At 61.6% G+C, this 115,343-nt stretch carries 98 protein-coding genes, 4 tRNA genes and 2 pseudogenes (2 of these 104 running past the window's edge); 55 read left to right on the plus strand and 49 right to left on the minus strand.

What is annotated here, in order from left to right:
* The 3 genes in view from pepN to HB675_RS04885 are tightly spaced (at most 23 nt apart) and all read right to left on the minus strand, a layout consistent with a single transcriptional unit that may run on beyond the window.
* On the minus strand, positions 1–1,989 hold the 5' portion of the coding sequence (gene pepN, locus HB675_RS04875) for an aminopeptidase N (RefSeq protein WP_213876215.1). Its footprint begins 669 nt before the window's first position; 1,989 of the gene's 2,658 nt are visible here — the first part of the coding sequence; it begins with the start codon at positions 1,987–1,989; its stop codon lies beyond the left edge, outside the window.
* A gap of 13 nt (positions 1,990–2,002) precedes the next feature.
* Entirely contained in the window at positions 2,003–2,833 is an 831-nt protein-coding gene (locus tag HB675_RS04880; protein ID WP_213876572.1) for a DUF2797 domain-containing protein, read from the minus strand.
* A 23-nt stretch (positions 2,834–2,856) separates the two neighbouring features.
* Positions 2,857–3,117: a DUF1315 family protein gene (locus tag HB675_RS04885; protein WP_213876217.1), complete on the minus strand. Its 261-nt coding sequence runs from the start codon at positions 3,115–3,117 to the stop codon at positions 2,857–2,859.
* A 198-nt stretch (positions 3,118–3,315) separates the two neighbouring features.
* Between HB675_RS04885 and HB675_RS04890 the strand changes: the two genes are divergently transcribed.
* Positions 3,316–3,543: a YheU family protein gene (locus HB675_RS04890; RefSeq protein ID WP_213876219.1), complete on the plus strand. Its 228-nt coding sequence runs from the start codon at positions 3,316–3,318 to the stop codon at positions 3,541–3,543.
* On the opposite strand, the gene csrA is transcribed toward HB675_RS04890, so the two are convergent.
* From csrA to HB675_RS04905, 3 genes are all read right to left on the minus strand, one after another.
* Positions 3,509–3,715 (minus strand): carbon storage regulator CsrA, encoded by a 207-nt coding sequence (gene csrA, locus HB675_RS04895; protein ID WP_213876221.1) that lies wholly within the window; start codon positions 3,713–3,715, stop codon positions 3,509–3,511. The genes HB675_RS04890 and csrA overlap by 35 nt on opposite strands.
* A 185-nt stretch (positions 3,716–3,900) precedes the next feature.
* Positions 3,901–4,233, minus strand: coding sequence for a YnfA family protein (locus HB675_RS04900; RefSeq protein ID WP_213876223.1), 333 nt, complete (start codon positions 4,231–4,233; stop codon positions 3,901–3,903).
* Between the two features lie 38 nt (positions 4,234–4,271).
* The gene (locus HB675_RS04905) at positions 4,272–5,087 is read right to left on the minus strand and encodes an SDR family oxidoreductase (RefSeq protein ID WP_213876225.1); all 816 of its coding nucleotides are present in this window, start codon (positions 5,085–5,087) and stop codon (positions 4,272–4,274) included.
* Between the two features lie 220 nt (positions 5,088–5,307).
* Between HB675_RS04905 and HB675_RS04910 the strand changes: the two genes are divergently transcribed.
* The gene (locus HB675_RS04910; protein ID WP_213876227.1) at positions 5,308–5,460 is read left to right on the plus strand and encodes a DUF3309 family protein; all 153 of its coding nucleotides are present in this window, start codon (positions 5,308–5,310) and stop codon (positions 5,458–5,460) included.
* Between the two features lie 65 nt (positions 5,461–5,525).
* On the opposite strand, the gene HB675_RS04915 is transcribed toward HB675_RS04910, so the two are convergent.
* From HB675_RS04915 to HB675_RS04925, 3 genes are all read right to left on the minus strand, one after another.
* Positions 5,526–7,184, minus strand: coding sequence for a cation acetate symporter (locus HB675_RS04915; protein ID WP_213876229.1), 1,659 nt, complete (start codon positions 7,182–7,184; stop codon positions 5,526–5,528).
* Positions 7,181–7,492, minus strand: a complete 312-nt coding sequence (locus tag HB675_RS04920) for a DUF485 domain-containing protein (RefSeq protein ID WP_213876230.1) — start codon at positions 7,490–7,492, stop codon at positions 7,181–7,183. The genes HB675_RS04915 and HB675_RS04920 overlap by 4 nt, the downstream gene beginning before the upstream one ends.
* 200 nt (positions 7,493–7,692) lie before the next feature.
* Positions 7,693–8,544, minus strand: a complete 852-nt coding sequence (locus HB675_RS04925) for a glycine betaine ABC transporter substrate-binding protein (protein ID WP_213876232.1) — start codon at positions 8,542–8,544, stop codon at positions 7,693–7,695.
* A gap of 271 nt (positions 8,545–8,815) precedes the next feature.
* Between HB675_RS04925 and HB675_RS04930 the strand changes: the two genes are divergently transcribed.
* A complete protein-coding gene (locus HB675_RS04930) occupies positions 8,816–10,366 on the plus strand; it encodes a glycosyl hydrolase family 17 protein (RefSeq protein ID WP_213876249.1) in 1,551 nt (516 codons plus the stop codon).
* 1 nt (position 10,367) lies between these two features.
* Here the strand turns inward: HB675_RS04930 and HB675_RS04935 are convergent, their stop codons facing one another.
* Positions 10,368–10,730, minus strand: coding sequence for a hypothetical protein (locus tag HB675_RS04935; RefSeq protein WP_213876250.1), 363 nt, complete (start codon positions 10,728–10,730; stop codon positions 10,368–10,370).
* Positions 10,731–10,981: 251 nt separating this feature from the next.
* On the opposite strand from HB675_RS04935, the gene HB675_RS04940 reads away from it, so the two are divergent.
* Both HB675_RS04940 and HB675_RS04945 read left to right on the plus strand, forming a co-directional pair.
* Entirely contained in the window at positions 10,982–12,280 is a 1,299-nt protein-coding gene (locus HB675_RS04940; RefSeq protein WP_213876252.1) for a serine/threonine protein kinase, read from the plus strand.
* Entirely contained in the window at positions 12,273–13,049 is a 777-nt protein-coding gene (locus HB675_RS04945; protein WP_213876254.1) for an MlaA family lipoprotein, read from the plus strand. Before HB675_RS04940 ends, HB675_RS04945 begins: the two co-directional genes overlap by 8 nt.
* 12 nt (positions 13,050–13,061) lie before the next feature.
* On the opposite strand, the gene HB675_RS04950 is transcribed toward HB675_RS04945, so the two are convergent.
* Positions 13,062–14,000, minus strand: a complete 939-nt coding sequence (locus tag HB675_RS04950; RefSeq protein WP_213876256.1) for a lipid A biosynthesis lauroyl acyltransferase — start codon at positions 13,998–14,000, stop codon at positions 13,062–13,064.
* Positions 14,001–14,123: 123 nt separating this feature from the next.
* On the opposite strand from HB675_RS04950, the gene minC reads away from it, so the two are divergent.
* The 6 genes from minC to HB675_RS04980 all read left to right on the plus strand — a co-directional run bounded on the left by minC (position 14,124) and on the right by HB675_RS04980 (position 20,355).
* Positions 14,124–14,849 carry a septum site-determining protein MinC gene (minC, locus tag HB675_RS04955; RefSeq protein WP_213876258.1) on the plus strand — a complete coding sequence of 242 codons (726 nt, stop codon included), beginning with the start codon at positions 14,124–14,126 and terminating at the stop codon, positions 14,847–14,849.
* Positions 14,850–15,002: 153 nt separating this feature from the next.
* On the plus strand, positions 15,003–15,818 hold the full coding sequence (minD, locus tag HB675_RS04960) for a septum site-determining protein MinD (RefSeq protein WP_213876260.1): 816 nt from the start codon (positions 15,003–15,005) through the stop codon (positions 15,816–15,818).
* A complete protein-coding gene (gene minE, locus HB675_RS04965) occupies positions 15,815–16,069 on the plus strand; it encodes a cell division topological specificity factor MinE (protein WP_213876263.1) in 255 nt (84 codons plus the stop codon). The genes minD and minE overlap by 4 nt, the downstream gene beginning before the upstream one ends.
* Before the next feature lie 100 nt (positions 16,070–16,169).
* The gene (locus tag HB675_RS04970) at positions 16,170–16,805 is read left to right on the plus strand and encodes an RluA family pseudouridine synthase (protein ID WP_213876265.1); all 636 of its coding nucleotides are present in this window, start codon (positions 16,170–16,172) and stop codon (positions 16,803–16,805) included.
* A gap of 118 nt (positions 16,806–16,923) precedes the next feature.
* A complete protein-coding gene (locus tag HB675_RS04975; protein ID WP_213876267.1) occupies positions 16,924–18,213 on the plus strand; it encodes a M18 family aminopeptidase in 1,290 nt (429 codons plus the stop codon).
* The gene (locus HB675_RS04980) at positions 18,214–20,355 is read left to right on the plus strand and encodes a mechanosensitive ion channel domain-containing protein (protein WP_213876269.1); all 2,142 of its coding nucleotides are present in this window, start codon (positions 18,214–18,216) and stop codon (positions 20,353–20,355) included.
* A 59-nt stretch (positions 20,356–20,414) separates the two neighbouring features.
* Here HB675_RS04980 and HB675_RS04985 read toward each other — a convergent pair whose 3' ends face one another.
* Complete coding sequence (locus HB675_RS04985) at positions 20,415–21,137, minus strand: UTRA domain-containing protein (protein ID WP_213876271.1); 723 nt, start codon at positions 21,135–21,137, stop codon at positions 20,415–20,417.
* A 351-nt stretch (positions 21,138–21,488) separates the two neighbouring features.
* Here HB675_RS04985 and HB675_RS04990 point away from each other — a divergent pair, with 351 nt between their 5' ends.
* The 6 genes from HB675_RS04990 (at position 21,489) to HB675_RS05015 (ending at position 26,809) form a co-directional block, all read left to right on the plus strand.
* On the plus strand, positions 21,489–22,559 hold the full coding sequence (locus HB675_RS04990; RefSeq protein ID WP_213876273.1) for an ABC transporter substrate-binding protein: 1,071 nt from the start codon (positions 21,489–21,491) through the stop codon (positions 22,557–22,559).
* Positions 22,560–22,708: 149 nt separating this feature from the next.
* On the plus strand, positions 22,709–23,515 hold the full coding sequence (locus HB675_RS04995) for an alkaline phosphatase family protein (RefSeq protein ID WP_213876275.1): 807 nt from the start codon (positions 22,709–22,711) through the stop codon (positions 23,513–23,515).
* Between the two features lie 23 nt (positions 23,516–23,538).
* Positions 23,539–24,354: an ABC transporter permease subunit gene (locus tag HB675_RS05000; protein ID WP_213876574.1), complete on the plus strand. Its 816-nt coding sequence runs from the start codon at positions 23,539–23,541 to the stop codon at positions 24,352–24,354.
* Positions 24,341–25,138 (plus strand): ABC transporter permease, encoded by a 798-nt coding sequence (locus tag HB675_RS05005; protein WP_213876277.1) that lies wholly within the window; start codon positions 24,341–24,343, stop codon positions 25,136–25,138. Before HB675_RS05000 ends, HB675_RS05005 begins: the two co-directional genes overlap by 14 nt.
* A 2-nt stretch (positions 25,139–25,140) precedes the next feature.
* Positions 25,141–26,130 carry an ABC transporter ATP-binding protein gene (locus tag HB675_RS05010; protein WP_213876279.1) on the plus strand — a complete coding sequence of 330 codons (990 nt, stop codon included), beginning with the start codon at positions 25,141–25,143 and terminating at the stop codon, positions 26,128–26,130.
* Between the two features lie 25 nt (positions 26,131–26,155).
* A complete protein-coding gene (locus HB675_RS05015) occupies positions 26,156–26,809 on the plus strand; it encodes an HAD family hydrolase (RefSeq protein WP_213876281.1) in 654 nt (217 codons plus the stop codon).
* Here the strand turns inward: HB675_RS05015 and HB675_RS05020 are convergent.
* Positions 26,794–27,387: a DTW domain-containing protein gene (locus HB675_RS05020; protein ID WP_213876283.1), complete on the minus strand. Its 594-nt coding sequence runs from the start codon at positions 27,385–27,387 to the stop codon at positions 26,794–26,796. The genes HB675_RS05015 and HB675_RS05020 overlap by 16 nt on opposite strands.
* Before the next feature lie 38 nt (positions 27,388–27,425).
* Entirely contained in the window at positions 27,426–28,319 is an 894-nt protein-coding gene (locus HB675_RS05025; RefSeq protein WP_213876285.1) for a LysR family transcriptional regulator, read from the minus strand.
* A gap of 151 nt (positions 28,320–28,470) precedes the next feature.
* Between HB675_RS05025 and speB the strand changes: the two genes are divergently transcribed.
* From speB to HB675_RS05040, 3 genes are read left to right on the plus strand one after another with little or no spacing between them, the layout of a single operon-like run.
* Positions 28,471–29,421 (plus strand): agmatinase, encoded by a 951-nt coding sequence (speB, locus tag HB675_RS05030; protein WP_213876286.1) that lies wholly within the window; start codon positions 28,471–28,473, stop codon positions 29,419–29,421.
* Positions 29,418–29,828: a nuclear transport factor 2 family protein gene (locus tag HB675_RS05035; RefSeq protein WP_213876288.1), complete on the plus strand. Its 411-nt coding sequence runs from the start codon at positions 29,418–29,420 to the stop codon at positions 29,826–29,828. Before speB ends, HB675_RS05035 begins: the two co-directional genes overlap by 4 nt.
* A gap of 46 nt (positions 29,829–29,874) precedes the next feature.
* Positions 29,875–31,395, plus strand: coding sequence for a cytosine permease (locus HB675_RS05040; RefSeq protein ID WP_213876290.1), 1,521 nt, complete (start codon positions 29,875–29,877; stop codon positions 31,393–31,395).
* A gap of 65 nt (positions 31,396–31,460) precedes the next feature.
* Here the strand turns inward: HB675_RS05040 and HB675_RS26105 are convergent, their stop codons facing one another.
* From HB675_RS26105 to HB675_RS05055, 4 genes are all read right to left on the minus strand, one after another.
* Positions 31,461–31,586, minus strand: a complete 126-nt coding sequence (locus HB675_RS26105) for a PA1414 family protein (protein ID WP_345945746.1) — start codon at positions 31,584–31,586, stop codon at positions 31,461–31,463.
* A gap of 362 nt (positions 31,587–31,948) precedes the next feature.
* Entirely contained in the window at positions 31,949–33,400 is a 1,452-nt protein-coding gene (locus tag HB675_RS05045) for an NCS1 family nucleobase:cation symporter-1 (protein WP_213876292.1), read from the minus strand.
* Positions 33,401–33,658: 258 nt separating this feature from the next.
* Positions 33,659–34,072: a transcriptional regulator gene (locus HB675_RS05050; RefSeq protein WP_213876294.1), complete on the minus strand. Its 414-nt coding sequence runs from the start codon at positions 34,070–34,072 to the stop codon at positions 33,659–33,661.
* Positions 34,073–34,169: 97 nt separating this feature from the next.
* Positions 34,170–35,513 carry a DEAD/DEAH box helicase gene (locus HB675_RS05055; protein WP_213876296.1) on the minus strand — a complete coding sequence of 448 codons (1,344 nt, stop codon included), beginning with the start codon at positions 35,511–35,513 and terminating at the stop codon, positions 34,170–34,172.
* 162 nt (positions 35,514–35,675) lie between these two features.
* Between HB675_RS05055 and HB675_RS05060 the strand changes: the two genes are divergently transcribed.
* On the plus strand, positions 35,676–36,917 hold the full coding sequence (locus tag HB675_RS05060; protein WP_213876298.1) for a mechanosensitive ion channel family protein: 1,242 nt from the start codon (positions 35,676–35,678) through the stop codon (positions 36,915–36,917).
* Here the strand turns inward: HB675_RS05060 and HB675_RS05065 are convergent.
* Positions 36,906–37,772 carry a carboxylate/amino acid/amine transporter gene (locus HB675_RS05065; RefSeq protein WP_213876299.1) on the minus strand — a complete coding sequence of 289 codons (867 nt, stop codon included), beginning with the start codon at positions 37,770–37,772 and terminating at the stop codon, positions 36,906–36,908. The genes HB675_RS05060 and HB675_RS05065 overlap by 12 nt on opposite strands.
* 135 nt (positions 37,773–37,907) lie before the next feature.
* On the opposite strand from HB675_RS05065, the gene HB675_RS05070 reads away from it, so the two are divergent.
* The 4 genes from HB675_RS05070 to HB675_RS05085 are packed head-to-tail and all read left to right on the plus strand — an operon-like array spanning position 37,908 to position 42,151.
* Entirely contained in the window at positions 37,908–38,840 is a 933-nt protein-coding gene (locus HB675_RS05070) for a LysR family transcriptional regulator (protein WP_213876301.1), read from the plus strand.
* A gap of 14 nt (positions 38,841–38,854) precedes the next feature.
* Positions 38,855–39,637, plus strand: a complete 783-nt coding sequence (locus tag HB675_RS05075; protein WP_213876303.1) for an alpha/beta hydrolase — start codon at positions 38,855–38,857, stop codon at positions 39,635–39,637.
* A gap of 58 nt (positions 39,638–39,695) precedes the next feature.
* Positions 39,696–40,259, plus strand: coding sequence for a peptidylprolyl isomerase (locus HB675_RS05080; RefSeq protein WP_213876304.1), 564 nt, complete (start codon positions 39,696–39,698; stop codon positions 40,257–40,259).
* 56 nt (positions 40,260–40,315) lie between these two features.
* Entirely contained in the window at positions 40,316–42,151 is a 1,836-nt protein-coding gene (locus HB675_RS05085; protein ID WP_213876306.1) for an ABC transporter ATP-binding protein, read from the plus strand.
* A gap of 144 nt (positions 42,152–42,295) precedes the next feature.
* Here the strand turns inward: HB675_RS05085 and HB675_RS05090 are convergent, their stop codons facing one another.
* Positions 42,296–43,423 (minus strand): GNAT family N-acetyltransferase, encoded by a 1,128-nt coding sequence (locus HB675_RS05090; protein ID WP_213876308.1) that lies wholly within the window; start codon positions 43,421–43,423, stop codon positions 42,296–42,298.
* Positions 43,424–43,685: 262 nt separating this feature from the next.
* On the opposite strand from HB675_RS05090, the gene HB675_RS05095 reads away from it, so the two are divergent.
* Both HB675_RS05095 and HB675_RS05100 read left to right on the plus strand, forming a co-directional pair.
* Entirely contained in the window at positions 43,686–45,011 is a 1,326-nt protein-coding gene (locus tag HB675_RS05095; RefSeq protein WP_213876310.1) for a putative porin, read from the plus strand.
* Positions 45,012–45,220: 209 nt separating this feature from the next.
* Positions 45,221–46,528 carry a hypothetical protein gene (locus tag HB675_RS05100; protein WP_213876312.1) on the plus strand — a complete coding sequence of 436 codons (1,308 nt, stop codon included), beginning with the start codon at positions 45,221–45,223 and terminating at the stop codon, positions 46,526–46,528.
* A 51-nt stretch (positions 46,529–46,579) separates the two neighbouring features.
* Here the strand turns inward: HB675_RS05100 and HB675_RS05105 are convergent, their stop codons facing one another.
* Positions 46,580–47,701: a beta-ketoacyl-ACP synthase III gene (locus HB675_RS05105; protein ID WP_213876314.1), complete on the minus strand. Its 1,122-nt coding sequence runs from the start codon at positions 47,699–47,701 to the stop codon at positions 46,580–46,582.
* Between the two features lie 99 nt (positions 47,702–47,800).
* Positions 47,801–51,712, minus strand: a complete 3,912-nt coding sequence (gene hrpA, locus HB675_RS05110) for an ATP-dependent RNA helicase HrpA (protein ID WP_213876316.1) — start codon at positions 51,710–51,712, stop codon at positions 47,801–47,803.
* Positions 51,713–51,909: 197 nt separating this feature from the next.
* Here hrpA and HB675_RS05115 point away from each other — a divergent pair, with 197 nt between their 5' ends.
* From HB675_RS05115 to HB675_RS25745, 3 genes and pseudogenes are all read left to right on the plus strand, one after another.
* Positions 51,910–52,047 carry a hypothetical protein gene (locus HB675_RS05115; protein WP_213876595.1) on the plus strand — a complete coding sequence of 46 codons (138 nt, stop codon included), beginning with the start codon at positions 51,910–51,912 and terminating at the stop codon, positions 52,045–52,047.
* Between the two features lie 95 nt (positions 52,048–52,142).
* A pseudogene (locus tag HB675_RS05120) lies at positions 52,143–52,352 on the plus strand (glutamine synthetase); the annotation flags it as partial.
* A 50-nt stretch (positions 52,353–52,402) separates the two neighbouring features.
* Entirely contained in the window at positions 52,403–52,498 is a 96-nt protein-coding gene (locus tag HB675_RS25745; protein ID WP_218626451.1) for a glutamine synthetase, read from the plus strand.
* 78 nt (positions 52,499–52,576) lie between these two features.
* Here HB675_RS25745 and fadD1 read toward each other — a convergent pair whose 3' ends face one another.
* Both fadD1 and HB675_RS05130 read right to left on the minus strand, forming a co-directional pair.
* Positions 52,577–54,274, minus strand: coding sequence for a long-chain fatty acid--CoA ligase (fadD1, locus tag HB675_RS05125; RefSeq protein ID WP_213876318.1), 1,698 nt, complete (start codon positions 54,272–54,274; stop codon positions 52,577–52,579).
* A gap of 203 nt (positions 54,275–54,477) precedes the next feature.
* A pseudogene (locus HB675_RS05130) lies at positions 54,478–55,435 on the minus strand (glycosyltransferase family 39 protein).
* A gap of 322 nt (positions 55,436–55,757) precedes the next feature.
* On the opposite strand from HB675_RS05130, the gene HB675_RS05135 reads away from it, so the two are divergent.
* On the plus strand, positions 55,758–57,398 hold the full coding sequence (locus HB675_RS05135; RefSeq protein ID WP_213876320.1) for a glycosyltransferase: 1,641 nt from the start codon (positions 55,758–55,760) through the stop codon (positions 57,396–57,398).
* Between the two features lie 80 nt (positions 57,399–57,478).
* On the opposite strand, the gene HB675_RS05140 is transcribed toward HB675_RS05135, so the two are convergent.
* The 10 genes from HB675_RS05140 to fhuF all read right to left on the minus strand — a co-directional run bounded on the left by HB675_RS05140 (position 57,479) and on the right by fhuF (position 67,925).
* Positions 57,479–58,849 carry a UDP-glucose/GDP-mannose dehydrogenase family protein gene (locus HB675_RS05140; RefSeq protein WP_213876322.1) on the minus strand — a complete coding sequence of 457 codons (1,371 nt, stop codon included), beginning with the start codon at positions 58,847–58,849 and terminating at the stop codon, positions 57,479–57,481.
* Between the two features lie 9 nt (positions 58,850–58,858).
* Complete coding sequence (arnF, locus tag HB675_RS05145; protein ID WP_213876324.1) at positions 58,859–59,260, minus strand: 4-amino-4-deoxy-L-arabinose-phosphoundecaprenol flippase subunit ArnF; 402 nt, start codon at positions 59,258–59,260, stop codon at positions 58,859–58,861.
* Positions 59,257–59,601 (minus strand): 4-amino-4-deoxy-L-arabinose-phosphoundecaprenol flippase subunit ArnE, encoded by a 345-nt coding sequence (gene arnE, locus HB675_RS05150; RefSeq protein ID WP_213876326.1) that lies wholly within the window; start codon positions 59,599–59,601, stop codon positions 59,257–59,259. Before arnE ends, arnF begins: the two co-directional genes overlap by 4 nt.
* On the minus strand, positions 59,598–61,265 hold the full coding sequence (arnT, locus tag HB675_RS05155; RefSeq protein WP_213876328.1) for a lipid IV(A) 4-amino-4-deoxy-L-arabinosyltransferase: 1,668 nt from the start codon (positions 61,263–61,265) through the stop codon (positions 59,598–59,600). Before arnT ends, arnE begins: the two co-directional genes overlap by 4 nt.
* Positions 61,262–62,146, minus strand: a complete 885-nt coding sequence (gene arnD, locus HB675_RS05160) for a 4-deoxy-4-formamido-L-arabinose-phosphoundecaprenol deformylase (RefSeq protein WP_213876330.1) — start codon at positions 62,144–62,146, stop codon at positions 61,262–61,264. Before arnD ends, arnT begins: the two co-directional genes overlap by 4 nt.
* Positions 62,146–64,137 carry a bifunctional UDP-4-amino-4-deoxy-L-arabinose formyltransferase/UDP-glucuronic acid oxidase ArnA gene (gene arnA, locus HB675_RS05165; protein ID WP_213876332.1) on the minus strand — a complete coding sequence of 664 codons (1,992 nt, stop codon included), beginning with the start codon at positions 64,135–64,137 and terminating at the stop codon, positions 62,146–62,148. The genes arnD and arnA overlap by 1 nt, the downstream gene beginning before the upstream one ends.
* The gene (gene arnC / locus HB675_RS05170) at positions 64,134–65,144 is read right to left on the minus strand and encodes an undecaprenyl-phosphate 4-deoxy-4-formamido-L-arabinose transferase (RefSeq protein WP_213876334.1); all 1,011 of its coding nucleotides are present in this window, start codon (positions 65,142–65,144) and stop codon (positions 64,134–64,136) included. The genes arnA and arnC overlap by 4 nt, the downstream gene beginning before the upstream one ends.
* A complete protein-coding gene (gene arnB / locus HB675_RS05175; protein ID WP_213876336.1) occupies positions 65,141–66,289 on the minus strand; it encodes a UDP-4-amino-4-deoxy-L-arabinose aminotransferase in 1,149 nt (382 codons plus the stop codon). Before arnB ends, arnC begins: the two co-directional genes overlap by 4 nt.
* Positions 66,290–66,499: 210 nt before the next feature.
* Entirely contained in the window at positions 66,500–67,060 is a 561-nt protein-coding gene (locus HB675_RS05180; RefSeq protein ID WP_345945747.1) for a histidine phosphatase family protein, read from the minus strand.
* A 304-nt stretch (positions 67,061–67,364) separates the two neighbouring features.
* Positions 67,365–67,925 carry a siderophore-iron reductase FhuF gene (gene fhuF / locus HB675_RS05185; protein ID WP_213876341.1) on the minus strand — a complete coding sequence of 187 codons (561 nt, stop codon included), beginning with the start codon at positions 67,923–67,925 and terminating at the stop codon, positions 67,365–67,367.
* A 698-nt stretch (positions 67,926–68,623) separates the two neighbouring features.
* On the opposite strand from fhuF, the gene HB675_RS05190 reads away from it, so the two are divergent.
* Positions 68,624–71,506 (plus strand): ribonucleoside-diphosphate reductase subunit alpha, encoded by a 2,883-nt coding sequence (locus HB675_RS05190; RefSeq protein ID WP_213876343.1) that lies wholly within the window; start codon positions 68,624–68,626, stop codon positions 71,504–71,506.
* Positions 71,507–71,625: 119 nt separating this feature from the next.
* Positions 71,626–71,805, plus strand: a complete 180-nt coding sequence (locus HB675_RS05195) for a YhfG family protein (protein ID WP_213876345.1) — start codon at positions 71,626–71,628, stop codon at positions 71,803–71,805.
* Positions 71,806–72,291: 486 nt separating this feature from the next.
* On the opposite strand, the gene HB675_RS05205 is transcribed toward HB675_RS05195, so the two are convergent.
* On the minus strand, positions 72,292–73,431 hold the full coding sequence (locus HB675_RS05205) for a hypothetical protein (RefSeq protein ID WP_213876348.1): 1,140 nt from the start codon (positions 73,429–73,431) through the stop codon (positions 72,292–72,294).
* A gap of 1,374 nt (positions 73,432–74,805) precedes the next feature.
* On the opposite strand from HB675_RS05205, the gene HB675_RS05210 reads away from it, so the two are divergent.
* Positions 74,806–76,053: a ribonucleotide-diphosphate reductase subunit beta gene (locus HB675_RS05210; RefSeq protein ID WP_213876350.1), complete on the plus strand. Its 1,248-nt coding sequence runs from the start codon at positions 74,806–74,808 to the stop codon at positions 76,051–76,053.
* Between the two features lie 274 nt (positions 76,054–76,327).
* Here the strand turns inward: HB675_RS05210 and HB675_RS05215 are convergent, their stop codons facing one another.
* From HB675_RS05215 to HB675_RS05230, 3 genes are all read right to left on the minus strand, one after another.
* Positions 76,328–77,605 carry an McrC family protein gene (locus HB675_RS05215; protein ID WP_213876352.1) on the minus strand — a complete coding sequence of 426 codons (1,278 nt, stop codon included), beginning with the start codon at positions 77,603–77,605 and terminating at the stop codon, positions 76,328–76,330.
* A 2-nt stretch (positions 77,606–77,607) separates the two neighbouring features.
* Positions 77,608–78,918, minus strand: coding sequence for an AAA family ATPase (locus tag HB675_RS05220; RefSeq protein ID WP_213876354.1), 1,311 nt, complete (start codon positions 78,916–78,918; stop codon positions 77,608–77,610).
* Between the two features lie 629 nt (positions 78,919–79,547).
* Complete coding sequence (locus HB675_RS05230) at positions 79,548–80,225, minus strand: hypothetical protein (protein ID WP_213876358.1); 678 nt, start codon at positions 80,223–80,225, stop codon at positions 79,548–79,550.
* Between the two features lie 324 nt (positions 80,226–80,549).
* Between HB675_RS05230 and HB675_RS05235 the strand changes: the two genes are divergently transcribed.
* From HB675_RS05235 to HB675_RS05275, 9 genes are all read left to right on the plus strand, one after another.
* Positions 80,550–81,926, plus strand: coding sequence for an MFS transporter (locus HB675_RS05235; protein ID WP_213876360.1), 1,377 nt, complete (start codon positions 80,550–80,552; stop codon positions 81,924–81,926).
* A 1,281-nt stretch (positions 81,927–83,207) separates the two neighbouring features.
* Complete coding sequence (locus tag HB675_RS05240; RefSeq protein ID WP_213876362.1) at positions 83,208–84,041, plus strand: energy transducer TonB; 834 nt, start codon at positions 83,208–83,210, stop codon at positions 84,039–84,041.
* Between the two features lie 51 nt (positions 84,042–84,092).
* Positions 84,093–84,800 carry a MotA/TolQ/ExbB proton channel family protein gene (locus tag HB675_RS05245; RefSeq protein WP_213876364.1) on the plus strand — a complete coding sequence of 236 codons (708 nt, stop codon included), beginning with the start codon at positions 84,093–84,095 and terminating at the stop codon, positions 84,798–84,800.
* Position 84,801: 1 nt separating this feature from the next.
* Entirely contained in the window at positions 84,802–85,203 is a 402-nt protein-coding gene (locus HB675_RS05250; RefSeq protein WP_213876366.1) for a biopolymer transporter ExbD, read from the plus strand.
* Positions 85,204–85,415: 212 nt separating this feature from the next.
* On the plus strand, positions 85,416–88,118 hold the full coding sequence (locus tag HB675_RS05255) for a TonB-dependent receptor (protein WP_213876368.1): 2,703 nt from the start codon (positions 85,416–85,418) through the stop codon (positions 88,116–88,118).
* 176 nt (positions 88,119–88,294) lie between these two features.
* Complete coding sequence (locus HB675_RS05260) at positions 88,295–90,112, plus strand: extracellular solute-binding protein (RefSeq protein WP_256737477.1); 1,818 nt, start codon at positions 88,295–88,297, stop codon at positions 90,110–90,112.
* A 1-nt stretch (position 90,113) separates the two neighbouring features.
* Positions 90,114–91,178 (plus strand): microcin C ABC transporter permease YejB, encoded by a 1,065-nt coding sequence (yejB, locus tag HB675_RS05265; protein WP_213876372.1) that lies wholly within the window; start codon positions 90,114–90,116, stop codon positions 91,176–91,178.
* Positions 91,178–92,200 (plus strand): ABC transporter permease, encoded by a 1,023-nt coding sequence (locus HB675_RS05270; RefSeq protein WP_213876373.1) that lies wholly within the window; start codon positions 91,178–91,180, stop codon positions 92,198–92,200. The genes yejB and HB675_RS05270 overlap by 1 nt, the downstream gene beginning before the upstream one ends.
* 14 nt (positions 92,201–92,214) lie before the next feature.
* On the plus strand, positions 92,215–93,819 hold the full coding sequence (locus HB675_RS05275) for an ABC transporter ATP-binding protein (protein ID WP_213876375.1): 1,605 nt from the start codon (positions 92,215–92,217) through the stop codon (positions 93,817–93,819).
* 7 nt (positions 93,820–93,826) lie between these two features.
* On the opposite strand, the gene deoC is transcribed toward HB675_RS05275, so the two are convergent.
* The gene (deoC, locus tag HB675_RS05280) at positions 93,827–94,507 is read right to left on the minus strand and encodes a deoxyribose-phosphate aldolase (protein WP_213876377.1); all 681 of its coding nucleotides are present in this window, start codon (positions 94,505–94,507) and stop codon (positions 93,827–93,829) included.
* A 306-nt stretch (positions 94,508–94,813) separates the two neighbouring features.
* Here deoC and HB675_RS05285 point away from each other — a divergent pair, with 306 nt between their 5' ends.
* From HB675_RS05285 to HB675_RS05320, 8 genes are all read left to right on the plus strand, one after another.
* A complete protein-coding gene (locus HB675_RS05285; protein WP_218626424.1) occupies positions 94,814–95,785 on the plus strand; it encodes a substrate-binding domain-containing protein in 972 nt (323 codons plus the stop codon).
* Between the two features lie 63 nt (positions 95,786–95,848).
* A complete protein-coding gene (locus HB675_RS05290) occupies positions 95,849–96,865 on the plus strand; it encodes a galactitol-1-phosphate 5-dehydrogenase (protein ID WP_345945748.1) in 1,017 nt (338 codons plus the stop codon).
* A 142-nt stretch (positions 96,866–97,007) separates the two neighbouring features.
* Positions 97,008–98,528, plus strand: a complete 1,521-nt coding sequence (locus tag HB675_RS05295; RefSeq protein WP_213876379.1) for an FGGY-family carbohydrate kinase — start codon at positions 97,008–97,010, stop codon at positions 98,526–98,528.
* Positions 98,525–99,517: a sugar-binding domain-containing protein gene (locus HB675_RS05300; protein WP_213876381.1), complete on the plus strand. Its 993-nt coding sequence runs from the start codon at positions 98,525–98,527 to the stop codon at positions 99,515–99,517. The genes HB675_RS05295 and HB675_RS05300 overlap by 4 nt, the downstream gene beginning before the upstream one ends.
* Positions 99,510–100,997, plus strand: coding sequence for a sugar ABC transporter ATP-binding protein (locus tag HB675_RS05305; RefSeq protein WP_213876403.1), 1,488 nt, complete (start codon positions 99,510–99,512; stop codon positions 100,995–100,997). The genes HB675_RS05300 and HB675_RS05305 overlap by 8 nt, the downstream gene beginning before the upstream one ends.
* Positions 100,998–100,999: 2 nt before the next feature.
* Complete coding sequence (locus HB675_RS05310; RefSeq protein WP_213876405.1) at positions 101,000–102,028, plus strand: ABC transporter permease; 1,029 nt, start codon at positions 101,000–101,002, stop codon at positions 102,026–102,028.
* A gap of 72 nt (positions 102,029–102,100) precedes the next feature.
* Complete coding sequence (locus HB675_RS05315; protein ID WP_213876407.1) at positions 102,101–102,529, plus strand: thiol-disulfide oxidoreductase DCC family protein; 429 nt, start codon at positions 102,101–102,103, stop codon at positions 102,527–102,529.
* Positions 102,530–102,702: 173 nt separating this feature from the next.
* Positions 102,703–103,065, plus strand: coding sequence for a hypothetical protein (locus HB675_RS05320; RefSeq protein WP_213876409.1), 363 nt, complete (start codon positions 102,703–102,705; stop codon positions 103,063–103,065).
* A gap of 89 nt (positions 103,066–103,154) precedes the next feature.
* Here HB675_RS05320 and HB675_RS05325 read toward each other — a convergent pair whose 3' ends face one another.
* The 6 genes from HB675_RS05325 to HB675_RS05350 form a co-directional block, all read right to left on the minus strand.
* Positions 103,155–105,299 carry an amylo-alpha-1,6-glucosidase gene (locus tag HB675_RS05325; protein WP_213876411.1) on the minus strand — a complete coding sequence of 715 codons (2,145 nt, stop codon included), beginning with the start codon at positions 105,297–105,299 and terminating at the stop codon, positions 103,155–103,157.
* Positions 105,296–106,357 carry a glycosyltransferase family 4 protein gene (locus tag HB675_RS05330; protein ID WP_213876413.1) on the minus strand — a complete coding sequence of 354 codons (1,062 nt, stop codon included), beginning with the start codon at positions 106,355–106,357 and terminating at the stop codon, positions 105,296–105,298. Before HB675_RS05330 ends, HB675_RS05325 begins: the two co-directional genes overlap by 4 nt.
* A 332-nt stretch (positions 106,358–106,689) precedes the next feature.
* Positions 106,690–106,765, minus strand: a tRNA-Gly gene (locus tag HB675_RS05335).
* Between the two features lie 3 nt (positions 106,766–106,768).
* A tRNA-Glu gene (locus HB675_RS05340) sits at positions 106,769–106,844 on the minus strand.
* A 105-nt stretch (positions 106,845–106,949) separates the two neighbouring features.
* Positions 106,950–107,025: transfer RNA gene (locus HB675_RS05345), tRNA-Gly, on the minus strand.
* Positions 107,026–107,027: 2 nt separating this feature from the next.
* A tRNA-Glu gene (locus tag HB675_RS05350) sits at positions 107,028–107,103 on the minus strand.
* Positions 107,104–107,358: 255 nt separating this feature from the next.
* Between HB675_RS05350 and HB675_RS05355 the strand changes: the two genes are divergently transcribed.
* Positions 107,359–108,126, plus strand: a complete 768-nt coding sequence (locus tag HB675_RS05355) for a hypothetical protein (RefSeq protein ID WP_213876415.1) — start codon at positions 107,359–107,361, stop codon at positions 108,124–108,126.
* Positions 108,127–108,173: 47 nt separating this feature from the next.
* Here HB675_RS05355 and HB675_RS05360 read toward each other — a convergent pair whose 3' ends face one another.
* Positions 108,174–108,665: a GAF domain-containing protein gene (locus HB675_RS05360; RefSeq protein WP_213876416.1), complete on the minus strand. Its 492-nt coding sequence runs from the start codon at positions 108,663–108,665 to the stop codon at positions 108,174–108,176.
* Positions 108,662–109,552 carry an ATP-binding protein gene (locus HB675_RS05365; protein WP_213876417.1) on the minus strand — a complete coding sequence of 297 codons (891 nt, stop codon included), beginning with the start codon at positions 109,550–109,552 and terminating at the stop codon, positions 108,662–108,664. The genes HB675_RS05360 and HB675_RS05365 overlap by 4 nt, the downstream gene beginning before the upstream one ends.
* Positions 109,553–109,644: 92 nt before the next feature.
* Here HB675_RS05365 and HB675_RS05370 point away from each other — a divergent pair, with 92 nt between their 5' ends.
* Positions 109,645–111,960: a response regulator gene (locus HB675_RS05370; protein WP_275957923.1), complete on the plus strand. Its 2,316-nt coding sequence runs from the start codon at positions 109,645–109,647 to the stop codon at positions 111,958–111,960.
* On the opposite strand, the gene HB675_RS05375 is transcribed toward HB675_RS05370, so the two are convergent.
* Together HB675_RS05375 and msrB are read right to left on the minus strand one after the other, a co-directional pair.
* On the minus strand, positions 111,939–112,445 hold the full coding sequence (locus tag HB675_RS05375) for a glutathione peroxidase (protein WP_213876421.1): 507 nt from the start codon (positions 112,443–112,445) through the stop codon (positions 111,939–111,941). The two genes, HB675_RS05370 and HB675_RS05375, sit on opposite strands and share 22 nt — an antisense overlap.
* A 24-nt stretch (positions 112,446–112,469) precedes the next feature.
* Positions 112,470–112,874 carry a peptide-methionine (R)-S-oxide reductase MsrB gene (gene msrB / locus HB675_RS05380; protein ID WP_213876423.1) on the minus strand — a complete coding sequence of 135 codons (405 nt, stop codon included), beginning with the start codon at positions 112,872–112,874 and terminating at the stop codon, positions 112,470–112,472.
* 168 nt (positions 112,875–113,042) lie between these two features.
* On the opposite strand from msrB, the gene HB675_RS05385 reads away from it, so the two are divergent.
* Together HB675_RS05385 and htpX are read left to right on the plus strand one after the other, a co-directional pair.
* Positions 113,043–114,254, plus strand: coding sequence for a pyridoxal phosphate-dependent aminotransferase (locus HB675_RS05385; RefSeq protein ID WP_213876425.1), 1,212 nt, complete (start codon positions 113,043–113,045; stop codon positions 114,252–114,254).
* Positions 114,255–114,499: 245 nt separating this feature from the next.
* Positions 114,500–115,343 carry the 5' portion of a protease HtpX gene (gene htpX, locus HB675_RS05390; RefSeq protein WP_213876427.1) on the plus strand. 44 nt of this gene lie beyond the right edge of the window, so the window shows 844 of its 888 coding nt (coding positions 1–844); it begins with the start codon at positions 114,500–114,502; its stop codon lies beyond the right edge, outside the window.

Here is a 115,343-nt window from a genome sequence, read left to right on the forward strand (position 1 = left end):
GAACAGGCTGGTGGCCAGCTGTTTGCGGGCAAACTCGCGGGCGGCGTGTATGGCATCCACATCAGCCACTTCGCTGATTTCGGTGAGGTAGGCCTCGCTGGGCAGCGACAGCATCTCGGTGACCATGGCCGGGTCCAGTTCGGGGTTGCCCAGCACGGTGCCCAAGGCCTTGACCAGACGCTGATCCATCACCAGTTCGGTTCCGGCCTGGTGCTGGGTGATCAGGTCCTGCAACACCTGCACCGCCAGTTGCTGGGTGGCATCCCAGCGGTTGAACCCATCGCTGTCGTGCTGCATCAGGTACATCAACTGGTCGCGGTCGTAGGGAAAGCTCAGCTTGACTGGCGCACTGAAGCCACGCAGCAGCGAAGGCAGCGGTTTTTCCGGGACGTCGACAAAGGTAAAGGTCTGCTCGGCCTCGGTCACCGAAATGACTCGGCTGGTGCTCGCTTCGCCGCTCTCGCCTTGCAGACGCAGCGCCAGACCGTGGCCCTGGCTGTCCAGCAACCCCAGGGACACCGGGATCACGAACGGCAGTTTTTCGACCTTGTCCGGGGTCGCCGGGCAGCTCTGGCGGAAGGTCAGGCTGTAGGTGTGCGCGGCGGCGTCATAGGCCTCGCTGACCGCCAGACGCGGAGTGCCGGCCTGGCTGTACCAGCGTTTGAACTGGGTCAGGTCGACGCCGTTGGCGTCCTCCATGGCCTTGACGAAGTCGTCGCAGGTCACGGCCTGACCGTCGTGGCGCTCGAAGTACAGGTCGCTGCCTTTACGAAAGCCCTCGGCGCCCAACAGGGTGTGGATCATGCCCACCACTTCCGAGCCCTTCTCGTACACGGTCAGGGTGTAGAAGTTGGAAATCTCGATGAAGCTTTCCGGGCGCACGGCGTGGGCCATGGGGCCGGCGTCTTCGGCGAACTGGTGGGTGCGCAGGAAGGCCACGTCCTGGATGCGCTTGACCGTGGCCGAGTTCATGTCAGCGGAGAAGCCCGAGTCGCGGAACACCGTGAAGCCTTCCTTGAGCGACAGCTGAAACCAGTCGCGGCAGGTGACGCGGTTGCCCGACCAGTTGTGGAAGTATTCATGGGCAACAATGGCCTCGACCCGCTGGTGAGCGGCGTCGGTGGCTGTTTCGGCGCGGGCCAGCACGGCGCTGGAGTTGAAGATATTGAGGCCCTTGTTCTCCATGGCACCCATGTTGAAGTCGTTGACGGCGACGATCATGAAGATGTCCAGGTCGTACTCGCGGCCATACACCTCTTCGTCCCAGCGCATGGACTTCTGCAGGCTGATCATGGCGTGCTGGCACTTGTCGATGTTTTCCGGCTCGACGTAGATGCGCAGCGTGACCTCGCGGCCGGACATCGTGGTGAACGTGTCTTCCACGCACCACAGGTCACCCGCCACCAGCGCGAACAGGTAGGCCGGTTTCATGAACGGGTCTTCCCAGGTCGCCCAATGGCGATCATCGCCATCCGGACCGCTGGCCACGGGGTTGCCGTTGGACAGCAGGATCGGGTAGCCGAGCTTGTCGGCGCTGAGGGTGGTGGTGAACCGGCTCATCACGTCAGGACGGTCGAGGTAGTAGGTGATCTTGCGAAAGCCCTCGGCCTCGCACTGGGTGCAGAACATGCCGCTGGACTTGTACAGGCCCTCCAGCGCCGTGTTGGTTTCCGGGTGGATGCGCACGCTGGTGTCGAGGGTGAAGCTGGCACTGACCGGCTGCACCGTCAGGTGGTTGTCATCGAGCTGGTAGTCGCCAGGGCCCAGGTCCTGGTCGCCCAGGGCCACCGAGAGCAGTTCCAGCTGCTGGCCGTCCAGCACCAGCGGCGGCAGCGCGGCCCCCAGCTCCGGGTTGCGGCGCATGACCAACTGCGCGTGAACCAAGGTATGGTCATCGTGCAGTTCGAAGGTCAGGTGCGTTTCGTCGATGAGGTACTCGGGCGCCTTGTAGTGCTTGAGGTAGATCATCTTCGGCTGTTCGGTGCGCATGAGTCCAATCCCTCTACTGATGCACGGCGAGTTGATACGCCGTGTACTTACGAATGTTGATCACGCCGGTGTCGAATATCAGGTATTGACCCTTGATGCCCAGCAGGGTGCCTTCGGCAATCGGGTTCTTGTCCAGGTTGAAGCTGACGATCTTGGCCGGGTAGGCCTGTACCGGGTAGCGGATTTCGATGGGGGCCACGTCGTGCAACGGCTGGATCGCCTGCAGCCCGAAGCGCTCCTGCAGCATATGGATGCCGGCGGCGCAGCTGTCGAACAGCTGCTCGCGCACGGCCACCAAGTCCACAGGCTCGGCGTCCCCCTTGAGTAAAGCACGCCAATTGGTGCGGTCGGCGACCTGCGAGCGAAACAGGTCTTCCATCAGGCCTGACTGCTGGCGGGTGGCCACGCGCATGATCGGGAGCGCCTGACTCGCACCCTGGTCCAGCCAGCGGGTCGGCAACTGGGTGGCACGGGTGATGCCGACCTTGATGCCCGAAGAGTTGGCCAGGTACACCACGTGATCGGTCATGCAGAACTGCTCGCCCCAGGCCGGGTCTCGGCAGGTGCCGGCGTCGTAATGACATTTTTCCGGGCTCATGATGCACACGTCGCACTGGGGCAATTTGATCATGCAGGGGTAGCAGTAGCCCTGGCTGTAGCTGGACTTGGTCTTGCGGCCGCAGTTCACACAGTGGATCGCGCCGAGGTATTCCAGGCGCAGGGTCTTGCCGATCAGCGGGTTGACCGGGATACGCAACTCCCCCAGGCGAAACTGATACTGCACAGTGTCATCCGCCAGGGTAGCGGACATCTTGTCGACGGCGCCGCGGCCGAGCTCGAGCAGGGCCGAGGCCTGGAGAAGATCGGTCAATGGATGGCATCCGACTTGAACAGGATGTTGGCCACCGGTGCCGACTTCGACGAGCACTCTTGCGGGCCCATGTAGCCGGTGCGTTCCTCTTCGGGCAGGTTCTGTATCTCCCAGGCGATCACCGCCTGCAACGACAGCTCTTTCTGCTCGATGGTCAGTTTGCGGCCGTCCGACCATTTACCGATTTCCACGGCCTGCTTGAGGCTCTCGTAGATCTCGGGCGTGATGTTTTCGATCATGTGGGAAAAGGATGACATGGCGGGCCTCCGGAATAATGGAGGTCAGTTTAACGGCGGGAAGCGATTCCGGACAGGGTGGGGTATATGAAGGATCGGTGGCGCCGGCATCCCGGGCAACCCCTGGCCCACAGGGTTCGGCGGCAACCACGGATGCGTCGGGCGCAAAACAGCCCGCCCGACAGTGCTATTATTGCGCCCTCACGACCGAGGCCCCGCATGCTCATCCCTCACGACCAGCTCCACCCCGAGACTCTCACCGGCCTGATCGAAGACTTCGTCACCCGCGACGGCACCGACAACGGCGATGACACCCCCCTCGAAACCCGCGTCTTGCGGGTGCGCCAGGCGCTGACCAAGGCACAGGCCTTCATCGTCTTCGACCCCGAGAGCCAGCAGTGCACGCTGATGCTCAAGCACGACATCCCTTCCGAGCTTTTTGATTGAGCAATTCGCGCTGCGCCTGAATGCGCTGGAATACCTCGCTGCGGTGCACCTCGACGTCGGCCGGCGCCCGTATGCCCAGGCGCACGCTGCCGCCGCGAACCTCCAGCACCTTGATCCAGATATCGTCCCCGATGGCGATCATCTCGCCGATGTCGCGTGTCAGTACCAGCATGTCCATGCCTCCAGTGGTTGAGACCCCAGACTGCGCGGACACCCGGGACAGGACAATAGACCGAGGCGAAAAGAGCCATTGCCTACAGCTTTCAGTAACTATTCCTACAGATGATCCTGCCAAAAGCTAATTGGCTTGTACCGTTTTGCACCGAGTTGAACGGACTTGAACGCCATTAAACCCTTTCAGGCGCTATGAAGTCTTGGCCCCCACAGAATGATGCTGGCCCCCACTACGCAGAACAGCACCCCCAACCCGTCCGACCCCGTCGGACGCACCCGCTCCACCAGTGCCAGCCACGCTACCGAGGTCAGGATGTAGATGCCGCCATAGGCGGCGTAGGCACGCCCGGCATAGGCCGCCTCGACCCGCGTCAACAGCACCCCGAACAGGCTCAGACTGAGCAGCGCCGGCACCACCCACAAGGCAGTCCTGCCCAGGCGCAGCCATAGATAGAACGCGTAGCATCCGGCGATCTCGAAGATCGCCGCCAGGAAGAACCACAGGTAGTTGAGCACAGCGATCGCCTCGGCCGAAAAGTCCTGAGGATACCGGATCAACGGGGGCTTTGAGCGGCCTTGGCGCGCATCTTCGCCGACATCCGGCCGAGGTCCTGATACAGCGCTTCGGGATCGCGTCGCTTGAGCTGCCAGGCCTCGCGCCCTTGCTCGTGGGGCAGGATCAGAAAGGTGCCGGCCGCCACTTGCCCATGAATGTAATCGGCAATCTCGGCGGCGCTGATGGGCGAGCTTTGCAGCCACTTGCCTACGTGGGCTTTCATGGCCGGCGTCGGGCCGCGAAACGAATCCAGCAGGTTGGTCTGGAAGAACGAAGGGCACACCACGTGCACCGTCACCCCCTGGTCAGCCAGCTCCACCCGCAGGCTTTCGGACAAGGCCACCACGCCTGCCTTGGCGACGTTGTAGTTGCTCATGGCCGGGCCCTGCATCAGCGCCGCCATGGACGCAATATTAATGAGCCGCCCCCGGTTCTGGCGCAACAGCGGCAAAAAAGCCTTGCAGCCCTTGACCACGCCCATGAGGTTGATCGACAACTGCCACTCCCAGTCTTCCAGCGACAGCTCCTCGAAGAAACCGCCAGAGGCCACCCCGGCATTGTTGACCACCACGTCAATGCCCCCCAGGCGCTCCTCGCAGGCCTGGGCCAATGCCATCAGCTGGCTGTAGTCGCGTACGTCGCAGCGCTGCACGAAACCCTGGCCACCGGCCCGATGCACCTGGTTCAACGTCTCGGCCAGCCCGGCGTCGTCAATGTCCGACAGCGCCAACTGCCAGCCTTCCCGAGCCCAGCGCAGCGCCATTTCCCGGCCCAGCCCGGAGCCAGCACCTGTAATCATGATGCGATTTTGCATAGAGAAAGGCCTTGTGAAGTTCAGCGGCCAGTCTATCCAGCGCACGGGGCGCAAGAACCTTTCATCAGGCCGCTGAATGCCCAGTCCTTCATCGAATGGGCGCCTCAACAAACTTTGCTGACGACGGGAATTTTTCCACAAGCGCCAGAGTCGGATTTATCAAGCAGTCAGAACTTTGCTGGCTGGGCAACAATACCCAAGTGAAAACAAGGAAAACGCCATGGGCACCATACTGATCGTCGTTCTTATTCTGCTGCTGGTCGGCGGCCTGCCAGTGTTTCCGCACTCTCGAAGCTGGGGCTACGGGCCCTCGGGCATCATCGGCACCGTACTGATCATTCTCCTGATTCTGGTCTTGCTCGGAAAAATATGACGCGAGCGGCACCCCTAAAAAAAACGCCGACAATTGTCGGCGTTTTTTTTAGGGGTGACGGGATATCAATGAGCGACCGCGCCACTGGCCCCCAGCCCGGTTTGCGAACGCACGAATTGCGGGAAGAACAACGCCCGCTCGTTATCCGCCGCCGTCGACTTATCGGTAATCGAGAAGAACCAGATGCCGGCAAACGCGATGATCATCGAAAACAGCGCCGGGTATTCATAGGGGAAGATGGCTTTCTCGTGGTGCAGAATGCTCACCCAGATGGTTGGCCCCAACACCATCAAGCCCACCGCACTGACCAGCCCCATCCAGCCACCGATCATCGCCCCGCGGGTGGTCAGCTTCTTCCAGTACATCGAGAGCAGTAGCACCGGGAAGTTGCAACTGGCGGCAATGGAGAAGGCGAGGCCCACCATGAAGGCGATGTTCTGGTTCTCGAACAGGATACCCAGGCCGATGGCCAGCACGCCAAGGGCGATGGTGGTGATCTTCGACACGCGAATCTCGTCACGTTCGTTGGCCTTGCCCTTCTTGATCACGCTGGCGTACAGGTCGTGGGACACCGCCGAAGCACCGGCCAGGGTCAGGCCTGCGACCACAGCGAGGATGGTGGCGAAGGCCACCGCCGAGATGAAGCCCAGGAAGATGCTGCCGCCCACCGCATTGGCCAGGTGCACCGCGGCCATGTTATTGCCGCCCAGCAGGGCGCCAGCGGCGTCCTTGAAGGCCGGGTTGGTGCTGACCAGCAGAATCGCACCGAAGCCGATGATAAAGGTGAGGATGTAGAAATAGCCGATGAAGCCGGTGGCATAGAGCACCGACTTGCGGGCTTCCTTGGCATCGCCCACGGTGAAGAAGCGCATCAGGATATGCGGCAGGCCGGCGGTACCGAACATCAGCGCCAGGCCCAGGGAGAAGGCAGACACCGGATCTTTCACCAGTCCGCCGGGGCTCATGATGGCCTCGCCTTTGGGGTGAACCTTGATGGCTTCGGAAAACAGCATGTTGAAGTCAAAGTTGACGTGTTTCATGACCATGATCGCCATGAAAGTTGCGCCGGACAACAGCATCACCGCCTTGATGATCTGCACCCACGTGGTGGCCAGCATGCCGCCGAACAACACGTACAGGCACATCAGAATGCCCACCAGAATCACCGCCACGTAGTAGTCCAGGCCAAACAGCAACTGGATCAACTTGCCGGCGCCGACCATCTGCGCGATCAGATAGAACGCCACCACCACCAACGAACCACAGGCCGAAAGGGTGCGAATTTCTTTCTGTTTCAGGCGATAGGAGGCCACGTCGGCAAAGGTGTATTTGCCCAGGTTGCGCAAGCGCTCGGCAATCAGGAACAGAATGATCGGCCAGCCCACCAGAAAGCCGATGGAGTAGATCAAGCCGTCATAGCCGGACGTGAATACCAGGGCCGAGATGCCCAGAAAGGAGGCCGCCGACATGTAGTCACCGGCAATCGCCAGACCGTTCTGAAAACCGGTGATCCGTCCGCCTGCGGCGTAATAGTCGGCCGCCGACTTGTTGCGTTTGGAGGCCCAGTAGGTGATGCACAGGGTAAAGCCCACGAACACCACGAACATGGCGATGGCAGACACGTTGAGCGGCTGTTTCTGCACCGCGCCGGTGAGGGCATCGGCAGCCAGGGCGGCAGGCGCCAGGGCGGTCAGCAGCAAGGAACTCAGAAGAGGCCGGATCATTGCTGGGCCTCCTTGAGAATCAGCGCGTTGAGGTCGTCGAACTCGCCGTTGGCACGGCGCACATAGATAGCGGTCAGCACGAAGGCCGAAACAATCAGGCCGACACCAATGGGAATACCCCAGGTGATCGAAGATTCAGGGCTGAGTTTGGTGCCCAGTACATGGGGACCATAAGCGATCAGAAAGATAAAGGCGGCATAGAGCCCGAGCATGATCGCCGACAAGATCCAGGCGAAACGCTCTCTTTTGGCAACCAGCTCCTTGAAACGGGGGCTGTTTTGAATCGAGAGGTAAATGCTGTCGTTCATTGTTTTTGTCCTCGCAGCACAGATGGGGTGGAACGATTCCACTTTAAGCTGCTGCGGGACAGGCTCCAGACGACCTTAGTCTTAGATCCGGGCCGTTGCAGGAGCGTGCGAAGCCCGCGAGGGAGGCACCCGGTCAATCAGGGTAATCTTCATCGCGGGCGGCGCGCGTTCCTGCCTGGAGGGCAAATGTAGAGAGCGGCTTACTTGCCGGTCCACTCTTTGACGCGGTCCGGGTGTTTGGTGACCCAGTCCTTGGCCGCCACTTCAGGCTTGGCGCCGTCCTGGATGGCCAGCATCACTTCGCCGATCTCGTCTTTGGAGGCCCACTGGAACTTCTTCAGGAACGCCACGACTTCCGGGGCTTTCTTGTCCAGTTCCAGGCTGCCGACGCTGTCGACGGTTTCAGCGGCGCCGTACACGCCTTTAGGATCGTCGAGGAACTTCAGTTTCCATTTGGCAAACATCCAGTGCGGCACCCAACCGGTGACGGCAATGGACTTGTGCTCTTTTTCCGCACGGGTCAGTTCAGCAATCATCGCGGCGCCCGAACTGGCCTGAAGTTTGTAGTCCAGACCGTAATCCTTGATGGCCTGGTCGGTTTTCAGCATCACGCCTGAACCGGCATCGATACCGACGATCTTCTTGCCGAACGTGTCGTCGGTCTTCAGGTCTTCAATGGAGTTGGCCTTGACGTACTCAGGCACGATCAAGCCGATCTTGGCGTCCTTGAAGTTGGCGCCGTAGTCGACCACCTTGTCCTTGTTCTTGGCCCAGTATTCGCCGTGGGTCACGGGCAGCCAGGCCGACAACATGGCGTCGAGCTTGCCGGTCGCCACGCCTTGCCACATGATCCCAGTGGCCACCGCCTGCAACTTTACGTCGTAACCGAGTTTTTCCTTGATAATTTCCGAAGCGACAAACGTCGTCGCGACACTGTCAGACCAGCCATCGACATAACCGATGCTGATGGACTTGGTTTCGGCACTGGCCATCGTCGAGCTGATTGCCAACACCAGAGCGGCGCCCGCCCCCAGAATTCTGCGTTTGGTCATCGTTGAACTTCCCCGGGTGTAAATAAACAACGTGGTCGACGGTTGGCGAGCACGGCTAGCGTTCTTGTTGACAGCGCCCCGATCATCAACCCCGCCGACGATCCAACCTGCTCTGCGAGCGACATCGAACCATCGAGAAACGACATCACCACGCCATCAGTTGTCCGGATTTCGAGGCGTGCACCAAGCTCGCTCGAACTTTGCCGGTCATGCTCAAGGTCGGGGCAAATACGGGTAAGATGCGCCACTTTTGTTTCACTGTGGCGTCTTCATGTCTTCGAACTTGCGCGTTGTCCTGTGGCCCTATCTGCTGGCCTGTGTTGTCTCCATTCTGGCGCTGTGCGCTGGCTGGTACTGGCTAGGCAAACCCGTGCCGCTGGCGGACGCGGCCAGCGCTTCGCACAAGCTGCAATGCGCCTCCTACACACCGTTTGCGAAGGACCAATCCCCGTTCGACCCAGGCTTTCGCATCCGCCCGGAGCAGGTCGACGCTGACCTCAAACTGTTGTCGGCTCGATTTTCCTGCATCCGTACTTATTCCATGACCGGCCTTGAGAACATTCCTGCGGTTGCGCGCAAGTACGGCCTCAAGGTCATGCTGGGGGCCTGGGTCAACGCCAACCCGTTGGACACGGGCAAAGAGATCGACGCCCTGGTCAAGTCGGCCAACGCCAACCCGGATGTCGTCAGCGCGGTGATCGTCGGCAATGAAACCCTGCTGCGCAAAGAGATGACCGGTACGCAGTTGGCGGCGTTGATCCGCAAGGTCAAGGGTCAGGTCAAGCAGCCGGTCACCTACGCCGATGTCTGGGAATTCTGGGACCAGTACCCGCAGGTGGCGCCCGCAGTGGACTTCCTGACCATTCACTTGCTGCCCTACTGGGAAGATCAGCCCTTGGGCATCGACGACGCCCTGGCGCACGTGGCGGCCGTGCGCGAGGCCTTCGGCAAGAAATACGCGCCCAAGGACATCCTCATCGGCGAAACCGGCTGGCCCAGCGAGGGCCGCCAGCGCGAAACCGCCCTGCCCAGCCGGGTCAACGAAGCGCGTTTTATCCGCACCTTTGCCACCATGGCCGAACAGCATGGCTGGCATTACAACCTGATCGAGGCCTTCGACCAGCCGTGGAAACGCACCAACGAAGGAGCGGTCGGCGGCTACTGGGGTTTGTTCGATGCCGATCGCCAGGACAAGGGAGTTTTGGAGGGGCCGGTGTCGAACCTGCCGCTCTGGCCGCGGTGGCTGGGTCTCAGCGTCTTGTTGATGGCGGCCGCCCTGCTATTGGCAGGACCGGTGCGCAGCGCACGTTCGGCCCTGCTGGCGCCACCCTTGGCCGCACTGGGCGCCGCGTGCATCGGGGTCTGGGGCGAGACCTCGTGGGTCGACGCACGATTCTTCGGCGAATGGGTATGGATGGGCGCGCTGGTGCTGCTCAACTTGCTGGTGCTGGTCTGGGCGCTGTTGGGGCTGGCTTCACGTCAGGGCTGGCGCGAACGGCTGTACGGCTGGCTGCACCTGCGCCGCGCATGGTGGCTGAGCATGGCCGGCTTCGCGGCAGCGGTAATGATGCTGGCAATGGTCTTCGACCCGCGCTATCGCAGCTTTGCCAGCTCGTCGTTGCTGCTGCCGGCGCTGGTGTTCGCTTGGCGCCCCGTGCGGGGGCCGGTCAACGAGTTGAAGTTGTTGATGGCGATCGTGGTCGTGGGGATTGTGATCCAGTTGCTGCGCGAGGGGTTCGAAAACCAGCAGGCATGGTGCTGGGCGCTGGTATGCGCCGTCATGGGGGTGGGGTTGTGGCGGTCGGTGACGAGGGCGAGCTGACTCACCCAGTCTTCCTGACCAACCGCAAACCGGCAATGACCACCGCAAACACCGCCAGGCTGGCGGTATAGAGTACCAGGGCGGCAACCCCGGGGATCAACGCCAGCCCGGCCAGCACCTGACCGATACGGCCCCTGATCAGGAACCCCGCCACAGCAAGCCCCAGCCCCGACCAGCCAATCACCCCAAAGTGGATCATCAAACCCAGCCCCGAGCGCACCTGGCACTGCCAGAGACCGGCATCGTCGGCACAAGCGCCGACCCAGCGGGTGTTCTCCATCAGCCCGTAACGCACGCCATAACTGGCCGCCAGCCAAGCGGCCAGCAGCAGTAACAGAACACTCGCGCAGCCGCGGCCAGACATATACACACTCCAACGGGTCAACAGCCGCCCAGCATAATCGCGCCGGCGCCCCATGCAAGGTAAATAGCGGATAAATAGCAGGCAAAAACCTCGACCACGTCTGCTGTGGCTCCGCCAATTAGGTGTATCTTCTGCGCCGTCCGCCTGCGAAGAAAAATTTTGCCCGGCGCGTACGAGTGAGGCAACTTGCTACTACGGTAAGTGTCTGACTGCCGAACATCAAAAAGCGTTTTCCTCCTAGGGACAAACTCATGCTTCGATCACTGCGCTTCGCTGCCCTGTTGGGTGGCCTCATCCTGAGTGCGTCCACCATGGCCAGGGACATCGATCCCGCCACTTATGGCTACCCGCTCACCAACCCGTTCGAGGCGACCATTGCCTCGACCCCTGTCGAGTTGCGCCCGCAACTGCCCAAGGATGAGGACATCGACCAGGCCGATTACAGCCTGAACCTGCTGCCGGAGCGTCAATTCACCCTGCCCGACAACTTCTGGGCGGTAAAAAAGCTGCACTATCGGCTGGCTCGCCAGAAGCAGCCCGCGCCGCTGATCTTCCTGATTGCCGGCACCGGTGCGCCTTACACCAGCAGCCTCAACGAGTTTCTCAAGAAGCTGTACTACAAGGCCGGCTATAACGTGGTGCAGTTGTCGTCGCCCACCAGCTATGACTTCATGAGCGCGGCATCGCGCTTCGCCACGCCAGGTATCAGCAGCGAGGACGCCGAAGACCTGTACCGGGTCATGCAGGCCGTTCGCGCCCAGCATCCAGAACTGAAAGTCACCGAGTTCTACCTCACCGGCTACAGCCTGGGAGCACTGGATGCCGCGTTTGTCAGCAAGCTGGATGAAACCCGCCGCGCCTTCAACTTCAAGAAAGTGCTGCTGCTCAACCCGCCAGTGAACCTGCTGACGTCCATCGGCAACCTGGACAAATTGGTGCAGACTCAGGTCAAGGGCATCAACAACAGCACCACGTTCTATGAGCTGATGCTGGCCAAGCTGACCCGCTACTTCCAGCAGAAAGGCTACATCGACCTCAATGACGCGTTGATCTATGACTTGCAACAGTCCAAACAGCACCTGTCCAACGAACAGTTGGCAATGCTGATCGGCACCTCGTTTCGCTTTTCGGCCGCCGACATCGCCTTCACCAGCGACCTGATCAACCGCCGCGGCCTGATTACCCCGCCGAAAACACCGATCACCGTCGGCAGCAGCCTTACGCCGTACCTGCGTCGGGCCCTGCAATGCGACTTCGATTGCTACATGACCGAGCAGGTTATCCCGATGTGGCGCGCCCGCACCGACGGCGGCAGCGTACTGCAGCTGGGCGATCAGGTCAGCCTTTACGCCCTCAAGGACTACCTGCACGACAGCAAGAAGATTGCCGTGATGCACAACGCCGATGACGTGATCCTGGGTCCTGGCGATATCGGCTTTCTGCGCACCACCTTTGGCGATCGCCTGACCCTGTACCCCTACGGCGGCCATTGCGGCAATATCAACTACCGCGTCAACAGCGACGCGATGCTGGAGTTCTTCCGTGGCTAGAACAATCCTGTTTGTCGCGGCCCTGCTGACCGCAGGCCTGGCCCATGCTGCCGACGGCACCACCAAGGTGGACACCGACGGTTTCAAGGAGCCGCTGAAGACCCTGAGCTTCAACCCAGGCCTTGACCAGAAGGAGTTCGAGCGCTCGACCCTCGACGCCTTGAATGTCTATGACCCGCTGGAGAACTGGAACCGCCGGGTCTACCATTTCAACTACCGGTTCGACGAATGGGTGTTCCTGCCGATCGTCAATGGCTACCGCTACGTGACGCCGAGCTTCCTGCGCACTGGCGTGAGCAACTTTTTCGGCAACCTGGGCGATGTCCCCAACCTGCTCAACAGCCTGCTGCAGCTCAAGGGCAAACGCTCGCTGGACATCACCGGACGGCTGTTGATCAACACCACCGTGGGCATCGCCGGCCTGTGGGATGCGGCGACCTGGATGGGCCTGCAGAAGCAGAGCGAAGACTTCGGCCAGACCCTGGGCTTCTACGGCGTGCCGGCCGGGCCGTACCTGGTGTTGCCGGTGCTCGGCCCGTCCAACTTGCGTGACACCGGCGGGCTGGTGTTCGACTTCACGGCCGAATCCCAGATCAACTTCCTGAACGTTTCCCAGGAAAGCGATCGTCATCCGGAAATCTGGGCCCTGCGCGTCGTGGACAGGCGTTACACCAACAACTTCCGTTACGGCTCGGCGAACTCGCCGTTCGAATACGAGAAGGTCCGTTACGTGTACACCGAAGCGCGCAAGCTGCAGATTGCCGAGTGATCAGCTGAGCGCCTAGGCGCTGCGGCGTCTTGGGTAGAGCCTGGGCATGCCCGGCGGTCGCGACTTGAACCGCCGGTGTGCCCACAGGTATTGCTCCGGGCACTCGCGCAGCGCCACCTCGATCCACTGGTTGATGCGCAACGCATCGGCCTCTTCGCTCTCCCCCGGGAAATCTTCCAGCGGGGGATGCAGCACCAACTGATAACCACTGCCATCGTCGAGCCGCTTCTGGGTGAAGGGGATCACCCGTGCCTTGCCTAACCGGGCAAAAGTGGTGGTCGCGGGTACCGTCGCCGCCGGAATGCCGAAGAACGGCACGAAGATGCTCTGTTTCTTGCCGTAGTCCTGATCGGGTGCGTACCAGATGGCGCGGCCCTTGCGCAGCTGCTTGATCATCGCCCGCACGTCTTCGCGCTCCACGGCCAGGGAGTCGAGGTTGTGCCGCTCGCGGCCCTGGCGCTGGATAAAGTCGAACAGCGGGTTGTCGTGCCGACGGTACATGCCGTCGATGGTATGGCGCTGCCCCAGCAGCGCGGCGCCGATCTCGAGGGTGGTGAAGTGCAGGGCCATCAGGATCGCGCCCTGCCCTTCGGCGGCCGCCGCCTGCAAGTGCTCCAGGCCCTGGATATGGGCCAGGCGTTCGAGCCGGGCGCGGGGCCACCACCAGCTCATGGCCATTTCGAAAAAAGCGATGCCGGTGGAGGCAAAGTTTTCCTTCAACAGCCGGCGCCGCTCACGGGGCGATTTTTCCGGGAAGCACAGTTCCAGGTTGCGCGAGGCAATGATGCGGCGCTCTGTGGAAATCACGAACATGCAGGCCCCCAGCCCCCGGCCCAGAGCCAGCAGCCAGCGATACGGCAACTGCACGGTGAGCCACAGCAGGCCCAGTCCGAGCCAGAGCGGCCAATAGAGCGGGTGAAGAAATGAACGAGTGAAACGCGGGCGATCCATTACAGATTCCGAACAAACAACAAGGTCGGGCATTCTACATGGGTTCTGTGCGGCTTGCGGCTGGAGGTGGTTCTCGCTATAAGTCTGCGCACTCTTTTCGTAACAAAGCGCGTTTTGCCGAACATGACCCAGACCGAACTGCAAGATCATGAACCCGTGTTTCAGCTCAAGGGCAGCATGCTCGCCATCACCGTGCTGGAACTGGCTCGCAACAATCTCGAGAGCCTGGATCGGCAACTGGCGGCCAAGGTGGCCCAGGCACCCAACTTCTTCAGCAATACCCCGCTGGTGCTGGCACTGGACAAGCTGCCCGCCGGCGAGGGCAACGTCGACCTGCCAGGGCTGATGCGCATCTGCCGCCACCACGGCCTGCGCACCCTGGCGATTCGCGCCAGCCGTATCGAAGACATTGCCGCCGCCATCGCCATCGACCTGCCGGTGCTGCCACCGTCCGGTGCCCGGGAGCGGCCGCTGGAGCTGGAAGAAAAGAAGCCGGAGAAACCGCCGGAACCCACGATCCAGCCAACCAGGGTGATCACCACCCCGGTGCGCGGCGGCCAGCAGGTGTACGCCCAGGGCGGCGACCTGTTGGTGATTTCCTCGGTCAGCTCCGGTGCGGAACTTCTCGCCGATGGCAATATCCATGTCTACGGCCCCATGCGTGGCCGGGCCCTGGCCGGCATCAAGGGCGACCGCAAGGCACGCATTTTCTGTCAGCAACTGGGCGCCGAATTATTGTCGATCGCCGGTCAGTACAAAGTCTCCGAAGACCTGCGCCGCGATCCGCTCTGGGGTTCGCCAGTGCAAGTGAGTTTGTCGGGAGATGTGTTGAACATCACCCGCCTTTAACGGATACTGCCGCCTTTTTCCAAGCAACTTTCAATAGCGCGGCATTGGGTTCGCGAAGTCGGTTTTTTCACGATGAACCCGCCATCACTGTTGTTTTTTTCAAGTCATTTTTTTCGGGATTAACAATCCCTTTTTCACTAGGGGTGATACACCTTGGCCAAGATTCTCGTGGTTACATCCGGCAAGGGTGGCGTGGGCAAAACCACCACCAGCGCCGCCATCGGTACCGGCCTCGCTTTGCGCGGGCACAAGACCGTCATCGTCGACTTCGACGTGGGTCTGCGTAATCTCGACCTCATCATGGGCTGCGAACGCCGCGTGGTGTACGACTTCGTCAACGTCGTCAACGGCGAAGCCACGCTTTCCCAGGCCCTGATCAAAGACAAGCGCCTGGAAAATCTCTACGTGCTGGCCGCCAGCCAGACCCGCGACAAGGACGCCCTGACCCAGGAAGGCGTCGAAAAAGTCCTCAACGAACTCAAGGAAAGCTTCGAGTACGTCATTTGCGACTCCCCGGCCGGTATCGAGAAAGGCGCGAGCCTGGCGATGTACTTTGCCGACGAAGCCATTGTCGTGACCAACCCGGAAGTCTCATCGGTACGCGACTCGGACCGCATGCTGGGGCTGCTGGCCAGCAAATCGCGCCGCGCCGAGAAGGGTGAAGACCCGATCAAGGAACACCTGCTGCTGACCCGCTACAACCCCGAGCGCGTGAGCAAGGGCGAGATGCTGGGCGTCGAAGACGTGGAAGAAATCCTCGCCATCCGCCTGCTGGGCGTGATCCCCGAGTCCCAGGCCGTGCTCAAGGCGTCCAACCAGGGCGTGCCGGTCATCCTCGACGACCAGAGCGACGCCGGCCAGGCCTACAGCGATGCCGTCGACCGCCTGCTGGGCAAGACCGTCGCCCACCGTTTCCTCGACGTACAGAAGAAGGGGTTCTTGCAGCGCCTGTTTGGAGGCCGTGAATGAATATCTTTGACTTCTTTCGTGACCGCAAAAAAGGCAGTACCGCGTCAGTAGCGAAAGAGCGTCTGCAGATCATCGTCGCCCATGAACGCGGCCAGCGCAGCGCTCCGGACTACTTGCCCGCCTTGCAGCAAGAGCTGGTGGAAGTCATTCGCAAGTACGTCAACATCGAAAGCGACCAGGTTCAGGTGGCGCTGGAAAGCCAGGGCAGCTGCTCGATCCTGGAACTGAACATCACCCTGCCCGACCGTTAAGCGATAACGACGTGCGGGAGCGCGCGAAGCCCGCGATGGGGAATAACCCCATCGCGGGCTTCGCGCGCTCCTACGGTCCGTAAAAAAGTGTAGCCCCGCCATGCCCCTATCCAACATCCGCATTCTCCACGAAGACGCCGCCATTCTGGTGATCGACAAGCCCACCCTGCTGCTCTCGGTGCCCGGCCGGGCCGACGACAACAAGGACTGCCTGATCACCCGCTTGCAGGACAACGGCTACCCCGAAGCCCGCATCGTCCATCGTCTGGATTGGGAAACCTCCGGCATCATTCTGCTGGCCCGCGATGCCGACACCCACCGCGAGCTGTCCCGTCAGTTCCACGACCGGGAAACCGAAAAGGCCTACACCGCCCTGGCCTGGGGCTTGCCGGACCTGGACAGTGGCAGCGTCGACCTGCCGCTGCGCTATGACCCGCCGACCAAACCTCGGCATGTGGTGGACCACGAACAGGGCAAGCATGCCTTGACGTTCTGGAAGGTGCTGGAACGCCATGAACAGTGGTGCCGTCTGGAGTTGACCCCGATCACCGGCCGCTCTCATCAGCTGCGGGTGCACATGCTGTCCATCGGGCACCCGTTGCTGGGGGATGGCTTGTATGCCCACCCGGAGGCGTTGGCAGCGTATCCGCGCTTGTGCCTGCATGCCAGCCTGCTGAGTTTCACCCACCCGGTGAGTGGCGAGCGGGTGCGGTTCGAGTGTCCGGCACCGTTCTAGAGGCTCCCGAGCACGCTCGGTCCTTCACGCTCGTGCAGGAGCGAGCTTGCTCGGGAACAGCTGCCACCAATGACTGCGGATACGCTAAACTCGCGCCCATTGCCGTCTGGAGCCTCTTATGCGCGAAGCATTGAACCAGGGCCTGATTGATTTTCTCAAGGCCTCCCCCACCCCTTTCCACGCCACTGCCAGCCTCGCCCATCGCCTGGAAGCCGCCGGTTTTCAACGTTTGGACGAGCGCGACAGCTGGGCCATCGTCCCCGGTGGACGTTATTACCTCACGCGCAACGACTCCTCGATCATCGCCTGGCGCATGGGCCGCAACTCTCCGTTGATCAGCGGCATCCGCCTGGTCGGCGCTCACACCGACAGTCCCTGCCTGCGGGTCAAGCCGCAGCCCGAGCTGCAGCGTCAGGGTTTCTGGCAACTGGGCGTGGAAGTCTACGGCGGTGCCCTGCTCGCGCCCTGGTTCGACCGCGATCTGTCCCTGGCAGGCCGCGTGACCTTCCGCCGCGACGGCAAGGTCGAGAGCCAATTGATCGACTTCAAGGCACCTATCGCGATCATCCCCAACCTGGCCATTCACCTCAACCGTGAAGCCAACCAGGGCTGGGCGATCAATGCGCAGAACGAGCTGCCGCCGATTCTGGCTCAGGTGGCCGGTGACGAGCGCCCGGACTTCCGCGCCTTGCTCACCGACCAGTTGGCCCGCGAACACGGCCTCAATGCCGACGTGGTGCTGGATTACGAGCTGAGTTTCTACGACACCCAGGCGGCTGCCGTGGTTGGCCTGCACGGCGACTTCATTGCCGGTGCCCGGCTGGACAATCTGCTGTCGTGCTACGCCGGCCTGCAAGCGCTGATCAAGGCCGAGGGCGAAGAAACCTGCCTGCTGGTCTGCACCGACCACGAAGAAGTGGGCTCCAGTTCTGCCTGCGGCGCCGACGGCCCGATGCTGGAACAGACCCTGCAGCGCCTGCTGCCTGACGGCGACGACTACGTGCGCAGCCTGCAGCGTTCGCTGCTGATCTCGGCCGACAACGCCCACGGCATTCACCCCAACTATGCCGACAAACACGACGCCAACCACGGCCCCAAGCTCAATGCCGGTCCGGTGATCAAGGTCAACAGCAACCAGCGCTACGCCACCAACAGCGAAAGCGCCGGGTTCTTCCGCCACCTGTGCATGGCCGAAGAAGTGCCGGTGCAGAGCTTCGTGGTGCGCAGTGACATGGCCTGTGGCTCGACCATTGGCCCGATCACCGCCAGCCACCTGGGGGTGCGTACGGTGGACATCGGTGTGCCGACCTTTGCCATGCACTCGATCCGCGAGCTGGCGGGCAGTCATGATCTGGGGCATCTGGTCAAGGTACTGGGGGCGTTCTTCGCCTCCCGGGACCTGCCGTAAATGCGCTGGCTGCGGGTCGCCCTTGCACTGACGCTGTGCTGTTTCTTCACCCAAGGCTTTGCCGCCGGCCTGCCCAGTCTGCTGACCGGCAGTTCCAAACCTCATCCGGAAGCAACCGTGCCCCTGGGCCAGTCGCTGGATGAAGTGATCCAGACCCTGGAAAGCGACCAGCAGCGTGGCAAGCTGCTGGACGACCTGAAAAAACTGCGTGACTCCACACAACGGGCCCAGCCGCCTCAGGAAGAAGGCGTGCTCGGCCTGATCGGCAATGCACTCAACAGCCTGGAAAGCCAGTTCGCCGGCGAGGACAGTCCGTTCGAGCGCTGGGGCAATGAGCTGGAACTGGCCAACGTCGAGCTCCAGGCGCTGGTGCTGCCCGTCAACCAGTGGCCACCGATCATCGCCGCTTTTGCCGTGATCATCGCAGTGTGGAGCGCCCTGGCCTACGCCCTGATCTGGCTCAGTCACCACCTGCGGGTGCGTTTCGGCCTGACCGAAGAGCTGCCGCAGAACCCGCGCACCTGGGACCTGGCGCGCTTTGCCTTGCGCAAGCTCGGCCCGTGGCTGGTGGCGCTGATCATCACCGTGTATGTCGGCTACGCCCTGCCCAGTTCCCTGGGCAAGAGCCTGGCGATGGTGCTGGCTTATGCACTGGTGGTAGGCACCTGCTTCTCGGCCATCTGTGTCATTGCCTTTTCCCTGCTCGACGGGCCGCACCGGCATGCGGCGTTGTACATCCTGCGCCACCAGGCGTTCCGCCCGCTGTGGCTGATCGGCAGCTTCGCCGCGCTGGGCGAGGCGTTCAACGACCCAAGACTGATCAGCGCGCTGGGCTGGCACCTGGCCTATGTGGCCGCAACCCTGGCCAACGTGCTGGCGGCGATCTGTTCCGGGATGTTCATCCTGCGCTTCCGCCGCCCGGTGGCGCACCTGATCCGCAACCAGCCACTGTCCCGGCGCCTGACCCGCCGTGCCCTGAGCGACACCATCGAGATCCTCGGCACCTTCTGGTACCTGCCGGCGATGGTGCTGGTGGCGATCTCGCTGTTCGCCACCTTCTTCTCGGCCGGCGACACCAGCGACGCCCTGCGCCAATCGCTGATCTGCACGGTGCTGGTGGTGCTGTGCATGGTCATCAACGGCCTGATTCGCCGTCACGCCCAGCGCCCGGCCAAGCACACCCGGCGCCATGCGCTGTACACCGACCGGCTGAAGAACTTCATCTATGCCCTGGTGCACATGGTGATCTGGCTGGTGTTCGTCGAACTGGGGCTGCGGGTCTGGGGGCTGTCGTTGATCCGTTTCACCCAGGGCGACGGGCATGACATCAGCGTCAAGCTGATGAGCCTCGTGGGCACCCTGGTGTTCGCCTGGCTGGTGTGGATTCTGGCTGACACGGCGGTGCAGCACGCGCTGATGCGTTCGCGCAAAGGCCTGGCCAATGCCCGTGCGCAAACCATGATGCCGCTGATCCGCAACGTGCTGTTCATTGGCATCGCGATCATTGCCGCCATTGTCGCCCTCGCCAACATGGGCATGAACGTCACGCCGTTGCTGGCCGGTGCCGGTGTCATCGGCCTGGCCATCGGTTTTGGCGCACAGTCACTGGTGGCGGATTTGATCACCGGGCTGTTCATCATCATCGAGGACTCGCTGGCCATCGATGACTACGTCGAGGTCGGTGGGCACCTGGGTACTGTGGAAGGCCTGACCATCCGCACCGTGCGCCTGCGGGACATCGACGGTATCGTGCATACCATCCCGTTCAGCGAAATCAAGAGCATCAAGAACTACTCCCGGGAATTCGGCTATGCCATTTTCCGCGTGGCGATTCCGCACAACCTGAGTATCGATGACGCCATCAAGCTGATTCGCGAAGTCGGCCAGAAGATGCGCAGCGACCCACTGATCAAACGCAACATCTGGTCACCACTGGAGTTGCAGGGTGTGGAGAGCTTCGACCAAGGCACCGCCATCCTGCGCGCCCGGGTCAAGACCGCGCCGATCAAGCAGTGGGAAGTCTCGCGGGCGTTCAACCTGGCGCTCAAGCGTCAGCTCGATGAAGCCGGCATGGACATCGCGACACCCAGGTTGAGTGTGCAGGTGGTGACGGGTATGGCGGAGAAGCCAGAGGCGGTTTGATGCCATGCAAACCTGTGGGTGCAAGGGGGTTTGCAGGCAACCATGGAATCTCCCACAGGTCAGGTACCAGGCATCACATCCGCACTCAAGCGAATCGCATCATGGCGCCAATACTCCAGGTCACAATCGATCAGCCGCCCACGCTGATCGTGGTTGACCCGGGTGATGCGCAACCCCGGGCTGCCCACCGACACCTTCAAGGCCCCTGCCGCGTCCGCGTGCAGGGCAGTGGGCATCATCTCGAAACGCACTCGGCCGTATTGAATGTCATATTCCCGTGCATAGAGTTCGGTCAACGGCTGGCTCAGGTCCTGCAACAGAATCTCCGGAAAGTACTGCGGGTTCAGGTAGTGCTCCACATAGAGCACCAGCCGGTCGTCGATGCGCCGGGTGCGACAGAGCTGTATCACGCTGGACAGCGGCGGCAACTGCAAGGCTTCACACACCGCCGCCGGCGCCGGTTGCAGGCGGGCGCTGAGTAATTGAGTGGAAGGCACGCGGCCCTGATCGCGAACCATGGCGTGAAAGTGGCTGCGGCGGATCAGGTCATAGGTCAACCGGGGCGGCGAGATGAACCAGCCACGGCGCTCTTCGCGGTAGATCAGGCCTTGAGCCTCCAATTGCACCAAGGCTTCACGCAGGGTGATGCGCGTGGTGGCAAACACCTCGCTCAACTTGCGCTCGGCCGGCAGCTTGCAACCGGACGACAACAGCCCATGCTCGATCTGCTCCTGCAACGCGTTGCAGATGGCGGTCACCGCTCGCGGCGCACTCTCTTGCATCACTCCCACCTTATCTGGACTAGACCAGCTCTATTTTTGGGCACTGCATGCACCGCTCCAACCCTGTGAGCGGGTGTGGCAAGCCTAGGCAATTTAAATGACTGACAGGTGACAGCCCCGCCCAATGGTTACCTGCGTTACCGGGGAAGCCTTGCAGATCAAGGATTTGAAACTGGTCTACGCTTATCTTCCAAGGTCCGCCACACGCCTGCTGCAAACCCTGCGCCAGCCCTTGCGAAATAATATTGTCATGGCAAGCGCCTAAATTGGCTCAGGTATTGCTGACCTAGACCAGTAATCGCCGGTCGTCCATAAAAAAATGCGTCTGAATGTCGTCCATAGGAGCTTCGAATGAAAAAGCTTTTCCTGGCATCACTGTTAGGCTCGAGTATCGCGCTGTGCACCGCGGCCATGGCTGCTGACACCGACCTGAAAACCCTGGAGGCCGCGGCCAAGACCGAAGGCATGGTCAACAGCGTCGGCATGCCCGATGACTGGGCCAACTGGAAAGGCACGTGGACCGACCTGACCGCCAAGTACGGCCTGACGCACATGGACACTGACATGAGCTCGGCCCAGGAAGTGGCCAAGTTCGACGCCGAGAAAGACAACGCCAGCGCCGACATTGGCGACGTTGGCGCAGCCTTCGGCCCTATCGCTGTGGCCAAGGGTGTGACCCAACCGTACAAGCCGACCCATTGGGACCAAGTGCCAGACTGGGCCAAGGACAAGGACGGGCACTGGATGCTGGCCTATACCGGCACCATCGCCTTCATCATCAACAAGCAACTGGTCAAGGAAGGCGATGAGCCCCACAGCTGGGCAGATCTGTTGAAGCCCGACGCCAAGTACAAAGTCACCATCGGCGACGTCAGCACTGCTGCCCAGGCCGCCAACGGTGTGCTGGCCGCTGCCATTGCCATGAAAGGCGACGAGACCAATCTGGCCCCGGGTATCGAGCTGTTCACCAAGCTGGCGCAACAGAAGCGCCTGTCCCTGGGCAACCCGACCATCCAGTCGCTGGAAAAGGGTGAAGTGGAAGTCGGCGTGGTCTGGGACTTCAACGGCCTGAGCTACCGCGAAAAGATCGATCCCAAGCGCTTCGACGTGCTGATTCCGTCTGATGGTTCAGTGATTTCCGGTTACACCACCCTCATCAACAAATACGCCAAGCACCCGAACGCGGCCAAGCTGGCCCGTGAGTACATCTTCAGCGATGCCGGGCAGATCAACCTTGCCAAAGGCCACGCCCGACCGATCCGCGCCGAGCACATCACTCTGCCCGACGACGTCAAGGCCATGTTGCTGCCCAACGAGCAGTACAAGAGCGTAAAGCCGATCACCAAGCCCGATGCCTGGGAAAAGAGTTCCAAGGCCCTGCCGCAGCAGTGGCAGGAGCAGGTGATCATCGAGATGAATTGATGGGGTGATCGTGTTTTCCATCAAGAACGCATCGCCTTCATCGCGGGCAAGTCCTGCTCCCTCAGGTTACACCCTGAAAATCTGTGGGAGCAGGGCTTGCCCGCGATCGCCGCGACGCGATTTCATAGTTTCCAGAGGACCACAACACCATGCCCCACAAAGTCATCCTGGTCCTGCTGGACGGCCTCAGCTACAGCGTTGCCGAACACGCCATGGGCCACCTGCATGCTTACGTCGGCGCCGAACGCGCCGTACTCTACAAGCTTGAATGCGCCCTGCCGGCACTGTCCCGCCCCTTGTACGAATGCATCCTCACGGGCGTACCGCCGATTGAAAGCGGCATCGTCCACAACAACGTCTCGCGCCTGTCCAACCAGCGCAGCATCTTCCACTATGCCACTGCCGCCGGTCTGAGCACCGCGGCGGCGGCCTACCATTGGGTCAGCGAGCTGTACAACCGAACGCCGTTCGACGCCCACCGCGATCGCCACACCGCACGCCCGGAACTGCCCATCCAACACGGCCACTTCTACTGGGTCGACCACTACCCCGACTCGCACCTGTTTGCCGACGCCGAAAGCCTGCGCCTGCAACACAGCCCCGACTTTCTGCTGGTGCACCCGATGAACATCGACGACGCCGGCCACAAGCACGGTCTGGACAGCGCCCAATACCGCAACAGCGCCCGGGGTGCCGATGTGATCCTCGCCGACTACCTGCAAGGCTGGCTCGATGACGGCTACCAGGTGATCGTGACCGCCGACCACGGCATGAACAACGACCGCTCCCACAACGGCCTGCTGGCCGAAGAACGGGAAGTGCCGCTGTTCCTGCTGGGCGACGCCTTCAGCCTCAACCCCAACCTGCGCCCGTTGCAGACCGAACTGTGCGGCACGGTCTGCGAGTTGCTCGGCGTGGCCCACGACAAGCCGGCGAACCTGGAGCTGTTGAAGTGAGCAATCCGACCCGCGGCCGTGGCATGGCCTTGTTGTTTCTGCTGCCCTTTGCCGCCTTCTTCCTGGTCTTCCAGATCGCCCCGCTGGGCTGGGTGGCGGTGCACAGCGTGCAACTGGACGACGGCTGGGGCCTGGACAACTTCGTCAAAGCGTTCAGCTCGAAGTTCTATCGCCAGGCCATTCAACTGAGCCTGGAAATCAGTTTCTGGTCCAGCCTGTTCGGCATCATCATCGCGATCCTCGGGAGCTATTCGCTGCGCCGGGTGGACTCGAAACTGCGCGACTTCGTCAGCGCGTTCGCCAACATGACCAGCAACTTTGCCGGCGTGCCCCTGGCTTTTGCCTTCATCATTCTGCTGGGTTTCAACGGCAGCCTGACCATGATCCTCAAGCAGGCCGGGCTGATTGAAGACTTCAACCTGTACTCCAAGACCGGCCTGATCATTCTCTACACCTACTTCCAGATCCCTCTGGGCGTCTTGCTGCTCTACCCGGCCTTCGACTCCCTGCGCGAAGATTGGCGTGAATCTTCGGCCTTGCTGGGCGCCAGCAGCTGGCAATACTGGCGCTACATCGGCCTGCCGGTGCTGACCCCGGCCCTGCTGGGCACCTTCGTCATTCTCCTGGCCAATGCGCTGGGTGCCTACGCCACGGTGTATGCACTGACGACCGGCAACTTCAACGTGCTGCCGATCCGCATTGCCGCCATGGTTGCCGGCGACATCAGCCTGGACCCGAACCTGGCCAGCGCCCTGGCCATCATCCTTGTCGGCCTGATGACCCTGGTCACCGTGGTCCATCAATGGCTGTTGAAGAGGAGCCACCATGTCGCGCACTGAAGCCAGCCCCGTTGCCCTCTACCACCGCGTGGTGGTGTGGCTGCTGTTCCTGATCCTGCTGGCGCCGCTGGCCGGCACCCTGCTCTACTCCATCGCCACGGAATGGTCGGCGACCATTCTGCCCACCGGCCTGACCTTCAAATGGTACGCTGCGCTGTGGAGCGACCCGCGCTTTCTGCATGCCTTCGGCCAGTCGCTGGTGGTGTGCATCGGCGCGCTGATCCTTTCGGTGGTGCTGATCCTGCCGTTGCTGTTCGTGGTGCATTACCACTTCCCCAAGCTCGACGGGCTGATGAACATCCTGATCCTGTTGCCTTTCGCGGTGCCGCCAGTCGTGTCTTCGGTGGGGTTGCTCAACCTGTACGGTTCAGGCCCTTTGGCCATGGTCGGTACGCCGTGGATTCTGATCGGCTGCTACTTCACCGTGGCCCTGCCCTTCATGTACCGGGCCATTACCAACAACCTGCAGGCCATCAACCTGCGCGACCTGATGGACGCGGCCCAGTTGCTCGGGGCCAGCACTTTCCAGGCCGCGCTGCTGGTGGTGCTGCCGAATCTGCGCAAGGGCCTGATGGTGGCGCTGCTGCTGTCGTTCTCGTTCCTGTTCGGCGAGTTCGTGTTCGCCAACCTGCTGGTGGGCACGCGCTACGAAACCTTGCAGGTGTACCTCAACAACATGCGCAACAGCAGCGGGCACTTCAACAGCGCGCTGGTGATTTCCTACTTCCTCTTCGTGCTGGTGCTGACCTGGGCCGCCAACCGACTGAACAAGGACAAGGACTGAATATGAGTTTCGTCAGCGTCGAACAGCTGGAAAAACACTACGGCGCCACGCCGGTGTTCAGCGACATCAACTTCACCATCGCCCGGGGCGAGTTCATCACCCTGCTGGGGCCGTCCGGCTGCGGCAAGTCCACGCTGCTGCGCTGCATCGCCGGGCTGACCTCGGTCAACAGCGGCAAGATCATGCTCGACGGCCACGACCTGGTGCCCTTGAGCCCGCAGAAACGCGACATCGGCATGGTGTTCCAGAGCTACGCGCTGTTCCCCAACATGAACGTGGAACAGAACGTCGCCTTTGGCCTGCGCATGCAGAAAGTCGGCGCCGAAGAAAGCCGCAAACGAGTGGCCGAGGTACTGGCCCTGGTGGAACTGACGCCGCTGGCCAACCGCTACCCGCATCAGATGTCCGGCGGCCAGTGCCAACGGGTAGCACTGGCGCGCTCGCTGGTTACCCGTCCGCGTCTGTTGTTGCTGGATGAACCTTTGTCGGCACTGGACGCACGCATCCGCAAGCACCTGCGCGAACAGATCCGGGCGATTCAACAGGAGCTGAACCTGACCACCATTTTCGTCACCCACGATCAGGAAGAGGCCCTGACCATGAGCGACCGGATCTTCCTGATGAACCAGGGCAAGATCGTCCAGAGCGGCGATGCGCAAAGCCTCTACACCGCCCCGGTGGACGCCTTCGCCGCCGGTTTCATCGGCAGCTACAACCTGCTGGATGCCGAGCGCGCGAGTAAACTGTTGCAACGACCCATCGCCTCGCGCCTGGCCATCCGCCCGGAATCCATCAGCCTGAGCCTCACCGGCGAGCTGGAAGGCGAGATCCGCAGCCACAGCCTGCTGGGCAACGTGATTCGCTACCGGATCATGGCCCGCGAGGTGGAACTGGTGGTCGATGTGCTTAACCGCTCGGCCTCCGACCTGCTGCCCAATGGTCAGCGCGTGTCGCTGTCGATCGATCCCGAGGCGCTGTGTGAGGTAGCCTGACAGCTTTTCAAGGAGACATCCGGTAATGGCTTTAGCAATTTTCGACCTGGACGAGACCCTCATCCACGGCGACTGCGCTTCCCTGTGGAGCGAGCAAATGGTGCGCCTGGACTGGGTCGACGGCGAATCCTTCCTGCGCAAGGACAAAGAACTGATGCAGGCCTACGGCGAAGGCAAGCTCGCCATGGAGGACTACATGGCCTTCAGCCTGGAGCCGGTGGCCGGACGCACGCCCGAGGAAGTGGATTTTCTGGTGGAGCCCTGGGTCGAGGATGTCATCGAGCCGATCATCTACAGCGAGGCGACGCGCACCATCGCCCGTCACCGCGCCAGCGGCGACCGCATCTTGATCATCTCTGCCTCGGCAGTGTTCCTGGTGCAGGCGATTGCCGACCGACTGGGTGTGGACGACGTGCTGGCGATCAACCTGGAAGTGGGCCATGGCGTCTACAGCGGCCGCACCGAGGGTGTGCTGACCTACCGCGAGGGCAAGGTCACGCGGCTCGCCGAGTGGCTGCATGATCAGGGTGAAACGCTGGACGGCGCCAGTTTCTACTCGGATTCACGCAATGACCTGCCCTTGCTGCTCAAGGTGGCCAACCCCCAGGTGGTCAACCCGGACCCGGTGCTGCGCGAACACGCTGAACAGGCCGGCTGGCCGATTCACGAATGGCGTTGATGGTTGCGTTGGTAGGTGTCGCTGCCCATGGCTGAAATCTGCCCTTCGATGAGGGCGTCGAAGGGTTTGAGCAACGCCTCGAAGGTCGCCGGCGCCTCCAGCACGTCCAGGGCCTGGGCCACCGCCTCGATGGTGGACAAGGCGCCTTCGGCCGGCGCCTTGCGCAGCCGATAGCGCGACGGCGCCGCTGCACTTAGGCTGACCCGAGGCAGCGCGGCCAGCCATGGGTTGAGGTGCAACAGCTTGCGCGCCTTGCGCCAGGTGCCGTCGGGGACGATCAGCAGCAGGGGCTGCGCGTCAGCCGCGCAACGTTGCAATGGCGTCGAGTCTTCGCCAGGAAACAGCAGGCAGGCGCGATAGCCCTCCTCACTCCGGGTCTGCTCCTCGAACACTTCCGCTACTCGCAACTCGGCATTCTGCAAACCCAGAGCGGCCAGGCGCGCCGTATTCAACGCATGGCCCGCTTCGCTGGGGTGCTGGAGGATGAGCACGCGGGTGCGGCTGGGCAGCGACGGAATCAGGGCGCACAGGCAAAGGCTTTGCGGGCGCTGGCAGCGAGGGCATTGGGGTCTGGGCATGGGCGTAGTTTGACACAGACCGCCGCGCAGGACCGAAGCTATCGGGGATTCACCTGACTCTTGAGCAAATCACGAAACGTCTGAATCAGCGGCTCCCGGCTACGCCCTCGCCGTACGATCATGGAGAACGGCGCCTGATAGCCGAAAGTCGCCGGCGACAGCACCCGCAGATCGCCCTTGTCTGCCCAGCCTTGGGCATAGTGCTCCGGCAGGTAGCCGATGTAAGCCCCCGACAACACCAGAATCAGCTGCGCCTCCATGCTTTCCACAGTGGCTGCGCTGTGTTTGAAGCCGTGCCGGGCCAGTTCCGCCTGGCTCCAGTAGCCTCGGCCGACCATGCGTTGCTGGGTGATGACTTCTTCGGGAATGCGCCGCTCGTGGTACAGCGGGTGGCGGCTGCTGCAATACAGCCAGTGTTGTTCGCGGTACAGCGGCTGGTAGACCAGCCCGCTCATGCGCGTGGAAAACGAGCCGACGGCCAGGTCCAGACGATTTTCCTGGACGCCCATCTGTAGCTCATAGGGGCTGGAGACCGACAGGTGCAAATGCACCGCCGGGTACTCCTGGCAGTAGGCACCAATGGCCTCGGCAAACGGAAACCCGCCGTCGCTGACCGTGGAGTCGATCACCCCCAGGTTGAGGGTGCCGCGCAACTCGCCCTTGAGGGCGGCCGTGTACTGCTCGAACACCTCCATCTCACCCAACACCCGCAGGGTTTCCTGATGAAACAGCTCGCCCTTGCTGGTCAGGCTGAACCCGCCACGCCCACGGTGGCACAGGACGATACCCACGCTGGCTTCCAACTGGCTCATGTAGGTGCTGATGGCCGAGGTGGACAGGTTGAGCTCCTGCTGGGCGTTGGCAAAGCCCTGGTGGCGTACCACGCTGACGAAGATGCGCAGAAGTTTAAGGTCGGGGGCGGAGCTGGCCATGATCGGTTCACATCTTCAGGCGAGGCGGTGTCAGCGAATTGTGCATTAGTTCAGAATTTTCTGAACTAAGTATTTGCCGGTGCGGATTCTTTCCACCCCGGACCTTTAGCAGACTCGCCCCACTGGATAACCCTACTGATGAGGCAAACCCGTGGACAAGATTCTCCACCAACCACTGGGCGGTAACGAGATGCCGCGTTTCGGCGGTATCGCCAGCATGCTGCGCCTGCCCCAGATGCCCAGCGCTGCCGGCCTGGACGCGGCCTTCATCGGCGTGCCGCTGGACATCGGCACCTCGTTGCGTTCGGGCACCCGTTTCGGGCCGCGCTCGATCCGCGCCGAGTCGGTGATGATCCGCCCGTACAACATGGCCACGGGTGCCGCGCCCTTCGATTCGCTGTCAGTGGCTGACATCGGCGATGTGGCGATCAACACGTTCAACCTGCTGGACTCGGTACGTATCATCGAAGAGCATTACGATGAGGTTCTCGAACATGGCACCATTCCCCTGACGCTGGGCGGTGACCACACCATCACCCTGCCCATCCTGCGCGCCATCCACAAAAAACACGGCAAGGTCGGGCTGGTGCACATCGATGCCCATGCCGACGTCAATGACCACATGTTCGGCGAGAAAATCGCCCACGGCACCACCTTCCGCCGCGCCGTCGAAGAAGGCCTGCTGGACTGCGACCGCGTGGTGCAGATCGGCCTGCGGGCCCAGGGCTACACCGCCGACGACTTCAACTGGTGCCGCAAGCAAGGCTTTCGCGTGGTCCAGGCCGAAGAGTGCTGGCACAAATCCCTGACCCCGCTGATGGAAGAAGTGCGGGCCAAGGTCGGCGGCGGTCCGGTGTATTTGAGCTTCGACATCGACGGCATCGACCCGGCCTGGGCGCCTGGTACCGGCACCCCGGAAATCGGCGGGCTGACCACCATTCAAGCCATCGAGATCATCCGTGGCTGCCAGGGCCTGGATCTGGTCGGCTGCGACCTGGTGGAGGTTTCGCCGCCGTACGACACCACTGGCAACACCTCGCTGCTGGGGGCCAACCTCTTGTACGAGATGCTCTGCGTGCTGCCGGGTGTGGTGCACCGATGAGTGTGCGCGAGGTGCTGCAAGCGGCGGCCGAGCTGGTCGCAGCGTTCGCCAGCAATGACCGCGACGCGTATTTCGGGGCTTTCAGCGAAGACGCCAGCTTTGTCTTTCACAACGTCGAGCAGCCGCTGCTGTCCCGCGATGCCTACCAACAGGTGTGGGACGGCTGGCGCCGGGACGACGGTTTCGAGGTGCTTTCCTGCACCTCGAGCCAGGGCGTTGTCAGCCTGCAGGGCGAGGTCGCGATTTTCATGCACAACGTGGCCACAGAGCTGCGCTTGCAAGGGGAGCTGTATGCCAGTCAGGAGCGGGAGACCATTGTGTTTCGTCGCGCGCCATCACAACAAGATCAACCTACAGGCCGCTGGCTGGCCTGTCACGAACACCTTTCCGTACTGCCCTCCCCTTAGCCAGCAGCGCTCATGGACGTGAGCGCGGCAATGACCGGAGCAGACCATGACTCATAACAACTCGAAAAATGACAGCATGAACCAGAGCATCAGCCAGATAGAAACCTTCGGGGTCGAACAGATACCCGACCATGAACGCAACGCCACCCCGCTGGACCTGTTCCGCCTGATCTTCGGCGGCGCCAACACCTTCTCCACCGCCGTACTCGGCAGTTTCCCCGTGCTGTTCGGCCTCTCCTTCCAGGCCGGGGTCTGGGCGGTGGTACTGGGGATCGTCGTCGGGGCACTGATTCTGGCGCCCATGGGCCTGTTCGGGCCCATCAATGGCACCAACAATGCCGTGTCCTCCGGTGCGCATTTCGGTGTGCACGGGCGCATCGTCGGCTCGTTTCTGTCGCTGCTGACCGCCATCGCGTTTTTCTCGATCTCGGTCTGGAGTTCGGGTGACGCCCTGGTCGGCGGGGCCAAGCGCCTGATCGGCCTGCCGGAAACCGACCTGACCCTGGGTCTGGCCTACGGCCTGTTCGCCCTGCTGGTGCTGATCGTGTGCATCTACGGCTTCCGCTTCATGCTGTGGGTGAACAAGATTGCCGTGTCGGTGGCCAGCGTATTGTTTCTGCTGGGGGTGGTGGCATTTGCACCGACCTTCGACAGTGCCTATGCGGGCACCGTCAACCTGGGCCAGCCGGGCTTCTGGGCCGCTTTTATCGGCGCTGCGCTGGTGTCGATGAGCAACCCGATCTCGTTCGGCGCGTTCCTTGGCGACTGGTCACGCTACATTCCCCGTGAAACGGCCCGCTCGCGGATCCTCGGGGCCGTGATTCTCGCCCAGCTCGCCACCTTGTTGCCGACCCTGTTCGGCCTGGCCACCGCGACCATCGTGGCGGTCAAGGCCCCGGACTACATCGCCAGCAACAACTATGTCGGCGGCCTGCTGGCGGTTTCACCCACCTGGTTCTTCGTCCCCGTGTGCCTGCTGGCAGTGATCGGCGGTATGTCCACCGGGACCACCTCGCTGTATGGCACGGGCCTGGACATGTCCAGCGTGTTCCCGCGGGTGCTGTCCCGGGTCAAGGCCACGCTGCTGATCGGGCTGATGTCGATTGCCTTCATCTTCATCGGTCGCTTTGCCGCCAACCTGGTGCAGAGCGTGTCGACCTTCGCAGTGCTGATCATTACCTGCACCACACCCTGGATGGTCATCATGCTGCTGGGACTGCTGACGCGCCGCGGCTGGTATTGCCCGGATGACCTGCAGGTGTTCACCCGCGGCGAAACCGGCGGGCGCTACTGGTTCAACCATGGCTGGAACTGGCGGGGGATGGGGGCGTGGGTACCGAGTGCGCTGGTGGGGCTGTGTTTCGTCAACCTGCCAGGGCAGTTCGTCGGCCCGCTGGGCAACCTGGCGGGCGGCATCGACATCAGCTTGCCGGTAACCTTGGGCCTGGCCGCGCTGGTGTACCTGGCGCTGCTGAGCCTGTTCCCTGAGTCACCCGAGGTCTACGGCCCTGCGGACCCTCGCAGCCAAGCGGTGCTGAAGGCAGCGGGCGCCACTCGCGCGGCTTGACGCTGAAGCGATCGAACAAAAGGGCGGGCACCTTTGCGGGTGTCCGCCCTTTTGTCTGTGAAGGTTCAGCGGCGCGGCTGTCGCCGACGACGATCATCTTCCGTGGGGATAGGCACAGGTTGCAGCGGTGGCGGAATCAAGCCAAGCGCGACACCCAGGTCGTGGAGCCAGTTAAACAGGTCGGATTTCATATGCCCCCCTCAAGGGTAAACCTGGGCGACGGGAATTCTGTCGTCGCTTCGTCTTGATCATAGCCGTGATTGATCAGAGTCGTGATTAATCAGAGTGCAGATCGATCATATCCCTTCGGACAACATTTGATACCACAAATTAGTGTGACGAAATGCTGCATTCAGACCAATGACCAGATTCTGGCGCCAAGGTTTCAGGCTTCAAGTGCCGGACAACCTGCTTGGGCGGCCAATTACAGATGTAGACCGAGCCTGTCCGTCTTTTGTTCCGACGCCTGAGTTTCCGCCGAACGGTCCACCCGTTCTGACACAAAAAACCCCGGACTCAGCCGGGGCATTGCTTTTCCACTCCAAAAGCACAATCAGCTGTGCGCCACGGCACCAAGACCGACCTGATAGCGGCTGCGCTCGCGCCAGGCCAGCCCCAGGTAGAACAGCGCCCCCAGACCGCAACCTGTGAACCAGGCGAAGTTGGCCAGCACGCCGAGCCAGGGGATGAAGGTAATCGCCACTCCCATCAGCGTCGCCGGAATCAACGCAAAGATCGCCGTGCGGTTGAAACCCTTGGTGTAATAGTAACGGCCGGACGGGCTGTCATCGAACAGCGCCGGTACGTCGATCTGGCGCTTCCTGATGATGTAATAGTCCACCAGCAGGATGCCAAACAGCGGGCCGATAAAGGCCGCCAACACATCCAGGGTGTAGTGGATCACCGCCGGGTTGTTGAACAGGTTCCACGGCGTGATGAACACCGAGGCCACGGCGGCAATCATGCCGCCGGCGCGCCAGCTGATCTTGCTCGGGGAAACGTTGGCAAAGTCGAAGGCCGGGGAAACGAAGTTGGCGACGATATTGATGCCGATGGTGGCCGTGACGAAGGCAAAGGCACCCAGCAACACCGCGACACTGTTATCGATGCGGGCCACCGTGGCAATCGGGTCGTGGAGCATCTCGCCGAACACCGGCAAGGTCCCGGACACGATCACCACGGTCACCAGCGAGAACGCCAGGAAATTCACCGGCAGGCCCCAGAAATTGCCGCGACGCACGTCAGCCATGGTGCGGGCATAACGGCTGAAGTCACCGAAGTTCAATGTCGGTCCCGAGAAGTACGACACCACCAGTGCCGTGGCGATGATGATCTGGCTGATGGCGTCCCATCCCGTCAGCTGCTTTTCCGACAGGGTGAAGCTGATATTGCTCCAACCGGCTTTCCAGACGATCCAGGCCGCCAGCAGAAACATCACCGCGTAGACCACAGGACCGGCCCAGTCGATGAAGCGCTTGATGGAGTCCATACCGGCCCAGAACACCGCCGCCTGCAGCACCCAGAGGGAGAGAAAGCCGAACCAGCCCAGGTAGGACAGGCCGGCAAACATGGTGTGGGTGTAGACCTCCATGCCCGGAAAGAAGCGCAACACCACGATGATCAGCGCACTGGAGGCCAGGTAGGTCTGCACGCCGTACCAGGCGACCGCGATCAGGCCGCGGATCACCGCAGGGATATTGGCGCCGAACACGCCGAACGCCAGCCGGCAGATCACCGGGAACGGCACCGCGGCCTGCTGGCTGGGCCGGGCCACCAGGTTGGCGATCAACTGCACGATACAGATGCCGGCCAGCAGTGCGATCAGCACCTGCCAACTGGCCAGACCGAGGGCGAACAGGCTGGCAGCGAAGACATAGCCGCCGACGCTGTGCACGTCGCTCATCCAGAACGCAAAAATGTTGTACCAGCTCCACGTCTGAGGCACAGGCCCCAGGTCGGCGTTGTAAAGGCGAGGGCTGTAACCCGGGGGAAGTTGCTCGGTCATCGTTTGCCTCCATGGGACAAAGGCCACGGCTCATGGCGAGTCGCTAGCACTGTTGTATACGATTGTTGAGCCAAGATCAGAGCAGGATGTATGCCATTTTAGAAATGAGGGGATTTGGGGGATATAGACGCGCTTCAGTGCGCAAAAGCGGTGCAGGGTTGTTGGCCAGGCCTCTTTGGGGAGCGACATGGGGGGCAGGCCTGGCCTCTTCACGAACAAGCTCGAGCGCGAACTTGCTCGCGACGAGGCCTTTGAAACCTACACCGCCCCACCCGCAATCTGCGCCTGGCTGGCCACCTCATCAAAGATAGCCGGATCCAGCGCATCGGCCTGGTCATCAAGCACCTGGCGCGGGTGATCGTTGCCGGGGATGCTGCTGTCCAGCAGGCTCAACAGGCTCGATCCGCGCAGGGTCAACACGAAGTTTTCGCCATTGCCACCGTCGCCCTCCGGCCGCGGATCGATGAAGCCACGCTCAAGCAGCAGCTTTTCATACAAGCCGGCGTCTGCCTTCAACCGGTCCAGATCGCCCACGGCGCTGCCCTGCGCAGCTTGGGCGGCGGCATGCTGTTCGGCATAAGGACGGGGGGTGAAACTGCGGTCGGCACCGTTCTGCACTTCATGAAGCAGACGTTCGATCAGGTCCCAATTGTATTTTTTCGGGGTATCCATGCTGATGAAACCTCCAACACTCGAGTGAAAGGGTCATGCATCAGTTGTGACCCGACAGCCCGCCCGCCGTTCCGAACGGCGGGCAGGCGCGGCCGGCTTACTCGGCGGCGGGTGCAGCCGGTTTGCGCTTGCGCAGCGGCGCCAGACCATCCTGGCTGACCAGCGAGGGCGCGTCGGCCTTCGGCCGGTTGACCGTCTTGCGCTTGGTCGGGGTCTTGGCCACGGCCTTCTTGTCGGTTTTCTTGTCGGTCTTTTTCTTCTTCACACCGACCGCCTTGCCCGACGCCTTGACCTTCTTCGGCCCGGTGTAGCTGCCTTTGACTTCCTTGATCACCCGGCGCTCGAATTTCTGCTTGAGGTAGCGCTCGACACTGGACATCAGGTTCCAGTCGCCGTGGGAAATCAGCGAGATGGCCAGGCCCTGGTTGCCGGCACGGCCGGTACGGCCAATGCGGTGCACGTACTCGTCACCGCTGCGGGGCATTTCGAAGTTGATGACCATGTCCAGGCCTTCGACATCCAGGCCACGGGCCGCCACATCGGTGGCCACCAGAATCTTCACCCCGCCCTGCTTGAGGCGGTCGATGGCAGCCTTGCGGTCCTTCTGGTCCTTGTCGCCGTGCAGCACGAACACCTTGTAGTCCTGAGCAACCAGGCGCCCGTACAGGCGGTCGGCCATGGCCTTGGTGTTGGTGAAAATGATTGCCTTCTGGTAGGTCTCATTGGCCATCAGCCAGTTGAGGATCTGCTCTTTGTGCACATTGTGATCGGCCGCGATGACCTGCTGGCGGGTGCCTTCGCTGAGCTGGCTGACGCTGTTGATCATCAGGTGCTCGGGGTCCTTGAGGACCTTGTCGATCATGTCGCGCAGGCCGGCACCGCCCGTGGTGGCGGAGAACAACAAGGTCTGCTGACGGCTCGGGCACTCTTCCACCAGACGCTGCACGTCCTCGGAAAAGCCCATGTCGAGCATGCGGTCGGCTTCGTCGAGGACGATCACTTCCACATGCTTGAGATCGAGGTTGCCCGCGTTCAACTGCTCGATCAGCCGCCCTGGGGTGCCGATGAGGATGTCCGGGACCTTGCGCAGCATCGCCGCCTGCACCTTGAAGTCCTCGCCGCCGGTGATCAGGCCGGCCTTGATGAAGGTGAACTGGGAAAAGCGCTCCACTTCCTTCAGCGTCTGCTGGGCCAGCTCGCGGGTCGGCAGCAGGATCAAGGCACGGATGTCGACACGCACCTTGGCCGGGCCGATCAGGCGGTTGAGGATCGGCAACACGAACGCCGCCGTCTTGCCGCTGCCGGTCTGAGCGGTCACCCGCAGATCACGCCCTTGCAAGGCCAGGGGAATGGCCGCTGTCTGCACAGGCGTAGGCTCGACAAATTTAAGCTCGGCCACGGCTTTGAGCAGGCGTTCGTGCAGGGCGAATTGGGAAAACACGGGTGTTACCTCGACGAAATACGGGAATTCAACGGCATAGCGTAACGGTTTCCGGCGCTGACCTCGAATTTCTTTACGTCTTGTAACGGTCTCGCGGGTTCCCCGGCCCGCCGAATGGGGTTTAATCGCCAACCCATTCCACCGGTAACTGTCCCCACTCATATGGACACTCGATCCCCATGGCTTGCGCTCGGCAGTCTCTGGAGCGCGCTGGACCAACACCCCCTGCTGCATGCCAGCCTGGGCCTGGCGATCCTGCTGGCGTGCGCGCTGGCCGTCGGACGATTGGTGCGCATCCTGCTGCTGCACGGCGTCGAGGTGCTGGCCCGCCAGCCCTCCGCGCAGTGGCTAAGCGACCTGGCGGCGCACAAAGTGTTCCGGCGCCTGGCCCAGACGGGGCCCTCGCTGATCCTGCAATTCGGCCTTCAGGGCGTACCCGGGCTCAGCCCCCTGGCCGAGAACCTGCTGGGCAATGTCGCCTTCGCCGTGACCCTGCTGTTCCTGTTGCTGGCCGCCAGCGCCACGCTGGACGCCCTGCTGGCCATCCACGCCCGCTCCGAACATGCCCGCACCCGCTCGATCAAGGGCTACGTGCAACTGGCGCGGATGATCCTGTTCATCTTCGGCGCCATCGCCATCGTCGCCACGCTGATCGACCGCTCGCCGCTGCTGTTGTTGTCGGGCCTGGGCGCCATGTCAGCGGTGATCCTGCTGGTCTACAAGGACACCCTGTTGTCATTCGTCGCCAGCGTGCAACTGACCAGCAATGACATGCTGCGGGTGGGCGACTGGATCGATATGCCCCAGGTCGGCGCCGATGGCGACGTGGTAGACATCACCCTGCACACGGTCAAGGTGCAGAATTTTGACAAGACCCTGGTTTCGATCCCCACCTGGCGCCTGATGTCCGAATCCTTCAAGAACTGGCGCGGCATGCAGCAGGCCGGGGGCCGGCGGATCAAACGCAGCCTGTTCGTCGACGCCAGCGGCGTGCGCTTCATGCACACCGACGAACTCGCTCACATCCAACTGCTGAGGGGCTACGTCGCCCACAAAAATGCCGAACTCCAGCATTGGAATGATTCACAGGGTGACGTTGCCGAACACCCGGCCAACCGCCGCCAACTGACCAACCTGGGCAGCCTGCGGGCCTACGCCCTCGCCTACCTCAAGCACCACCCCGACATTCAACCTCAGATGACCTGCATGGTCCGCCAACTGCAACCCACCGCCGAGGGCATACCGCTGGAGATTTACTGCTTCACGCGGACCACGGACTGGGCAGAGTACGAACGCGTGCAGGGGGATGTGTTCGATTACCTGCTGGCGGTGATGCCCGTGTTTGGGTTGGCGGTTTATCAGCAGCCAAGTGGGGCCGATATGCGGTCGATCCTACTCAAATGAGTCGCGGTGACGGCTGACGCGCCGAGCCACCCAGACCGACAGCAGAATAACCCCCGCCCCCAACGCCAGCCGCCCTGACGGCTCCTGCTGGTTCCACACCAGCAGGTTGAGTAACAACCCTACCGGCACATGCAAGTTGTTCATCACTGCCAGGGTCGCACCGCTGACCTGGCTTGCGCCCTTGTTCCAGGCGTACATGCCGAACGCCGTGGCCACCAGCCCGAGAAACACCAGCACGCCCCACTGCGTCGTTCCCTGGGGAAGGTGCTGCGGGTTGCCGAACGCCAGAAACGCCGGCAGCGCCACCAGCAAGGCGCCGACGAAAAAGTAGCCGAAACGCCGGTACTGCGGCTCGTCCGTGGGAAAGCGCGCCATCAGGTGCTTGTACAACACTTGGCCGGCCGCGTAGGTGAAGTTGGCCAGTTGCAGCAACAGAAATCCGAGAAAGAAGTCGGCGTTGATGCGGTCGTAGCGGATCACGGCAGCCCCGGCCACCGCAATCAGGGCGGCCAGCAGCCCCCAAGGATTGAAGCGCCGGTTGAGGGCGTCTTCGATCAACGTCACGTGCAGCGGCGTGAGGATGGTGAACAGCAGGACCTCCGGCACCGTCAGCACCCGAAAGCTCAGGTACAGGCAGACGTAGGTCACGCCGAACTGCAACGCACCGATCACCAGCATGCGTCGCAGGAAGACCGGCTCGACGTTGCGCCAGCGGGTCAGCGGGATGAACACCAGCCCGGCGAGGAGCACCCGCGCCAGTACCGCAAAGTAACTGTCCACGTGGCCGGCCAGATAGACGCCGATGAGGTTGAAGGAAAACGCCTGAATCAGGGTGACGAGAAGCAGGTAGGGCATGGCGAGGCTCGTGCAAAAGATGAAAAATCGATTGAATGATCGATAATACCGGCAAAACCCATCAATCAAGTTGTTTTATCGAGCCGATGCTCTAATCTGCCAAGACTGCCTTGTGGTCATTCGATTGGAGCCCCGATGAAAGCCCCGCGTGTCACCCTGGATCAATGGCGAACCCTGCAAGCCGTGGTCGATCACGGCGGATTCGCCCAGGCCGCCGAAGCCTTGCACCGGTCGCAATCGTCCGTCAGTTACACCGTGGCACGGATGCAGGACCAATTGGGCGTGCCGCTGTTGCGCATCGACGGGCGCAAGGCGGTGCTGACGGAGGCCGGTGGCGTGCTGCTGCGGCGTTCCCGGCAGCTGGTCAAGCAGGCCGCCCAGCTCGAAGACCTGGCCCACCACATGGAACAAGGCTGGGAGGCCGAAGTGCGGTTGGTGGTCGATGCGGCCTACCCCAACGCCCGCCTGGTAAGGGCCCTGACCGAGTTCATGCCGCAGAGCCGTGGCTGCCGCGTGCGCCTGCGCGAGGAAGTGCTGTCCGGTGTCGAAGAAGTGTTGCAGGAAGGCGTCGCCGACGTCGCCATCAGCGGCTTCAGCATCCCGGGCTACCTGGGTACCGAGATGAACGCCGTCGAATTCGTCGCCGTCGCCCACCCCGAGCATGCCCTGCACCGCTTCAACCGGCTGCTGAATTTTCAGGATCTGGAAAGTCAGCTGCAGGTGGTCATCCGCGACTCCGGCCGCTCCCAGCCCCGCGACGTCGGCTGGCTGGGGGCCGAGCAGCGCTGGACGGTGGGTAGCCTGGCCACCGCCGCCACCTTCGTCGGCAATGGCCTGGGTTTCGCCTGGCTGCCACGCCACCTGATCGTGCGCGAGCTGGAAGAAGGCGTCCTCAAGGCCTTGCCCATGGAGCAAGGCGGCAGTCGTCATCCCGTGTTCTACCTCTACGCCAACAAGGACAAGCCCATGGGCCCGGCCACACAGATCCTGATCGACCTGTTGCGCAGCTACGACAGCACACCGCTGGAAGACCTGCCCATGCCCTTGGCCAATGCCGAGTTGGCCTGAGGACGCGGCCGGGCATGGCGATCTTCACTTATCAGGGCTGCGAGCTGTTCTACACCGAGCAGGGCCAGGGCGCACCGGTGCTGCTGGCCCATGGTTTGGGATCGAGCAGTGAGGATTGGGAGCTGCAAGTGCCGGTGCTCGCCGAACATTACCGGGTCATCTGCCTCGACCTGCGCGGCCACGGTCGCTCGAGCAAGCCTCGCGGCCCCTACAGCATTGCCGGCATGAGCGCCGACGTGCTCGCCTTGCTCGAGCATCTGCAACTGGCACAGGTGCACTACGTCGGGTTGTCCATGGGCGGCATGATCGGCTACCAACTGGCAGTGGACCACCCCGAGCGGCTGAGCAGTCTGTGCATCATCAACAGCAGCCCGGAGGTCAAACTGCACAAGGCCGCCGACTACGTGCAGTGGTTCAAGCGCTGGGCGCTGCTGCGAGTCATGGGTATGGCCACCTTGGGCGTGGCCCTGGGCAAGAACCTCTTCCCCCGGCCCGAACAGGCCGATCTGCGCCGCAAGGTCGCCGAGCGCTGGGCCCGCAATGACCCGCGGGCCTACCGCGCCAGCTTCGACGCCATCGTCGGCTGGGGCGTCCAGGAACGACTCTCGCGCATCATCTGTCCTACCCTTATCATCAGCGCCGACCACGATTACACCCCGGTCGCCCTGAAGGAACATCATGTAACACTCATAGCCGGCGCGCGTCTGGTTGTCATCAAGGATTCCCGCCACGCTACACCGCTCGACCAACCGCAACGCCTGAACCAGACCCTCCTGGATTTCCTCGCCACGACCTGAAGCGCTGGCGCTATCCAGAAAGTGTTTCGACCACCACCACCAAGGATCACTGCCCCCCATGTTCAAACAACTGCTCGTCGCCGCCGGTTCCGTTCTCTTCGCCACCCAGCTGATGGCGGCAGATGCCCAGCATCCCCATGTGCAACTGGACACCAGCATGGGCAAGATCGAAATCGAGCTGGACGCCGTCAAGGCACCGATCAGCACCGCCAACTTCCTTGCCTATGTGGACAAGGGCTTCTACAACAACACCATCTTTCACCGGGTGATCCCGGGCTTCATGGTCCAGGGCGGCGGTTTCACCTCGTCCATGACTGAAAAGCCCACCGGCGCGCCGATCAAGAACGAAGCCGACAATGGCCTGCTCAACACCCGTGGCACCTTGGCGATGGCCCGCACCTCTGATGTGAACTCGGCCACCAGCCAGTTCTTCATCAACCAGAAAGACAACAGCTTCCTCGACCACGGGGGGCGCGATTTCGGTTATGCGGTGTTCGGCAAGGTAGTCAACGGCATGGACGTGGTGGACAACATTGCCAATACCCCGACCACCACGATGAACGGTCAGCAGGATGTGCCGTCAGATCCTGTATTCATCAAGTCGGCCAAACGCCTGCCTTGAACCCATGCATTGAATGAAGCCGGTCAGGACCGGCGCACTTAAGGAGCCCTTCACCGATGATTTATCGTCGTTTCGAACAATGGATCGATATCTTCCGCGAAGCGCCCACTGAGGAGCCACCCAAAAAGGTCCTGCCTTTTTACATCTACTACCTCAAGCAGGTGTGGCCGAGCTTCGCCGCCCTGCTGGTGGTGGGCCTGATCGGCGCGCTGATCGAGGTGGCACTGTTCAGCTACCTGAGCCGCATCATCGATCTGGCCCAAGGCAAACCCGACCCGAATTTCTTCAGCGATCACGCCCTGGAATTGTCGTGGATGCTGGTCGTTACCCTGATCCTGCGGCCGATTTTCGTCGGCCTGCATGACCTGCTGGTGCACCAGACCATCGCCCCTGGCATGACCAGCCTGATCCGCTGGCAGAACCACAGCCAGATGCTCAAGCAGAGCCTGAACTTCTTCCAGAGCGACTTCGCCGGGCGCATTGCGCAGCGCATCATGCAGACCGGTAACTCTTTGCGCGACTCGGCTGTCGCTGCCGTGGACGCCATCTGGCACGTGGTGATCTATGCCGTGGGTTCGCTGGTCCTGTTCGCCGAGGCCGACTGGCACCTGATGATTCCGTTGATCCTGTGGATCCTGGGCTACATCGCTGCTCTCTATTACTACGTGCCACGGGTCAAGGAGCGCTCGGTGGTGTCCTCCGAGGCACGCTCCAAGCTCATGGGGCGCATTGTCGACGGCTACAGCAATATTGCTACCCTCAAGCTGTTCGCCCACACCAACCTGGAACAACAGTACGCCCGCGAGGCCATTACCGAGCAGACCCTCAAGACCCAGCTGGCCAGCCGCGTGGTCACCAGCATGGACACCGCCATCACCACCCTCAACGGCATGCTCATCGTCGGCACCACCGGGCTGGCGCTGTGGCTGTGGAGCCAGAGCCTGATCAGCGTCGGGGCCATTGCCCTGGCCACGGGCCTGGTCATCCGTATCGTCAACATGTCCGGCTGGATCATGTGGGTGGTCAACGGCATCTTCGAGAACATCGGCATGGTCCAGGACGGCCTGGAGTCGATCTCCCAGCCGGTCAGCGTGGTCGACGCCAAGGCCGCGCCCACGCTCAAGATCGATCGCGGCAGCGTGCGCTTCGAGGACGTCGACTTCCATTACGGCAAGGGCAGCCGCGCCATCATCGACGGGCTGACGCTGGACATTCGTCCGGGCGAGAAGATCGGCCTGATCGGTCCATCGGGTGCCGGCAAGTCCACCCTGGTCAATCTGCTGCTACGCCTCTACGACCTGCCCGACGGGCGCATCCTGGTGGACGGGCAGGACATCTCCAAGGTGACTCAGGAGAGCCTGCGGGCACAGATCGGCATGATTACCCAGGACACCGCGCTGCTGCACCGCTCGATTCGCGAGAACCTGCTGTACGGCCGCCCGGGCGCCTCGGACGAACAGCTCTGGGAGGCGGTGCGCAAGGCCCGCGCCGACGAGTTCATTCCACAGCTCTCGGACTCCGAAGGGCGCACGGGCTTCGAGGCCCACGTGGGCGAACGCGGTGTGAAACTGTCGGGCGGTCAGCGGCAGCGGATCGCCATTGCCCGAGTACTGCTCAAGAACGCGCCCATCCTGATCATGGACGAGGCCACGTCTGCCCTGGACTCCGAGGTGGAAGCGGCGATTCAGGAAAGCCTGGAGACCTTGATGAAGGGCAAGACGGTGATCGCCATTGCCCACCGGCTGTCCACCATTGCCAAGATGGATCGCCTGGTGGTGCTGGAGCAGGGGCGTATTGTCGAAATCGGCAGCCACAGTGAGCTGCTGGCACAGCATGGGCTGTATGCGCGGTTGTGGCATCACCAGACGGGTGGGTTTGTCGGGGTGGATTAAGCGTTATCCACGTCACAGCCACCTCTTGAGGGACCGAGCTTGCTCGGGAACCGAACCGCGCGGTGCAGCAGGCCCGACGTGGGGCCCGCTTCCCGAGCTTGCTGGGTCCTGCAGGTGAAACGCTTCAGATGATCGCCCGGCCGATCACTCCACCTGCCGATACGGCAACGCCCCCCGCGCCTCATCGGCATAGGCCAGCACCCCCACCCGCTCCGCGTCGAGAAACTCGTTCACTGCCGCGCGCAGCCCCGGATGGCGCAAGTAGTGCCAAGAATGGGTGATCACCGGTTCGAACCCGCGAATCAACTTGTGCTCCCCCTGGGCACCCGCATCGAATCGCTTCAGACCATGGGCGATGGCGTAGTCCATGCCCTGATAGAAACAGGTCTCGAAATGCAGCCGGTCATATTCGGCCAGGCAGCCCCAATAGCGGCCATACAGGGTGTCTCCCGCCACCAGGCTGAAGGCCATGGCCACCCGCTGGCTGCCCTGCACGGCAAACACCACACGGATCGCCTCGGGCATGCGTTCGGCCAGCAGGCTGAAAAACGCCCGGCTCAGGTAAGGCGCCTGGCCCCGAACGGCGTAGGTGTTGGCGTAGCAGGCATAGACAAAATCCCAGTCGGCTTCCACCAACTCATGGCCCGCGTGCCACTCGAACCCGATGGCCTGCCCGGCCACCTGTTCGCGCTCCTTGCGCATCTGCTTGCGCTTGCGCGAGGCCAGCGTGTCGAGGAAATCCTGGAAATCGCGGTAGCCGCGGTTCTGCCAGTGATATTGGCAGCCCAGCCGTGACAACCAGTCGGGCTCGACGGCCAGCAAGGCATCCAGCGCCGGGTCGGTGAAGTTGATGTGGGCGCCGGACAGGTCCTCGATTTCCAGATAACCCGGCAAGGCCTGCAACAACGCCAGGCCATCTTGCGGTCTTGCTGCCAGTAACCGTGGCCCGCTGACCGGACTGAACGGCACCGCTGCCAACAGCTTGGGGTAGTAATCGATGCCGGCCCGGCGGCAGGCATCGGCCCACCCATGATCGAATACGTATTCGCCGTAGGAATGCCATTTGCGGTAAGCCGGGAGCGCGGCCAGCAACTGGCCATTTTCCACGTGCAACAGATGTTCAGGCCGCCAGCCAGAGCCTTTGCCCAGGCTGGCGCTGTCTTCCACGGCACTGAGGAACGCGTGGCGCATGAAAGGTTGATCGGCGGGCAACAAAGCATCCCATTGCGCCGCAGGCAGGTCGGACAGGCGGGTCAGCACGGTTAAGGACATCGGTTATCCAGTCATGACAAGGCGATCTCTTCGAGTATCGCCCGATCTGCCAGCAATGTGTATCACCCCTTCCCGGACGGCTGGCACCGAGCCATTTGTATCGGGTTTATGTCACCAACCGGCCATTGGAATGCCATAAACCTGTCATAACCAATAGCAATACTTGCGCCACCTTTTAGAACCAAGAGCCTTCTGTTCAGGGCCGGTTCAGGTAAATACCTATAACGCAGGCAACTGCGACTAAAACGTAACGGAGCAAAGTATGCGTTTGATTTCCAGTTTGACCGGGGCAGGGTTGTGCACGTCCCTACTGATGTCCCTGAGCGCGCCGGCCAGCGCCGACGTCGATGCCAAGTTGTTGGCCATGCTCAAGGCCAACGGTTCGATCACCGACGCCCAGTATGCCGAGTTGCAGTCGGACCTGGCCAACGATCAGAAAGTCACCCAACAGACCGCCGCTGCAGCCGCCGCCAAGCAGACCGCCTGGGACCAGAAGCTGGCCTGGGCCTCGAAGACCAAGATCATGGGCGACGTGCGGATTCGCGAAGAAAACATCAAGACTGGGGGAACGGCGCTTGATGACAACCGCACGGCCGATCGTCAGCGCGTGCGCGCCCGTTTCGGCGTGTACAGCGAGATCAACCCGCAAGTGGACGCCGGCATTCGCGTGGCCACCGGTGGCAGTTCGGACTCGCGTTCGACCAACCAGGACCTGAACAACGCCTTCACCAAGAAGAGCCTGTGGCTGGACCTGGGTTACCTGGACTGGCACCCGACCGCCGTCAAGAACCTGCACCTGATCGGCGGCAAGATGCTGCAACCGTGGGTAAGCATGGGTGACATCATCTGGGACAGCGACGTTAACCCGGAAGGTGTGGCTGCCACCTACAAGCTGCCATTGAACAAGGACGCCGAGCTGTTCGGCAGCATGGGTTACTACACCCTCAAAGACAACGTCGACGGCGAAGGCTACCAGTTCAACCACGACATGAGCCTGTACGCCGGGCAGCTGGGCGGCAAGTTCAACATTGCCAACGCGGTCGGCCTGACCGTGGGCGCGAGCGTGTACTCGTACAACAACACCAACGACGACGGCACCACCACCGGCTCCATCACCAACTCGGCGGGGACCACCAGCACCGCCACTGCCGCCAGCCGCGTCACCACCCTGGCCGCCAACGGCAACACCACCAAAGAGTTCCGCCTGTACGAGGGCTTCGGTCAGATCGACATCAAGAACCTGCCGGTGCCTTTGGCGGTATACGGCCAGTTCGTGAAGAACAACCGTTCCACCGATGGCCAGGATCAAGCTTGGCTGGCCGGTATCAAGAGCCGTTTGGGCGACTTCTCGCTGGACTACAACTACCGCGACGTACAACGTAACGGTGTGGTCGGCGCGTTCACCGACTCGGACTTTGCCAACGGCACCACCGGCGCGCGTGGCCACAAGATCAAGCTGGGGTACGACATCGACAAGAACTTCGGCCTTGGCGTGACTTACTTCCTGGCGCAGTCGGACACGGCCGTGACCGGCCGCAACGATACCGACGTCAACACCTTGCAGTTGGATCTGGAAGCCAAGTTCTGATTGGCAGCAACACCTGAAAAAAAGCGCGTCGTGCTGATCCCCTCCAGCACGACGCGCTTTTTAATGGATGCCATTATGCGGCGTCCAGGCCGTCCAGGTGATTGTATTAGGGGGTATTGCTGTCCTATAGACGCTATCGAGCGTTGCCGCTTGAATGCCGCCAGTGCGCTCGACCCGAGTCACAAGGCGACCGTTCAAAGGAGACAGCAATGGTCAATTCCCCTTCCCAGACAGAAACAACCGCCGGTACGGCAGATCCGGCGTTCAACCCGTCACCTGCGCTCAAAGCGGTCAACGCTTTCGAACTCCACGGTCTGGCCCACTGCGACACCTCTGCGACCCTTTATCTGGCATTGAGCCAAGGCAATCGCTATGCCCTGGGCGCGCTCGACGCCGACGGATCGGCAAAACCCGGCTTTGGTGACAGCGGCTTCATCATCGATGCCTTCGACGACACAACCGGGGATGGCGTAAAACCCGGCAGGCGTGTGGTGCAGTTGGGCGACAGGTTGATTCTAGGCGGCATGGTTGAACACCTGCCAGGGCAATGCTCCCCCGCGCTGGCTTGCTACACCCTTACGGGGGAGCGGGAACGGAGCTTCAACGGCAACGGCCAGCTCATTCTTGCCGACGCCGTGACGGGCAACAGCTGCGCCATGGGGCCGATCACCTTCGAGACTAACCTGGCACTGTGCAGTGATGGCAAAGCCATGGGCCCCTTGGCAAGTACAGGGAGAAATCAGGATTTCACCCAGGTCAACTTTGACGTGGCGGTACGGGATGACAAAATCTACGTGATTGCCACCGGGCGGATCGGTCAACAGCCACGCTTGTCGGGTTTTGTCTTCTGCGTGAATGGCAACGGCGTGCTGGACAACAGCTTCGGTGACCGCGGGGTTGTCGCGTTGAGTGCAGCCAACTACAGCATTCTGTTGCGCTCGATCGTGCTGACCGACGCCTGTATCTATGTCGCGGGTGGCGCTTCGGGGGGCCATAATCCGGCGCTGGTGGCGAAGGTCAGCTACCAGGGCCGGCACGACCAGCAATGGGGCGACATCGGGCGTGACGGCTACGGGTTCAGCTCGCAAAGCTTCCGTATCAATGATGTGGTCGTCGACAAGGCCGGTCAGTTGTATGGCGTCGGGGTGGGCAGCCAGGTGCGAGCGATAGCCGTCAGCTTTGCAGAGGATGGCCGCCAGCGCTCCAGCTTCGGATGCAAAGGCGCTTACCTCCCCGGGCTCCCCTACTCCGCGCTGACCTATGCGCAAGTCGACCTGCAAGGCCGATTGGTTTTTATCGGCGAGTACGTCGATGAGCGTACGGGCTACCTGCAGGCCACCTGCGGTCGACTGAATGAGCAGGGCCAACCCGATGGCAAGTTTGGCGAAAACGGCCTGGCCCCCCTTGACGCCTTCGACTCCATCGGGACCAACGTGATCGTCCAGGCGGACGGCCGGATCACTGCGGTGGGTTACACCCGGCGTAAAGCTCCGTTCGCATGCCGGCTGGCTGGCTGAATGGGCCGCCCTTGCTGCGCGCAAGGGCGCTTCAATCCGGGGGCATGATGACTAGCGTTTGCGCAGGATCACACTGCCGATCGAATACCCCGCCCCAAACGAACTCAACACCCCCAACGACCCCGCCGCCAGATCATCCTGATAGGTGTGCAAGGCAATCACCGAGCCGGCCGAACTGGTGTTGGCATAGGTGTCCAGAATCACCGGCGCCTCTTCCACGGTCGCCTCCCGACCCAGCAACTTCTTGACGATCAGGTGGTTCATGCTGAGGTTGGCCTGGTGCAGCCAGAACCGTTGCACATCGGTGACGTCGAGGTGGTTCTCTTGCAGATGCTGGCCAATCAGCTCGGCCACCATGGGGCAGACTTCGCGAAACACCTTGCGTCCCTCCTGCACGAACAACTTGTCCGTCGCCCCCTCGCCTTCATCGGCGGTGCGGTTGAGGAAACCGAAGTTGTTGCGAATGTTGTTGGAGAACTGGGTCAGCAGCTTGGTGCTGACAATCTCGAACTGGTGCGCAGAGGTGGCCAAATCGGCACGCTCTATGACCACGGCGGTGGCGCCGTCACCGAAGATGAAATGGCTGTCGCGATCGCGGAAGTTGAGGTGCGCCGTGCAGATTTCCGGGTTGACCATCAGCACCGCGCGAGCCTGGCCCAGGGCAATGCTGTTGAAGGCATTCTGGATGCCGAAGGTGGCGGACGAACACGCGACGTTCATGTCGAAACCGAAGCCTGCGATGCCCAGCGCCTGCTGCACTTCGATGGCCACGGCCGGGTAGGCGCGTTGCAGGTTGGAGCAGGCGACGATCACCGCATCGATGTCGGCGGCAGTCTTGCCGGCCCGGGCGAGCGCTTGCTCGGCGGCGGCCACGGCCATCTGGCAGAGGATCGACTGCTCGTCATTGCTCCGTTCGGGCAGGTACGGCTTCATGCGTCGGGGGTCGAGGATACCGGCCTTGTCCATGACGAAACGGCTCTTGATGCCGGAAGCCTTCTCGATGAACGCTGCATTGGATTCAGTCAGCGCCTCGACGTCGCCGCGCTCGATCGCAGACGCGTTGTCAGCGTTGAACTGCTGCACGTAGGTGTTGAAGGATTCCACCAACTCATCGTTGGAAATGCTCTGGGCCGGAGTGAAAAGGCCAGTGCCGCTGATCACGACGTTGTACACGGTCGTTCCTCTGTTGTTAGTGGCCCGGGCAAGCGCAACCCGGGCGGGGATTCAGGGGCGAATTGTGGCATAACTTCCGGAAAAACGCTGTTCTGACGATCAGGCCTCCACAGCCGACCACTGCTTGCTCAACCGTTTGTCCGACACCGGCACCTTGGTGCCCAGTTGCTGCCCGAACAGCGACACCCGGTACTCCTCCATCCACCAGCGATACAGCATCAACTGCTCGTCGCGCTTGCCCTCCTGGGCATGCTTGGCCAGACGCGTCTGGTACTGCGCCCAATAATTGCCCAGCTCGGTGCTCCACACCCGGTCTTTCTGCACCTGAGAGCCGAGCTTCTCCAGACGCAGCTCGATGGCCTTGAGAAAGCGGGGCATCTCCTTGAGCCAGGCGCCCGGTGTTTCCCGTACAAAACCGCTGTAGACCAGGTTGCCCAACTGCTGCTTGATGTCGTTCAGGGCCACCGCCTGGGCCAGGTCGATCTTGCCCTTGAAGCGCTTCTGCAAGCCGTGCCACAGCTTGAGTACTTCCAGGGTCAGGCGCGCCAGCCGTTCGGCGTGCTCGGTCCAGCCACCGCGCTTGCGCTCGGCCAGGGCTGCGAGGCCCGCGCCGTCCCGCGGCAGGCTGGCTTCGCCTTCGAGAATGCAACTGTCCAGGCTGGCCAACAGAATGTCTTCGACCAGCGCATCGACACGGCCCAGCTCGCGGTATAACAGGCCCAACTCGGTCAAGCCCGGCAGCTTGCTCCGCAGGAACCTGGCCGGCTCGGCCAGTTGCTGCAAGAGCAGACGCTGCAACGCACGGCGGTGCTGGTACTCGGCTTCGGCAGCAGTGGAAAACCGACCTTCCTTGACCGTCCCGCTCTCTTCGACCAATGCCGGGTACACGGTCATCGACAGCCCGGCAATGTTTTGCTGGGTGGTCGCCGCCACGGGGGCGAACACCTTGGCTTCCACTGGTTTTTGCATTTTGTGGCTGGCGGGCGCTGCCAGGGCCGCCTGGCTGGCGGCGGCAAAGCGTGCAGTGAGCTCGGCCAGGTCGCGCCCTTCGCCGAGGAACTTGCCCTCACCGTCGAGCACTTCCAGGTTCATGCGCAGGTGGCTGTCGACCTGCTGCGCCGATTCCGCCCAGGCCTCGTCAGTGACCCGCGCGCCGGTCATGCGCAGCAGCTCGCGGCCCAGGGCCTGGGGCAAGGAACCCTCGGCAAAGGGGATGCGCGCCAGTGCCGCGCGGACAAAGTCCGGCACTGGCACGAAATTCTTGCGCAAGGCCTTGGGCAAATTGCGCACCAGGGCGATGCTCTTGGCCTCCAGCAGGCCCGGGACCAGCCACTCCAGGCGCTCGCCCGGCAGTGCCGGCAACAGCGGCGCCGGCACCCGCAAGGTCACGCCGTCGCGGGGATGATTGGGCTCGAAGTGATAGTTCAACGCCAGGGTCAAATCCCCCAGGCGCAGCACGTCGGGGTACTGCGCGGCCGTCACCTCGCTGGCCTCGCGGGCGAGCACGTCGGCTTCGCGCATGATCAGCAGTTGCGGGTCTTTCTGGCTGTTGACCTTGTACCAGCTGTCGAACGTTGCGGTCTGGTGGATTTCAGCCGGGACGCGCTCGTCGTAAAAGCCGTACAGGGTTTCTTCGTCGGCCAGAATGTCGCGGCGGCGAGCCTTGGCTTCCAGCTCGTCGAGCTGTTCGAGCAGCGCTCGGTTGGCGGTCAGGCATTTGGCCCGGGACTGGATTTCGCCACGCACCAGACCTTCGCGGATGAACAGCTCCCGTGAGGCCACCGGATCGATCGGGCCGAAATGCACCGGCCGTCGGCCCACGACAATCAAGCCGTACAAGGTGATCTGCTCGAACGCCACCACCTGCCCGCGCTTTTTCTCCCAGTGCGGTTCGAAGTGGTTTTTCTTGACCAGGTGCCCGGCCAGCGGCTCGATCCAGTCCGGCTCGATCTTGGCCACCATGCGTGCATAAAGCTTGGTGGTTTCCACCAGCTCGGCGGCCATGATCCACTGTGGGCGCTTGCGCCCCAGCCCGGATGACGGGTGCACCCAGAAACGCCGCTGCCGCGCCCCGAGGTAATCGCCTTCTTCGGTCTTCTGGCCGATCTGGCTAAGCAGGCCGGCGAGGATTGCCTTGTGGAATTTCGGGTAATCCGCCGGGTCCTTGTTGACCGTCAGTTGCAGGTCGCGGCAGATCAGGCTGAGCTGACGATGGGCATCGCGCCACTCGCGCAGACGCAGATAATTCAGGAAGTTCTTGCGGCACCAGTTGCGCAGGGGGCTGGAACCGAGGGCCTGGCGCTGCTCCTCGAAACCCCGCCACAGGCTGACCAGCGCGGCGAAGTCGGAATCGGCGTCCTTCCACTGCGCATGGGCCTGATCGGCAGCCTGCTGGCGCTCCGGTGGACGCTCGCGGGGGTCCTGCACCGACAGCGCGCTGGCGATGATCAGCACTTCCTGCAGGCTGCCCTGCTGGTGGCCTTCGAGCAACATGCGGCCCAGACGCGGGTCGATGGGCAGGCGCGCCAGCTGCCGGCCCAAAGGGGTCAACTGGTTCTCGCGGTTGACCGCCGAGAGTTCCTGCAACAGGTTGAATCCGTCGGTGATGGCCTTGCCGTCCGGCGGCTCGATGAACGGGAATTGGTCGATCTCGCCCAGGCGCAGGTGCAGCATCTGCAGGATCACCGCCGCCAGGTTGGTGCGCAGAATCTCGGGGTCAGTGAAAGCCGGCCGGGCGTTGAAATCCTCTTCGCTGTACAGCCGGATGCAGATACCCGGCTCGACCCGCCCACAGCGGCCCTTGCGCTGGTTGGCACTGGCCTGGGACACCGCCTCGATGGGCAGGCGCTGGACTTTGGCGCGGTAGCTGTAACGGCTGATGCGCGCGGTACCACAGTCGATCACGTAGCGAATGCCCGGGACGGTCAGCGAGGTTTCCGCGACGTTGGTCGCCAGCACCACGCGTCGGCCAGGGTGGCTCTGGAAGATCCGCTGCTGTTCGGCCGGCGACAGCCGCGCGTACAGCGGCAGAATCTCGGTATGACGCAGCTGCGCCTTGCGCAGCATTTCGGCCGCGTCGCGGATTTCCCGCTCGCCGGGCAGGAACACCAGCACATCGCCCGGCGTGCGCCGCTCGCTGCGTTCGAAACTGGCGATTTCATCGAGGGTGGCGAGAATCGCCTGATCCACCGTCAAGTCGTCTTCGACAGCGTTGCCTTCTTCGTCCTGCTGGGAGGTCAGTGGCCGATACCACGTGTCCACCGGGAAGGTCCGCCCGGAGACCTCGATGATCGGCGCCTTGTCGAAATGCTCGGAGAAACGCTGCAGGTCGATGGTAGCCGAGGTGATGATGACCTTGAGGTCGGGGCGCCGTGGCAGCAGGGTCTTGAGATAGCCCAGCAGGAAGTCGATGTTGAGGCTGCGTTCGTGAGCTTCGTCGACGATGATGGTGTCGTAGCGCTCGAGAAAACGGTCGTGCTGGGTTTCGGCCAGAAGGATACCGTCGGTCATCAGCTTGATCAGGGTGTTGCTGTCGCTCTGGTCCTCGAAGCGCACCTGGTAACCTACCAGCGCGCCCAGCGGCGTGGCCAGCTCCTCTGCCACCCGCGTGGCGACGCTGCGCGCCGCGATCCGCCGAGGCTGGGTGTGGGCGATCAGGCCATGCTGGCCGCGGCCCAGCTCCAGGCAGATCTTCGGCAGTTGGGTGGTCTTGCCCGAGCCGGTCTCGCCGCCAATGATCAACACCTGATGCTCGGCCAGGACCTTCTTGATTTCATCGCGCTTGGCCGCGATCGGCAGGCTGTCGTCGTAGCGCACGCTCGGCACGCTGTCCCGCCGGGCAGTGACCCTGGCGAACGAGGCCTGGACCTTGTCGACCCATTGCGCAAGCCGGGTCTCGTCCGGTTGCTTGCGCAGGTCATGCAACTGGCGCCGCAGGCGGTGGCGGTCGCTGATCATGGCCTGGTCGAGGTTTTTCAGCAGTTGATCGATGTGAGCGGTCTGGTCGGTCATCAGGTACGTGAGGGTCGCGCGAAAAATATGCCGGGGATTGTCGCAGATTTATCAAGTACCCGTCTCTGGCACCGCGAAGAGACCCGTCGTCCCCTTCCTGTCAATGAATGTTTAGCCCACCCCCACCTGAACATCCATCAAACCCGATTCAACCCTTGAGCCCAGGCGTGCCAACCTCCTGCTCCATGAGTCCCCCAGTGCCCGCCTCTCGCCCCGCTCGCTCGAAAACGCCTGCCCATCCTGGCGAGAACCCGCTGTTCAATAACACCCTGGCCTTCTGGGCGCTGTTCCACTGCCGCCACGCCCGCCCGCCGGACACCGCTTTCGCTGCCTGATTCTTGCACTGTATTCCCGGCTGGCAGAGCCTTCGGGCTGCCCGAACCGGAATCGGACTGTATCTGTGCGCCTCAATGGCGCAAGCGAGAGCCCCATGACGATATTTGCACCCGTTCAGCACGCGCTGGATTTTCTGGCAGAACACCCACACATCGAGATGTTCGAGCTGTTTATCCTTGACCTCAACGGCGTACCCCGAGGCAAGCTGCTGCATCGCGAAGAACTGCTGGCCGTCTACCAGAGCGGCCGTCCGTTACCCAGCACCCTGTTGGGCCTGACCCTCAACGGCGACGATGTGGAGAACAGGCCCTGGAGCGTTCGGCCTGGGCCAGCGAGGCATTCGGCGCCGGCTTCATGGGTGTGTACCTGGCGGTCAAGCGCGAGGAGTACCGGCAATTCATGGCCGAAGTGGGCGAGCAGGACTGGCGGTGGTACCTGACCCAGGCTTGATCCCTCTTGAACCTTTGCCTCTGGATAGCCGTATGCCTCGCATTCACTCGTATTACACCGCCACCCGTCTCGGAAAGATCAGGCAATCTTCTTCAAACCCAACTTCTTCAACTCGTCGTCGCGCAGTTCCCGGCGCAGGATCTTGCCCACGTTGGTGGTGGGCAAGGTATCGCGAAACTCCACGGTGCGCGGCACCTTGTAGGCCGTCACGTTGCCGCGCATGTGGTCCATGACCTGTTCTTTGGTCAAGGTGACACCGGGGCGCGGCACCACGAAAATCTTGATCGACTCCCCCGACTTCTCGTCGGGAATGCCGATGGCCGCGCACTGCAACACCCCTGGCAGGGTCGCCAGCACGTCTTCCAGTTCGTTGGGGTAGACGTTGAAGCCGGACACCAGGATCATGTCCTTCTTGCGGTCGACGATGCGCATGTAGCCGTCGGGCTGGATCAGGGCGATATCACCGGTCTTCAGCCAGCCGTCCGGGTCGAGGATCTCGGCCGTGGCGTCCACCCGCTGCCAGTACCCCTTCATGACCTGCGGGCCCTTGACGCATAACTCGCCCACTTCGCCCAGGGCCAGTTCCACACCATCGTCGGTGATCACCTTGCACTGGGTCGAGGGCACCGGAATGCCGATGGTGCCGATCTGGATGTTCTGGATCGGGTTGACCGTGGCCACCGGGCTGGTCTCGGTCATGCCATAGCCTTCGCAGATCGCACAGCCGGTCACGGCCTTCCAGCGCTCGGCGGCGGCCAGTTGCAGGGCCATCCCGCCGGAGAGGGTGATCTTCAGCGAGGAGAAGTCCAGCTTGCGGAAACCTTCGTTATTGCACAGCGCCACAAACAGCGTGTTGAGACCGACGAAACCGCTGAACTTCCACTTCGACAGCTCCTTGACCATCGCCGGCAGGTCCCGCGGGTTGCTGATCAGGATGTTGTGATTGCCGATCAACATCATCGCCATGCAATGAAAGGTGAAGGCATAGATATGGTAGAGCGGCAGCGGGGTGATAAGGATTTCGCAACCTTCATCGAGGTTGGAACCCATCAGCGCCTTGCATTGCAGCATGTTGGCCACCAGGTTGCGATGGGTCAGCATGGCGCCCTTGGCCACCCCGGTGGTGCCGCCAGTGTATTGCAGCACGGCCACATCGTCGGCTGCCGGGCAGGCGTCGTTGACCGGCTTGCCGCGCCCCTTGGCGAGCACGTCGTTGAACTTGACGGCCTTGGGCAGGTAATAGGCTGGCACCATTTTCTTCACGTACTTGATCACGCTGTTGACCAGCAGACGCTTGAGGGGCGGCAACAGGTCGGCCACCTCGGTGACGATCACGTGCTTGACCTGGGTCTTGGGCACCACGGTCTGGGCCAGGTGGGCCATGTTGGCCAGGCACACCAGCGCCTTGGCGCCGGAGTCGGTGAACTGGTGTTCCATTTCCCGCGCGGTGTACAGCGGGTTGGTGTTGACCACGATCAGGCCGGCGCGGATTGCACCGAACACGGCCACAGGGTATTGCAGGACGTTGGGCAACTGCACGGCGATGCGATCGCCCGGTTGCAGATCGGTGTGCTGCTGCAGGTAAGCGGCAAACGCCCCCGACAGTTCGTGGAGTTCGCCGTAGGTCAGGGTCTTGCCGAGGTTGCTGAAGGCCGGCTTGTCGGCGAACCGCGTGCACGACTGCTTGAGCACTGCCTGGATATTCGGGTATTCGTCAGGATCGATCTCGGCGGCAATGCCCGCTGGATACTTATCCTTCCAGAAATTTTCGATCATGGAAGCCCACTCCTCCAGCCACGGCGAATTCGACGCATTCAATGCGATTATTATTGATCTGTCATTGCGGCCAGGCGATTACCAGATGGCCGAAAGCGCGCCGAGAGTAGCAGCTTTGATGGAGGGCGCCTAGGGGCGCAGAGGCCCCTGACGATACAAATATGACCAATATAAAATCATCAGTCACATTTAGAGTATTGATACTATTGTGCCGGCAATGGCTCTGGCTCGCTGGGTGCAGCCGAGGCCTGCGGGACTGGCAAGTAGGCGACGCTGCCGCCGTGGTCATGATGGAAAGGCGTCGTACCGCCTTTCTGGTTGCTGAGCACTACTTGATGGCCGTCTGCCAGATAATTCATCGGTGGATGGTTCGGATCCTTGTACTGAGCAACCACGATGGCATGCGCCGGAGGGGTTGCTGCAGGTACATCGGCAACTTGTTGTCGACATCCACCATGACCATTTGCCAGCGCGACCAGGGCGCCAAGGCGCTGGCTTGAGTGCGCAGGCGTGCGGCGAAATCCGGGACATTGCTGTTGCTGTGCGGGTAAAGCACGCCGATGACTGCCAACAGGGTAAGGGCGGCTATGCCGATGCCTCGCTGCCAGAGCGCGTCCACAGGCTGACCCGCAGCACGGCGCGCGGTCAGGCATTCGTTCAGCTACCAGCCACCGAGCAATTGGGCAAAGGGCACCAGCGGCAGTACCACCATACCGCGGCCAGCACGCCGAACACGCTGAGGATATCGGCCGTGGCCACCCGTGACCAGAAAATGAAATAAAAGGTGGTGGCCAACAACCAGCCCGCCAGCAGCCCCGTACCCTTGCGATACAGTTGCTCGCCCAAGGCGTAAACCAGCCACACGCTCAACCAGGCACCGATGACCGAAGGCAGGCGCAGTGACCAGTGATTCAGGCCACCCAGGAGCCAGGCCGTGGCGGTGATCAACCAATAGGAAGGCAGCGGCTTGTCGTAATAGGCCGAGCCCTTGAGATAGGGGTCGAAATAGTCACCGCTTTGCAGCATCTGCAACGCAATGTTGGCCCAGCGGGTTTCGGCACCCCACAGTTCGCGCTGACCCAGGCCCAGGGTCAGCAGCACTGCCGTACAGGCCAGCAAGCATAAAAGGGGGGCATGGCGGGGGGTTCGGCACAGCTCGATCAGGGGCTTCATGGCAGGGCGTCTTCGGTGAATGGCGCCTGAACGTCAGGGAGAAATCCGTGAGTGAGATGTCGGATAAATGGTAAAAAAATGTGTTAAATCAAGCAGGTGAAATGTCTCGTGGCGTAACCTGTCGCTTGCCTGTACGGGGCATGATCTGGCGCTGGTGTTGATGGGCAATTCACCCTATTTTCACAGCACAGAACTCAAGCTTGCGCCTTTCGACCCGCGGGATGCGGTCCGCAATCCGGGGTCATGTGAGAATGGACGACACCGTGAAACCACTGAACTGCCTTTTATCTCTCTCGATCAGGGTACGGCCATGATCAATAATCCCTCGCTCGCCGACACCCGTCCTGCCCTCCTGCCCTTCGAGCCGGGCATGCAGCGTCAATCGCTGCTGGTAGGCGCCGTCACCCTGCTGTTGCTGGTATTCGGCAATTTCCATCAGGCACCGATCGGTTTCGACTCGCGCTTTGTGATGTTCGCCCAGGAAATGCTTCGCCATGGGCCCAGCTTCTTTCCGACCACCTATGGCGAGCCCTATCCGGACTATTCGGCCACTTCGACCTTTCTGATCTACCTGCTGTCGTTGCCATTCGGCGAGGTCACCAGTTTCACCGCCTGGCTGCCGACTGCCGTGGCTGGCGCGGTTCTGGCCACCTTGATGTATCGCTTGCTCGCCCGGTATTCCCGGCAGTGGGCGCTGCTCAGCGTGGCCTGGATGCTACTGAGCGCGACCTTCGTCACTGAAGCCCGCGCCGTCTCCCTGGACCTCATGCTGGCAGCCGTGGCCTTCGCCGTGTTCTATCTGGGCTACGCGGCCGACCACTTCGGTGCGGCCCGACGCACCCCTGCCCTGCTGGCCCTGCTGCTGCTGGGTTTTGCCATTCGCGGGCCGATCGGCCTGGTGGTGCCCACCGGCATGCTGTGCATCTATTACCTGCAGGGCCGCCAGTTCAAGCGCCTGTTCAGCTTCGGTTTCATGGCCTTGGCCTTGTTGCTGGCGTGCATCGGCCTGCTGCTATGGCTGGCGCACCTGAGCGGTGGCCCGGCGTTTGTGCAGGACGTGATTCGCATGCAAGTTACCGGTCGCGTCGATGGCAGCGAAGGCGCCAGCAGCGGCCTTTATTACTTCACCAGTTCCCTGGGCAACTACGCGCCGGCCTATCCCTTGGCGCTGCTGGTGCTGGCCGCCGTTGCCGTCACCTGGCGCAACCAGCGCGGCCCGTTGCTTTATCTGCTGCTGGCCTGCACAGCCGCCGGGTTACTGGTGATGGTCGGCCTCTCGGTGCCGATGGCGAAAAAGGCGCGCTATGTGCTACCCATGTTGCCCATGGCAGCCATCGTCGCAGCCTATCCCTTCACCCAGCCTAAAGGATTCGTGTTTGCTGCGTTGCGCTGGCTTTCCATGGGGATCTGGCTGGTGTTGCCGGGGCTGGTCCTGGCCGGACTGCTGGTGGCCCGTCATCACCTGCCGGATGAGCTGCCGCCTATCGCTGCGCTGGTAGCCCTGATGACGATATTGCAGGTGCTGGCTATCGGTCTGTTGTTCATGCCCAGTCGCCGTACCCTGGGGCTGGCGGGCTGCGCAATCCTTACCCTGTGGACCGCCTATATCCTGGTCTTCGAACCGGTCGAGCGCGAGTTGTACGACACACGCACGTTTTCACAGGCCGTGATGCAACGCGTGCAAGCCGGCTCAGCCTCGTTAGTGCTGCACGGCATGGGCAAGGACGCCAAGGCGATCAAATTCATGGTCAATGTCGAGGGTGAGGTGAAACCCCTGTTTACCTCTACCGCCGACGAGCTGCAAGCGGTCAAGCGACCGGCCTATGCGTTCATGAGCAAGGCCGATTACGGCAAGCTGCAAGGGACGCCGCTGGGCATGCTGGAGCCGGTGATGACCGGCAAGTTCGACAAGGATGACTACGTGCTGCTGCACCTGGGCAGGCAGTCGTAACCCGAAACAAAACGGCCCCTGCGGCTTACACCGCAGGGGCCGTCGGGCCGGCACTGCGCAAGCCCGCGACAGCGGTTTGATCAGACCGCCGCGGCCCACTTCTGATCAGGAATCGGCAAGTTGCAGGACTCGCCGCGGCCAATCGGGAAGTACTCGAAACCCAACTTCGCCAAACGCTCGACATCGTACAGATTGCGTCCGTCGAAAATGACCGGGTGCTTCAGGCGCTTCTGAATCAGGTCAAAATCCGGCGCCTTGAACTGCTGCCATTCGGTGCAGACGATCAGTGCATCCGCGCCCAGCAACGCCGACTCCGGCGTGCCCATCAACACCAGGCCAGGATGGTCGGCATACAGGCTCTGGGTCTGTTGCATGGCCTCGGGGTCGAATGCCCGCACCTGCGCGCCAGCCGCCCACAGCGCTTCCATCAGGACCCGGCTGGGTGCATCGCGCATATCGTCGGTGTTGGGCTTGAAGGCCAAACCCCATACCGCGAAGGTTCGACCCTTGAGGTCACCCTGGAAGTAGGCGTTCACGCGGTCGAACAGCTTGTGCTTCTGGCGTTCGTTGATGGCTTCCACCGCCTTGAGCAGGTCGTTGGAGCAGTTGGCGCCTTCGGCACTCTGGATCAGCGCGCGCATGTCCTTGGGGAAGCACGAGCCGCCATACCCACAACCGGCATAGATGAAGTCATAGCCAATGCGCGAGTCGGCACCGATACCCAGACGCACTGATTCGATGTCGGCGCCCAGGTGTTCGGCCAGCTCGGCGATCTGGTTGATGAAGCTGATCTTGGTCGCCAGCATGCAGTTGGCCGCGTACTTGGTCAGCTCGGCGCTGCGCAGATCCATGAACATGATGCGGTCGTGATTACGGTTGAACGGTGCGTACAAGTCACGCATCACCTGGCGCACTTCGTCGCTCTGGCAACCGATGACGATACGGTCCGGGCGACGGCAGTCATTGACGGCCGAACCTTCCTTGAGAAACTCGGGGTTGGACACCACCTCGAACTCCAGGGTCCGGCCGGCCTTTTCCAACTGCCCGTTGATGTGCTGGGTCAAGGCGTCGCCAGTACCCACTGGCACCGTGGATTTCTCCACCACGATCAGCTTGTTCCGACGATGGCGGGCGATGGCATCGCCTACCGCAAAGACCGCACCAAGGTCAGCCGAACCGTCCCCCGTGGACGGTGTGCCGACGGCAATGAACAGCACCTGGGCGTGCTCCACGGCGCGCTTCTCGTCGCTGGTGAAGTGCAGCCGACCGCTGGCCAGGCTTTCACGAACCAGATTCGCCAGGCCGGGCTCGAAAATGGTCACGTGGCCTTGCTCGAGCTGTTTGACCTTGTGTTCGTCAATGTCCATGCAGATGACGTCGTGCCCGACTTCAGAGAGCACCACAGCCTGTACCAGGCCGACATAGCCACTTCCGATTACGCTGATTTTCATACGCAGGTCCTACGACTCGACACCCTGAGGGCGTCGCGAATTAATGATCAGCACACCCAGAATGACCAGCGTCACCCCCAGCGTCCTGAGCAGGGAAAAATGTTCATTGAACGTGGGCAGGCACGCGGCCGCCACGTAGACCAGCGCATAACTCATGCTCAACATGGCATAGGCTCGCCCCAATGGCAGCTCGCGCAATGCGCCCAGCCAGCACAGCATGGACAAGGCATAGGCGATGATCGCCGCAGCGACCACGCCCAGCGCCAGCATCGACAAGCTGCCCTGGCTCAGCGCGGCCAGCCACTCGCTTGGCCCCGGCAGACGGCTCATGCTCCAGCGCATGCCCAACTGGGCACTGCTGACCAGCACGACACTGCCCATGGCCAGCGATATGGCGGTGGTACGGCTCATGCCTGCCACCCCAGCATGACCACGCCGGCCATCACCAGCAGCACGCCGAACCAGTGGCGCAGGTCCACCGATTCCTTGAAACCGAATTTGGCCACCAAGGTGATCAGGACAAAGTTCAAGCCGAGCATGGGGTAGGCAATGCCCACCTCCAGGTGCTGCAGCACCAGCAGCCACAGCAACAAGCCCAGCCCCAGGCAGGTCAGGGCCGCCCAGAGCCAGGGCGTCGCCAGCTTGGCCAGGGCTGTCGAGGTCTGCCCGCGCCAGCTTTCCACGGCCAGCTTCTGGGCGATCTGGCCAAGGCAGGTCAAGGCGCAGGCCGCTACCAGCAACAACAAAATCATGGTGACGTCTGATCGTAGATCAGGATAACGATGCTGCCAGCTTCATAACGCCGGCTGGCGGCTGGCAGTTCGTCCAACTCGGCCTGCTCGTCCTCGCCCTTCACCCGCATCACCACGCCGACGCTGCTCTTGCGGCGAGCAGCCGCCAGCCACGGGCCCACTTCCTCCTTCGTCACGGCGCGCCCTTGGGCGTCCGGATAAGCCAGGCCGTAGCGCGTTTCGCCGCCGGTGTTGTACAGGATGATCTGCGAATTGCCGGTATGCCAGGACAGCGCAGAGGCGGCACCCAGCTCGTTGCTCATCAGTACCGGGGTGTTTTTCAGCTCGGCGGTGTGCTGGGCGATGAAGGTGTCCGGGGTCTTGTTGTCGACCACCTTGCGCGGCAAGGCCGCCGGGATCAGCGCCAGGGCGATGCCCATGCCCACGGCGGGCGCCATCCACCACCGGGCCGGCTTGCGGACGGCCAGCAGGTTAGCCATGGTCCAGCCCAGCAGCGCCAGCACCAGCAACGCCAGGCTTTTGGGTTCGTGATGATAGATGGGCTTCTTCATTTGCAGATACGCCACCGCCAGCAGGGCCACTACGCCCATGGCCACGTTCAGCCAGCTGTTCAGACGCAATGGCGCAAGACGGCCCTGCTCCAGACGCCGGACCAACGCCTGACCCATCAACAACGCGAGGGGCAGCAGGCACGGCATGATGTACGACGGCAGTTTGCCCTTGGCAATGCTGAAGAACACCAGCGGCAACAGCAGCCACAGCCACAGAAAGGCAATATGGGGCTGTACCCGGTCCTTCCAGCCCTGCACCAGCGTGTCGGGCAAGAGGCCGACCCATGGAAGGCTCGCCATCAGCATGATCGGCAAGTAGTAGTACCAGCTTTCGGCATGCTGGGCATCGTCACCGGCGAAGCGACGGATATGCTCGTCCCAGAAGAAGTAGTTCCAGAAATCCGGCTCCTGATGGTTGACGGTCAGCGCCCACGGCAGCGACAGCAAGACCGCTACCACCACCGCTACGAGGCCGTAACGCACCAGTTCAAGGAAGCGTCGTTGCCAGAACATGTAAGGCAACGCCACCAGCACCGGCAGCAGCAAGGCCAGGAAACCCTTTGTCATGAAGCCCAGGGCGCAGGCAAAGCCGACCCCCGCCCAGGCACCCAGTCGCGCCTGGGTCGTGGCGGCATCCACTGCGTACCAGAGGGCGAAGATGCTCAGATTGACCCAAAGGGTGAACTGCGGATCAAGGTTGGCGTAACCGGACCCCGCGCAGATCAGCGACAGGCTCATGTAGACCACGGCGCTGGTCAGTTGCAGCTGAGGGTTGCGCCAGAAACGCCCGGCGATCAGCCAGGCCAGCACCACGCTCAGCGCCAGCGCGACGGCCGAGGCCACCCGCACGCCGAACAGGTTCTGCCCGAACACCGCCTGACCGATGGCAATCATCCAGTAGCCGGCGGCGGGTTTTTCGAAGTAGCGCAGACCCATGAAATGCGGGGTAGCCCAGTGGCCGGTCAGGAGCATTTCCTGGCTGGCCTGGGCATAGCGAGTTTCATCGGGAATCCACAGGCCGTGGAACGGCAATGGCGCCAGATAGAACAACAGGAACGCCAATGCCAGAAGACCAAATGCCCATGTACGATTGAAGGTAGAGCCCTGGGTCATGGACGCTGCACTCCCAACCAGCCTTCGCGGCCTGGCAGGGTGCCCCGCGATACCTGCCCCGGTGGCAGGCTGTGCAGCTCGGCGGGCAACAACTCGCCCAACGGTTTGAAATCAATGGCCCGATCGCGAGCCTCTTTCAACAGTCGACGGAACTCGTCGGCCATGAGAATCCCTTCCACTTCAGCATGAATGGTGTAGACGTTCAGACCATCGGGCTTGAAACGATCAAGCACGAAATGGTTGAACTCGGCGGAGCTGACCTGGGTACCGACCACCTCATCGAAGGTCGGCAGGTCGGCAGGGATCTGCGGCGTCCCCAGGCTGCCATCGGCCAAGGTCGGCAGAAAGCTGTGGCTGCCCCGACAATCGCTGTTATAGCGAAAACCGAACGCCTGCTTGGCCTGCACCACACGCTCGTCGGCGCGCCAGCCAGCGGTGGCCGAACAGGTCACCGGTTGGCCGAGGATATCGCTGAGGGTATCGACCCCCAGGCGAATCTGTTCGTGCAGCTGCGCATCACTCCAGCGCCCGGCGTTGGCCTGCCAGCCATGGTGATCCCAGGCGTGCAGCCCGACCTCATGGCCAGCCGCCTGGGCCTGGCGCATCAGGTGCCCCAGGTCACGCCCGATTTTCTTGCCCGGCCAGGCAGTGCCGGCCAGCAGAATGTCCCAGCCATACAGGCCTGCCGCATTGGAGCGCAACATCTTCCACAGGAATTGCGGACGAATCAGGCGCCATAAATGACGCCCCATGTTGTCCGGTCCGACACTGAAAAAAAATGTGGCTTTGATCTGGGCTTCGTCGAGTATTTCGAGCAGCCTCGGCACCCCGTCACGGGTGCCCCGGTAGGTGTCCACATCGATGCGCAGTCCCGCTTGCATCAACGCTTTTCCGCGAGTTCGATCATCGCTTCGCGCAGGAAGAAGTCCAGGGTCTTGCCGATGGTTTCTTCAAGCTCGATGGTGGGCTTCCAGTCGATCAGCTTGCGCGCGTTCTCGATGCTCGGCTTGCGGTGGCTCACGTCCTGATAGCCCGCGCCGTAGAAGCTTTTGCTTTCCACTTCACGGAAACCGGCAAACGGCGGGAAGTTGGAGCGCAATGGGTGAGCTTCGAATTGACGCAGCAACTCCTCGCCCAACTGGCGGATGCTCGCTTCGTTGTCCGGGTTGCCGATGTTGATGATCTGGTTGTTGCAGCGGTCATCGCGGTTTTCGATGATGCGTGCCAGTGCCTCGATGCCGTCGGCGACGTCGGTGAAGCAACGCTTCTGTGCACCGCCGTCGACCAGACGAATCGGCGTACCTTCCACCAGGTGCAGAATCAGCTGGGTGATGGCCCGGGAGCTGCCGATGCGTGCCGAGTCCAGACGGTCCAGACGCGGGCCCATCCAGTTGAACGGACGGAACAGGGTGAAGCGCAGGCCTTTCTGGCCGTAAGCGTAGATTACACGGTCCAGCAACTGCTTGGACACCGAATAGATCCAGCGCTGCTTGTTGATCGGACCCACGATCAGGTTCGAGGTGTCTTCATCGAAATTGGCGTCCTGGCACATGCCGTAGACTTCCGACGTCGAAGGGAAGATCACGCGCTTGTTGTACTTCACGCAATGGCGAACGATCTTCAGGTTTTCTTCGAAGTCCAGCTCGAACACGCGCAGCGGGTTGCGGGTGTATTCGATCGGGGTGGCGATGGCCACCAGCGGCAGAATCACGTCGCATTTCTTGATGTGGTATTCGATCCACTCGGAGTGGATGCTGATGTCGCCTTCCACGAAGTGGAAACGCGGGTGGCTGCGCAGACGCTCGATGGCGTCGGAACCGATGTCCAGGCCAAAGACTTCGAACTGCTCGTCCTGCAGCAGGCGCTCGGACAGGTGGTTGCCGATGAAACCGTTGACGCCGAGGATCAGCACTCGGGTGCGACGCTTGGCGCTGCGGGCCTGGGCACCGGCCAGCTTCGAACCTTCTACCAGACCCAGCTCGCGGGACAGTTGCGGGCCGCTCAGGTACAGGCCGGCTTCGCCGCGCTGACCGGCGGTGATCACCAGCGAGTCTTGGCCGCAGGCGATACGCAACGGGTCGCAGCTGATGACCTTGCCAGGGTCCTGGCCGTCGTTGCCCGGCACCACTTCAGCGGCCCAGACAATCAGCTTGTGCTCGCCCACCGGGCAGAAGGCGCCCGGATATGGCTGGGTCACGGCCCGCACGAGGTTGAACAGGCGTTCGGCCGGCTGATCCCACTGGATCAAGCCGTCGGCCGGGGTGCGGCGGCCGAACGTGGTGGCCTTGGACTCATCCTGGGCCGTCTCGGTGATCTGGCCGGCCAGCAGGCGTGGCAGGGTGTCCTTGAGCAATGCGGCAGCGGCGTCACACAGTTTGCCGTGCAGGCTGAAACCGGTGTCGGAGCGTTCGATGGCCACGCGCTGCTGGGCAACGATGGCACCGGCGTCGGCACGTTTGACCATGCGATGCAGGGTTACGCCCGTTTCGGTTTCACCGTTGACCAGCACCCAGTTGGCCGGGGCGCGACCACGGTAATGCGGCAGCAACGAACCGTGCAGGTTGAAGGCACCGCCCTTGACGCTGGCCAGCAGGGCTTCACCCAGCAGGTTGCGGTAGTAGAACGAGAAGATGAAATCGGCGTCGAGCTTGCTGATGCGCTCGATCCAGATCGGGTGGTTGGCGTCTTCCGGCGCGTGCACGGCGATGCCTTTGCGGGCGCACAATTGCGCGACCGAACCGTAGAAGGTGTTTTCCTTGGGGTCATCGGCATGGGTAAAGACCGCGGCAATCTCGATGCCTGCGTCGAGCAGGGCCTGGATACCGGCGCAACCGATGTCGTGATAAGCGAAAACAACAGCTTTTTGAGTCATGAGACAACCTTAGTGCTGGAAGAGGTTTCGTTGGCCGGAGTCACGGCCTTGGGTGCTGGCGGGTTGCGCAGCACTTTCTCGATGAAGAAGCGCGGACGTGCGCGCACGTCGCTGTACATGCGGCCCAGGTATTCACCCAGAAGGCCCATGCCGATGAACTGGCCACCGGTGAACACGAACAGCACGGCAAATAGCACGAAGCTGCCATTGCCTGCCCAGGGCGCGCCGAAAATCAGGCGCAGTCCCAGCAAGGCAATGGCGAAAGCGATACCAAGAAACGCCATGCCGAAGCCGACGATGCTCAGCAACCGCAAGGGGGTGGTGGTCATGCAGGTGACCAGGTCGAACATCAGGTTGACCAGGCGCATCGGGCTGTACTTGGAGTCGCCGTGCTCGCGCTCGGCGTGCTCAACCAGGATCTCCGTAGTGTGGCGCGCGAAACTGTTGGCCAGGATCGGGATAAAGGTGCTGCGTTCGCGGCAGGCCAGCATCGCGTCGACGACGGTGCGGCGGTACGCCCGCAGCATGCAGCCATAGTCGTTCATGGCCACACCCGTCGAGCGCTGCACAGCCTTGTTGATCACCCGGGACGGCCAGCGGCGCAAGGCCGAATCCTGGCGGTTGTTGCGTACGGTGGCGACTACGTCGTAACCCAGCTTGGCCTGGGCTACCAAGCGCGGGATTTCTTCGGGCGGATTCTGCAGGTCGGCATCCAGCGTGATCACCAGATCGCCGGTGCTCTGTTCGAAACCGGCCATGATGGCCGCGTGCTGACCGTAGTTGCGGTTGAGGATCACCGCCACGACGTGGCTACCGTGACGGGCGGCGGCCGCTTCAAGCATGTCGGCCGACTCGTCGCGACTGCCGTCGTCCACCAGGACGATTTCGCAGGGCACAGTCAGTTGCGCACAAGCCGCTTCAGTCCGGCGCAGCAACTCGGGCAGGCTCTGCTCCTCGTTATAGACCGGAATGACGACGGACACGCTGTTGATCGGATAAGGTCTCACGGGCGGTGTTCCAGGGTGTGTTCAATGGCTGACGCAACGCGCTCGACCTCGTCGAGGGTCATGTCGGGAAACAGAGGAATCGAGCACAGCCGCGCCGAGTTCCATTCGGTGGCTGGCAACTGCACCTCGGGGTAACGCTTGCGGTAGTAGGTGTGCAGGTGCGTGGCGATGAAGTGAATGCCGGTACCGATGCCCTGCTCCTGCAAGCCTTTCATGAAGGCCTCGCGGTCCATGCCGCAACGCTCGGCATCGATGCGCACGATGAACAGGTGCCAGGCGTGCTGCTGGTCGTATTGCGGCACCTTGAGCGGCTGCACCGGCAGGTGCTGCAGACGCTGCAGGTAGGCCTGGGCCAGCGTTTCTCGCTGCTGGTTGATGGCATCCAGACGATCAAGCTGCACCAGGGCAATGGCAGCGTTGATGTCAGCCAGGTTGTACTTGAAACCCGGCTCGATCACCATCGCCTGCGGCTTGCGGCCATGGGTCATGCGGTCGTAGGCGTCGACACCCAGGCCGTGAAACTTGAGCATGCGCACACGGTCGGCCAAGGCCTGGTCATCACTGACGAACATCGCGCCTTCGGCACAGGTCATGTTCTTGATGGCGTGAAACGAAAAGATCACCGTGCCTTTGGCGCCGATCTCGCGCCCCTTGTAGCGGGTGCCGGCGGCGTGGGCGGCGTCTTCGATCACCTGAATGCCGTGGCGCCGGGCCAGCTCGTACAGCGGGTCGAGATCGAAGGCAGCGCCAGCGTAATGCACTGGAATGATGGCTTTGGTGCGAGGGGTAATAGCCGCCTCGATGGACGCCAGATCACTCATCAGCGTGTCGGCATCAACGTCGACGAACACGGGCGTAGCGCCCAGCAGGCAGATCATGTTGGCGGTGGACACCCAAGTCTGCGAAGGGGTGATCACTTCATCGCCGGGGCCGATGCCCAGCGCCAGCAGGGTCACGTGCATGGCACCGGTGGCCGAGCTCAGGGCCACGGCGTGGCGTGCGCCCGTGCGTTCAGCGAAGCGCTGCTCGAGCTCCTGGTTCTTCGGCCCAGTGGTGATCCAGCCGGAACGCAAGACCTGTTCGACGGCGGCAACTTCTTCATCGCCCATACTGGGGCGAGAAAAGGGAAGAAAATTTTGACTCATGACAATCCTTGAGCACGAAACGCTGGTTTTATTAAGGCAACGAAGGCCGTACTGCTCAAGGCTAGTAGGCCTTGCGGGTATCGCCAGCCGTTGGCCGCCATGAGCAACATCCACTGACTCTTTATCAACGGGACGCTGACGGCCCAAAGCTTTTACTTCATCAATCGATCATTGAATAGATCCTATCGACACATGCCTGAACACAACCTGTTACAAGGCGGTGTTTTTGTGGATGACGGTCGGCCAGTCCTCTTGGTTGAGTACACCCAACACTTTCAACTTGCCGTCCGCAGCCACCGTGGCGAACAGCGAGCTGGTGTAGTCGGTGTCCTGGGCATGGGGGAAACCCAAATCATGCTCCAGTCGGCTGATGCAACCGCTGTGTGTCACCAGCACGAGGTTCTGCCCCGCTACTTTGTGCGCGCGAATATCTTTGGCCATGTCGACGTCGCAGTTGACCAACCAGTCCTGCTCTTGAGCGGCCAGGTTGAACATGGCCCTGGCCGTCTGTGCCGTACGCGTCAACGGACTGGTCAGGACACTGGCATTGCCCATGCCCAGCGAGGCGAAAGCCTCTCCAACATCCTGCGCCGCTTCCTGCCCTGCCGTGGTGATGCCGTCGGCCGGGCCCAGGCAGGCACCGCTGGAGCGATCGCAGCGCTCGGCATGACGCACCAGCACCACCACATCGCCAGCCTTCCAATGCTCGGACAGCCTGGCCTCGGCGAACCGATCGGGCTTGCCCAGATTGGTCGGCGACAAAGGCCACACTGCAAAGCCGGCAACTAATGCACTGACGACAACCAGAAGCCCCAGCAAAAGGAGAAGTTTAAGGGAGCGCCCCTTTGCTGGCTTGGAAGGATGAGTGGCGATCATGCTGAAATTCGTTCCCATGTTGCTTGCCCCGGTCTTTTCGAATTAGGTAATCAGATGAATACCTTGAAGAAATGACAAAGCGTCATCGGCCCGGGCCGGGGAACGCGGGGCTGGGCGAGAATATAAAAATCCGGGAGGCGGGTATTGGTGAAAACTGTGTCAAAAATTCGGAAGCACCGGAAGAGAGGGTGTTCGGCCGCTAGTTTTGCAGAGGGCAATGCTGACAATGACCAATGCCGGGTACGCGATAGGCCAGGCAGCACGCGCGCACTTTTCGCGTCCCGTCGGCGAGATAGTGAACCGTGCCGTAAAGCGGGTTGGGCGATCCGCCCGCCAACTGCCTGCGAGTCAATACAGCTGGCAATGGGCTCATGTCCAAAAGCCCCCGAAAGACCTGTTCCAGAGCATCGCCAGCGTTACTCCACAGCACTGCGGCCGGCACGTCGGCAAGCCTGGCAAAGCGTTTGATCAGGGGTCGCAGATGCTGCTCTACCACGTCATCGAACGCCAGATCCGAGCCGCCCTTTTGCCACTCGACCGACTCTGGCAACCCTCGATTTCCTACAACAATACGTATCGAATCCCACATGGTGCCGTCGCCAAATCCGACGCTCAGCGTTCTACCCCACAGACACATGAAGTAATATTTTGACCACTGCGACGCCAGCACCGGCCGATAATCGGACACCCATCGCGCGCCATAGGCCTGCAACAGCAACTCATCCAGGGCCTCGGGTTGCAGCAATGCCTCGAGGGTCAATATCCTTCCTGCGTCCACGGGTACCCTCGGCGCTGTTTGAAGATAATTTGTGCAACATTCTAAAAGAATTATCGCGCCAACATCTTGCCGACCGATGGCCCTGCGTCAATTTCGACAAGGGCAAAAAACCGTTGGCGGTGGTCCTGCCCAGTGCCAGTGCGGGCTGTAGCCGTGCCGCTCAATCGACTCACAATCTACCCACATGTTATCCACAGATCCGTCGGTTGCAATACGCCCCCAACCGCACTATCTTGTGTCCCCAGCGCGCATAACCACTACATGTTGTGGCCGGGGTGTCAAAACCCAGCACAACTCCAGCGCGTATTTCAACCTTTTTTGTATGCTTTTTTGCAAGCCTTCTGCCGCTACACCGGGCCTGCCGTCTTGCCGTTTGCCGACGGATGCGCGAGCCCTGTAAACAGCGCCATCGGCCTGTGTATGTGAGTGGTACCGGGGAGCCTTGCTTACCCCGATGAATTCAGCCAGGGAATGGCGCAAGCCTGACTTTCCCTGAACTGCCTTGAGTCAACCGTCCGCCCGCCAGCGGCGCTGCGCAACACACGGCCCCATTCCATGGCGCGCCGCGTTGTCAGGCCGATGGCGACAGGTCGTCGGGTGCGTCATTCAAGGCATAACGGCAGGGCACCCTCCTTTTCAAAGGGTGTCTGAATAAACATTAGAGAACGTGGAGTCACTCAATGCAAACCGACACAACTCGCGAGAACCCGCAAGCCCAGGCGCCGCAAGCCACAGGTTCCTATCAGGACCTGGCGGCCACCGCACCCGGGCAATTGCGCGTGATCAAGCGTAACGGCACTGTCGTTCCTTATACCGATGACAAGATCACCGTCGCCATCACCAAGGCCTTCCTCGCAGTTGAAGGCGGCACCGCTGCCGCCTCGTCGCGCATCCACGACACCGTTGCGCGCCTGACCGAACAGGTCACCGCGACCTTCAAGCGTCGCATGCCGTCGGGCGGCACCATCCACATCGAAGAAATACAGGACCAGGTCGAACTGGCCCTTATGCGTGCCGGCGAGCAGAAAGTGGCCCGCGACTACGTCATCTACCGCGACGCCCGCTCCAAGGAGCGCGCCACTCGCAGCATCGACGCCCCGGCCCAGCCGCACCCGAGCATCCGCATCACCCGTGAAGACGGCAGCCTCGCGCCGCTGGACATGGGCCGCCTGAACACCATCATCACCGAGGCCTGCGAAGGCCTGGCGGAAGTGGACGGCCGCCTGATCCAGAAAGAAACCCTGAAAAACCTGTACGACGGTGTCAACCTCAAGGACGTCAACACCGCCCTGGTGATGACCGCCCGTACCCTGGTGGAGCGCGAGCCGAACTACTCGTTCGTCACCGCTCGCCTGCTGATGGACACTCTGCGCGCCGAAGGCCTGAGCTTCCTGCAAGTGGCCGACAGCGCCACCCACCACGAAATGGTCGACTTGTACGCCAAGGCACTGCCGGCCTACGTCGCCAAGGGCATCGAGTTCGAGCTGCTGAACCCCGTGCTGGCTACCTTCGACCTGGAAAAACTGGGCAAGGCAATCAACCACGAGCGCGACCAGCAATTCACCTACCTGGGCCTGCAGACCCTGTACGACCGTTACTTCATCCACAAGGACGGTATCCGCTTCGAACTGCCGCAGATCTTCTTCATGCGCGTGGCCATGGGCCTGGCCATCGAAGAGAAGAACAAGGAAGACCGTGCGATCGAGTTCTACAACCTGTTGTCGTCCTTCGACTACATGGCCTCGACCCCGACCCTGTTCAACGCCGGCACCCTGCGCCCGCAACTGTCCAGCTGCTACCTGACCACCGTGCCGGACGACCTGTCGGGCATCTACGGCGCCATCCACGACAACGCCATGCTGTCCAAATTCGCCGGTGGCCTGGGCAACGACTGGACGCCGGTCCGTGCACTGGGCTCCTATATCAAAGGCACCAACGGCAAATCCCAAGGCGTCGTGCCCTTCCTGAAAGTGGTCAACGACACCGCTGTGGCCGTGAACCAGGGTGGCAAGCGCAAAGGCGCCGTGTGTGCCTACCTGGAAACCTGGCACCTGGACATCGAAGAGTTCATCGAGCTGCGCAAGAACACCGGTGACGACCGCCGCCGCACCCACGACATGAACACCGCGAACTGGATTCCGGACCTGTTCATGAAACGCGTGTTCGACGACGGCAAATGGACCCTGTTCTCGCCCAACGAAGTGCCGGACCTGCACGACCTGACCGGCAAGGCCTTCGAAGAGCGCTACGAGTACTACGAAGCCCTGACCGAGTACAACAAGATCAAGGTATTCAAGACCGTCCAGGCCAAAGACCTGTGGCGCAAGATGCTGTCGATGCTGTTCGAAACCGGCCACCCATGGCTGACCTTCAAGGACCCGTGCAACCTGCGCAGCCCGCAGCAGCACGTGGGCGTGGTCCACAGCTCGAACCTGTGCACCGAGATCACCTTGAACACCAACAAGGACGAGATTGCCGTCTGCAACCTGGGCTCGATCAACCTGCCGAACCACATCACCGACGGCAAGCTGGACACCGCCAAGTTGGAGCGCAGCATCAACACCGCCGTGCGCATGCTCGATAACGTGATCGACATCAACTACTACTCGGTGCCACAGGCGAAGAACTCCAACTTCAAGCACCGCCCGGTCGGTCTGGGCATCATGGGCTTCCAGGACGCGCTGTACCTGCAGCACATTCCGTACGGTTCGGACGCTGCAGTCGAGTTCGCCGACAAGTCCATGGAAGCTGTCAGCTACTACGCCATCCAGGCGTCCTGCGACCTGGCCGACGAGCGCGGCGCCTACGAGACGTTCCAGGGTTCGCTGTGGTCCAAAGGCATCCTGCCGCTGGACTCGCAACAGATCCTGATCGAAGCACGTGGCCAGAAGTACATCGATGTCGACCTGAACGAATCCCTGGACTGGGCACCGGTCCGTGCCCGCGTGCAGAAAGGTATTCGCAACTCCAACATCATGGCCATCGCACCGACCGCCACCATCGCCAACATCACCGGTGTGTCGCAGTCGATCGAACCGACCTACCAGAACCTGTACGTGAAATCGAACCTCTCGGGCGAGTTCACCGTGATCAACCCCTACCTGGTCCGCGACCTCAAAGCACGCGGCCTGTGGGACTCGGTCATGATCAACGACCTGAAGTACTACGACGGCTCGGTGCAACAGATCGAACGCATCCCGCAGGAGCTTAAAGAGCTGTACGCGACCGCCTTCGAAGTGGACACCAAGTGGATCGTCGACGCCGCCAGCCGCCGCCAGAAATGGATCGATCAGGCCCAGTCGCTGAACCTTTACATCGCCGGCGCGTCGGGCAAGAAACTGGACGTGACCTACCGCATGGCCTGGTACCGTGGTCTGAAAACCACCTACTACCTCCGCGCCCTGGCCGCCACCAGCACCGAGAAGTCGACCGTGAGCACCGGCAAGCTCAACGCCGTCTCCAACGGCAGCGACACCAGCCCGATCCAGACCGCCCCCGCCGGCCCGGCCCCAGTGCCCAAGGCTTGCGCGATCGATGAGCCGGATTGCGAGGCTTGCCAGTAGCAAGCTGCAATAATAGAAAAGGCCGGCGCAAGCCGGCCTTTTTTCATTGTGAGGTATTGCACCATCCTCTCCCACTGGGCATCCGCTATCTTCGGACTTCAGCCAATGAGGCAACCTTGATGCCCCCTACTGACTTGCAGGTCAAAAAAGACTGCTACCGTAAGGTTCGGCAATCCAATTACGCCGCCAGTCTGCCTCTTGAAGGTTTCAACACCACACCTCAAGATGGCGAGCGCATTCTGAGTACCCGCGAAGCCGTGCTGAAAATGTACCGCGCCAAAACCCCTGATGCTCGATAAGTAAGAGTGGGTCAAGACCATTATCAGTATCCAGACAGCATCAAACTTTTTGGTCCTCACCCTAAAAACCGGGCATTTCAGCCCGGCTATTTAGAAGGATGCTTTATGCGAGTGCAGTCAATAGCACCCAGGTTACCATTTGAGAATGTTTCCAGTGGGCGCCTTCCTACGAACATCGACTCTAATCAACTCACCATTTATGAAAAGCATGTATTGATAAGCACCACCATTCGGACCGTAGACAAGTACGTCCGTCTTTTGCGAATTTTTTCGTGGCACATCATTGTTGCGCATTATCGGCCCATCACTGGCTCGGGCAACGGGATTGCCGCATAAGTGCAAGACCTCCTCAAGTTTATCACCAGGGTTAACCAAGCCCATACCGCAACGACTCGCTGCTTGGGCACTGGTGATGAGCATGCCTGCGAACAATACCCTCAATGAAAAATTGACAAGCATCGTATTTCCCGTGAAAAAGTTAGCCAATTACCCGGCCGTACGCACAATTTCGAGATAATTGGCTACGGAGTAGTTACCATCACCTACGGAAACTACAGCGACAGTCGTGGTAGCAGGCGCAACTTCTATCGCCCTCACTACAACATTGCCATGAGCCTCGGTGTCAGTTAACTGTCCACCATTGTACAAGACAACCAGATTGGTATTTCCAGCAGACTGGATGATTGGCAATAGATAACTCAACGGCGGGTACTGGGCCGTATTCACAGCGATGGTGATGTCCGTAGTTGACGCAGCAACTACCCGCTGCAGCTTATCGCCATTCACGGGGTCAACCCCTAGTTGCCGGCCATTGAATTCGAGCAAAAGCTTCTTACCTGTAGTCAGCCGCAGGATCTCATCGAGTTCAGTGGTACTCAATGTATGCGCAGATAATATCGAGATTGATATGTCCGGGCCTGCCGAACCGAGCACGGACATAATACGGGTAGGATTCAGTTCTAAAACATCGACAGAGAAGGCTCCTTTCTTGCTTCCGATGACATCGAGTACTTGCGACAGATTTGCTGTCGATAGCGATCCACCATTCGTTAAAGAAACCTCCACGTTAGATCCCTTCAGTTTCCGAACACAATCGATGATAGCGCCGGGGGTGGAAAGCGCACCATCCAGCATCACAGTGTATGTTTTGCTTCCTATTGCTGCGACGATCTCATCCACACCAGCCGCAGGTAGCGCGTTCAGTGCAGATATTGTACGACTGGTGTTGCTGTCTGTGAAAATATTAATCGCGGCGACTGCTCCGATAGAGCTAGCCGTGGCGCCGTCAATGGTCATAGACCATTCTTTTCCAACAAAAAAATTTGCAATCTGCTGAAGGACTGCCGGCGGTTGACTGTCTACCGAGGATAAGCCCACCTTGGTCCCCGAGCCAGTGGCTGCTCCAAGCAACGCAGTAATCTGTCTAACGCTTGCGATCGCCCCAGGTATCTGCAATGTTAGTTTTTTTGGCCCAGCGGATCTAAGCAATGCCTGCAGTTCTGCTTGAGGAAGCGCCTGAGGCATAGTAAGAGTTATGTCAGTAGTGACACCTGCCGCCAAAAAAATAGATGAAAAATTCTCGAAGGAAATTTTATCCCCTAGACACATCATGTTTAAATTTTTCATAAGACCTCCTTTATAGTCCGCAGCCAGCCTACCTCTTGTAGGGGAGCCTTACAACCCCTTGGAGGAATAGCCTGAAACTCATATGCCAACACCTTAGTGATTCCCGAAGATGATGGCAATTTAGGAAATCTAACGGAAAAATTAACACTCGCACACCCAAACGGCAATGAACCATTCAACTCGATACCTCAGCCAGCCTAGTAGATGGGTAAGTAGTTCATCCAGATTTATACTCCAGCCAAATGTAACTAAAATTTTTTCGCATTCAAAATCGTGCTTCTCCTCCCGCCAAGTTTAAGGCATACGGCCCGATACAATTCCGAAAGCACACATTCAACCCCTCTGTGGTCAACATTCAATGGCAATCACCCCAAACCTTCGTAAGATCTGCGCAACCCACCACAGAATCGGGTCAACCCGGTGCTTGTTTGCATAGACCTAAAATCCGACGTTGGACTTCCAGAACACCCCGCAACGCTTTGCTTCTGCCACAGCTATGGATGTCTATCTCATCGACAAGTCCGGTACTGGATCACGTCTCGCGGGTCCTGTGCAGCCGCACTGTTCGATACGAAACCCCAAGCGCGGCTACGCGACTTCACAGCGGGCAGAACCGGCATATCGTGTACATTTTCCGCACGACGTAGGCGTAGCGGATGTCTTCTTGTCCGGGCATCGATCCCTGAGACCGATCATTGTGGGAGCCGGTGAGGGCGATCGCATCACCACGCGAGTCAATCGGACCAAGGGCCCGGCACCGTCGCGCATTGCTCGCACACCGCCCCTGCACTTTCCCAATCGAACTCCCGACGGATGGTGGCTACCTCTTAAATCGCCTCCGAGTCGGGCCCGCCGGCCTGTCTCGACATGCGCTCCCACTCGCAGCACATTGTCGCACCTTAGCTCGCTTCACATTTAGCATCAGAACCTATATCGTGTGTCTCTAACCAGCTAAAAGCACTACATAGGCGATTTTTCGACATAATCAAGCCCTCGGGGAATCCAGGTTACGGAATGAAACACCCATCAAAAAACCGGCCACAGAATTTCCCTCAGGGCGAACACGCGCGAAGCAAAAGTCTTTATAATTCCCAACCGTCACACAGGACAGAAACCATGACCACCTGCGTACCTCAGGCCGTTGCCCTTTTCACGGCCGAAGACCGCATGGCCCATCCGAGTTTCGCCTTGTCCATGTGTCCGGGCCCGGGCAACGCCTGACGCGCCCACTATCCGAATCAGAAGAAACGCAGGGGGCCGCCCTACCGCCCCTTACGCAAAGCCATTGCCTGATGCGTACACCGCACCATCAGCACTCAACTCTCAAAATCCAATGGTCGCCGCCGCGCGGCCTCTCGAGCAGGAGCCTCACCCATGCTGAGCTGGGACGAATTCGACAAAGAAGACGCCGCTGAACCCGCCAAAGGCGCCAACGCAGGCCACGCCTCGGAAGCGGCCATGGACAAACTCGACAGCGCCGGCGGTGCCGCCGCCCTCGAGGCCCGCGCCGTGACCTCCAGCGACTCCGCCGCGATCATCCGCGCCAAGGCCGCCCTGGACAAACTCGACGTCGCCGAAGGCCTCGCCGAACTCGAAGGCTCCGCCGCCCGCGTCGCGGTCGACGAAAAGCGCATGATCAACTGCCGCGCCGACCTCAACCAGCTCGTGCCCTTCAAGTATGACTGGGCCTGGCAGAAGTACCTCGACGGCTGCGCAAACCACTGGATGCCGCAAGAAGTCAACATGAATGCCGATATCGCCCTCTGGAAAAACCCGGAAGGCCTGACCGACGACGAGCGCCGCATCGTCATGCGCAACCTGGGCTTCTTCAGCACCGCCGACTCCCTGGTCGCCAACAACCTGGCCCTGGCCGTGTACCGCCTGATCACCAACCCCGAATGCCGCCAGTACATCCTGCGCCAGGCCTTCGAAGAAGCGATCCACACCCACGCCTACCAGTACTGCATCGAATCGCTGGGCATGGACGAAGGCGAGATCTTCAACATGTACCACGAGATCCCATCGGTCGCGAAAAAAGCCGCTTGGGGCCTGAAATACACCCGCGCCATCTCCGATCCAAAGTTCGAAACCGGCACCGATGAAACCGACAAAGAACTGCTGCGCAACCTGATCGGCTATTACTGCGTCCTGGAAGGCATCTTCTTCTACTGCGGCTTCACCCAGATCCTCTCCATGGGCCGCCGCAACAAAATGACCGGCGTCGCCGAGCAGTTCCAGTACATCCTGCGCGACGAGTCGATGCACCTGAACTTCGGCATCGACGTGATCAATCAGATCAAGATCGAAAACCCGCACCTGTGGGATGCCGAGCTGAAGGAAGAAGCTTCGCAGATGATTCTGCAGGGCACTCAGCTGGAAATCGAATATGCGCGCGATACCATGCCGCGCGGGGTGTTGGGCATGAACGCGGCGATGATGGAGGATTATCTCAAGTTTATTGCCAACCGTCGTCTGTCGCAGATTGGTTTGAAGGAAGAATACCCAGGGACGACTAACCCGTTTCCTTGGATGAGCGAGATCATGGACTTGAAGAAGGAAAAGAATTTCTTTGAGACTCGGGTGATTGAGTATCAGACCGGTGGTGCGTTGAGCTGGGATTGATTTTTCTGGCTAGGTAACCACTACGAAAAGGCCGTCCTGTGACGGCCTTTTTTATTCTTCCCTAATCGAGTGACGAGTCAAGGTGTCGTGTGCAGAAGCGGATCATAAAATCGATCGTCATGAAAAAAAATTGCACACGGCTTGTGGAAGCTTATCGACGAGGCAGGCAGGTCCTAAAACACGAGCGCTCTTGATTAACTCATTGGCTGCTATAGGGCGCTCGCGTAAAACCACATCCTCGGTATTCCCCCCCCTGTGTGGCATACAAAGCAAGTCAAACGTCTGGCGAGGTACCCGGCACTAGATCAAACCCCACCAAGCACTGACTCTCCAAATCGAACGGCAGCACTTGAAGTCTAAGCGTTGATGAATAATTGAAATCTGGCAACGCCGCCTGAAAAGATCCGCTGGTCGGATAGATCAATATCAAATCCCCTTCCCCAGCCAAGTACTTATGCCCATAGGCAAACATCTGATAAAAATCAGCCTGACTCAGTCCGTAGTTTCTCCGAGCTATGCCACTGTCCAACCGTTTCCACTTCGTGTCCAAAACCCACTGTTTACTACCATATTCAATTATCAAGTCTGGCCGAAGCTGAAAGACTTGACGCGCTTCATGCACGCACAAATATTTACTGGCCCGCTGGGTTCTGAGTACTGCCCCTGGGGGTAATGAGTCGCGCAAACACACAGCCACATAGCGTTCAAACAAACGCTCCATGGGGAACAGTAAGCTCATCCCCTGCCACTCGCCCGCGACGGCCAAAGGTGTCTGCTGCTGGATAATCAACTCACACCAGGGTCTAACGGCTTGGTAATGCGCCATCAAACGATCATGACGCCATTGGGTGAAATCTTGCTGCGAATCCCGACTATGAGGAACATCAAGCAGTAGGCCTCGTAGTTCGTGGGATAAGCGCCAATGACCTGGATTTTCGGTCGTTTTGCAAACAATTTCTAACGCGCTCTTTAGCAGTCGGTTTTCCGGACGGTCAGGTAAAAACACATCGTGTCGAATTTGAAATTGATGCTGCCTGCCCGGTGGCTGACGCATTTGACGAGTTGTGTTCAGCTGGCCTCGCAGATACCGCTGCTCTTCTTCGACACGCTGGTAGTCAAAGCGCATCCCCCGTTTCACTAAGTGATCAAGTGCCTCAAGGAACTGCCCCATGACCCATTCAGTGAGGGGAGCATCGAATTTTTGCAGACCCGTTGCCCCCACCTGACGGGCAGGAAGATCGAGGGATCGCTGAATCATTCGGCGCAACAAAGCGCGACTGGCCTCAATACAATCGCCCTGCTCGAAATGCTTCGGTAGGATTTCAATGCGCGTACCACACGGCGTTTCTAAGGCCCCTACGTAGTTATCCAGCTTAAGGCAGAAACGGTTTTCGAGCTGGATCAGCGTCGCGCCAGCCTGGCTGAACGAAGCATTTAATTTGCACAACCAATCGAATGCGCAGGCACTCACTTGCGCCCTATCAAGGGTAGGATTAGCGACGTAGCTGGTGGTAAGCCGTGCATATTCGCGAACCGTTACGCAGGTCTTCACACCTATTGGCCCTCAAGGTGACTGATGATGCCTAGATACGCGGGCACTCGTATAAAAGCCTCAGCGTTGAGCTCCCACTGCTCATTGTGCTGAGCAATGGACACGGCATCACCGAACAGGTCGACGAGGTCTTGAATAGGTTGGTGCAGAAAGCGGTTAGCCGCCGACTTGCGCTGGTCATTGAGTACCCATTGAATGCGTTGCCAATCTTCAAAAAAGTACTCCTGCAGCAGCGGGAGGATTTGCTGACGGAAAATGCTTTCCAGTTGGGTCAATGTCGGCGTTGATTTGAGCGGCATGAAATAGGCATGACCGAGGCAGTGGTCACGATCCAGCAGTACGCTGATTCGCTCGTTCATGACCCGTAGCAGAGCAGCAATGTCGATACCTTCAACCCACACACCGTCGAGTAACGAAGGGTTAGGCGGGGTTTCGATGAAGGTAAAGCGGCGACGCAACGCGATATCCAATGCCGCCAGCGAGCGATCTGCCGTATTCATCGTGCCGATCAGGTAAACGTTACCGGGCACGCTGAAGCGCTCTTTCGAATAAGGCAGTTGGACTTCCAATGCTTCGTCGGCACCCGCCCGTTTGGAGGGCTCGATCAGCGTAATGAGCTCCCCGAAGATCCGCGAAACATTGCCACGATTGATCTCGTCGATGATCAGGACCTTAGGCGCGGCGTCCGGCGTGATCACGTCACGGCCGAATAAACCATCGGCCCTTCCACCCATCATGTGCTCGACCATAGAAGGGATGCAGTTTTTATAGCCATTGACGATGAATGGGTCGAAGTTAGCGCCGGGTACCTTTCCATCCCAACTCTGACTGCTAAGGTCCTCTAGCGTGACGTACCCCGCCAGCACCGCATTGGCCAACCCGGTGAGCAAGCCCATACCCACCTCGAGGTGATTCCCCTTTGGCTTTTCGAGCTCCACCACATCCTTGGAGGCATAAACGACCTTGTAGCCCGTGCCATATTTATCGCCAGCAGCGAACGGGCGGAACTTCGCATGCTGCTGGCAGAGGCTTTTGAAGACACCCGGCACAACGCTGTATTGCAACTGCCCATCCGGCCCAGTATCAGCTCGAAGCCCCTCGACAAAGTCCTCATAGCTGAAGCTCTGGTGGAACGTAACGAAGCGAACATCCCCGGCAGTAGCAAATTCGTCGAAACGCTTCTTCAGTGACGCACGATTTTTTCGATGAGTATCGAGATAATTCGGATCAAGAATCTCAAGCGTTGCCTCAATGGTCGCGTAGGTTTTCCCGGTTCCGGGTGGGCCGAAGAAAATTTGGTTGAGCGAAGCCATCGTGAAACGTCCCTGTAGGAAAATTCCTACCACGGTAACCAGATTGCCACTACCGGTAAAGTGAATCGAGCTGCCAGACCGGAGAGCCTAGTTGGCGAAATGCCACCCGTGCAGCACATTGCCCTGGTGGCTGTGCCTGGCCTTGGCTGTCATCATCACTCCCGTTCTCCACCTTTACGCCATCACGGCCATGCCTGCTCCCTTCCCGCAGCATCTGGATACCATGATGACCGGCAGTCTCTTCCGAGGTCTGGCAACAGCAGGTCAGTACCTGGCCCGTTACTGTTGCTCACCAGCGGGCGCTTCACAAATGAGGCAAAGCGATTCGCCGACGGTCGCAATGTGCGGTTGGTCGACGGCGCAGAGCTTGAGCGGTGGGTGACCGCCAGTCGTAAAGAACGCCAAGAAACGATGGTAGGCTGCCCCTCCCCGTCAACACCGCTCTGCCCAGCCTGCCAATCGGCAATGATCCTGCGCACCGCACGCCGCGGCTCGAATGCGGGTGGGCAGTTCTGGGGGTGCGTCAGCTATCCACAGTGCTTGGGTAAACGGTCGGTTTGATGGATAGCGTCGATTGAAGGCGCACGCCGGTTGCAAGCCGGCCGCCAGCCCTTATGCAGGGCCGTCAATCAAAGATCTCCGCGCGCCCGCGCCCGCCGAATATGCCCCAGCACCTCCCTCAACGCCTCGCTACAGTCCGCCTCCCCCACCGGCGAGTACTGGTTCCACCAGTGCATGAACATCGTCTCCCTCGGCGTGCCGTACTCTTCCTTCGGCCCGGTCTTGACCAGACCCTGGTTGAACCACTCATGCAGCACGGACGGATCGTCCTTGGCCTCTTCGACAAAATCCCGCCCGTGGTACTGCAGCGTGTCGTTGAACAGGTTGATGTGGCCGCTGACACTGCGGTCGCTGCCCTTGCACAGATGCACCTGCTGGTGCAGTTGCCCGAACAGATCAGCCCGGGGCTGGTAGTCGAAGTGCTGGAAGATGCCGATGTATTCGGCCATGTAGTTCATTTCCAGCAGCCACTGCTCGGTGAACCGCCGGCGAAACCCGTCGAAGTCGTTTTTCTTGATGTCGAGAAAGGCCATCACGAAGCGGGTCTTGACGTGCATGGCGATGACGAGGTGCTTGCGTTTGAGGGTGACGACGTGGAGCACCCACTGCTCCAGCAGGCGCCCCTGTTCGTCGCGTTCCACTTTCACGTTCGGGTAGAGCGCGGGCTCGACCTGGGAGACGGGTTTGCCGGCTTTTTTGCTTGAGAAGAATTCGCTGGCGGCAAGGCTGCAGTTGAAGACGAGCACGGGGTTTCCTGGGGCGGCGTTCGGGAGAGGTGGCACACGATAATGCTCCTTTTGGCAGCACGCCAGTGTGTTGAACACGTCGTCGCGGGCGACAGGAGGGGGGCGAAACGCCATCGCGGCCAAGGCCCGCTTCCGCAGGGTTCGCCGATCCATCGCGTACCACATGAAAGTGATCCCACTCGGTAAAACGCCAGCATCCGCGTCGCACCGAGCCACCCGCTCACTCGTCCCCCACCCCTAGCCACCCCAATAGTAATACTATATGGTCACTGCACCGCCCCGATGCGGCCCCTGTCGACACCCCACAATAACAAGAGGTGCAACATGGCCCTACCCGCCCACGCAGCCACCGTGCCCGACGCCAAATCCCTGGAGGACGCCCTCTACCGCAAGGTCAACTGGCGCATCGTGCCCATCTTCATTCTCTGTTTCCTCTTCGCCTACCTCGACCGGGTGAACATCAGCTTCGCCAAGCTGGAAATGCAGAGCGACCTGGGTTTCAGCGATACCGTCTACGGCCTGGGCGCGAGCTTGTTTTTCGTCGGCTATTTCCTGTTCGAGGTCCCCAGCAACGTGCTGCTGCACAAAATGGGCGCGCGGATCTGGATTGCGCGGATCATGGTGACCTGGGGCATCACGTCGGCCTGCATGATGTTCGTCCAGAGCGAGTTCTGGTTTTACACCTTGCGTTTTCTGATCGGCGTTATGGAGGCCGGTTTCGTGCCGGGGGTGTTGTATTTCTTTACCCAGTGGTACCCCAGCACTCGCCGGGCGCAGGTGAACAGTTACTTCAAGAGTTCGATCTGCTTGTGTGGTGTGGTCGGCGGGCCGCTGGCCGGGCTGGTGCTTGGCCATTTGGACGGCGCGCTGGGCATGGCCGGCTGGAAGTGGCTGTTTCTGCTGGAAGCGCTGCCGTCGATCGTGCTCGGTGGGGTGGTGTTCTGGCTGGTGTCGGACCGGATCGAGGACGCGCCCTGGCTCAATGCCGAGGAAAAAAGCCTCATGGCCACGCGCATGGCCGAGGACTTCAAGCCCAGCGGCAAGTCGTCGTTCGCCGAAATCTGGCGTGAGCCAGCGACCTATGTGATGTCGGCGATTTACCTGTGCCTGGTGATGGCCTTGACCGGGTTGCTGTTCTGGATGCCGCAGTTGATCCGCAGTGCCGGGGTGACCGATGCCCTGCACATTGGCTGGCTGACGATGGTGCCGTACCTGGTGGCGGTGGTGTTCAACCTGTGTGTGGGTTACAGCTCGGACCGGCGGCGCGAGCGGCGTTGGCACATGGCCGGTTGCGCCTTGCTGACGGCGGTGGGTTATCTGGTGTGCGCGATGACGGCGGGTGATTTGCCGCCGCTGATGATCGGCATGAGCATGATCATGGCCGGGATCATTGCCTGGATGCCGATCTTCTGGACCATCCCGCCGCGCTTTCTGGCCGGTGTGGCGGCGGCGGCGGGGATTGCCTTGATCAATTCCATCGGGCAGTTGGGTGGAGTGATTGCACCGTTCATGATCGGCCGTGTACGCGACCTGACCGGGGCAACGACGCCGGCGTTGTATGTGTTGAGCATGGTGAGCCTGCTGGCGGTGGGGTTGATTCTGTGGGCGGTGCCGAAGGTGCACTATCGAACCCAATTGCAGGGCGACGAAGCCCAGGCACTGCCGGTGGCAGAGGCGACCGAGGTGCCTTCGCGGGCCTGAGGGCGAACACCGACCAGTCCTTGGCACCGAGGCCTTCGTCCACGGCAGCCGGCGAGCGGCTGGTGATGCGCCTGGGGCCGTTGATGCGCGGGCTGGAGTTGGCGCTGGATGAGGTCAATGAATTTCGTGACTTGCCCAGCGGCGTGCTGCGCATCAATGCCAGCGAACGTGCCCAGCGGGTTACGGGCGTTCATCCAGGTCCTGCAAGGCGCCGGCTAGACCGTTTGGCGCCCATGTTTCCAATTTGGTACGAAAGTACTACAAGTGGCACACTTTTTTCTTTAGACAACTGACCGCTCAATCAGGATCCCGAATTTGCGGGGCCTGCGGTGCACACCACGCACCAGCAGCAATCAGCGAACAGTCACCCTGTTCATTACCGGTGCAGAAAAGCCGCCAAAAGCAGCCTTTCCATCGAAAAAAAGAAAAAGGAAGTCGAGTCAATGTTTGCAGTCGCTACCATGCTCCCGCTGGTTTTCCCCCGTTGTGCCTACACCCTCGAAGGGGTCGACCTCCTTCCATCGTTCCGTGCCCCTGACCGCACCCGATCGCCCTTCGACGCCTGGATACGGTCGAGACCCCTCACACCGACCGACAGCGTCACCTTCACGTTGTAATACTCGCCACGCCCACTTTCCGAGCCTGTTTTCTGGCAGGCGTCGGGCAGTATTTATTTTTTTGAATAAGGCGCTTTCGAGCGGTTTATTTATGAGCCCTGTGGTCGCCTCACCGAGCGACCCTTATAGTCTTTTACCCTTGAACGCGGACGTCAACCACATGACCCTGTAACCCACCAACTTGCACCAAATACGTCCGCACCTTGCGGAAAGAGTGCAAGACGAACTGACACTTTCAAGTGCCTGCATCCGGCTATTTACTGACTGACCAGTCACGCCTTCGCTCGCCCTTGAAACCCTAAATGCAACCCTTGAAAGAAGGGTTGAAGGCCGTCTGTCGCCGCCGCAAAAAGCGAAGTTACAGAAATGCGACATCCACGTGATTTTCAAACCACAACCCTTCTGGGACGGGCCTGTTGGCATAGCGGTTGCTCTGTACTGGTCGTGCTACAAAATCGTACAACCCCGTACAACCCTATAAAGGACGCGACATGACCTGCTTTATCCGAACAGACTGATTCTTGAAATAGCTGAGTAACGAAGTTCGTCATTTGAACTTCGATGGCGTCCTGCGCCTCGGCTTTAGCGAAATGCCCAAGACCGCGAACATGCCTGAATGTTTGTGCGGACGCGTATTGCCCTTTACATTGGCGAGGGAGTTTTAATGAACGACGCGGTAAAAAACAAGCCACCGGCTTTTCCATTATCGGGTGACACCTCGGCGCCATGGCCGCGTATTCCGTTTGTTCAGAATACGTCCCGGCCCGGGACACTAAAGAAACAACAGGTGTTGTTGTTAGTGGCTGTTTCAGTGTTACTTCATGGCGGCGCCTGGTGGGCAATGCAGCATGCCAAGGCGCCCGTGCCGGAGGTAGTGCCCCAGGTGCCGGAGATGACCGTCGAGCTGACCAGCCCAACGCCGCCTTCACCTGAACCGCCGCCGCCGGAGCCGCCACCGCCTCCGCCACCGCCGCCACCGCCCCCTCCTCCACCAGCGCCCGAGGAAGACCCGGACGCGCTCAAACCACCGCCCAAACCGGTGGAAAAGAAGGTCGAGCGCCCCAAACCGGTGCCCAAGCCGCAGCCGGTGAAAAAGCCGACACCGCCGACGCCGCCCAAGCAGGTTGCGACGCCAACCCCTGCCGCACCGACGCCACCAGCACCGCCCAGCGCTGCGCCGCCCGCACCGGCCGCAGCACCGGAACCCGTGAAGGAGACGGCCGCGGTGTCCGGACTCGCCAGCCTGGGCAACCCGCCGCCGGAGTATCCGTCGCTGGCCTTGCGCCGCAGCTGGGAAGGCACGGTGGTGTTGCGCATCAAGGTGCTGGCCAACGGTCGGGCCGGTGAGGTGGAAGTCACCAAATCCAGCGGCAAGCCGCAACTGGACGAGGCCGCCGTGGACGCGGTGCGCAACTGGAAATTCATTCCGGCCAAGCGCGGTGACACGCCCATTGAGGGCTACGCCACCCAGACCATCAGTTTCAAGTTGCCGCAGTAACGGAACGCGCTAACGCACCCAACACATTTGAACGTTTTACGAGGTATCGCCATGAACGCATCCATGTCCGCAATGATTGTTCCCGGGGTTCTCTGGGCCCTCGTGGTTTTCTCCGTCCTGAGCTGGGGCCTGCTGCTGGTCAAGTCCGCCCAATACCTGCGCCTGAAATCGCAGAACCGGCACTTCACTAAAGCGTTCTGGGCGGCCCCCGACCTGCTCACGGCCGCCGAGCACTCGGGCCAATACCCCGGCGCGCTGGCGCGCATCGCCAACAGCGGCTTCGAGGCCATGGCCACCGAAGACACCCCACGCACCGCCCAGCAACTGGCCCACACCATCAACCGCCAGGACCGCCTGGAGCGCAACCTGCGCCAGCAGATCCAGAAGGAGCGCCGCGCCCTCGAGGCCGGGCAGGCGATTCTCGCCAGTATCGGCAGCACCGCGCCCTTCATCGGTCTGTTCGGCACCGTGTGGGGGATCATGGAAGCCTTGCAGAGCATCGGTGCCAGCGGCTCGGCCAGCCTGGAAACAGTGGCCGGCCCCATCGGCCATGCGTTGATCGCCACCGGGGTGGGCATTGCCGTCGCCGTGCCGGCGGTGCTGATCTACAACTTTTTCCTGCGCCGCCTGAAGCTGGCCATGGCTGACATGGACGACTTCGCCCACGACTTCGACAGCCTCGCCCAGCGCAGTGCCTTCGCCGTGACCCGCGAGCCCATCGCGCACAAACAAGCCCACTCCGTACGGGAGGCGAGCTGACATGTCCTTTTCCACTCAAGACAGCGATGAAGTGCTCAGCGAAATGAACGTCACGCCGCTGGTGGACGTGATGCTCGTGCTGCTGGTGGTGTTCATCGTCACCGCGCCGCTGATGACCAACGCCATCAAGGTCAACCTGCCCAAGACCGACGCCGTGGCCCCGGCCCAGAAGAAAGACCCGGTGGTCGTCAGTGTCGATCAGAACGGCAAGTTCTTCCTGGCCAAGAGCGAAGTCGCCCCCGAACTGCTGGAGAAAAGTCTGGAGGACGTCAAGGCCAAGGACCCGGACGTGCGGGTCCAGCTACAAGCCGACACCGCCGTGAACTATGGCCAGGTGGCCAAGGCCATGGCGTCCATCGAGCGCTCGGGCATCACCAAGATCTCGGTGATGACCACGCGTTGAGGCGCGGGCCTCTGGGGAGATAGAGAGAGGCCCGCCCTGTAACACAGCCGTATTCAGCCATGTGGAGCCTGCCTGCTTTTTTCAAGCGGCGGCCCTGCAGGGGAGCGGCTTGCTTTGAAGAAGCAAAACGTCCGGGGCCGGCACGACCCATCCGGGCCAAAGAGGGCTCACAAGGCCATTTCAATAAACGTCTGAAAAAGTCGGAAATTACCATGCTGATGAGTTTTCCAGGTTTCACCCTCAAGCCGCTGGTGGCCACCCTGCAACGGCATCGAATGGTGCCGCTGTACGTCATGGCCATGGGCATGGGCACCGTGCAGGCCGCCGAGCCCACTGATGACAGCAGCGCCACGGCGGCCGTGGTGGCACCGGCCACCACGCAGCTGCAAAAAGTCGAAGTGACCGGTTCCGCGATCCGTCGAGTGGATGCCGAGACCGCCGTGCCGATTACCATCCTGCGCACGGCCGATCTGGAGAAGCAGGGCGTCACCACCACGGCAGAGTTGATGCAGCGGGTTACCGGCAACAACTCCATCAGCAACTCCGCCGGTTCCGTGGGGAATGCTACTGGCGGCGCCAGTTTCGCCGACATGCGTGGCATCGGCGCGAACAAGACGCTGGTGCTGCTCAACGGCCGACGCCTGGCCAACAACGCCATGTCCGGGACCACCTCCCAGGGCGGTGCGGTGGATTTGAACATGATCCCCTTTGCCGCCATCGATCGCGTGGAGGTCCTGCGCGACGGCGCCTCGGCCCTCTACGGCACCGATGCCATCGGCGGGGTGATCAACTTCATCACCAAGAAATCCCTCACCGACGGCACCCTCACCCTGGGCGGCGACAACCCCACCCACAGCGGCGGTGGCGGCAGTGGCGACATGAGCGCCAGCTGGGGCTTCGGCGACATGGACAAGGACCGCTTCAACGTCATGGGCGTGTTCAACTACCGCAAGCAGCAGGCCCTCAACGCCAACGACCGCAGCTTCGACCAGGACTACGTGCCCGGCCGTGGCCTGGACAACACCTCAGGGACTTCTTTCCCGGCCAACTACAGCCAGGGCGACAATGCCGCCAACCCACTGGGCCCGGCCTGTACCGGGGCCAACCAGATCGCCAGCAATGGTGTGTGCCGCTACAGCACGCGCAACTCCATCAACCTGCTGCCACAGACCGAAGCCACCTCGTTCTTCGGCAAGGCCAGCGGCAAGATTGCTGACGACCACAACGTCAGTCTGGAATATTTCTGGTCGCGCAACGACAACACCACGACCGTCGCGCCCGCGCCACTGACCGGCCTGAGCCTGTCGCCCAGCTCGCCCTACTACCCCGGCAACGGCATCACCCCGCTGCCCACCAACTTCGCCCTCGACCCCACTCAACCGGTGGGCGTCAACTGGCGTGAAACCGCGGCCGGCGATCGCGAAGAGAAAGATCAGAACACCAGCCAGCGTCTGTTGCTGACCTTCGACGGCACCGTCGGCGGCTGGGACTACAACGTCGGCGCCGGCTACAACCAGAATCAGGTGTACAACAATGTCATTGGCGGTTACGCCAGCGATTCGGCGCTCATCTCGGGCCTGAACAGCGGCCTGCTCAACCCGTTCGGCGCTCAGAGCGATGCCGGCCAGGCCTACATCGATGCCAACACCTACCACGGCAACTACGCCGTCTCCACCGGCCGCGTGGCCTCGCTGGATGGCAAGGTCACCCGCGAGATCGGTGACTGGTTCGGCGCCGGCCCTGTGGGCCTGGCCCTGGGTGGTGAATACCGACACGAGAATTTCCACGAGTCGGTGGACGAGTTTGCCGGCGACCTGTCGAGCCTGGGGGTAGACCCCAACAGCGCCGTCGCCGGCACACGCAGCATCACCGCGCAGTATGGCGAAATCAACGTGCCGGTGTTCGAGAGCCTGGAACTGTCGGCGGCCGTACGCCACGACAAGTACAGTGACTTCGGCAGCACCACCAACCCGAAATACTCGTTCCGCTACCAGCCGTTCAAGCAACTGGTGATGCGCGGGGCCTACAGCGAAGGCTTTCGCGCCCCGTCGCTGTATGAGTTGAACAACCCCACCTACACCACCTTTACCCAGGGCAACTACAACGACCCACGGCTGTGCACCGGCGGTAACCTGCAGGCTGGCGGCAACGGCGGTCGGGACTGCAATCAGCAGTTTCTCAACAGCACTGGCGGCAACAAGAGCCTGAGCCCGGAAACCGCGCGCAACGTCACTGCGGGGTTTGTCTATCAGCCGATGCGCAACCTCTCCATGGGCCTGGATTTCTGGTGGATCAAGGTCGCCGGGCAGATCGAGGAATTCCCCGAGTCCGAAGTGTTCGCCAACCCCGAGCTGTACAGCGACCGCATCGTGCGCGCCGCCGACGGGTCCATCGACCACATCGTCACCGGGCTGGCCAACCTCGGCAACCTGAAGACCAGCGGTATCGATGTCAGCACCAACTACCGTTTTCCGCAGACCGCCATCGGCCAGTTCGGCCTGGACCTGCAGGGTACGTATGTGACGCGCTATGACTACCAGCAGACCATCGGCGGCGCCTACACCGACCGCGTCGGCGACTTCCAGGGCTACGGCGTGGCCGCACGATGGAAGCACAACCTCACCGGCACCTGGAACTTCGGCGCGGCCCGCGCTTCGATCACCAACCGCTTCACCACCGGCTACAAGGACTATGACACCACCACCAACGGCCGTGTGCCGTCGTACTCGCTGTGGGACCTGTCGGCGGGCTACACCTTCAGCAAAACCCTGGATGTGGACGTGGGCGTGAAGAACATCCTCAACCACGAACCGCCGTTCTCCAACCAGAACTACACCTTCCAGAGTGGCTACGACCCGCGCTACACCGACCCGCTGGGCCGCACCCTGTTCGCCAGGGCGACCTATCACTTCTGATCCAAGGTCGACGGGCCCACTCCAGCCCGTTCGATTGCCTGCGACTCGCACCTCCGGCACCTGGCGTGCCGGAGGATTTTTGCAGGCTCCAGTGTCTCGCGCTTGAGGATCTGTCCCTTATGCAACTGCCCCGAATCGCTGTGCTGCGCCTGTTGCTGGCCGCAGCGCTGTACCTGATGTTCGCGTCGGCCCAGGCCGCCCCCGTCACGGCCATGACCGTGTACGGCGAGGCGCCCAAGTATCCGCCCAACTTCCAGCATTTCGACTACGTCAATCCCGATGCCCCGAAAGGCGGCAGCCTGGCGCGGTCCTCCGAAGAAATCTCGCAGTTCAACTACCTCATGCCCTCGGTCGATCAGGGCACCGGTGTGGTTCAGGTCGACGCCTGGCTGTATTCGCCGCTGGCCTACCGCTCGCTGGACGAGCCCTACACCGTCTATGGCCTGGTAGCCGAGCGCATGGAACATGACCCGGACGGCATGTGGATGCGTTTCTACCTCGACCCACGCGCACGCTTTCACGACGGCACGCCCATCACCGCCGAGGACGTGGCGTTCACTTTTCATCTGCTGATGACCAAGGCCAGCCTGAGCTTCCGGGTGCTCTATGGCGACGTCCAGGACGTGGTGGTCGACGGCCCGCGCCAGGTGCGCTTCACCTTCAAGAACAACCTCAACCGCACCCTGCCGCTGGACCTGGCGGCCATGCGGGTGTTGCCCGAACACTACTGGAAAGACCATGATTTCGCCGGCGGCGGCGGTTTCACCCCGCCGTTGGGCAGCGGGCCGTATCGGATCAGCAAGGTCGACGCCGGGCGCAGCGTCACCTTCGAGCGGGTCAAGGACTGGTGGGCCAAGGACCTGCCGGTGAGCCGCGGGATGTACAACTTCGACACCCTCACGGTGAATTTCTACGGCGACACCGAGGTGGCCCGGCAACTGCTCCAGGCCCAAGCCTTCGACTACAACCGCGAGTTCTCGTCCAGCGGCTACGTGGTGGGCTACCAAAGCCCGGTGCTGGCTGATGGGCGCCTGCAACAGGCGATCCTGGCCAAGCCGCGCCCGGTGGCGGCCCAAGGCTTTGTGTTCAACCTCAGTCGTCCGGTGTTTCAGGACCGACGCGTACGCCAGGCGCTGACCCTGCTGTGGGATTTCGACTGGGCCAACCAGCACATCATGCGCAGCTTCTACACGCGCCAGAGCAGCTATTTCCCCAAGAGCGACATGGCCGCCACGCAGCTGCCGGACGCTCAGGAGCGAGCGATTCTGGATCCCTTGCGTGGCAAGATCCCCGACGAGGTATTCACCCAGGTCTACCACTCGCCGAGCACCGACGGCAGCGGCAATATCCGCGACAAGCAACTGCAGGCGCTCAAGCTGCTGGCCGAGGCCGGCTGGCACCCGGACCATAACCGCCTGGTCAACGCCAAGGGCGAGCAATTGAAGTTCACCTTCCTCGACGGCCAGGGCGGTTTCGACCGGCTGGTGTTGCCGATGAAACGCGCGCTGGCGCAGATCGGCATCGACCTGCAGATGCGCCGCATCGACGGCGGCCAGTACAACAACCTGATGAACGCCCGCGACTACGACATGATCGTGGTGACCTTTCCCCGCAGCGGCGACCCGATCATCTCCCCCGGCCGCGAGCTCTACAGCCTGTACGGCTCGGCCAGTGCCATGCAGCCGGGCAGCTCCAACTTCATGGTCCTCAAGGACCCCGCGGTGGACAGCCTCATCGATGGTTTGGTCAAGGCCACTACCCGCAACGACATGGTCCATTACGCCCGCGCCCTCGATCGGGTCCTGCAATGGGGCTACTACTCGATCCAGAACTACTACAGCGAAGGCACGCCCACGGTGTACCTCAACCGCTTCGGCATGCCCAAGGTCGCGCCCGCCTACGACGTCGGCCTGGACACCTGGTGGCAGGTCAGCGCCAAGCCCCTGACCAGCCTGCAAATGAGCGCTTTGGCGCAACACACCGAGGAGCATTGAGATGCTGCGTTATGTCTGTCGCCGCTTGCTGCTGATCATTCCCACCTTGCTGTGCATCCTGGTGGTCAATTTCGTCATCGTTCAAGCCGCACCCGGCGGCCCGGTGGATCAAGCCATCGCGCGCCTCCAAGGGGCCGGTAAACAGGGCGTGGGCGGCGGTGGCGGGGAGATGGCCGGCGGCAGCGGCAGCCGCTCCAGCCAAGGCCTGGACCCAGCGCTGATCGAAGAGATCAAACACCACTACGGGTTCGACAAGCCGCTGCACGAACGCCTGTGGCTGATGCTCAGCCACTACGCCCAGCTGGATTTCGGCAACAGCTTCTTTCGCGGCGCGCCGGTCACCCGGCTGATCGCGCAGAAGCTGCCGACCACGATTTCCCTCGGTCTGTGGGCGACCCTGATCACCTACCTGATTTCCATTCCCCTGGGCATCCGCAAGGCGGTCCATAACGGCACCCGCTTCGACGTCTGGACCAGTACCGCGATCATCGTCGGCTACGCCATGCCAGCGTTCCTGTTCGCCATTCTGTTGATCGTGGTGTTCGCCGGGGGCAGCTACGTCAGTTGGTTTCCGGTGCAGGGCCTGGTCTCCGAAGACTTCGACCAGCTCTCCACCCTGGGCAAAGTGGGTGACTACCTGTGGCACCTGGTGCTGCCGGTCAGTGCGCTGGTGATCGGCGGTTTCGCCACCCTGACCATCATGACCAAGAACAGCTTTCTCAACGAGATCAGCCGTCAGTACGTGACCACCGCCAAGGCCAAGGGCCTGACCGAGCGGCGCATGCTGTACGGCCACGTGTTTCGCAACGCCATGCTGCTGGTGCTGGCCGGTATTCCCCAGGCGCTGATCGACGTGTTCTTCGCCGGTTCCTTGCTGATCGAAACCATCTTCAACCTCGACGGCATCGGCCGCATGAGCTACGACGCGGCCGTGTCCCGGGACTATCCGGTGGTGTTCGGCACGCTGTTTCTATTCACCCTGTTCGGGCTGCTGATCAAACTGCTGGGCGACCTCTGCTACACCCTGGTCGACCCGCGTATCGACTTTTCGGCGAGGGCTGCCTGATGTGGCGTATGTCTCCTTTGGGCCAGCGACGCCTGGCCGCGTTCAAGAGCAACCGGCGTGGCTGGTGGTCGCTGTGGCTGTTCGTGGCATTGCTCGCGCTGTGCCTGGGCGCCGAACTGATCGCCAACGACAAGCCGCTGGTGGTGAGTTACGAGGGCAATCTGTACTACCCCATCCTCCACGATTATCAGGAAACCGATTTCGGCGGCCAACTGCCGTTCGCGCCGGACTACAGCAGCCAATACGTGCGCGACCTGATCGCCAGCAAGCACGGCTGGATGCTGTTCCCGCCGATACCGTTCGGCCCCGAATCGGTCAACTGGGACCTCACCGCGCCCTCTCCCAGCCCGCCCAGCGCGCAGGACTGGCTGGGCACCGATGACCAGGCGCGGGACGTGTTGGCGCGAGCGCTGTACGGGGCACGGGTGTCGATTCTGTTTGCCTTGATGCTGACGGCCGTCAGTACCGTGATCGGGGTGTTCGCCGGGGCCATTCAGGGCTACTACGGCGGCCTGGTGGACCTGATCGGTCAGCGTCTGCAAGAGATCTGGTCAGGGCTGCCGGTGCTTTACCTGTTGATCATCCTCTCAGGATTCGTCGCGCCCGGCTTTTGGTGGCTGCTGGGGATCATGGCGCTGTTTTCGTGGCTGGCGCTGGTGGACGTGGTGCGCGCCGAATTTCTCCGTGGGCGCAACCTGGAATACGTCAAGGCCGCCCGCGCCCTGGGCCTGACCGACGGCGAATTGATGCGCCGGCACATCCTGCCCAACGCCATGACCAGTACCCTCACCTACCTGCCGTTCATTCTCACCGGGGCCATCTCGACCCTGACCGCGCTGGACTTTCTCGGCTTCGGCATGCCCGCCGGCACCGCTTCCCTGGGCGAGCTGATCGGGCAGGCCAAGCAGAACCTGCAAGCGCCGTGGCTGGGCCTCACTGCGTTCTGTGTGCTGGCCCTGATTCTCTCACTTCTGGTGTTCATCGGCGAAGCCTGCCGCGACGCCTTCGACCCCAAGCACTGACAGGCACCCATGACATGAGCGACAACCTGATGGAAATCCGCGACCTCAAGGTCGCCTTCGGCGAACGCGAAGTGGTGCACGGTCTGAACCTGGACATCGGCCGCGGTGAGTGCCTGGCGCTAGTGGGAGAATCCGGCTCGGGCAAATCGGTCACCGCCCACTCGATCCTGCGCCTGCTGCCGGGAAACAAAGTGCACACCCACGGCAGCATTCACTTTGAAGGCCAGGACCTGGTGAGCGCCAGCGAGGCGCAACTGCGGGCATTGCGTGGCAACCGCATCGCGATGATTTTCCAGGAGCCGATGACCTCACTCAACCCGCTGCACACCGTGGAAAAACAGCTCGGCGAAGTGCTCGCCGTGCACAAGGGCCTGAGTGGCAAGGCCGCCCGGGCGCGGGTGCTGGAGCTGATGGAAATGGTCGGCATCCGCCAGCCGATGCAACGCCTGAAGGCCTACCCCCATCAACTGTCCGGCGGGCAGCGCCAGCGCATCATGATCGCCATGGCGCTGGCCAACGAGCCGGATCTGCTGATCGCCGACGAGCCGACCACGGCACTGGACGTCACGGTGCAGCAGAAAGTCCTCGAACTGCTGCGCGACCTGCAAAAGCGTCTGGGCATGTCGCTGTTGTTGATCAGCCATGACCTCAATCTGGTGCGACGCATCGCCCAGCGAGTCTGCGTGATGCGCGGCGGCGAAATCGTCGAGCAAGCCGACTGCCAGACCTTGTTCGAGCAGCCAAAGCACCCGTACAGCCGTCTGCTAATCGAGGCCGAGCCGAGCGGGCGGCCGGTGCCGGTGATGTTCGACCAGTATCTGCTCACCGTGGACGACCTGCGCGTGTGGTTCCCGCTGCCCAAGCCGCTGTTGCGCCGCGAGCGCGAGTACATCAAGGCGGTGGACGGCGTCAGCTTCGACCTGCTCAAGGGCAAGACCCTGGGAATCGTCGGCGAGTCCGGTTCGGGCAAGTCCACCCTCGGCCAGGCCATCCTGCGGCTGGTGGAATGCCAAGGCAGCGTGCGCTTCAACGGCACTCAGCTGACGTTACAGAACCAGCAGGCCATGCGCCCGCTGCGCCGCCAGATGCAGGTGGTGTTTCAGGACCCGTTCGGTAGCCTGAGCCCGCGCATGACGGTGGAGCAGATCATTGCCGAGGGCCTGCTGACCCACAAGATCGGCACCCCGGCCGAGCGGGAGGCAGCAGTGATCCGGGTGCTGGAGGAAGTCGGCCTGGACCCGGACAGCCGCCACCGCTACCCCCATGAGTTTTCCGGCGGCCAGCGCCAGCGGATTTCCATCGCCCGGGCACTGGTGCTGGAGCCGGCGTTGATCCTGCTGGACGAGCCGACGTCGGCACTGGACCGCACGGTGCAAAAACAGATCATCGAGCTGCTGCGCTCGGTGCAGTTGCGCCACGGCCTGACCTACCTGTTCATCAGCCACGACCTGGCGGTGGTCAAGGCGCTGGCCCATGACCTGATCGTGATCAAGGACGGCCGGGTGGTGGAGCAAGGCCCGGCACGGCGTATCTTCGCCGCGCCCGAGCATCCCTACACTCAGGAACTGCTCAGGGCCTCCAGTGTGGCGAGCAGCCCGGTGCAGGGGGTCAATGCCTGATGGAGGATCAATAACCTTCCGAGGTCGCCACCTGCGCCTTGACGATCGCCACCCCGGAGCTGGAACCCAGCCGTGTGGCGCCGGCATCGATCATCGCCTGGGCGGTCTGTGCATCGCGCACGCCGCCCGAGGCCTTGACGCCCATGGCAGGGCCGACCACCCGGCGCATCAACTGGATGTCGGCCACCGTCGCCCCGCCGCTGCTGAAACCGGTGGAGGTCTTGACGAAGGCGACGTCGAGCTCCCGGCAGATTTCGCAGGCCTGGGTCTTTTGCCCGTCGTCGAGCAGGCAGGTTTCCAGGATCACCTTGAGCGGGACGGCGCCGCAGGCTTGCAGGACGTCGGCGATGTCGTCGCGCACCTGATCGAGCAGGCCGTCTTTCAACCAGCCAATGTTCAGCACCATGTCGATCTCGCCGGCGCCGGCGGCAATGGCAGCGCGGGCTTCGAAGGCTTTCACGGCGCTGAGGCTGGCGCCCAGGGGAAAGCCCACCACGGCGCAGACCAGTGGCGCCTGCCCGCGCAGGCATTCAGCGGCGAGGGCCACGTTGGCGCTGTTGACGCACACCGATTTGAAACCCAGTTCGATGGCTTCCTCGCACAGGCGTTTGACCGTGGCCTGGGAGGCGTCGGCCGCCAGCACGGTATGGTCGATGTAGGCCGCATAAGGGCTGAAGGGGGTCGGCATGGGGGACGCTCCGCAGGACAATTCGGGGTAGGGGCTGTACGCTGAGAAATTTATAGCACTTATGTTATAAAAATAACAATTCAAATTTAATCCTTACTGATAGCCCTGATTTTTCTGGACAAGAATAGTCACCCCACAAATAACCCGAGAAAAACCACTGTGATAATTTTAACAAATCACCCTTGACCACCCCCCGACCGAGGTCTAGGCTCTGGCTTCAAATGTGATGTGCAGTCACATCTGGCGGCGGCCCCGAAGAGGGTTGCCGGGAATTCCGAACAACAATAAAAACAGGACTCCACCATCATGCTGCTCGCCCGTAAACCCGCTCGCGCCCTCTCCCTGGCCATCGCCCTGGCGGCGACCTTCGGCACGCTCTCGGCCCAGGCCAAGGATCTGAAGATCGGCTTCAGCCAGGTCACCCTGCAATCCCCGTTCTATGTGCAACTGCGCGACGGCGCCAAGGCGGCGGCAGCCAAGGACGGCGACACGCTGATCTTTCTCGACGCCAACGGTGACATCAGCAAACAGAACAACGACATTCAGGACTTGCTGACCCGCAAGGTCGACGTGCTGATCATCGACCCGGTCAACCCCGACTCGGTCGGCGCCTCCCTGGAAGCGGCCAAGGCCAGGAACGTGCCGGTGATCGCCATCGACCGCACCATCAACGGCACCGTGGCCACCACCATCGGCCGCGATAACGTGAAAATGGGCGAGCTGTCCGGTGGGGCCCTGCTGGCAGCGCTGAAAAGCAAAAACATCAGTGACGGCGAGATCATCGAAATTCAGGGCGATGCCGGCGGCACGGTGATGCAGCAGCGGCGCAAGGGCTTTCACACCGCCTTCCAGGGCACCGCCTTCAAGATCATCGATGGCCCTTACAGCGAGTACATGCGCGCTAACGCGGTGACCGCCATGCAGGACTTGCTGCAGGCCCACCCCAAAGTCAAAGCGGTGTTCGCCCACAACGACGACATGGCCATGGGCGCCTTGCAGGTACTTGGCGAGCGCGGGCGCAAGGACGTGCTGGTGGCCGGCGTCGATGGCCTGTCCGAGGCGATCGACGCCATCCAGAACGGCGACCAGTACGTCGCCACTGCCCTTAACGACCCCCAATACTTGGGCGAGATCGCCATCGACACCGCCCGCAAGGTGGCCGCCAAGCAGTCGGTGCCACTGTTCGTCGATGCCGGCACGGCGCTGCTGACCAAGGCCAACGCCGCCCAGGTCGAGCACAAGTCCACCTTCGGCGCATACCGCCCGACCGGGCAATAAACCTGTTTTTCGAATCCGGTGAGCCCAGCCTCATCGCCGCATCCTGTCTATAGGGGTCTTATTGTGAAAGCAGCCGTCATGTACAAGCCGGGCGACATTCGTGTGGAAGAAGTCGCCAAGCCTGAAGTCAAACCCGGTCACGCGTTGATTCGCGTGGTGGCGTGCGGGGTCTGCGGTTCGGACATTCCGCGCATGCTGAGCAAGGGTGCCCATCGCATGCCGCTGATCTGCGGTCATGAATTTGCCGGGTTCATCGAGGAAATCGGCAGTGGCGTGGAGGGGTACAGCCTTGGCGAACTGGTGACCGTGCCGCCGATGATCCCCGACGTGTCCAGCGACCAATACCAGCGTGGCTTTCCTTCGCGCTCGGAGCAGTACGACTACTTTGGCAGCCGCCGCGACGGCGCCTACGCCGAGTTCGTCAATGTGCCCCTGAGCAACCTGATCAAGGTGCCACAAGGCATGGACCCGATCGCCGCCTCCCTGGTAGACCCGGCGGCCATTGCCCTGCATGCCCTGTGGAAGACTGACTTCAAGGCCGGGCAGAACGGTGCGGTGGTGGGCTGCGGGCCAATCGGGCTGTTTGCCATTCAGTGGCTCAAGCTGATGGGCGCCAAGGACATTATCGCCATCGACATTGCCGAAGAGAAACTGGCCATGGCCCGCGAAGCCGGCGCGACCCAGACCCTGCTCAGTGGCACCACCGACGCCGCCTTGCCGCGCTGCCAAGTGGTGATCGAGGCCGCCGGGCATCCCAGTTCGATCAACCAGGCGGTGCAACTGACCAAGTCCGGCGGCCATGTGGTGTTCATCGGTATTCCCACCACCGACGTGGCCATCACCACCGAGACCTTTTCGCATTTTCTGCGTCAGGAAATCTCCCTGCACGGGGCCTGGAACTCCTTCTCCGCGCCTTTCCCCGGCGACGAATGGACCGCCTCCATCGATAAGCTGGCGTCGGGGGAATTGAAGTGGCAGTTCATGATCACCCACGACCTGCCCCTGAGCGAGTTGCCGGATATGTTCCGCCGCTATGCCGAGCGCAAGGAAGTAGCCGCCAAGGTGATCTTCCGGCCCTGAGCCCCTCGATGGGCAGAGGCGCCTGCAGGACCGAACTTGCTTGGGAACGGGGCACCGCGGATTAGAAATCCCTGTCGCGGCGCCGGGTTCCCGAGCATCCTCGGTCCGGCATAAAAACAATAAAAACGCAGGAGGACCACCGATGACGTTATTGCTGGGGCTGGATTTCGGAACCGGCGGGGTGCGCGCAGGTTTGTACGACCTGCACCGCCACAAGCTGGTGCATGTCGCCGACGCGCCCTACCCCACCCAATACCCCGAGCTGGGCTGGGCTGAACAACGGCCGCAGGATTGGTGGGCCGCACTGGGCAGTGCCTGTCGGCAGTTGATGGCGGCGGCCGGCCATCCACCGGTGGCCGCCGCCTGCGTGGCCACCACGGCCTCCACCGTGGTGGCCGCCAAGGCCGACGGCGAGCCGTTGCGCCCGGCGCTGTTGTGGATGGATTGCCGGGCGGGCGCCGAGTCGGCCCGAACCGCGCAGGTCAATCACCCTATGATGAACACCGGCGGCGACGCGGTGGAATGGCTGGTGCCCAAGGCCATGTGGCTGGCCCGGCACGAGCCCCAGGTGTACGCCGGCGCCGAGCGCCTGTGCGAGGCCGTGGACTGGATCAACTTCAAACTTACCGGGCGCTGGGTCGCCTCGCGCCTGAACGCCAGCTGCAAGTGGAACTACGACACCCAGCGCGAACGTTTCCCCGTGGAGTTGTACGAACAGCTGGGCGTCGCCGAGCTGGCCAACAAACTGCCGCCGGATGTGATCGCCGTGGGCGGCAGGATCGCGCCTCTCAGCGCCGAGGCGGCCAATCACCTGGGCCTGACCCGCGACACACTGGTGGCCCAGGGCGGTATCGATGCGCACATGGCCATGCTCAGTGCCGGCACCACCGGCGCGGGCGAATTGCTGTTCATCGGCGGCACGTCGGTGGTGCAGCTCATGCACACCCCGCAGCGCCGGGACGTGCCGGGCATCTGGGGCCCCTACCCCAATGCCCTGCTGGATGGCCATTGGTTGATGGAAGGTGGACAGGTATCGGCCGGCTCGATCCTCAACTGGCTGGCGCAGAAGATGTTCGGCCTGGACGCTGCCGGGCATCAGCAATTGATCCAGCAGGCCATGGCCCTCAAGCCCGGCTCCACCGGCCTGCTGGTGCTCGACTACTGGATGGGCAACCGCACGCCATATCGCTCGCCGGACATGCGCGGGGCGATCATGGGGCTTTCGCTCAATCATGACCGTCATGACCTGTACCGGGCGTCGGTGGAAGCCATCGCCTTGGGTTCGGCCAACATCTTCCACACCTGGCGGGCCCATGGCATCGACATTACCCGGGTGGTGGCGGCAGGCGGCTTCCAGAACAACCCGCTGTGGCTGCAGGCCACGGTGGACGCCACCGGGGTACCCTTTGAAATGGTCGCCCACGACAACCTCACCTTGATCGGCACCGCAGCGGCCGCCGCCTGTGCGTTGGGCGAGTTCGGCGACCTGCAGGAGGCCGCCACCGATTTCACCACCGTCGGCACCTTGATCGAGCCCGACCCTGATGCCCACGACTGTTACGTCGAACTGCTTGGCCGCTACCGTGACGCCACCCAGAGCGTGGCACCCATCAGTTGCAAACCGACCCTGACTTCGGTCGGCAGTCAGAGGCCGGCCGCATGAACGCTCCCCAACATTTGGCGGAAAACCAGGCCCCACGCTTGCCCAGTGAAGCCCAGCGCGAAGACTTGATGGTGCAAGTGGCCAAACTCTTCTACGACCTGGAGCTGAACCAGAGCGATATTTCCCGTGAGACCGGCCTGACTCGCTGGCAGGTCAGCCGCTTGTTGCGCGAAGCCCGGGAGTGCGGCGTGGTGCGCATCGAGATCGTCGCCCGCTCTACCCGCCTGCCCCATCTGGAGGCCGAGTTGCAGCGCCGCTACGGTCTGCGCGAGGCACTGGTGGTGGCGGATAACGGCTTGGACAGCGCCCTCACCAGCGTCACTCAGCTAGCCGCCCGCTACCTGTGCAACCTGCAACCGATGCCTGACCTGATCGGTGTGTCCTGGGGCCGCACCCTGACCAAAATGGCCCAATGGCTGACCCCGCGCTGGAATGAGGCGTTGAACGTGGTGCTGCTCAACGGCGCGATCAACACCCGCTCGGTGGGCGAGCCCTGCCACAACGTCGCCGAACGCTTCGCCATGGCTGCCCGCGGCCACGCCACTCTGCTGCCGGTGCCCGCCATTCTCGGCAATGCCCGCACCCGTGAAGCCCTGGAACAGGACCCCATCATCGCCAGCGTCCTGCGTCTGGGCGAGCAGGCGCCGGTGGCCTGCTTCAGTCTTGGGGAATTGTCCCCGCGTTCGGTCCTGCTGGAGTCGGGTTACGTGGATGAGCCGCTGATGGCGGAGCTGGCCCGTCGCGGTGCGGTGGGCGACATCATGGGCCGCTTCATCGGCGCTGACGGACAGGCGGTGATGCCAGAGCTGGACGCGCGCACCCTGGGCCTGCGCCCCGAGGCTCTGCGCAACAAGTCCTGGTCCATTGCCGTCTGTGTCGGCGCTGCCAAACACGCCGTGGTATTGGCCTGCGTACGCGCCGGCTACGCCAATGTGCTGGCCACCGATGAAGCCACCGCGCGCTTTCTGCTGGAGCACCACCATGAGTGAATTCGCCCTGGACATCCGTCACCTTGCCAAACGCTTCCCGCCCAACGTGGTGGCCCTCACCGATGCCAGCCTGACCTTGCGGCCGGGGGAAGTGCACTGTTTGCTGGGTGCCAACGGCGCGGGCAAGAGCACCCTGCTGAAGATCGTCGCCGGCGCCCATCGACCGGACGAGGGCGAGATGCTCATCGGCGGCCGTAGCGTCGAATTGAAAAACCCGCAGCAGGCGCGCCAGGCGGGGATCGCCATGATCTATCAGGAGCTCGACCTGGTGGGCCAGATGACCGTCGAGGAGAACCTCATGCTGGGCTATACGCCCCAGCGCTTCGGCATCATTTCCCGAGCCGCGCGGCACACACGGGTGCTGGCGGCGCTGGAACGTGTCGGTGCCGGCTTCAGCGCCAGCGCGCGGGTGGAAACCCTGTCCATCGCCAACCAGCAACTGGCGGCCATTGCTCGCGCGCTGACCTGCGAGGCGCGGGTGGTGGTGATGGACGAACCGTCAGCGGCCCTGAACGAAACCGAGCTCAAGCGCGTGTTCCAGGTGATTCGCGAAATCACCGCCGAAGGGGTCGCGGTGCTTTATGTCAGCCATCGTCTCAACGAGATTCGCGAGATCGGCGACCGGGTCACCGTGCTGCGCGCTGGCCGCACACTCGATACCCTGAACCTGGCCGATGTCGACGACCGTGCCTTGGTAGCAGCGGTGGTCGGCGAACACCGCGCGTTGCTGGAGCGCGCCCCGCGCAAACCGCCACTGGCCAACCTGGCCTTGCAGGTCAGCCACCTGCAAGGTGCCCAGGGGCTGGATGTGCATGACCTGGAAGTGCGCCAAGGGGAAATCGTCGGCCTGGCCGGGCTCAATGGCGCCGGCCGCAGCAGCCTGCTGAAGGGCTTGTTTGGCGCCAGCAAAGTCGACTCACAGGTGCAACTGTTCGGCGAACCCTACAGCGCCCGCACCTCGCGTCAGGCGATCCGCGCGGGGGTCGGGCTGGTCCCGGAAAGCCGCAAGACCGAAGGCCTGCTGCTGGATGCGGCGATCTACCGCAATGCCAGTCTGGTGCACACCCGCCGCCTGACCTGGTTTTCCCACCTGTCGGCCAAACAGCGCAGCGAGCCGGTGCTCAAGCGTTTGCAAACCAAGTTCGACACCCTGGAGCAACCGGTGCGCCAGCTCTCCGGCGGCAATCAACAAAAAGTGGTCATGGCCAAATGGGTCATCGACGGCGCCCGCCTGCTGCTGCTCGACGAACCCAGCCGCGGCCTCGATGTCGGCGCCAAGGCCGACCTCTATGCCTTGGCCCGGTCCCTCGCCGAAGGCGGCGCCGGGGTACTGGTGGCCAGCAGCGAACTGGACGAACTGTACGTCAACTGCGATCGAATCTGGGTCATGCACGAGGGCCGCAACGTGGCCTGTTTCGACCCGCTGACCGCCAGCCGCGATCAGATCGAGCAAACTATTCTGATGGGAACGAGTGCCTGACCATGACGATGCCAAGCAAAAGCCTGCCCACCCTGGAACGCCCCGCCGGGCTGCCGGAACTGCACCGCAATGCCCTGCTGGACTGGGTCATGCGCTACAACTTCGTGTTCATTTTTCTGTTCGCCGTGCTGGTCGCGACCTTCCTCTCGGATGACTTTCTGACCTTCAACAACATCGCCAACCTGTTCCAGCAAGGCGCAATCGTCGGCATCGTCGCCATCGGCATGACCTTCGTGATTCTCACCGCCAACATCGACCTGTCGGTGGGCAGCCTCTGTGCATTCGGCGGCATCGTGGTCGCGGTGATGCTACAAAGGGAAATGGGCAGTTGGCTGGCCGTGCCGGCCACCCTGGTGATGGGCCTGTTGATTGGCGCGTTCATGGGCAGCATCACAGTGTTCGGCAAAGTCCCGAGCTTCATTGTCACCCTTGCCGGCCTGGTCTCCCTGCGCGGCCTGACCTTCCTGGCCTCCGACGGCGCCCCCATCGGCGGCCTGCCGGAAGGCTTCACTCGCATCGGTTCGGCGATGATCGACATCCTTCCCGGCCACGGCGTGACCTTTCCGGTGCTGGGGCTGATCTTCATTGTCATCACCGGGGTGGCCTGGGCGGTGCTGCGGTACACGGTGTTTGGCGAGTACGTGTTGGCCACCGGCGGCAACCTGGAAGCCGCACGCCTGTCCGGCGTGCCGGTGCGGGCGGTGACCATCGCCGTGTTCGCCATCTGCGGGCTGCTGGCGGCGCTGGGCGGGGTGCTGATGACCTCGCGCCTGCACGTTGGCCAACCGACTGCCGCCCAAGGCATGGAACTGGACGCCATCGCCGCCGTGGTGCTGGGCGGCACCAGCCTGTTCGGCGGTCGTGGCAGCGTGGTGGGAACGGCTGTGGCGGTGATGCTGCTACAGATTTTGCGCAATATCTTCAATCTGCTGGGGTTGGGTTCGTTCTACCAGATGGCGATTACCGGGGTGATCATCGTGCTGGCGATCTTGTTGAACCGGTTGATTGATCACTATGCGGGGCGGACGTAGGTTGCTGCCAGTCTTGGGATCTCATCGGGACATGCTAGCCTTGGCATACCGCCCACGCCGGGATCGTCCGTTATGGCCATCACCCCACCGCCCTGCCTCAACCCCGATGACTGCGTCGTGCTGTTCGACGGCGTCTGCAAACTGTGCAACGGCTGGGCGAGTTTCCTTATCCGCCACGACCCGGCCCATGCCATCCGCCTGGCCTCGGTGCAATCGCCTGAAGGCCAGGCCCTGCTGCAATGGGCCGGCCTGCCTCAGGACGAGTTCGACACCATCGCGGTGATCGACGCCGGGCAATTGTATGTGCGCTCCAATGCCTTCCTGCAGGTCATGCGCCACCTGCCAGCGCCGTGGCCCTGGCTGGCGGTGCTGCGAGCGGTGCCGCGGCCGTTGCGGGATTGGGGCTATGACCGGATTGCATTGAACCGGTATCGCTGGTTCGGACGGTATGACGCCTGTCAGTTGCCGAATGCGGATCATGGCAGGCGTTTTATCGGCTGAGACAGCTTCCGTCGTTCCCACAGCGCCCGATCCAGACGCCTGCAAGAGTTCCCTGCGGCATCATCACTGCCGTCAATATCCAGAATCACTGCAATGAAATTCTCAAAAAAATCTCCAGGCGTAGACTTTGATCCATACCCACTACACAACACCTGGTTACGGAGAACTTCATCATGAAAAGCAAAATCATCCTCGGTATCGCTTTCTCGGTTTTGGCCGCACAAGCCTTTGCTCAACCTGTTTCGCAGTCGGTCGCCCTACCCGCCGCCAACCCTGCAGTGGTGCAACATGTGGCTCAGGACGGTTCGGACCGCACGCTGGACCGCCTCGCTCAAGACGGCTCCGAACGTTCGCATCAGACATTTGATCGCCTGACTCAGGAAGGCTCGGATCGCACCCTGAACCGCGTGGCCCAAGATGGTTCGGAACGTTCGCACCAGACTTTCGATCGCTTGACTCAGGTCAGCTCGGATCACGGCAACCTGGTGGCGCAAGACGGTTCGGAACGTTCGCACCAGAGCTTCAACCGCGCATGAGGCACTGCACAGTGCACAGTCCCTCCCCCCAAAAGCCCATCTGTCGAGATGGGCTTTTTTTTGCGTGGTGATAGAGGCTATCGGGTCTGTTAGAAGCGCACGTCCATCTTGATCGGTGTCGGCCCGCTTTGGCGTTCGATATAGGCCGTCACCCGTTCGCCAATCCGTTGAAAGGTGATGTCGATGCGATGCTCGCCAAACTCCAGTTTCTGCACTTCCAAACGATCGATGCCGATCGGCAGGCGGGGCTGAGTGATGACCACGCGGCAATCCTGGGCATCGATCACGATGCCCAGGCAGGCCTGCAACAGCATGAACACCGAGCCCGCCGCCCAGGCCTGGGGCAGGCAGGCGACCGGGTAGGCAATAGGCGCCTCGCCGGGGGCCCGCTGAAAACCGCAGTACAGCTCGGGCAGGCGCATGCCGAACTGAGTGGCGGCCTCGAAGATGCTGCTGAGGATGTGCACCGCACCGGTGTGTTCACCGTAACGGGCGACGCCCGCCGCGCAGAGTGCGACATCATGGGGCCAGACCGAGCCGTTGTGGTAGCTCATGGGGTTGAAGCGGATGGCGCCGGTCTCCAGGGTGCGCAGGCCCCAGCCGCTGTCGAAGGGGCGGGTCAACAGCTGCCGGGCCACTGCGCGACCGCGTTCGGGCCGGGGCAACCCGCTGAACAACAGGTGCCCGGCATTGGAGGCACGCACTTGGCAAGGCTCGCCGTGACCGTCGATGGCCAGGGCGTAAAACTGCTGATCGTCCATCCAGAAGCAGCGTTCGACGTTGGCTTGCAAGGTCTGGGCACGGTGTTGCCAGTGCTCGGCCGCATCCAGAGCGCCACGGCGCCGGGCCATCTCGCTCATGCTGTGATAGGCCCGATACGCATAGCCCTGTACTTCCACCAAGGCAATGGGGCCTTCGGGGGAGCGGCCGTCGCGGTGGAAGATCGAATCGTGGCTGTCCTTCCAGCCCTGGTTGGCCAGGCCGGTCTTCTCGCCACGCGCGTAGCTGACGAAACCATCGGGGCTGCGCCCGGCATTGGTCTCGATCCACTGAGCGGCCAGCTCCAGGGCTGGCCACAGCTGATCGATGAACGCCATGTCATCGGTACGCCGGGCATAGGCACCGGCCAACAGCACGAACAGCGGCGTGGTGTCGACGCCACCGTAATAGCGGGCAAACGGCAGCTCCTTGAGCCGGGACATTTCGCCCTGGCGGGTCTCGTGCATGATCTTGCCGGGCTCGGCATCACTGAAGGTGGACGTTTCCCTGGCCTGATGTTCCGCCAGGTAGGCCAGCACGCCGCGGGCCAGTGACGGGTTGATCCACAGCGACTGGTAGGCCGTGACGACCGCATCGCGGCCGAACGGCGTCGAATACCAGGGCACGCCGGCGTAGGGGTAAGGGCCGGTGGGCAGCTCCGCAGTGAGCAAGGCCAGGTCGGCTCGGGATTTGTCCAGCCAGGCCTGAAACAGGCGGCCGGACGCTTTGAGCCGGGCACCACGTTGTTGTTTGTGGCGCATCATGCGCCGGGCCTGGGCGGCGGCGTAACGATAGCGCTCGCGGGTCGGCACGATCACGCTTTCACCGACTTCGAGGTACAGCTCGCGGCGCTGATGAGCGCCCACGTCCAGGTGCAGGCTGAGGCTGTTGCCATCAATGTAGTCAGGCAACTCGGAGCAGCTGATGGCCATGCAGCGAGGTTCGCCGTCGAGCCCGTGATAGCTCAGGGTCACACTCCTGGCGTCCACCACCGGCGCAGTCAAGGTGCCACGGTGGGCGCGCCGCGAACCGCGCACCTCGAACATGTCGAGGAAATCCCCGGCAAACTGCAAGTCCAGCGGGATGCGGCCGGGCTGATCACTGTAGTTGGTAAGGCCAATGCACTCAAACATGCGCTCGCCCCACAAAAAGCGTTTACGCTCGATGTGCAGCACGCCTTGCGGGGTGCTTTCCTCCCCCAAGGCCGGCAGCGGGTGGTTGGTCAAGTGTGCGATGAAGTAGACATTGTCCTGACTGACGGTGGCAGAGAGCAGTGATGGACGGCTACCGGCTACTCGCAACCGGTATTCGGAAAGGATGCGCGTGTCCTGATGAAACAGACCCACGGCGCCACCGTTCAGGTCGCCCATGGCATTGACCACCAGGAAACTGTTGCCGTTGACGAGCACGAACAGCGGTTCGGCACTGACGTCAGCGTCCTGGGTCGTGGGCGATGCTTGGCTGGGGGTGTTCATGCGGTTGCCTTCAAGGAATCCAGTGGGTGATGGCCACCTGCCAACTGGCCATACAATTGAAGGTAATGGCGCGCCATCACCGTGGCGGAGAAACGCTGTTCAAAGACGTCGCGGATCCGTGCCCGGTCCAGTTCCAGAACAGCGTGAACGGCGGCGACAGCACTGTGTTCGCTGCTGACAATGAAACCGGTCAGCCCATGGTCGATCACTTCCGGCACCGAGCCGCACGGCCAGGCGATCACCGGCGTACCGCAAGCCATGGCCTCGATCATCACCAGGCCGAAGGGCTCGGGCCAATCGATGGGAAACAGCAAGGCCCGGGCATTGCCAAGAAATTCCGATTTTTCGTGATCACCGATTTCACCAATGAACTCGATCAACGGGTGCGCCAGCAAGGGCTGGATTGCCCGATCGAAGTACTCACGGTCGGCGGCGTCGACCTTGGCGGCGATCTTCAGCGGCAAACCGGCGGCAATGGCGATGGCAATGGCGCGATCCGGGCGTTTTTCCGGGGAAATGCGACCGAGAAAGGCCAGGTACTCTCCAGGCCGGCGCTTGAGCCGATAAGCGCTGGAAGACAGACCGTGGTGGATGGTCGAGCGCCAATTGGCAAACGGCAGGGGTAGGCGTTGATGCTGGGAAATGGACACCAGTTCGAACCGATTCCACCGCAGGTAGGCATCCGCCAGGTCCTTCATGTCCAGCCGACCGTGCAAGGTGGTCAGGGTCTTGTGGGCGATGTCGGCGAAAAACGGAAAGTGCAGGAGATCCACATGAAAATGCAGCACATCGAACTCGTCTGCCCGGCGGCGCAGCTCATAAAGCATAGTCAAGTGGCTGGCCATGTCGGACTTCAACGGGCTCTGGTCCAGGCGCAACGGCTGATCGCGGCTCTCCACCAGCGTCGCCGTGGTGGAGGAACCACCTGCGGCAAACAGCGTGACCTCATGGCCGAGGTCCACCAACGCATCGGTCAGGTGGGCCACCACCCGTTCGGTTCCGCCATACAGCGCCGGCGGCACCGACTCGTAGAGGGGTGCAATCTGGGCAATCTTCATCGTCGCGCTCCATCGAAAGAATGAGCAGCATCAGAAAATGCAAGGGCGGCCGATGAGGATGGGGGCGGGGTCGCTCGGGGGGATATCTGGAGACACTGTAGAAGTGTGAGTGGCTGGGAAGGTGACAGTTCAACTGTAGATGGTTCAGTCATCACCCAGTGGGGCCGAGCGTGCTCGGGAATGTCTTGCACCCCGTTGCACTGAAGAAATACGGCGCCTTCTGCCCAGTCACGGCGTGTAAGACGTTCGCTATAGGCGAAAAAAGGACAGTCCGGCAAAAAATTGCACACACAAAAACGCCGCTCATTTCTGAGCGGCGCTTTCATACAATATGGAGCGGGAAACGAGACTCGAACTCGCGACCCCGACCTTGGCAAGGTCGTGCTCTACCAACTGAGCTATTCCCGCAAATGGCGTCCCCTAGGGGACTCGAACCCCTGTTACCGCCGTGAAAGGGCGGTGTCCTAGGCCACTAGACGAAGGGGACGCAAACCAGAACATGCAACGCCTGTTCCAGTGACCCTGACAATGCCTGAGGCAATGCCCTGGATTTCTGTTGCCAGCCCCGCCCGAAAGCCGTGCTGTTTGAAAATGGAGCGGGAAACGAGACTCGAACTCGCGACCCCGACCTTGGCAAGGTCGTGCTCTACCAACTGAGCTATTCCCGCAATGGCGTCCCCTAGGGGACTCGAACCCCTGTTACCGCCGTGAAAGGGCGGTGTCCTAGGCCACTAGACGAAGGGGACACACTACAACTTCACTCCCTGCTGCGCTTCGCTGTGTGCTTTACGCTGCAAGTGGCGCGCATTCTAGGGATGCTTTGAGGGGTCGTCAACCCCCCGGCATAAATATATTCAAATCAATGACTTCGCCTACCTTTCAGGGCCAGGACAGCGCCAGACAGTGGGTTGGCCCCTATCCGCCTGTATGGGAAGCCTCTACACTCGAAACACAACCTGTACACAAATTATCTAGATGAGGCCTTAACGGTGACTGCATCCATGATCACCATTCTCATCGTAGTCGTCGTGGCGATCCTGATCGCCATCGGCTACCTGAACAATGTGGTAGAAGCCAACAAGCTGGAAAAGGCCCGGGCCCAGGCTGATCTGCGCGAGCGGCTGCGCCGCTGTGTCGAGATCAACGAGACGTTTCCGGGGCAGTTGGTGTCGCCGGAACTGAAGATACTGTTCTTGCGCCTGGAGCAATTTCTGATCCAGCGCACCTTGAAGCTGAACCGGCGCAGTGCCCTGCACAAGGAGCGGCTGAGCGAGCTGGACGCCCAGATCGCCCTGGGCGAGAAGATCAAGGTCGACAACCCGAAGATGCCGATCCTTACCGAGGAATACGCCAAGCACATCAGCTATCTCCTCGAAGCCCTGCACAGCCAGATCACCCGCGCCAATAAAGAAGAGCTGCTTTCCACTGCCGAGACCAAGCGCTGGGTCAAGGAGATCAAACATATCCTGGTGCTCGTACACATCGAGTTCTTCAACAACCTGGGCCAGCAGGCCCTGACCGATGAGGAACCCGGGCAGGCACGGCTGGCGTTCGAACGGGGCGTGGCGTACCTGAAGAATCAACCGGAGCCGGGGCTGTACGATGAGCAGCTCAAGTACCTGCAAAAGCTGCTGGCGCGCACCAACAGCATCGTGTTGACCAATGTGCAGCATCAGGCCCAGCAGTCCAGCGAATTGACCGCCGGCCTGCAGGAAGAAGCCAAGGCCGAAGAAGAGGCCGATGGGGAGTGGAAGAAGAAGCGGATTTGAGGGGCCGAATCCCTTCAGCCTGAGGGTTGCGCCGACATCAGGCCGGATCAATATCCCGTGCAGTCGGTCAAGCGCAGGAATATCTCCGCCAGTTTCTCCAGACCAACCTGATCCTCGACACTGAAACGGGCCGGTTTCGGACTGTCGAGGTCGAGCACGCCGATCAGGCGCCCCTCCTTGATCAACGGAATCACCACCTCGCTGTTGGACGCGCTGTCACAGGCAATGTGCCCGGGAAACGCATGCACATCTTCCACCCGCTGGGTCTGCCGGGTGGCGGCCGCAGCGCCGCAGACGCCTTTGGAAAACGCAATGCGCACGCAGGCGACCTGGCCCTGGAACGGGCCCAGCACCAGCTCTTCGTTGCGGTTGAGGTAGAAACCCGCCCAGTTCAGGTCATCGACCTGGTTATAAAGGAAGGCGGAAAACTGTGCGGCATTGGCGATGAAGTCGTGTTCGTCGGCGAACAGCGACTCGACCTGTGCGGCCAGCAGGGTGTAGCCGTCCAGACCGTTGCCGGCACTGTGCAGATCAATCATGGGTGTTGCTCCAGCAGTTTCAGGCCCACCCAATAGCGGGCAAATTGATAGGCACAGCGGCCATTGCGATTACCCCGGCTGGTGGCCCAGCGGACCGCCTGTTTTTCCAGTTCGTCGTCACGCTGCCAGCTCAAGCCGGCCTTTTTGGCGAGGACGCCGACCCAGTGCTCGACCACGTCGAGAAAGTGTTCCTGGGTGAACGGGTAGAACGACAGCCACAGACCGAAACGGTCTGACAACGCGATCTTGTCTTCCACGGCTTCGCTGGGGTGAATTTCCCCGTCGACATTCTGCCACTTGTCGTTGTCGGCCTGCTTCTCCGGCACCAGGTGGCGGCGGTTCGACGTGGCGTACAGCAGGACGTTATCCGGGGCCTGCTCCAGCGAGCCGTCGAGGACGCTCTTGAGCACGCGGTAATCACCCTCTCCGGCCTCGAAGGACAGATCGTCACAGAACAGCACGAAACGTTGAGGCAGCTTGGCCAGCTGTTCAACCACCCGTGGCAGGTCCGCCAGGTGATCACGCTCGATCTCGATCAGGCGCAGGCCGGCCTTGGCGTGCTCGGCCAGCAAGGCGCGCACCAACGACGATTTGCCGGTGCCGCGAGAGCCCCACAGCAATGCATGGTTGGCGGGCATGCCATCGAGAAACTGCTGGGTGTTGCCCCCCAGTTGCTGGCGCTGACGGTCGATGCCCAGCAGGTCCGACAGGCGCATGTCGAGACTGACATCCAGCGGCAACAGAAAACCGCCACGGCTGTCGCGCTGCCAGCGTGCGGCCAGGCTGTGTTCCCAGTCGATGGTCGGACGTGGCGCCGGCAACAGCGGTTCCAGACGCGTCATCAGCGATTCGGCGCGCTCCAGGAAGGCGATCAAACGAGGTTCCAAAATGTGATCCTTATCGAAGGTTGCAAAGAAAAGGCCGGCGCTGATCGGCTATGCTTGGCGAGCGCACGGACCTGGAAGTTGGCTGGATACCCATGGATATAAAATTCACTCACCGCCTGTCGTACAAACAAGCTCGACTGACGGTTGTGGCGGGGTTCATCCTCGGTACTCTGTTGAGCCTTACGCAAATCTGGCTCGATTATGCCAGCGTCAACGAAGCCATCAACCGCCAGATGCACGCACTGCTGGATATCAGTCACAATCCGGCCTCGCGAATTGCCTACAACATCGACGCCGATCTGGCCCGGGAACTGACCCAGGGGTTGTTGCAATCGGAGTCCATCGTCGGCGCCCGGCTGACCGACAACGAGGGCTCGGTGCTGGCCAGTGTCGAGCGTCCGCGCCATCCCAGTGGCTATCGCTGGATCAGCGAGTTTCTGTTCGGCTCCAACCTGCAATACGACGAGCCGCTGTTCCTGAGCTTCATGCCGGATGAAAAGCTCGGCGTCCTGCACATCGATGTCGACACCCTGTCCATTGGCATACGGTTCGTGCAGCGTGGCGAAATCACGCTGCTGAACGGCTTTCTCCGCAGTCTGGTGCTGACCGGGCTGCTGTTGCTGATGTTCCACACCATGCTGACCAAGCCGCTGATCAAGGTGATCGAGGCGCTGAGCAACAACGATCCGCACCTGCCCCGCCCTGCCCGGCTGGACTACCCGCCGGGGCACGAACACGACGAGATCGGCGTGCTGGTCAAGGTTGCCAACCAGCAGTTCATCAGCATGTCGACCGAGATCCAGCAGCGCCGCACCGCAGAAAATCGTCTGACCGATTACCTGGGTGAGCTGGAAAATATCGTGTCGGCGCGCACCACTGAACTCAAGGCCAGCAACATTCGCCTGAGCCAGTCCAACGAAGAGCTGGAGCGTGCCCGCCGCACCGCGCTGGACATGGCCCAGGCGCGCGCGGCATTCCTGGCCAATATGAGCCATGAAATCCGCACCCCCCTGAACGGACTGCTGGGCATGATCGCGCTGTCGCTGGACAGTCCGCTCAACGCCGAGCAACGCCAGCAACTGTCCATCGCCCACGACTCGGGCAAGGTGCTGGTGGAGTTGCTCAACGACATTCTCGACCTGTCGAAATTCGATGCCGGCCAGCTGGAGCTGGAGCGCATTGCCTTCGACCTCGGCGCACTGGTGGAAGACACCGCCAACCTGTTGTCCCAGAATGCCGCGCCCAGTGTCGAGCTGACCTGCCTGGTAGACCCGCATTTCCCCGCGCTGGTGCTGGGGGACCCCACTCGGGTGCGGCAGATTGTCAGCAACCTGTTGTCCAACGCGCTGAAGTTCACCCGCTTCGGCCGGGTCGATGTGCGCCTGAGCAGCCGTACGGGCGGGGTGCGCATCGAAGTGTGCGACACCGGGATCGGCATCGCGGAAGAGGCACAGGTGAAGATCTTCCAGCCGTTCACTCAGGCGGGCGCCGGCATTACCCGCCAGTTCGGCGGCACCGGGCTGGGCCTGGCGCTGACCAACAACTTGTGCGAGGCCATGAAGGGCCGCCTGACCATCAGTTCCGAGGCCGGCTTCGGCAGCCAGTTCATTGCCGACCTGCCACTGCCGGCTCACAGCCCGCCGGCCACCGCGGCGCCGCTGTCAGGCAACGTGATCGCGGTCAGCGCCGCCAGCAGCGGGCTGGCGGAATTGCTCGGCCGCCTGCTGCCACTGTGGGGCGTGCACTACCAACGTTATGACAAAGACGCCGACCTGACCGGGCTGACCCCGGATCTGCTGATCACCGATCACCTCGAGCGACTGTTCGAGATGCGGCCGATCGTCCGCGCCCCCATTCTGCTGGTGACCGCCTACGGCAACTTCCTGCCCACCGAGCAGGCCAATTTGCTGATGCCGCTGCAGCAGCAGGCTCGGCCGCTGGCTCGCAACGCCCTGTATCAGGCGTTGCGACGCACCTTGATGGGTGACGAAGCAGCGCGCAGCGACGCCCCCGGGCACAGCCTGGCTTCACCCCAGCTGCGGGCGCGGATCCTGCTGGTAGAAGACAACCCGGTCAATCAATTGGTGGCCAAGGGCATGCTCGGCAAGCTGGGCTGCGAGGTGACCGTGGCCGCCCATGGCGGCGAGGCCTTGAGCGAGCTGGAAGTGGGCGAATTCGATCTGGTGCTGATGGACTGCAACATGCCGGTCATGAACGGCTACGAAGCCAGCCGCCAGATTCGCCAGAGCGGCCGCTGGCCGCAACTGCCCATCGTGGCCTTGACCGCCAATGCGATGCCCGAAGAACGGGAACGCTGCCGCGCAGCGGGCATGAGCGACTACCTGTCCAAACCTTTCCGCCGGGAAGAGCTGATCACCCTGATCGATCAATGGGTGCCCAGGCCTTGATCTCCGAGTAGACGCTCGATATCACCCGCCAGCTCGGCCGGCTTGGTGGTCGGCGCGTAGCGCTTGATCACCTGGCCATTTTGGCCGATGAGGAACTTGGTGAAATTCCACTTGATCGCCTTGGAGCCCAACAGGCCGGGGGCGCGATCCTTGAGCTGGACGAACAGCGGGTGCGCCTGGTCGCCGTTGACATCGACTTTCTTGAACAGCGCGAAGGTCACGCCGAAATTCAGCTCGCAGAACTGCGAGATCTGCTGCTCGTCACCCGGCTCCTGATGCCCGAACTGGTTGCACGGGAAGCCCAACACCACCAGCCCCTGGGCCTGATAACGCTGCCAGAGCTCTTCCAGCCCCTTGTACTGCGGGGTGAAGCCGCACTTGCTGGCGGTGTTGACCACCAGCAGCGCCTTGCCCCCGTAGTCGGCCAGGGTTTTCTGCTCACCGGTCAGGGTGGTGCAGGGAATGGTGAGCAAGGGATCGGTCATGGCTTTTCCGTCAGCAGTGGGCGCTTATTGGCGTGGCTCGAGGTTCAGGCACACGGAGTTGATACAGTAGCGCAGGCCGGTGGGCTTGGGGCCGTCCGGGAAGACGTGGCCCAAGTGAGCGTCACATTTGGCACATTTGACTTCGGTGCGGATCATGCCGTGGCTGACGTCGCGGATTTCGGTCATGGCCGCGTCGGCGATGGGCTCATAGAAACTCGGCCAGCCACAGCCTGAGTCGAATTTGGCCTTGGCGTCGAACAACGGCAGCTCGCAGCAAATGCAATGGTAAATGCCATCAGTCTTGGTGCTGTTGTACTTGCCGGTGAACGGCCGCTCGGTAGCGGACAGGCGACAGACGTTGTATTGGTCCGGATCGAGCATGGCTTTCCACTCTTCCAGGGTCTTTTCAATCTTTTCCGGCGTTTCCATCAGAGCACCTCGGTCGTTTAAAAAGCCTGATCTGTATCTTTTCCACCGATCAGGCGGCACGTATGATTGCGCCTTTATTGGACGTCAGTCTGTCACCCGCGTTTCGCGCGTTCAAATTTTCATTTCACGGCGCCGGCGCGGCGATCTTTTCTTTTCCGGGATCACATCATGCAGTTCAGCAAATCGAACAAGCTCGCCAACGTCTGTTACGACATTCGCGGCCCGGTGCTCAAGCACGCCAAACGCCTGGAAGAAGAAGGCCACCGCATCCTCAAGCTGAACATCGGCAACCCGGCACCATTCGGTTTCGAGGCCCCCGAGGAAATCCTCCAGGATGTGATCCGCAACCTGCCGATTTCCCAGGGCTACAGCGATTCCAAGGGCCTGTTCAGCGCGCGCAAGGCGGTGATGCAGTATTACCAGCAGAAGCAGGTCGAAGGCGTCGGTATCGAGGATATCTACCTGGGCAACGGTGTGTCCGAGCTGATCGTGATGTCGTTGCAGGCGCTGCTCAACAATGGCGACGAAGTGTTGATCCCCGCGCCGGACTACCCGCTGTGGACGGCCTCGGTGAGCCTGGCCGGCGGCAACGCCGTGCACTACCTGTGCGACGAGCAGGCCAACTGGTGGCCGGATCTGGACGACATCAAGGCCAAGATCACCCCCAGCACCAAGGCCATGGTGATCATCAACCCGAACAACCCCACCGGCGCGGTCTACTCCAAAGAAGTGCTGCTGGGCATGCTGGAGATCGCACGCCAGCACAACCTGGTGGTGTTCTCCGACGAAATCTACGACAAGATCCTCTACGACGATGCCGTGCACATCTGCACCGCGTCATTGGCCCCGGACCTGCTGTGCCTGACCTTCAACGGCCTCTCCAAGTCCTACCGGGTGGCGGGTTTCCGTTCCGGCTGGATTGCCATCTCCGGGCCCAAGCACAACGCCCAGAGCTACATCGAAGGCATCGACATTCTGGCCAACATGCGCCTGTGCGCCAATGTGCCCTCCCAACACGCGATCCAGACCGCGCTGGGTGGCTACCAAAGCATCAATGACCTGGTACTGCCTCAAGGGCGCCTGCTGGAGCAACGCAACCGCACCTGGGAACTGCTCAATGACATTCCCGGTGTCAGCTGCGTCAAGCCCATGGGCGCGCTGTATGCCTTTCCGCGGATCGACCCCAAGGTCTGTCCGATCCTCAACGACGAGAAGTTCGTGCTCGACCTGCTGCTCTCGGAGAAACTCCTGGTGGTGCAAGGCACGGCATTCAACTGGCCGTGGCCAGACCACTTTCGCGTGGTCACCTTGCCGCGCGTCGACGACCTCGAGCAGGCCATCGGTCGTATTGGCCACTTCCTGAAGTCTTACCGTCAGTAATTGCGACTGAAACGGTGATGGCGACGCGTGCTTGCCATCACCGACACCTATCAAGAAACATCTCTGAACATCCCGTTACACAACTTCCCCTCGGAATGGCCGCTCCGCGCCGTTTCATCGCGTCAATCCCGGCTAGAATTCGCTCGGGAAACAGTTTGAAATAATCCGTCGGTTGAATCGTTACCGGCCGCACCTTATATACCCCGCATACGCACCTTTTTATCCGTCAGGAGAACACCAGAACCATGATGCGCATCTTGCTGTTCGTGGCCACCAACCTTGCCGTTGTGCTGATTGCCAGCATTACCCTGAGCCTTTTCGGCTTCAACGGGATCATGGCGGCCAACGGCGTGGACCTCAACCTCAGCCAGTTGCTGATCTTCTGTGCCGTGTTCGGCTTCGCCGGCTCGCTGATTTCGCTGTTCATCTCCAAATGGATGGCGAAGATGAGCACCGGCACGCAGATCATTACCCAACCCCGTACCCGCCATGAACAATGGCTGTTGCAGACCGTGGAGCAGCTCTCCCGCGAGGCCGGCATCAAGATGCCGGAGGTCGGTATCTTCCCCGCCTACGAAGCCAATGCCTTCGCCACCGGCTGGAATCGCAACGACGCGCTGGTGGCGGTCAGCCAGGGCCTGCTCGAGCGGTTCTCCCCCGACGAGGTCAAGGCGGTGCTGGCCCATGAGATCGGCCACGTGGCCAATGGCGACATGGTGACCATGGCGTTGGTGCAGGGCGTGGTGAACACCTTCGTGATGTTCTTTGCGAGGATCATCGGCAACTTTGTCGACAAGGTGATCTTCAAGAACGAAGAAGGCCAAGGCATTGCGTACTACATCGCCACCATTGTCGCCGAATTGGTGCTGGGCATCCTGGCAAGCTTCATCGTCATGTGGTTCTCCCGTCGCCGCGAGTTTCGCGCGGATGATGCCGGTGCTCGCCTCGCCGGCACCGGCGCGATGATCGGCGCGCTGCAGCGCCTGCGCTCCGAGCAGGGCGTGCCGGTGCACATGCCCGACACCCTCACCGCGTTCGGCATCAACGGCGGCCTCAAGCACGGCCTGGCAGGCTTGCTGATGAGCCACC

The sequence above is a fragment of the Pseudomonas sp. dw_358 genome (genome assembly GCF_018449655.1).
Lineage (GTDB): Bacteria > Pseudomonadota > Gammaproteobacteria > Pseudomonadales > Pseudomonadaceae > Aquipseudomonas.

What these genes read in the sequence shown, in the direction of transcription:
- HB675_RS04885 (WP_213876217.1), bottom strand. Translation starts at nt 3,117, where the DNA reads ATGTCATCCTTTTCCCACATGATCGAAAACATCACGCCCGAGATCTAC.
- HB675_RS04890 (WP_213876219.1), top strand. Translation starts at nt 3,316, where the DNA reads ATGCTCATCCCTCACGACCAGCTCCACCCCGAGACTCTCACCGGCCTG.
- csrA (WP_213876221.1), bottom strand. Translation starts at nt 3,715, where the DNA reads ATGCTGGTACTGACACGCGACATCGGCGAGATGATCGCCATCGGGGAC.
- HB675_RS04905 (WP_213876225.1), bottom strand. Translation starts at nt 5,087, where the DNA reads ATGCAAAATCGCATCATGATTACAGGTGCTGGCTCCGGGCTGGGCCGG.
- HB675_RS04910 (WP_213876227.1), top strand. Translation starts at nt 5,308, where the DNA reads ATGGGCACCATACTGATCGTCGTTCTTATTCTGCTGCTGGTCGGCGGC.
- HB675_RS04915 (WP_213876229.1), bottom strand. Translation starts at nt 7,184, where the DNA reads ATGATCCGGCCTCTTCTGAGTTCCTTGCTGCTGACCGCCCTGGCGCCT.
- HB675_RS04920 (WP_213876230.1), bottom strand. Translation starts at nt 7,492, where the DNA reads ATGAACGACAGCATTTACCTCTCGATTCAAAACAGCCCCCGTTTCAAG.
- HB675_RS04925 (WP_213876232.1), bottom strand. Translation starts at nt 8,544, where the DNA reads ATGACCAAACGCAGAATTCTGGGGGCGGGCGCCGCTCTGGTGTTGGCA.
- HB675_RS04930 (WP_213876249.1), top strand. Translation starts at nt 8,816, where the DNA reads ATGTCTTCGAACTTGCGCGTTGTCCTGTGGCCCTATCTGCTGGCCTGT.
- HB675_RS04935 (WP_213876250.1), bottom strand. Translation starts at nt 10,730, where the DNA reads ATGTCTGGCCGCGGCTGCGCGAGTGTTCTGTTACTGCTGCTGGCCGCT.
- HB675_RS04940 (WP_213876252.1), top strand. Translation starts at nt 10,982, where the DNA reads ATGCTTCGATCACTGCGCTTCGCTGCCCTGTTGGGTGGCCTCATCCTG.
- HB675_RS04950 (WP_213876256.1), bottom strand. Translation starts at nt 14,000, where the DNA reads ATGGATCGCCCGCGTTTCACTCGTTCATTTCTTCACCCGCTCTATTGG.
- minC (WP_213876258.1), top strand. Translation starts at nt 14,124, where the DNA reads ATGACCCAGACCGAACTGCAAGATCATGAACCCGTGTTTCAGCTCAAG.
- minE (WP_213876263.1), top strand. Translation starts at nt 15,815, where the DNA reads ATGAATATCTTTGACTTCTTTCGTGACCGCAAAAAAGGCAGTACCGCG.
- HB675_RS04970 (WP_213876265.1), top strand. Translation starts at nt 16,170, where the DNA reads ATGCCCCTATCCAACATCCGCATTCTCCACGAAGACGCCGCCATTCTG.
- HB675_RS04975 (WP_213876267.1), top strand. Translation starts at nt 16,924, where the DNA reads ATGCGCGAAGCATTGAACCAGGGCCTGATTGATTTTCTCAAGGCCTCC.
- HB675_RS04980 (WP_213876269.1), top strand. Translation starts at nt 18,214, where the DNA reads ATGCGCTGGCTGCGGGTCGCCCTTGCACTGACGCTGTGCTGTTTCTTC.
- HB675_RS04985 (WP_213876271.1), bottom strand. Translation starts at nt 21,137, where the DNA reads ATGCAAGAGAGTGCGCCGCGAGCGGTGACCGCCATCTGCAACGCGTTG.
- HB675_RS04990 (WP_213876273.1), top strand. Translation starts at nt 21,489, where the DNA reads ATGAAAAAGCTTTTCCTGGCATCACTGTTAGGCTCGAGTATCGCGCTG.
- HB675_RS04995 (WP_213876275.1), top strand. Translation starts at nt 22,709, where the DNA reads ATGCCCCACAAAGTCATCCTGGTCCTGCTGGACGGCCTCAGCTACAGC.
- HB675_RS05000 (WP_213876574.1), top strand. Translation starts at nt 23,539, where the DNA reads ATGGCCTTGTTGTTTCTGCTGCCCTTTGCCGCCTTCTTCCTGGTCTTC.
- HB675_RS05005 (WP_213876277.1), top strand. Translation starts at nt 24,341, where the DNA reads ATGTCGCGCACTGAAGCCAGCCCCGTTGCCCTCTACCACCGCGTGGTG.
- HB675_RS05010 (WP_213876279.1), top strand. Translation starts at nt 25,141, where the DNA reads ATGAGTTTCGTCAGCGTCGAACAGCTGGAAAAACACTACGGCGCCACG.
- HB675_RS05015 (WP_213876281.1), top strand. Translation starts at nt 26,156, where the DNA reads ATGGCTTTAGCAATTTTCGACCTGGACGAGACCCTCATCCACGGCGAC.
- HB675_RS05020 (WP_213876283.1), bottom strand. Translation starts at nt 27,387, where the DNA reads ATGCCCAGACCCCAATGCCCTCGCTGCCAGCGCCCGCAAAGCCTTTGC.
- HB675_RS05025 (WP_213876285.1), bottom strand. Translation starts at nt 28,319, where the DNA reads ATGGCCAGCTCCGCCCCCGACCTTAAACTTCTGCGCATCTTCGTCAGC.
- HB675_RS05035 (WP_213876288.1), top strand. Translation starts at nt 29,418, where the DNA reads ATGAGTGTGCGCGAGGTGCTGCAAGCGGCGGCCGAGCTGGTCGCAGCG.
- HB675_RS05040 (WP_213876290.1), top strand. Translation starts at nt 29,875, where the DNA reads ATGACTCATAACAACTCGAAAAATGACAGCATGAACCAGAGCATCAGC.
- HB675_RS26105 (WP_345945746.1), bottom strand. Translation starts at nt 31,586, where the DNA reads ATGAAATCCGACCTGTTTAACTGGCTCCACGACCTGGGTGTCGCGCTT.
- HB675_RS05045 (WP_213876292.1), bottom strand. Translation starts at nt 33,400, where the DNA reads ATGACCGAGCAACTTCCCCCGGGTTACAGCCCTCGCCTTTACAACGCC.
- HB675_RS05050 (WP_213876294.1), bottom strand. Translation starts at nt 34,072, where the DNA reads ATGGATACCCCGAAAAAATACAATTGGGACCTGATCGAACGTCTGCTT.
- HB675_RS05060 (WP_213876298.1), top strand. Translation starts at nt 35,676, where the DNA reads ATGGACACTCGATCCCCATGGCTTGCGCTCGGCAGTCTCTGGAGCGCG.
- HB675_RS05065 (WP_213876299.1), bottom strand. Translation starts at nt 37,772, where the DNA reads ATGCCCTACCTGCTTCTCGTCACCCTGATTCAGGCGTTTTCCTTCAAC.
- HB675_RS05070 (WP_213876301.1), top strand. Translation starts at nt 37,908, where the DNA reads ATGAAAGCCCCGCGTGTCACCCTGGATCAATGGCGAACCCTGCAAGCC.
- HB675_RS05075 (WP_213876303.1), top strand. Translation starts at nt 38,855, where the DNA reads ATGGCGATCTTCACTTATCAGGGCTGCGAGCTGTTCTACACCGAGCAG.
- HB675_RS05080 (WP_213876304.1), top strand. Translation starts at nt 39,696, where the DNA reads ATGTTCAAACAACTGCTCGTCGCCGCCGGTTCCGTTCTCTTCGCCACC.
- HB675_RS05085 (WP_213876306.1), top strand. Translation starts at nt 40,316, where the DNA reads ATGATTTATCGTCGTTTCGAACAATGGATCGATATCTTCCGCGAAGCG.
- HB675_RS05090 (WP_213876308.1), bottom strand. Translation starts at nt 43,423, where the DNA reads ATGTCCTTAACCGTGCTGACCCGCCTGTCCGACCTGCCTGCGGCGCAA.
- HB675_RS05095 (WP_213876310.1), top strand. Translation starts at nt 43,686, where the DNA reads ATGCGTTTGATTTCCAGTTTGACCGGGGCAGGGTTGTGCACGTCCCTA.
- HB675_RS05100 (WP_213876312.1), top strand. Translation starts at nt 45,221, where the DNA reads ATGGTCAATTCCCCTTCCCAGACAGAAACAACCGCCGGTACGGCAGAT.
- hrpA (WP_213876316.1), bottom strand. Translation starts at nt 51,712, where the DNA reads ATGACCGACCAGACCGCTCACATCGATCAACTGCTGAAAAACCTCGAC.
- HB675_RS25745 (WP_218626451.1), top strand. Translation starts at nt 52,403, where the DNA reads ATGGGTGTGTACCTGGCGGTCAAGCGCGAGGAGTACCGGCAATTCATG.
- fadD1 (WP_213876318.1), bottom strand. Translation starts at nt 54,274, where the DNA reads ATGATCGAAAATTTCTGGAAGGATAAGTATCCAGCGGGCATTGCCGCC.
- HB675_RS05135 (WP_213876320.1), top strand. Translation starts at nt 55,758, where the DNA reads ATGATCAATAATCCCTCGCTCGCCGACACCCGTCCTGCCCTCCTGCCC.
- HB675_RS05140 (WP_213876322.1), bottom strand. Translation starts at nt 58,849, where the DNA reads ATGAAAATCAGCGTAATCGGAAGTGGCTATGTCGGCCTGGTACAGGCT.
- arnF (WP_213876324.1), bottom strand. Translation starts at nt 59,260, where the DNA reads ATGAGCCGTACCACCGCCATATCGCTGGCCATGGGCAGTGTCGTGCTG.
- arnE (WP_213876326.1), bottom strand. Translation starts at nt 59,601, where the DNA reads ATGATTTTGTTGTTGCTGGTAGCGGCCTGCGCCTTGACCTGCCTTGGC.
- arnT (WP_213876328.1), bottom strand. Translation starts at nt 61,265, where the DNA reads ATGACCCAGGGCTCTACCTTCAATCGTACATGGGCATTTGGTCTTCTG.
- arnD (WP_213876330.1), bottom strand. Translation starts at nt 62,146, where the DNA reads ATGCAAGCGGGACTGCGCATCGATGTGGACACCTACCGGGGCACCCGT.
- arnA (WP_213876332.1), bottom strand. Translation starts at nt 64,137, where the DNA reads ATGACTCAAAAAGCTGTTGTTTTCGCTTATCACGACATCGGTTGCGCC.
- arnB (WP_213876336.1), bottom strand. Translation starts at nt 66,289, where the DNA reads ATGAGTCAAAATTTTCTTCCCTTTTCTCGCCCCAGTATGGGCGATGAA.
- HB675_RS05190 (WP_213876343.1), top strand. Translation starts at nt 68,624, where the DNA reads ATGCAAACCGACACAACTCGCGAGAACCCGCAAGCCCAGGCGCCGCAA.
- HB675_RS05195 (WP_213876345.1), top strand. Translation starts at nt 71,626, where the DNA reads ATGCCCCCTACTGACTTGCAGGTCAAAAAAGACTGCTACCGTAAGGTT.
- HB675_RS05205 (WP_213876348.1), bottom strand. Translation starts at nt 73,431, where the DNA reads ATGAAAAATTTAAACATGATGTGTCTAGGGGATAAAATTTCCTTCGAG.
- HB675_RS05210 (WP_213876350.1), top strand. Translation starts at nt 74,806, where the DNA reads ATGCTGAGCTGGGACGAATTCGACAAAGAAGACGCCGCTGAACCCGCC.
- HB675_RS05220 (WP_213876354.1), bottom strand. Translation starts at nt 78,918, where the DNA reads ATGGCTTCGCTCAACCAAATTTTCTTCGGCCCACCCGGAACCGGGAAA.
- HB675_RS05235 (WP_213876360.1), top strand. Translation starts at nt 80,550, where the DNA reads ATGGCCCTACCCGCCCACGCAGCCACCGTGCCCGACGCCAAATCCCTG.
- HB675_RS05240 (WP_213876362.1), top strand. Translation starts at nt 83,208, where the DNA reads ATGAACGACGCGGTAAAAAACAAGCCACCGGCTTTTCCATTATCGGGT.
- HB675_RS05245 (WP_213876364.1), top strand. Translation starts at nt 84,093, where the DNA reads ATGAACGCATCCATGTCCGCAATGATTGTTCCCGGGGTTCTCTGGGCC.
- HB675_RS05250 (WP_213876366.1), top strand. Translation starts at nt 84,802, where the DNA reads ATGTCCTTTTCCACTCAAGACAGCGATGAAGTGCTCAGCGAAATGAAC.
- HB675_RS05255 (WP_213876368.1), top strand. Translation starts at nt 85,416, where the DNA reads ATGCTGATGAGTTTTCCAGGTTTCACCCTCAAGCCGCTGGTGGCCACC.
- HB675_RS05260 (WP_256737477.1), top strand. Translation starts at nt 88,295, where the DNA reads ATGTTCGCGTCGGCCCAGGCCGCCCCCGTCACGGCCATGACCGTGTAC.
- yejB (WP_213876372.1), top strand. Translation starts at nt 90,114, where the DNA reads ATGCTGCGTTATGTCTGTCGCCGCTTGCTGCTGATCATTCCCACCTTG.
- HB675_RS05270 (WP_213876373.1), top strand. Translation starts at nt 91,178, where the DNA reads ATGTGGCGTATGTCTCCTTTGGGCCAGCGACGCCTGGCCGCGTTCAAG.
- HB675_RS05275 (WP_213876375.1), top strand. Translation starts at nt 92,215, where the DNA reads ATGAGCGACAACCTGATGGAAATCCGCGACCTCAAGGTCGCCTTCGGC.
- deoC (WP_213876377.1), bottom strand. Translation starts at nt 94,507, where the DNA reads ATGCCGACCCCCTTCAGCCCTTATGCGGCCTACATCGACCATACCGTG.
- HB675_RS05285 (WP_218626424.1), top strand. Translation starts at nt 94,814, where the DNA reads ATGCTGCTCGCCCGTAAACCCGCTCGCGCCCTCTCCCTGGCCATCGCC.
- HB675_RS05295 (WP_213876379.1), top strand. Translation starts at nt 97,008, where the DNA reads ATGACGTTATTGCTGGGGCTGGATTTCGGAACCGGCGGGGTGCGCGCA.
- HB675_RS05300 (WP_213876381.1), top strand. Translation starts at nt 98,525, where the DNA reads ATGAACGCTCCCCAACATTTGGCGGAAAACCAGGCCCCACGCTTGCCC.
- HB675_RS05305 (WP_213876403.1), top strand. Translation starts at nt 99,510, where the DNA reads ATGAGTGAATTCGCCCTGGACATCCGTCACCTTGCCAAACGCTTCCCG.
- HB675_RS05310 (WP_213876405.1), top strand. Translation starts at nt 101,000, where the DNA reads ATGACGATGCCAAGCAAAAGCCTGCCCACCCTGGAACGCCCCGCCGGG.
- HB675_RS05315 (WP_213876407.1), top strand. Translation starts at nt 102,101, where the DNA reads ATGGCCATCACCCCACCGCCCTGCCTCAACCCCGATGACTGCGTCGTG.
- HB675_RS05320 (WP_213876409.1), top strand. Translation starts at nt 102,703, where the DNA reads ATGAAAAGCAAAATCATCCTCGGTATCGCTTTCTCGGTTTTGGCCGCA.
- HB675_RS05325 (WP_213876411.1), bottom strand. Translation starts at nt 105,299, where the DNA reads ATGAACACCCCCAGCCAAGCATCGCCCACGACCCAGGACGCTGACGTC.
- HB675_RS05330 (WP_213876413.1), bottom strand. Translation starts at nt 106,357, where the DNA reads ATGAAGATTGCCCAGATTGCACCCCTCTACGAGTCGGTGCCGCCGGCG.
- HB675_RS05355 (WP_213876415.1), top strand. Translation starts at nt 107,359, where the DNA reads ATGATCACCATTCTCATCGTAGTCGTCGTGGCGATCCTGATCGCCATC.
- HB675_RS05360 (WP_213876416.1), bottom strand. Translation starts at nt 108,665, where the DNA reads ATGATTGATCTGCACAGTGCCGGCAACGGTCTGGACGGCTACACCCTG.
- HB675_RS05370 (WP_275957923.1), top strand. Translation starts at nt 109,645, where the DNA reads ATGGATATAAAATTCACTCACCGCCTGTCGTACAAACAAGCTCGACTG.
- HB675_RS05375 (WP_213876421.1), bottom strand. Translation starts at nt 112,445, where the DNA reads ATGACCGATCCCTTGCTCACCATTCCCTGCACCACCCTGACCGGTGAG.
- msrB (WP_213876423.1), bottom strand. Translation starts at nt 112,874, where the DNA reads ATGGAAACGCCGGAAAAGATTGAAAAGACCCTGGAAGAGTGGAAAGCC.
- HB675_RS05385 (WP_213876425.1), top strand. Translation starts at nt 113,043, where the DNA reads ATGCAGTTCAGCAAATCGAACAAGCTCGCCAACGTCTGTTACGACATT.